79 protein-coding genes and 1 tRNA gene (2 of these 80 cut by a window edge) are annotated in these 115,343 nt (G+C 34.1%); 48 read left to right on the top strand and 32 right to left on the bottom strand.

The features are described from left to right. From bglX to ACFX5E_RS03465, 12 genes are all read right to left on the bottom strand, one after another. Nucleotides 1–52: the 5' portion of a beta-glucosidase BglX gene (gene bglX, locus ACFX5E_RS03520; RefSeq protein ID WP_379853787.1), read on the bottom strand. It extends 2,246 nt beyond the left edge of the window; only the first 52 of its 2,298 coding nucleotides appear in the window; the start codon lies at nucleotides 50–52; its stop codon lies off the left edge, out of view. Further along, a complete protein-coding gene (locus ACFX5E_RS03515; RefSeq protein WP_379853786.1) occupies nucleotides 49–756 on the bottom strand; it encodes a carboxylesterase family protein in 708 nt (235 codons plus the stop codon). Before ACFX5E_RS03515 ends, bglX begins: the two co-directional genes overlap by 4 nt. A gap of 61 nt (nucleotides 757–817) precedes the next feature. Continuing rightward, the gene (locus ACFX5E_RS03510; RefSeq protein ID WP_379853785.1) at nucleotides 818–1,804 is read right to left on the bottom strand and encodes a hypothetical protein; all 987 of its coding nucleotides are present in this window, start codon (nucleotides 1,802–1,804) and stop codon (nucleotides 818–820) included. Nucleotides 1,805–1,845: 41 nt separating this feature from the next. Then, a complete protein-coding gene (locus ACFX5E_RS03505) occupies nucleotides 1,846–3,228 on the bottom strand; it encodes a glucoamylase family protein (protein ID WP_379853784.1) in 1,383 nt (460 codons plus the stop codon). A gap of 83 nt (nucleotides 3,229–3,311) precedes the next feature. Then, entirely contained in the window at nucleotides 3,312–4,784 is a 1,473-nt protein-coding gene (locus tag ACFX5E_RS03500; RefSeq protein ID WP_379853783.1) for a RagB/SusD family nutrient uptake outer membrane protein, read from the bottom strand. A 4-nt stretch (nucleotides 4,785–4,788) separates the two neighbouring features. Then, nucleotides 4,789–7,770, bottom strand: coding sequence for a SusC/RagA family TonB-linked outer membrane protein (locus tag ACFX5E_RS03495; RefSeq protein WP_379853782.1), 2,982 nt, complete (start codon nucleotides 7,768–7,770; stop codon nucleotides 4,789–4,791). A gap of 241 nt (nucleotides 7,771–8,011) precedes the next feature. Further along, a complete protein-coding gene (locus ACFX5E_RS03490) occupies nucleotides 8,012–10,756 on the bottom strand; it encodes a LuxR C-terminal-related transcriptional regulator (protein ID WP_379853781.1) in 2,745 nt (914 codons plus the stop codon). Between the two features lie 97 nt (nucleotides 10,757–10,853). Next, nucleotides 10,854–12,035 carry an acetate/propionate family kinase gene (locus tag ACFX5E_RS03485; protein ID WP_379853780.1) on the bottom strand — a complete coding sequence of 394 codons (1,182 nt, stop codon included), beginning with the start codon at nucleotides 12,033–12,035 and terminating at the stop codon, nucleotides 10,854–10,856. Between the two features lie 122 nt (nucleotides 12,036–12,157). Then, nucleotides 12,158–14,251, bottom strand: a complete 2,094-nt coding sequence (pta, locus tag ACFX5E_RS03480; RefSeq protein WP_379853779.1) for a phosphate acetyltransferase — start codon at nucleotides 14,249–14,251, stop codon at nucleotides 12,158–12,160. A gap of 54 nt (nucleotides 14,252–14,305) precedes the next feature. After that, complete coding sequence (gene corA, locus ACFX5E_RS03475) at nucleotides 14,306–15,376, bottom strand: magnesium/cobalt transporter CorA (RefSeq protein ID WP_379853778.1); 1,071 nt, start codon at nucleotides 15,374–15,376, stop codon at nucleotides 14,306–14,308. Nucleotides 15,377–15,825: 449 nt separating this feature from the next. Next, a complete protein-coding gene (locus ACFX5E_RS03470) occupies nucleotides 15,826–16,428 on the bottom strand; it encodes a hypothetical protein (RefSeq protein WP_379853777.1) in 603 nt (200 codons plus the stop codon). 138 nt (nucleotides 16,429–16,566) lie between these two features. Then, nucleotides 16,567–17,295, bottom strand: a complete 729-nt coding sequence (locus ACFX5E_RS03465; protein WP_379853776.1) for a bacteriorhodopsin-like — start codon at nucleotides 17,293–17,295, stop codon at nucleotides 16,567–16,569. A 110-nt stretch (nucleotides 17,296–17,405) separates the two neighbouring features. Here ACFX5E_RS03465 and ACFX5E_RS03460 point away from each other — a divergent pair, with 110 nt between their 5' ends. Beyond that, nucleotides 17,406–18,299 carry a Brp/Blh family beta-carotene 15,15'-dioxygenase gene (locus ACFX5E_RS03460; protein ID WP_379853775.1) on the top strand — a complete coding sequence of 298 codons (894 nt, stop codon included), beginning with the start codon at nucleotides 17,406–17,408 and terminating at the stop codon, nucleotides 18,297–18,299. Nucleotides 18,300–18,398: 99 nt separating this feature from the next. Here ACFX5E_RS03460 and dnaK read toward each other — a convergent pair whose 3' ends face one another. From dnaK to ACFX5E_RS03430, 6 genes are all read right to left on the bottom strand, one after another. After that, nucleotides 18,399–20,285, bottom strand: coding sequence for a molecular chaperone DnaK (dnaK, locus tag ACFX5E_RS03455; protein ID WP_379853774.1), 1,887 nt, complete (start codon nucleotides 20,283–20,285; stop codon nucleotides 18,399–18,401). A 440-nt stretch (nucleotides 20,286–20,725) separates the two neighbouring features. Next, nucleotides 20,726–20,935 carry a nucleotidyl transferase AbiEii/AbiGii toxin family protein gene (locus tag ACFX5E_RS03450; RefSeq protein WP_379853773.1) on the bottom strand — a complete coding sequence of 70 codons (210 nt, stop codon included), beginning with the start codon at nucleotides 20,933–20,935 and terminating at the stop codon, nucleotides 20,726–20,728. Nucleotides 20,936–20,956: 21 nt separating this feature from the next. Further along, nucleotides 20,957–21,184 carry a nucleotidyl transferase AbiEii/AbiGii toxin family protein gene (locus tag ACFX5E_RS03445; protein ID WP_379853772.1) on the bottom strand — a complete coding sequence of 76 codons (228 nt, stop codon included), beginning with the start codon at nucleotides 21,182–21,184 and terminating at the stop codon, nucleotides 20,957–20,959. Nucleotides 21,185–21,239: 55 nt separating this feature from the next. After that, the gene (locus ACFX5E_RS03440; RefSeq protein WP_379853771.1) at nucleotides 21,240–21,371 is read right to left on the bottom strand and encodes a DUF6922 domain-containing protein; all 132 of its coding nucleotides are present in this window, start codon (nucleotides 21,369–21,371) and stop codon (nucleotides 21,240–21,242) included. Nucleotides 21,372–21,377: 6 nt separating this feature from the next. Then, entirely contained in the window at nucleotides 21,378–21,707 is a 330-nt protein-coding gene (locus tag ACFX5E_RS03435) for a helix-turn-helix transcriptional regulator (RefSeq protein WP_379853770.1), read from the bottom strand. A 516-nt stretch (nucleotides 21,708–22,223) separates the two neighbouring features. Next, entirely contained in the window at nucleotides 22,224–22,640 is a 417-nt protein-coding gene (locus ACFX5E_RS03430; protein ID WP_379853769.1) for a fasciclin domain-containing protein, read from the bottom strand. A gap of 818 nt (nucleotides 22,641–23,458) precedes the next feature. Between ACFX5E_RS03430 and ACFX5E_RS03425 the strand changes: the two genes are divergently transcribed. From ACFX5E_RS03425 to ACFX5E_RS03395, 7 genes are all read left to right on the top strand, one after another. Further along, the gene (locus ACFX5E_RS03425) at nucleotides 23,459–24,391 is read left to right on the top strand and encodes a hypothetical protein (protein ID WP_379853768.1); all 933 of its coding nucleotides are present in this window, start codon (nucleotides 23,459–23,461) and stop codon (nucleotides 24,389–24,391) included. Nucleotides 24,392–24,482: 91 nt separating this feature from the next. Further along, on the top strand, nucleotides 24,483–25,169 hold the full coding sequence (locus ACFX5E_RS03420) for a hypothetical protein (protein ID WP_379853767.1): 687 nt from the start codon (nucleotides 24,483–24,485) through the stop codon (nucleotides 25,167–25,169). Between the two features lie 302 nt (nucleotides 25,170–25,471). Continuing rightward, nucleotides 25,472–25,912, top strand: coding sequence for a hypothetical protein (locus tag ACFX5E_RS03415; RefSeq protein ID WP_379853766.1), 441 nt, complete (start codon nucleotides 25,472–25,474; stop codon nucleotides 25,910–25,912). A 37-nt stretch (nucleotides 25,913–25,949) separates the two neighbouring features. Continuing rightward, nucleotides 25,950–26,357 carry a nucleoside triphosphate pyrophosphohydrolase family protein gene (locus tag ACFX5E_RS03410; RefSeq protein WP_379853765.1) on the top strand — a complete coding sequence of 136 codons (408 nt, stop codon included), beginning with the start codon at nucleotides 25,950–25,952 and terminating at the stop codon, nucleotides 26,355–26,357. Nucleotides 26,358–26,401: 44 nt separating this feature from the next. Next, nucleotides 26,402–27,874 carry a serine hydrolase gene (locus tag ACFX5E_RS03405; RefSeq protein ID WP_379853764.1) on the top strand — a complete coding sequence of 491 codons (1,473 nt, stop codon included), beginning with the start codon at nucleotides 26,402–26,404 and terminating at the stop codon, nucleotides 27,872–27,874. Between the two features lie 238 nt (nucleotides 27,875–28,112). Continuing rightward, nucleotides 28,113–28,550 (top strand): acyl-CoA thioesterase, encoded by a 438-nt coding sequence (locus ACFX5E_RS03400; protein WP_379853763.1) that lies wholly within the window; start codon nucleotides 28,113–28,115, stop codon nucleotides 28,548–28,550. A 46-nt stretch (nucleotides 28,551–28,596) separates the two neighbouring features. Further along, nucleotides 28,597–28,869 (top strand): hypothetical protein, encoded by a 273-nt coding sequence (locus ACFX5E_RS03395; RefSeq protein ID WP_379853762.1) that lies wholly within the window; start codon nucleotides 28,597–28,599, stop codon nucleotides 28,867–28,869. Nucleotides 28,870–28,962: 93 nt separating this feature from the next. On the opposite strand, the gene ACFX5E_RS03390 is transcribed toward ACFX5E_RS03395, so the two are convergent. Next, nucleotides 28,963–29,238 (bottom strand): GlsB/YeaQ/YmgE family stress response membrane protein, encoded by a 276-nt coding sequence (locus ACFX5E_RS03390; RefSeq protein WP_379853761.1) that lies wholly within the window; start codon nucleotides 29,236–29,238, stop codon nucleotides 28,963–28,965. Between the two features lie 369 nt (nucleotides 29,239–29,607). On the opposite strand from ACFX5E_RS03390, the gene ACFX5E_RS03385 reads away from it, so the two are divergent. The 3 genes from ACFX5E_RS03385 (at nucleotide 29,608) to tamL (ending at nucleotide 38,890) form a co-directional block, all read left to right on the top strand. Beyond that, complete coding sequence (locus ACFX5E_RS03385) at nucleotides 29,608–31,290, top strand: Na/Pi cotransporter family protein (RefSeq protein ID WP_379853760.1); 1,683 nt, start codon at nucleotides 29,608–29,610, stop codon at nucleotides 31,288–31,290. A gap of 228 nt (nucleotides 31,291–31,518) precedes the next feature. After that, nucleotides 31,519–36,492 (top strand): translocation/assembly module TamB domain-containing protein, encoded by a 4,974-nt coding sequence (locus ACFX5E_RS03380; RefSeq protein ID WP_379853759.1) that lies wholly within the window; start codon nucleotides 31,519–31,521, stop codon nucleotides 36,490–36,492. Nucleotides 36,493–36,598: 106 nt separating this feature from the next. Further along, a complete protein-coding gene (gene tamL / locus ACFX5E_RS03375; protein ID WP_379853758.1) occupies nucleotides 36,599–38,890 on the top strand; it encodes a translocation and assembly module lipoprotein TamL in 2,292 nt (763 codons plus the stop codon). A 173-nt stretch (nucleotides 38,891–39,063) separates the two neighbouring features. On the opposite strand, the gene ACFX5E_RS03370 is transcribed toward tamL, so the two are convergent. After that, nucleotides 39,064–40,611, bottom strand: coding sequence for a T9SS type A sorting domain-containing protein (locus ACFX5E_RS03370; RefSeq protein ID WP_379853757.1), 1,548 nt, complete (start codon nucleotides 40,609–40,611; stop codon nucleotides 39,064–39,066). Between the two features lie 426 nt (nucleotides 40,612–41,037). Between ACFX5E_RS03370 and ACFX5E_RS03365 the strand changes: the two genes are divergently transcribed. Beyond that, entirely contained in the window at nucleotides 41,038–42,465 is a 1,428-nt protein-coding gene (locus ACFX5E_RS03365) for an L-serine ammonia-lyase (protein WP_379853756.1), read from the top strand. 119 nt (nucleotides 42,466–42,584) lie between these two features. On the opposite strand, the gene ACFX5E_RS03360 is transcribed toward ACFX5E_RS03365, so the two are convergent. Further along, nucleotides 42,585–42,962 (bottom strand): hypothetical protein, encoded by a 378-nt coding sequence (locus ACFX5E_RS03360; protein WP_379853755.1) that lies wholly within the window; start codon nucleotides 42,960–42,962, stop codon nucleotides 42,585–42,587. A gap of 376 nt (nucleotides 42,963–43,338) precedes the next feature. Here ACFX5E_RS03360 and ACFX5E_RS03355 point away from each other — a divergent pair, with 376 nt between their 5' ends. The 12 genes from ACFX5E_RS03355 (at nucleotide 43,339) to ACFX5E_RS03300 (ending at nucleotide 60,118) form a co-directional block, all read left to right on the top strand. Further along, nucleotides 43,339–44,388 (top strand): glycosyltransferase family 9 protein, encoded by a 1,050-nt coding sequence (locus tag ACFX5E_RS03355; RefSeq protein WP_379853754.1) that lies wholly within the window; start codon nucleotides 43,339–43,341, stop codon nucleotides 44,386–44,388. A 163-nt stretch (nucleotides 44,389–44,551) separates the two neighbouring features. After that, nucleotides 44,552–45,370 (top strand): 3-methyl-2-oxobutanoate hydroxymethyltransferase, encoded by an 819-nt coding sequence (panB, locus tag ACFX5E_RS03350; protein WP_379853753.1) that lies wholly within the window; start codon nucleotides 44,552–44,554, stop codon nucleotides 45,368–45,370. A gap of 30 nt (nucleotides 45,371–45,400) precedes the next feature. Continuing rightward, entirely contained in the window at nucleotides 45,401–46,090 is a 690-nt protein-coding gene (locus ACFX5E_RS03345; protein WP_379853752.1) for an RluA family pseudouridine synthase, read from the top strand. A 76-nt stretch (nucleotides 46,091–46,166) separates the two neighbouring features. Further along, nucleotides 46,167–47,495, top strand: a complete 1,329-nt coding sequence (locus tag ACFX5E_RS03340; protein WP_379853751.1) for an aldehyde dehydrogenase — start codon at nucleotides 46,167–46,169, stop codon at nucleotides 47,493–47,495. Beyond that, complete coding sequence (locus tag ACFX5E_RS03335; RefSeq protein ID WP_379853750.1) at nucleotides 47,486–48,223, top strand: nitroreductase family protein; 738 nt, start codon at nucleotides 47,486–47,488, stop codon at nucleotides 48,221–48,223. The genes ACFX5E_RS03340 and ACFX5E_RS03335 overlap by 10 nt, the downstream gene beginning before the upstream one ends. A 35-nt stretch (nucleotides 48,224–48,258) precedes the next feature. After that, on the top strand, nucleotides 48,259–49,029 hold the full coding sequence (locus tag ACFX5E_RS03330) for a hypothetical protein (RefSeq protein ID WP_379853749.1): 771 nt from the start codon (nucleotides 48,259–48,261) through the stop codon (nucleotides 49,027–49,029). Nucleotides 49,030–49,975: 946 nt separating this feature from the next. After that, on the top strand, nucleotides 49,976–53,227 hold the full coding sequence (locus tag ACFX5E_RS03325) for a PAS domain S-box protein (protein ID WP_379853748.1): 3,252 nt from the start codon (nucleotides 49,976–49,978) through the stop codon (nucleotides 53,225–53,227). A gap of 105 nt (nucleotides 53,228–53,332) precedes the next feature. After that, complete coding sequence (gene ypfJ / locus ACFX5E_RS03320; protein WP_379853747.1) at nucleotides 53,333–54,193, top strand: KPN_02809 family neutral zinc metallopeptidase; 861 nt, start codon at nucleotides 53,333–53,335, stop codon at nucleotides 54,191–54,193. 268 nt (nucleotides 54,194–54,461) lie between these two features. Continuing rightward, complete coding sequence (locus ACFX5E_RS03315; protein ID WP_379853746.1) at nucleotides 54,462–55,751, top strand: DEAD/DEAH box helicase; 1,290 nt, start codon at nucleotides 54,462–54,464, stop codon at nucleotides 55,749–55,751. A gap of 319 nt (nucleotides 55,752–56,070) precedes the next feature. Beyond that, a complete protein-coding gene (locus ACFX5E_RS03310; protein ID WP_379853745.1) occupies nucleotides 56,071–57,036 on the top strand; it encodes a hypothetical protein in 966 nt (321 codons plus the stop codon). 130 nt (nucleotides 57,037–57,166) lie between these two features. Next, on the top strand, nucleotides 57,167–58,813 hold the full coding sequence (locus ACFX5E_RS03305; RefSeq protein ID WP_379853744.1) for a serine hydrolase domain-containing protein: 1,647 nt from the start codon (nucleotides 57,167–57,169) through the stop codon (nucleotides 58,811–58,813). A gap of 564 nt (nucleotides 58,814–59,377) precedes the next feature. Then, complete coding sequence (locus tag ACFX5E_RS03300) at nucleotides 59,378–60,118, top strand: DUF3891 family protein (protein ID WP_379853743.1); 741 nt, start codon at nucleotides 59,378–59,380, stop codon at nucleotides 60,116–60,118. A gap of 605 nt (nucleotides 60,119–60,723) precedes the next feature. On the opposite strand, the gene ACFX5E_RS03295 is transcribed toward ACFX5E_RS03300, so the two are convergent. Further along, nucleotides 60,724–61,422: a pseudouridine synthase gene (locus ACFX5E_RS03295; protein ID WP_379853742.1), complete on the bottom strand. Its 699-nt coding sequence runs from the start codon at nucleotides 61,420–61,422 to the stop codon at nucleotides 60,724–60,726. 214 nt (nucleotides 61,423–61,636) lie between these two features. Beyond that, nucleotides 61,637–63,172 carry a YifB family Mg chelatase-like AAA ATPase gene (locus tag ACFX5E_RS03290; protein ID WP_379853741.1) on the bottom strand — a complete coding sequence of 512 codons (1,536 nt, stop codon included), beginning with the start codon at nucleotides 63,170–63,172 and terminating at the stop codon, nucleotides 61,637–61,639. Between the two features lie 233 nt (nucleotides 63,173–63,405). On the opposite strand from ACFX5E_RS03290, the gene ACFX5E_RS03285 reads away from it, so the two are divergent. From ACFX5E_RS03285 to ACFX5E_RS03270, 4 genes are all read left to right on the top strand, one after another. Continuing rightward, nucleotides 63,406–66,396, top strand: a complete 2,991-nt coding sequence (locus ACFX5E_RS03285; RefSeq protein ID WP_379853740.1) for an amidohydrolase family protein — start codon at nucleotides 63,406–63,408, stop codon at nucleotides 66,394–66,396. 34 nt (nucleotides 66,397–66,430) lie between these two features. After that, nucleotides 66,431–67,774, top strand: a complete 1,344-nt coding sequence (locus ACFX5E_RS03280; RefSeq protein WP_379853739.1) for an amidohydrolase family protein — start codon at nucleotides 66,431–66,433, stop codon at nucleotides 67,772–67,774. Nucleotides 67,775–67,783: 9 nt separating this feature from the next. Continuing rightward, nucleotides 67,784–68,161 carry a PH domain-containing protein gene (locus ACFX5E_RS03275; protein WP_379853738.1) on the top strand — a complete coding sequence of 126 codons (378 nt, stop codon included), beginning with the start codon at nucleotides 67,784–67,786 and terminating at the stop codon, nucleotides 68,159–68,161. A 592-nt stretch (nucleotides 68,162–68,753) separates the two neighbouring features. Beyond that, nucleotides 68,754–70,079: an ammonium transporter gene (locus ACFX5E_RS03270; RefSeq protein ID WP_379853737.1), complete on the top strand. Its 1,326-nt coding sequence runs from the start codon at nucleotides 68,754–68,756 to the stop codon at nucleotides 70,077–70,079. A gap of 162 nt (nucleotides 70,080–70,241) precedes the next feature. On the opposite strand, the gene ACFX5E_RS03265 is transcribed toward ACFX5E_RS03270, so the two are convergent. The 5 genes from ACFX5E_RS03265 to ACFX5E_RS03245 form a co-directional block, all read right to left on the bottom strand. Next, a complete protein-coding gene (locus ACFX5E_RS03265) occupies nucleotides 70,242–72,089 on the bottom strand; it encodes a CocE/NonD family hydrolase (protein ID WP_379853736.1) in 1,848 nt (615 codons plus the stop codon). Nucleotides 72,090–72,315: 226 nt separating this feature from the next. Next, nucleotides 72,316–80,433 carry an MBG domain-containing protein gene (locus tag ACFX5E_RS03260; RefSeq protein WP_379853735.1) on the bottom strand — a complete coding sequence of 2,706 codons (8,118 nt, stop codon included), beginning with the start codon at nucleotides 80,431–80,433 and terminating at the stop codon, nucleotides 72,316–72,318. An 811-nt stretch (nucleotides 80,434–81,244) separates the two neighbouring features. Then, nucleotides 81,245–83,263: a protein-disulfide reductase DsbD family protein gene (locus ACFX5E_RS03255; protein WP_379853734.1), complete on the bottom strand. Its 2,019-nt coding sequence runs from the start codon at nucleotides 83,261–83,263 to the stop codon at nucleotides 81,245–81,247. Next, nucleotides 83,263–84,573 (bottom strand): tRNA lysidine(34) synthetase TilS, encoded by a 1,311-nt coding sequence (gene tilS / locus ACFX5E_RS03250; protein ID WP_379853733.1) that lies wholly within the window; start codon nucleotides 84,571–84,573, stop codon nucleotides 83,263–83,265. Before tilS ends, ACFX5E_RS03255 begins: the two co-directional genes overlap by 1 nt. A gap of 27 nt (nucleotides 84,574–84,600) precedes the next feature. Next, nucleotides 84,601–85,887, bottom strand: coding sequence for an anthranilate synthase component I family protein (locus tag ACFX5E_RS03245; protein WP_379853732.1), 1,287 nt, complete (start codon nucleotides 85,885–85,887; stop codon nucleotides 84,601–84,603). A gap of 366 nt (nucleotides 85,888–86,253) precedes the next feature. On the opposite strand from ACFX5E_RS03245, the gene ACFX5E_RS03240 reads away from it, so the two are divergent. Further along, complete coding sequence (locus ACFX5E_RS03240) at nucleotides 86,254–86,634, top strand: DoxX family membrane protein (protein WP_379853731.1); 381 nt, start codon at nucleotides 86,254–86,256, stop codon at nucleotides 86,632–86,634. 93 nt (nucleotides 86,635–86,727) lie between these two features. Here the strand turns inward: ACFX5E_RS03240 and lpdA are convergent, their stop codons facing one another. Further along, the gene (gene lpdA, locus ACFX5E_RS03235; RefSeq protein WP_379853730.1) at nucleotides 86,728–88,131 is read right to left on the bottom strand and encodes a dihydrolipoyl dehydrogenase; all 1,404 of its coding nucleotides are present in this window, start codon (nucleotides 88,129–88,131) and stop codon (nucleotides 86,728–86,730) included. 150 nt (nucleotides 88,132–88,281) lie between these two features. Continuing rightward, entirely contained in the window at nucleotides 88,282–88,740 is a 459-nt protein-coding gene (locus ACFX5E_RS03230; RefSeq protein WP_379853729.1) for an Lrp/AsnC family transcriptional regulator, read from the bottom strand. Nucleotides 88,741–89,048: 308 nt separating this feature from the next. Between ACFX5E_RS03230 and ACFX5E_RS03225 the strand changes: the two genes are divergently transcribed. Then, nucleotides 89,049–90,275 (top strand): aminotransferase class I/II-fold pyridoxal phosphate-dependent enzyme, encoded by a 1,227-nt coding sequence (locus tag ACFX5E_RS03225; protein ID WP_379853728.1) that lies wholly within the window; start codon nucleotides 89,049–89,051, stop codon nucleotides 90,273–90,275. 123 nt (nucleotides 90,276–90,398) lie between these two features. On the opposite strand, the gene ACFX5E_RS03220 is transcribed toward ACFX5E_RS03225, so the two are convergent. Next, nucleotides 90,399–92,363 (bottom strand): amino acid permease, encoded by a 1,965-nt coding sequence (locus tag ACFX5E_RS03220; protein ID WP_379853727.1) that lies wholly within the window; start codon nucleotides 92,361–92,363, stop codon nucleotides 90,399–90,401. 283 nt (nucleotides 92,364–92,646) lie between these two features. Further along, entirely contained in the window at nucleotides 92,647–95,562 is a 2,916-nt protein-coding gene (locus tag ACFX5E_RS03215; protein WP_379853726.1) for an FAD-binding and (Fe-S)-binding domain-containing protein, read from the bottom strand. A 246-nt stretch (nucleotides 95,563–95,808) separates the two neighbouring features. On the opposite strand from ACFX5E_RS03215, the gene ACFX5E_RS03210 reads away from it, so the two are divergent. From ACFX5E_RS03210 to ACFX5E_RS03125, 18 genes are all read left to right on the top strand, one after another. Beyond that, a complete protein-coding gene (locus ACFX5E_RS03210; RefSeq protein WP_379853725.1) occupies nucleotides 95,809–97,341 on the top strand; it encodes a glycoside hydrolase family 10-like protein in 1,533 nt (510 codons plus the stop codon). Nucleotides 97,342–97,370: 29 nt separating this feature from the next. Next, nucleotides 97,371–98,639, top strand: coding sequence for an MFS transporter (locus tag ACFX5E_RS03205; RefSeq protein WP_379853724.1), 1,269 nt, complete (start codon nucleotides 97,371–97,373; stop codon nucleotides 98,637–98,639). A gap of 161 nt (nucleotides 98,640–98,800) precedes the next feature. Then, the gene (locus tag ACFX5E_RS03200) at nucleotides 98,801–100,411 is read left to right on the top strand and encodes a glycoside hydrolase family 3 protein (RefSeq protein ID WP_379853723.1); all 1,611 of its coding nucleotides are present in this window, start codon (nucleotides 98,801–98,803) and stop codon (nucleotides 100,409–100,411) included. Between the two features lie 138 nt (nucleotides 100,412–100,549). Beyond that, nucleotides 100,550–101,188 (top strand): peroxiredoxin, encoded by a 639-nt coding sequence (locus ACFX5E_RS03195; RefSeq protein ID WP_131916155.1) that lies wholly within the window; start codon nucleotides 100,550–100,552, stop codon nucleotides 101,186–101,188. An 84-nt stretch (nucleotides 101,189–101,272) separates the two neighbouring features. Further along, nucleotides 101,273–101,581, top strand: a complete 309-nt coding sequence (locus ACFX5E_RS03190; RefSeq protein WP_379853722.1) for a thioredoxin family protein — start codon at nucleotides 101,273–101,275, stop codon at nucleotides 101,579–101,581. 89 nt (nucleotides 101,582–101,670) lie between these two features. After that, a complete protein-coding gene (locus ACFX5E_RS03185) occupies nucleotides 101,671–101,928 on the top strand; it encodes a DUF6952 family protein (protein ID WP_379853721.1) in 258 nt (85 codons plus the stop codon). A gap of 226 nt (nucleotides 101,929–102,154) precedes the next feature. Continuing rightward, nucleotides 102,155–102,652, top strand: coding sequence for a thiol peroxidase (tpx, locus tag ACFX5E_RS03180; protein ID WP_379853720.1), 498 nt, complete (start codon nucleotides 102,155–102,157; stop codon nucleotides 102,650–102,652). A 9-nt stretch (nucleotides 102,653–102,661) separates the two neighbouring features. Beyond that, entirely contained in the window at nucleotides 102,662–103,036 is a 375-nt protein-coding gene (locus ACFX5E_RS03175; RefSeq protein WP_379853719.1) for a diacylglycerol kinase family protein, read from the top strand. A gap of 18 nt (nucleotides 103,037–103,054) precedes the next feature. After that, nucleotides 103,055–105,502 carry a DNA translocase FtsK gene (locus ACFX5E_RS03170; RefSeq protein WP_379853718.1) on the top strand — a complete coding sequence of 816 codons (2,448 nt, stop codon included), beginning with the start codon at nucleotides 103,055–103,057 and terminating at the stop codon, nucleotides 105,500–105,502. 49 nt (nucleotides 105,503–105,551) lie between these two features. Then, entirely contained in the window at nucleotides 105,552–106,196 is a 645-nt protein-coding gene (gene lolA1, locus ACFX5E_RS03165) for an outer membrane lipoprotein periplasmic chaperone LolA1 (protein WP_465254606.1), read from the top strand. A gap of 7 nt (nucleotides 106,197–106,203) precedes the next feature. Continuing rightward, entirely contained in the window at nucleotides 106,204–107,637 is a 1,434-nt protein-coding gene (locus ACFX5E_RS03160) for an LptF/LptG family permease (RefSeq protein WP_379853716.1), read from the top strand. A gap of 9 nt (nucleotides 107,638–107,646) precedes the next feature. Further along, the gene (ribB, locus tag ACFX5E_RS03155) at nucleotides 107,647–108,780 is read left to right on the top strand and encodes a 3,4-dihydroxy-2-butanone-4-phosphate synthase (protein ID WP_379853715.1); all 1,134 of its coding nucleotides are present in this window, start codon (nucleotides 107,647–107,649) and stop codon (nucleotides 108,778–108,780) included. Between the two features lie 169 nt (nucleotides 108,781–108,949). Next, nucleotides 108,950–109,034 (top strand) — tRNA-Ser (locus ACFX5E_RS03150). A gap of 261 nt (nucleotides 109,035–109,295) precedes the next feature. Then, the gene (locus ACFX5E_RS03145; protein ID WP_379853714.1) at nucleotides 109,296–110,543 is read left to right on the top strand and encodes a site-specific integrase; all 1,248 of its coding nucleotides are present in this window, start codon (nucleotides 109,296–109,298) and stop codon (nucleotides 110,541–110,543) included. 815 nt (nucleotides 110,544–111,358) lie between these two features. Continuing rightward, the gene (locus ACFX5E_RS03140; RefSeq protein WP_379853713.1) at nucleotides 111,359–112,594 is read left to right on the top strand and encodes a DUF4856 domain-containing protein; all 1,236 of its coding nucleotides are present in this window, start codon (nucleotides 111,359–111,361) and stop codon (nucleotides 112,592–112,594) included. A gap of 71 nt (nucleotides 112,595–112,665) precedes the next feature. After that, nucleotides 112,666–113,781: an imelysin family protein gene (locus ACFX5E_RS03135; protein WP_379853712.1), complete on the top strand. Its 1,116-nt coding sequence runs from the start codon at nucleotides 112,666–112,668 to the stop codon at nucleotides 113,779–113,781. Nucleotides 113,782–113,783: 2 nt separating this feature from the next. Further along, nucleotides 113,784–115,151, top strand: a complete 1,368-nt coding sequence (locus ACFX5E_RS03130; RefSeq protein WP_379853711.1) for an HTTM domain-containing protein — start codon at nucleotides 113,784–113,786, stop codon at nucleotides 115,149–115,151. Beyond that, on the top strand, nucleotides 115,132–115,343 hold the 5' portion of the coding sequence (locus tag ACFX5E_RS03125) for a TonB-dependent receptor domain-containing protein (RefSeq protein WP_379853895.1). Its footprint extends 2,224 nt past the window's final position; 212 of the gene's 2,436 nt are visible here — the first part of the coding sequence; its start codon is at nucleotides 115,132–115,134; its stop codon lies off the right edge, out of view. The genes ACFX5E_RS03130 and ACFX5E_RS03125 overlap by 20 nt, the downstream gene beginning before the upstream one ends.

Raw genomic sequence — 115,343 nt, 5'->3', positions numbered from 1 at the left:
TGTAGCCAAAAAGTGAAAAGGCCAAGAGCAGCATAATTAGTTTCGTTTTCATTTGTTATCTGTTTTTATTTGTTTAAACATCCAATCATAAATTTCTTGGCTGTCATATACTTTAGACCAACTATCATGTCCCGCATCATCGAAGATGGTTAGTTCAACATTGGCATTACAGGTTTTTAATTTTTTATAAATGGTAATTGCATAATCAACATTCACAACATCATCTAGCAAACCATGAAAAATTCGGGTAGGAATGTTCTTGATTTTACAGTCTTCGATCATCGGAACTCTATCTACAAATCCTGCAATTGGAACCAAAGCCGCAAAAGTTTCGGGATGTGCAAAAGCAAGATTCCAAGCTCCCCATCCTCCCATACTCAAACCCGTTAAGTAAATTCTGTTGGCATCAATATTATTTTCTTTTTGAATTTTTAAAATCAATCGATACAATAATTCTTCATTCCAATATTCATTCTCCGGACATTGTGGCGCTAGAATATACGCATCGAGTTCGTGAGTTTTGATGTATTTGAAGGGACCGTGAACTTTTACTTTTTCGATATCCGTTCCTTTTTCTCCCGAACCATGAAGAAAAATAATCAGTGGTTTTTTCTCTTTGGTATTTGCCGGAATGTGTAACACATAAACTAATTCGTGTTTCTCAACGATTTCGGTTTTTATTTTACCATTAACATATGATTGGGAAAAGGAAATTTGACTTAAAATTAAAAATAGAAAAAGAAGCTTTTTTTTCATTTAAAAAATATTAAAAAAACAGATATCAGGTAATTTTACTATCTGTTTTTATAATTAAATACTATCTGTTTGTACTTTCTAATTTATACAAAGCATTAACTTCAGATGAAGTCAAAGCAGATTTATAGATTCTAAATTCATCCAATAAACCGGCATAATCTGTTGCCCAACCTTCATCTCCATGTGTAGTTGTTAATGAAGGTGAAGTGCTGAATTGATTCGATCCAATAACCAACTGAGATAAATTTGGTGTAGCAAAAACTAAGGCACCATATAAAGGAGCGCTGTTCGGATTTCCGTTACTTCCATCAGGTCCCCCTGGATTATCACCATAAAGAATACATGAACCATTTAAATTGGTAAAAGGACCATATGGCGTTCCATAAATACTGTTGGTTCCTTTCTCTCCATTTTTATAAACGGTATATCTCGCTGTGGCGGCATCATAGGTTAAAACAACCTGAATCCAAGTATCAATTGCTCCTTCGATATTGAAAATTGGGCCTTGTCCACCCCAGGCTACTCTTTTGTTTTCAATTCCCATTTTTAAACGAAGCGTATTGGGTCTGGCATTATCGGGATTTTCAAGAAACAAGTTTAATCCTCCCCAAAAACCTGCTGGATTTACCAAGGAAAATATTCCTTGAATCCCTTTTCCTTGTCCCGGGGCACCACCATCAGGAACGGTTTGACCAGATTTCATCCAAAAACTAAAACTGAAACTACTTAGTGCACCAACCGCTGTAGCATTATTATAAACTGCATACCGTTCCTGAGCTTTAGAACCTTGAAACGCCTGCCCTTTAGCACCTGCCGTGTAAGCTGCATTTTTGCCTGTTCCAGTTAAGCCTCCTTTAGAGTCAGCTATACTATTTTCAAAACTCCATTTAGCAATTAAATTTGTAGCATTTACTTCATCAGAAGTATTGTAAGCCCCAACTGGTGGGTAATCCAATGGCTCATTGCTGTCGACATTATCATTACAACTTGCTAAAAACTGCATCGAAAATACAGCACTCAGACAGAATATTTTTATATTATTTTTCATATTTAATATTTTTAATTTTTATAATTTTTTTTAAATTCTAATTAGAATCCATATTTACCAGAGTGAAAACCAAGAGTAATTAAACCTTGTTTCACCTCGGGAGCATTCATGAACAATTGCCATAATAATCCCGAACGATAATTTTCTAACATAACCATTTCCGGTCCTTGGTCAATCGCCAAATAACGTTGCGCTGTCCATTGATACTGCTGACTATGAGCATCATAAAATCCCGCCACGCCCCATGTATCTGTTTTATGATTTTCATATAAATTTCGCATCAATGCTTTCGATTCTACTGGTGTATAAACAATGGAACTTATTGCTGCTGTTGGAGAAATAATCCCTTTATCATTGCTTGGCATGTGCGCGTCATAAGCAATCGACCCATCTGTATTTCTGGAATACGATGCGGTTAAGCCCCAATAATTTGGACCATAGCCTTTATAACTCTTTGGATTCGCAACACAATATAAATAATTGATTTTAGTATGATTGGAATTCAAATCCCAATAATTGGCATATTTATCAGTCAACAGATTTGGATCTAAACCTAAATAAGAATAATGTGCCCAGAATAAAGGGCCACCAAATTCTTCGGCTCCATTGTGTTTTAAAATCAAAGGTAAATTGTATTTGGTTTTAGCCGAAACAATACCACCGCTTCTTGCCCAGCCTTCATGATAAGCTGCCGGAGCAATTGGATTTGTTGGCGAAGCTGCTGCCATAACATACGTAATCAAACATTCATTGTAGCCTTCCAGTGGAAAATTCATTTCCCAATTGTAATTAGGAGACCAATGCCAGAACAACATATTTTGATTGTTAGTGTACCATTGCCAGTCCACTCCTTTCCACAACTCATCGAATTTTTGGGCTACTGCTTTTTCTTCGGTTGTTCCGTTTTTAAAATATTCGCGAACGGTTATCATTCCAGCCACTAAAAAAGACGTTTCTACTAAATCGCCGCCGTTGTCTTTAGTTCCAAAAGGAATAACACGACCTGTAGTCCCATTTATCCAATGCGGCCATGCGCCATGAAAACGTTCAGCAGTAGTCAGAAAATTAGCAATTTTATTAAGACGTTCTGCGCCCTGTGCTTTGGTAATATAACCACGGGACATTGCCGAAACAATAGCCATCAAACCAAAACCAGAACCGCCTGTTGTGACAATATTCTGGTCAAAACTTGGATCTTGAGGAATATAGCGTTCTCTTGCCATTCCTGAATTAGTTTGAGCATAATTCCAAAAATAGGCGAAGGTTTGCTTTTGAACCAAATCTATTAATTCTTCATCAGATAATTTTACTACCGGGGGAACAACAACTGGAGGAGTAACTACCGCACCACCACTTGAAGTTGAACTAGAAGAGTCACATCCAAGAAAAGAAAAAAGCATAACTAAAATTGAAAATTTTATCATTTTAGATTTTGTTTTATTGTGTATAATAGAGTTCCTACAAACTTTAACGCTTTCAAAAAGAAAGAGCAAAGCTGTAGCTATTGTTAATTATATCCTGGATTCTGGATAGATTTACCAGCTGCCTGAGTAATAAATTTCTGAGGTAAAGGAAACAATTCATGTTTTCCTTCCACGAAAGTTTTTCCATCGGCAGCCATAACTGATTTTGCTTGACCTGTTCTTACGATATCAAACCATCTGTCATGCTCAAAAGCCAACTCATGTCTTCTTTCAGCTCTAATTGCAGCTCTCAATCCAACTTGTCCCGTTGCAGTTGTATTTGCTAAACCAGCTCTGTTTCTTACTTTATTCAATGGACCAGTTACATCACCGTTTCCACTTTCATTAGCAGCTTCTGCTTGCATCAACAAAACTTCTGCATAACGTAAAACACGTATGTTTTTTGTGGTTTCCCAGTCACCATTAAATGTTTCAGCAGTGTTACTAACATATGCTTTTTCATTGTATCGTGGGTTAGCAACTAGCGGAGAAACTATTCTTCCGTCCCACATGGTTTCACCAGCGAAAATAATTGTGGCGTCTTTTCTCACATCACCTGCTTCATAAGAATTAGTTAATCCTACAGTAGGCGTATTGAAACCCCAACCCCAGCCACTCGTTCCTCTGGCTCCTTGAGAAACCATATAACCTTCAATCCCTTGAGACGGATTTCCCCCGTAACCACGGATTTCAAAGATAGATTCAACACTGTCTTCCCCAACTTCTCTCCAAATTGTAGCATAATTAGATACTAAATTATAACCGGTAACAGCAGCGCACTGGTCTTTTACACCTTGCCAATTACCTTGGTATAAATATACTTTTGCCAATAAAGCGCGAGCAGCACCTTTAGTTGCTCTACCCAAATCAGAAATTGCATAACTAGATTTTTCAGGTAAAGCATCAATTGCAGCTAATAAATCTGTTTGAATAAAAGCATACACTTCTGCTTTTGTTTTTTTCGTCAATGTCATATCAGTATCTGCAGCAGATGATGGCACTGGAACATGATCCACAATTGGCACACCGCCATAACATCTTACCAAATTGAAATATATCAAAGCGCGAAGAAATTTAGCCTCACCTGTTAATCGTGCTATTACTGCTGCATCCGCTTTGTCTAATTTAGGAAGGTAATTTAGGGCAATATTAGCCTTGCTTACCCCCTGAAAATTCGTTTCAAAAACTTCTTGAACGGATAGCGAAGTAGCATCTAAAGTAAGTGCATCACACTTGTCTTTATCTGCTCCTGTATCTCCTGGATCTGATCCTTTATCAGCATCATCTGAGGTCATGCTGGTTAATCCGTTCCATGAAAAAGAGCTTGCGCTAAAGCTTAATGCGTTGCTATAAACAGCCGTGACAAAGCTTTTTGCTCCATCATTATTATTATAAATTGTTAATAAATCGGCTTCGGCTATGTTTTCTGTGGGAGCAACTTCTATAAAATCATTAGAACAATTAGTAGAAAGCAGCGCAACAGCCACTAAAGTTATGGGTATAAATATTTTTTTCATCTTGTTAAAATTTTACGTTAGCACCAATAATGAATGAACTCAAAGTAGGATAAGCATCTAACTCAATTCCTTGCAGTCCCATTGGATCACCGTCATTATTCAATTCTGGAGAATATCCAGTGAACTTTTGCGAAATAAATGGATTTATTGCACTTGCATAAATACGAACTGAAGAAACAGAATTTGTTATTTTAGGTAATGTGTATCCTAAAGTAATGTTGTTTACTCTAAGGAAAGCCCCTGATTCTAAATAGTAATCCGAAGATAACGGAACTGAATTAAACGGTGCCGGATTTCCAGCAGTAGTATTTGATGGTGTCCAAAAATCTGTAGCAATGCTCGCTTCAATATTTTCGTTACCAAAACGTTGCGCTTTTTTACCATTATACACTTTGTTTCCACCTACGCCGTAAGCATCTACTGAAAAATCAATGTTTTTGTATTCAAAACCTAAGTTCATACCATAATAATACGTTGGTAATGAAGATCCAAAGAATTTTCTGTCTGTTTCAACCGGATTCGAAGTAATTCCGCCATCTTTGTCAAAATAGGTGAAATTCCCGTTCGCATCGTAACCTGCTACTTCAAACAAATAGAAACTTCCCAAAGGTTGTCCTACTTCCAATCGTTTTGTAAACTGCCCGTTGTTGATGAAACCACCATTTTGTCTAATCGCCAAAGGGTTAAATACGTTTGAAACCTCATTTTTATTGTTCGAATAATTGGCACCAATCCAATATTTTAAATCCTCATTGATGTTATCATCCCAACGCAGAGAAACTTCAAATCCAGTATTAGAGATTTCACCTGCATGTGCTGGAGTTGCTCCTGTACCCACTGTAAGCGGTGGAGTAACGTTCAAAACCACATTAGAAGTATTTTTATCATACCAATCAAAAGATCCAGATAATTTATTTTCTAATACTTTAAAGTCTAAACCAATAGAAGTCTCATCAGTAATTTCCCAGCCCAAAGTAGGGTCAATAAATGCACCAATGGTAGTTCCTGAATAAAGTGAACCTCCAAAATCATATCCTAAACCTGCTCCTGAACTAAACGTTTGTTGATTGATAGGTACATTTTGATTTCCCAATCTTCCCCAACCACCACGAAGTTTTAAGAAATTGATTGCTTTGCTATCTTTCAAGAAACCTTCTTTTGAAAGTACCCATCCCAAACCAAATGATGGAAAATTACCCCATTTGTTATCCAAACCAAATTGTGAAGAGCCATCTCTACGAATCGTACCTGTAAAAAGGTATTTCTCCATAAGTGTATATTGGAATCGAGCAAAATATCCAATTAAATTTTTACGATTTCCAATTCTGTGATTAGTAACTACGTTGTTAGCAATAGCACTAGATTGATTTAAACTCCAGTAATTAGAATTCTCCGGAACATTTCTACCTTTTACTTCTAAATCTTCTTTACTTCCAAATTCTTGAGCAGACATACCGACGGTTAATTCAACATCATGAATATCAGCAAATTTCTTATTGTAAGTCAAGAAATTATCAAAATTCCAATTAAAATAATCACTTCTTGCGGTCACTAATTCATTTATCGGTTCTGCTGACGAATAATTAGCTGCATCTCTTGTCGGGTCAGCTGCTAACCACAATTCACGTGTAGGCGTGTATGAAAACCTTTTGAAAGTGTTGTATTCCAATCCTACTCTTGATGTAAATTTCAATTCATCAAAAATTTTGTATTCTAATCCAAGACTTCCCTGTAACAATAAGTTCTTTTGCTCTTCAGTAAAATACTCTAATTGAGCAACAGGATTCCCTACATTATTGAATAAAGCACCACTTGTAGATGCTTGTCCATCAGTACCTATTATCGGCATTCCCCATCTACCGTTTGGATATCTTACAGGAACTAATGGTGATTGTTTGTAAGCCGAAGTAAATGCAGATAATGGTTTCGGTGTAGACTTAGAAATCGAACCACTTAACGTTTGCGTAATTTTTAATTTATCAGAAAGCTTGTAATCGTTGTTATTTCTAAAAGTAAAACGATTAAAATCCAACCCGTCTAAAACTCCTTTCTCATCATAATAGTTCAAACTGAATAAATAATTGATTTTTTCAGAAGCTCCAGAAAGTGATAAGTTATTCGAAGAATACATTCCTAATCTGGTAATTTCATCAAACCAGTTGGTATTATAGCGTTGATCCGTTGAGAATCTAGTGTTTTGTTCGGCCACATCAGAGTAATAAGCAAAACGATTTGAACCAGCCATTTTAACTGTTTTTAACGGAGTACGAACTCCATAAAAACCATCATATTCAACAGTAGTCTTGTCGCCTTTTCCTTTTTTAGTAGTAATAATTACAACTCCATTCGCCGCTTGATTTCCATAAATTGCTAAGGATGAAGCATCTTTTAGGATATCAAATGATGCAATATCATTGGAATTCAAATTATTAATGTTTTTTGTCGGAATACCATCCACTACATATAAAGGAGTTCTATCAGCACCATACGTACCAATACCTCTAATGATTAACGAAGGAGCACTTCCCGGCACATCGGTCCCGATAACCTGAACACCAGCTGCTTTTCCTTGTATCGCTTGCGTGGCATTCAACACTTTAGTTTTGTTAATGTCTGTTGAAGACAGTTGTGATATTGATCCTGTATTGTCTGATTTTTTTCTAGAACCATAACCAATGATTACAACCTCTTTTAATTCTGTGTCTTTCGATTCGTTTAGCGTTACAGTCATTTCACCTGCTGTTGCAGTTACTGATACAGCATCAAAACCTACCATGCTAATCTTTAATATTTCGCCAACTTTGGCATTAATATTAAAATTACCGTCAAAATCAGTATCAGCAGAAGTTCTAGAATCAGCTGCAATTACACTTGCTCCTGGAATCCCAATCCCACTTTGATCCAATACTTTTCCCTTAATTACTTGACCAGACATATAGGCTGGAAGTAAAATGAGTGCTAAAAAGCTAAAAATAAAATTTCTCATATATTAATAATTTGTTAAAGTTAGTAGAGCCAAATTAAATAATTACAACGTTATAGTAAGGTAAATGCATTTACTACATAAATACATCAAAATATCAAATTGAAACAAGAAATCAATGTTTTGGTGCTATTGAGAAAGGTAAAGAGAATAATACTACATCGTATTGATGTAGTAATGATGTATTGTAATTCCGTAATGAATTGACTTAAAAAATAAATTATCTATAAATATAACAACTTTTTTATAAAATTATCAAAAATTTAGAGAGATTTTCATCTTGAACAAGGTTCAACTTCTTCCTTAATCGATAACGATGCAGTTCGACTCCTCTAAAAGAAATATTCATGATTGGTGCGATTTCTTTGGATGAAAGATTCATTTTTAAGTAAATGCAAAGCTTAATATCCTTTGAAGTAAGGTTTGGATATTTTTTAGTTAGACTAATTATAAATTCATTGTGAATTTGATTTAGATTTGTTTCAAAGGTTTCCCATTCATGCTTGTTAACCGCATTTATTTTTATGGCTTTTTTGATTTCGCTTTTTAATTTATTGAAATCGGTTTCTGTATCTAGAATTCCTTGAATATTTTCGATCATTTCACTTTGCTTCGCAATCGAAAGTGATTTACCGGCAACTTCAGATGATTTCGATTGTAATTCAAGTTCCAAGATATGCTTTTCATATTCCTGAACATTTAATTCATTTTCGGCTTTTAATTCCATCTCCAGAATTTTCTTTTGGTGTTTTAATTCTTCTTCCTGAAATTTCAGTTTCTGAATGTATTTTATCTTATTCCATTTATAATACAAATATAAAATCAATCCTACCACAATCAAGTATACCAAAATCATCCCAAAAGAAAAATACCAGGGTTTTGCAACCGTAAATTCAAAATTGGCAATTTTACTATAATTCAATCCATCATGGTTGTAAATGGTAACGAAATGGGCGCCATTACTAAGATTATTCAAAACGATCAATCCGCCTTTTATGGCTATGAAATCATTTCCATTATCAATTTTATAAAACAAGTTAGGTTTTGTTGCTCCAAAAATCCCTGAAATAACATTGATTTTTAACTCCGAATTATAATTGATTTTTGAGTTGTTTTTAACTAAATTCGTATCACTAAAAGCTTCAATTTTAATAGTCGTGCTTTGCTTATTATCATATTTTAATTGAAGAGAAATAAAACCGTCATCCAAGTTTAATAAATAGTTGTCCTTGTTTTTAAAAATTTTTAAATTATCATTGATGATTTTACCTTTGTAATATTTTTCTTGGATACTATTCCAAACAAATTTATTTGCATTTGCATAAATAGGATACAAAAGCCCATCTTTTAGAACAATAAAATGACTATCGTCAATAACTACAATATCTGATATATTTTTGAAATTCGAATTAAACAATTGATTCAGTTCTAATTGATTCGTAATCGAATTATAAGTATACCAAGAATTATGAATCAAAAAGAGGATTTCACCTCGGAACTCAAATATTTTCACTCCAAAATCATTTGCAATTTTATTACGTTGGCTAACATTTTCCACATCGATAGTTTCATAACTGTCATTCAACTGAATTCGATACAATCCTCTGTAATTATCCGCAGCCCATATTTCGTTTATTTTATTTTGTGCAGCATATTTTATAGGCTTCAAAAGACCTTTTACATCAATTTTTAGAGTTAAATCATTGGCATCATTATAAATAGTAACACCACTGTAGGTAGCCTGTAAATAAGAATTATTAATATTGCTTTTCGTTAGATTCCATCCTCCATTTCTATCATTTAATTTAGAGAAAACACCGTTTTCATAAATGAAAGTTCCTTCATTGTGACCAATAAGGTACTTATTGTTTATTTTACTGATATTCCAAGCCTGTCCTTGCATATTTGGAACCGATAAAAATTGGTTGTTTTCATATTTAAAAACACCATGATTGGAAGCCATCAAATAGCCTTTATCAGTAGTTGCAACAGAATATACTGATCCTAAAACCCCAGAATTATCATAAAAAATAGATATCGGTGAATTGACTTCAATGTGAGCAATTCCGTTGTCTAAACCCAACCATAAATCATTCTCTTTGTCCAAACCAATACTCAAAACAGAGTTGTTCATTAAGACATTATTTCGATTGATGTTTTTATAGGTATTAGCATTTAAATCAAATACATAAATACCTTTACTGGCAGTTCCTATAACAAGTTTATTATTCTTAATAAACTTGGCAACATTTATATTTGCAGCTTTTAAAGTTTCATTTAGCGGGTTTTTCCAAGAACTTAAAACCCCGTTCTCTTCAACATAAACTCCATTTTTTTTAGTAAAAATGTACGTTTTATTTTTGTGCTTTTCAATGGCATGAATAACATTATTCTTTAAAACATCCCAACCTTTTAACTTCTCAATCTTGGAATTATTCATTATAAAAACTCCTTTTTCAACTGAAGCTATCAACAATTGATTGTCAATTATAAAACAATAGGAAATAAGAAATGGCAATTTAGTTTTCTTAATTGTCTTTCCATCGTAAAGAAATATTTCATTAAAGGATTGAAAATAAATTTTATTGTTAAATTTGAAAATCTTCCAAATCTCCTCGTTTTCATTGTCATCAAAGACATTCTTTCTGCTAGAAATTGAAACATAATACATTTTCCCCTCTTTTCGAAACCAATACCCAAACTCTTTGTAAGAACCCGAATAAATCTTGTCGCCATCCACCATTATGGACCGTATAATGGTTTTATTAGGCAACGTATTTTTCTCCCATTTTACACCGTCGTATCGCAACAAATAATGGTTATTGGCAAAATACATAGCATCATCATTTCCTTGTGCTACATTCCAAATCTGGTTATCGCCCTGATAATTTGATTTATTGTAATTCTCGACAAATGGGAGCAACTCTTGAGAACACAAGTGCGAGGATATAAAACAGAGTAGGAGTATTTTAATAATTCTTAATTTCAAAATTTGGCGTTTTATCTCCAAATATAAACACATTTATTCAATGTAAAGCATAAAAAAAGCTTCTCTATTGAGAAGCTTTCAAGAACAAAGGTTTTTTTTAATAAAGCAATTCATAAACTTGATTTGCAATTTCAATTTCTTCATTGGTGGGTATTACTAATATTTTTGTTTTTGAATCCGCAGTATTGATTTCTCTTGCTTCTCTGGAACGAATTTCATTTTTGGACTCATCCAATTTAATACCGAAATAATCCATATCGGTACAAACCAATTTTCGAATGTAAGAAGAATTTTCTCCAATTCCGGCCGTAAAAACAATCGCATCCAACCCATTCAAAACAGCCGCATAGGAACCAATATATTTTTTGATTCGGTAAGCATTCATTGCTAAAGCCAGTTGGCAATCAACATTCCCAAGCTCTGCGTTTGCTTCTATATCTCTCAAATCGCTAAACCCGGTAAGTCCGAGCATTCCACTTTCTTTAAGTAATAAACTATTTACCGAATCTAAAGTGTAACCTAGAGTGTTGACCATATAAAATACAATAGACTGATCTATATCTCCACTTCTCGTTCCCATAATCAGACCGTTGGAAGGTGCAAAACCAAGGCTATGATCGATACTTTTACCATCTTTTATCGCAGTCATACTACAACCGTTTCCTAAATGTATTGTTATAATCTTAGAATTGTTTTCTAAATGCGCAAGCGCCTTTTCTGAAACATATTTATGGCTGGTTCCGTGAAAACCATACACCCGTATTTTTTTTTCTGTCAAAAGGTAATTTGGTAACGCATATTTATGGGCAACAACAGGAATCGTTTGGTGAAAAGCGGTATCAAAAACAGCAACTTGTTGAGCATTTTCGAAAATTTCTTCGGCTACATTTATCCCTTCTAAATTGGCAGGATTATGTAAAGGCGCTAAATCAAAAAGTTGTTTTATTTTTTCTTTTACTTCCTTATTGATGATAACAGTATTCGAAAAAGTACTTCCGCCATGAACTACACGATGACCAACAGCCTCAATCTCTGAAGTGCTTTTTATAACTCCAACAGCTTCATCCATCAACAATTTGGCGATTTTTTCTAAACCAATTTTATGTGTGGGAATGGGCAAAATCTCTTCCAGCTTGACATGATCTGTTACATACGTTAGATTAGAAGTTTCCAATCCTATTCTGTCAATCATACCGGAACAAATGCCTTCACCGCTTGGCATGTCAATTAATTGATATTTTATAGAAGAACTTCCTGAGTTTATAATTACGATTTTCATTTGTATTATTTTTTTTGCCGCAAAGGCACTAAGTCTCTAAGTTTTTTTTAGTTTGTTATTCTTTTAATTTTTAATTGCTTCGCCACTTCGAGCAAAGCTCTCGGGTCTAAATTTTTAATTTTTTATAATCCTTGTGCTTGAATCGCCGTGATAACTACAGTATTTATAATATCATCTACGGTGCAACCACGACTTAAATCATTTACGGGTTTGTTTAGGCCCTGTAACATCGGACCAATGGCTAATGCTCCTGTTTCTCTCTGTACGGCTTTATACGTGTTGTTTCCTGTGTTTAAATCCGGGAAAATAAGGACACTTGCTTGTCCAGCCACTTCTGAATTTGGCATTTTACTTTGGCCTATTTCCATATCCACTGCGGCGTCATATTGAATAGGCCCTTCAATTTTTAAGTCGGGACGTTTTTTTCTCACTATTTCGGTTGCAGTCCGTACTTTATCGACTTCATCTCCTTTTCCTGATGAACCTGATGAATAAGATAGCATGGCAATTTTTGGCTCAATTCCAAAAGCCAAACTGGAATCAGCGCTTGAAATTGCAATTTCTGCCAATTGTTCTGCAGTCGGATTTGGATTAATGGCACAGTCTCCAAAAACAGAAACACGGTCTTCTAAACACATAAAAAATATAGAAGAAACCACAGAGGAGTTGGGTTTCGTTTTGATGAATTGCAAAGCAGGCAAAATGGTATGTTGCGTGGTGTGTGCCGCTCCGGAAACCATTCCGTCCGCATCGCCTTTATAGACCATCATTGTTCCAAAATACGAAACATCTTCCATCAAATCTTTGGCCATACCTAAAGTTACGTTTTTAGTTTTTCGCAACTCGTAGTAGGTATTTACATAATCATCATAATTTTTAGATTCTATTGGATTTATAATATCAACTTTTGAGAAATCAAACTCTAACCCTAACTCTGCTACTTTATTTTCTATTTGTTTTTTATTTCCGATAATTGAAATATCAACGACATCCATCGCTAGTAATCTAGAAGCGGCAATAATGATTCTTTCGTCATTGCCTTCTGGCAAAACAATGTGTTTTCTATGCTTTCTAGCTCTTTTTACTAAGTTATATTGAAACATTTTTGGTGTCATACCCTCAGCTTCAAAAGTAATTAGCTTTTCAGCCAAATTATCTAAGTCAACGTATTTTTCGAATGTACTAATTGAAATTTCAATCTTTTGTTTGTTATTCGCGTAAATTTTTGACTTTATCGATCCAATTTTATTGGTAATATAATACGTCCCTTCCTCAACTGCTATTATTGGTACAACAGTAGAAAGCCCCTCAATTAATTTCAAAATACTGACTTCTGGCAAGATATTCCCTGTCAACACAATTCCAGAAATCGACGGATAATTTACTGATTCATTTGCTTGCAGTGCGCCAAGAATAATATCAGCGCGATCTCCTGGAGTGATTACCAGACTATTTTCTTTTAAATGCAATAAATAATTACACAATTGCATCGCTCCAACGCTAAAATTTCCGGTTTGATTGTTCAAGTGTGCGGCACCAAATAAAACTTTAGCATCCAATTCATTTACAATTTCCTGAAGTGTAGGATTGTTCAAATTATGAATTAAAGGAATAGCAGTCACAAGGACGTTCTCCGGCAGACTTTTTTTCAATCCATTAGTCACTAATTCTATATTCTCCCGTTGCACTTTATTGGCAATTACAGCCAAGACTTCTACTTCTTTTACTTTGAATGAGTCATAGACCAGGTAAAGACTATCGATTAATTCCTCTAATGTTTTCCCGACTCCGGAACCCACAATAATAGTTGGAATTCCAAGATTTTTGGCAATCAAAACATTCATATCTAATTCGATAACGGTTCCTTCTCCAGTAAAACTGGTACCTTCAACCAAAACAAAATCGAATCGCTCTTCTAACTTCTTATATTTTTCAATAATTAAATCAAGAACCTCACCTATTTTCCCTTTGTTCTTCTTTTTGATTAGTCTACTTTTTGTAATGGCATAGGCATCTTCAAATTGAATATCCAACCCAAAATGACCAATCACCGTTTCAATGTGATTGTCAAATCCACCTTCTTCAAAATCTTCTACAATGGGTCTAAAATAACCAACTTTGGCAGTCTTGCCTATAAGCATGCTCATCAACCCTAAAGTTATAATAGACTTACCGCTATTCTGTTCGCTTGTTGCTATATATATGGCCTTGTTCATTTTTTTGTTTTTATATTTAATTCTAAATAAATTGAATGTATTGCTTTATACTTACTAAAACCAACGGCGTTTTTTAAAATAAATAATCATTCCAATCACTATTAAAAACATAAAGCCCATAACGGTATGGTACCCATATTGGTATTTCAGTTCCGGCAAATTTTCAAAATTCATTCCGTAAACACCTACAATAAAGGTAAGCGGAATAAAGATTGCCGACACAATAGTCAGTGTTTTCATAATCTCATTCATCTTATGCGTTTGGGCCGAAAAAAAGAAGTTAGAAGCACTTTCCAGTGAACCCATATCCGATTCTATTTGTTCCAGAAGCTCTAAACTTTTTTGATGTAATCGAGTAAAAAAACTAAAATTATCTGCTTCAATAGAATTAAAAACGTTATCGTCTTTTATGCTTTTAATGTCATACAAAGAATCACGTAAAGGAATAATAGATCGCTTCAGAAAATTGAAATTATCGCGATGCTTTTCAATCCTTTCCAAAATTATTGGGTCAGCACTGTTTTTAGAAAGGTTAATCAGTTCTTCGACTTTATCTTCTTCATGCTCTATGGTGATATAGAAATTTTGCATAATAGAATCCAAAAGAATATACAAAAGATAATCCGTTTTTTTTGTTCTTACAATTCCGGAATGCGTTCTAATTCGTTCCCGAATGTGTATGAAAAAATCACTGCGTTTTTCCTGAAAAGAAATCAAAATACCATCCTTTATCAGAAAACTAATTTGCTCCACACTAATATTATCAGAATCTCCGGCTGGCAAAAGTGATTTTATATTAAAGAATAAACTGTCCTGAGACTCTTCCAGTTTAGTTCTCCTTGTAGTATTCAAAATATCGGCAAGCATAAAATTATCGATATTAAAATAAGTTCCAATAGACTTTATCAATTCAATATTATTTAAGCCATGCAAATTCAGCCAATTGGTTTTTTGAATATTGATGTATTTATCCAGATCCGAAACTTTAAAATCCTCATATTCTGTTAAATCAAAATTGTCAAAAACAAACAACTGCATTTCTGACTCGTGGCTTTTGTGAACCCCGGTATATTCCAGATTATATGGTTGCAGTTTTCTGCCTTTCTTGTATTTAATTTTTCTCATCCAAAATTATTTATATCGTAATATTACAAAAACTTTTGTCAATGAATGGCTCCTTTGGGAATTTGGCATTTATAAAAAAACAAAGATATGCAGAAATAATTAGTACTAATAGGAGATTAATCATGTATGACTTATTAAAAATAGCCGTTGGGTTTATTTCAAGTTTTTTTAAAACGCATAGAAACATAGTTTTAATATGCTTCTATCAAGGCGTTTCACTTTATTATAGTAAATCATAGCTTTGTGACCCGAGACCAGAGGTCGAATTGGCGAAGCAACCCAAGAATGGGGTTAGCCTAACCTTTTTTCTATGATCCTATGTGTTTTTTTCTAAACTCTTAGTTTTAAATAATTGCAACCAACGGGTTAATAACATTTATTTCTGTATAAAAATAAGCCCGACTCATTTTTGAAACGAATCGGGCTTATTTTTCATCAACTAATAGTATTTATTTCTTCTTAGAAGTTCCCGCAGAAGCGAATACAAACTTTTTATCCGCAGGAACGTAAACCATTTTATTTTCCTTTGCTTTATTTTTCAATACCACGTTTCCATCTTTATTTACGATACATTCAAAACCTTCATTTCTAATTCGGTCTATCGTTTCAGAAACCGTTTGTTTGTCATCTAAAAAATGTATTTCGGTTATTTTTGTGGTAGTTTGTTCATTAGACAGCACTTTTGTTTTTGAAGCTATATCACAAATTACAGAAACGGTAGTTACTGCAGCCTCTGTTTTTAATTTGCTTTGTGAGGTCTTTTTTTCCAACCACGTTATTTTATGCAAAGTAGTTCCTTTGGTCGTAAAGGGTTCGATTTTACATTCTAAGGGCAACTTATCTACCTCAAAACTTTTCAATAAAATCGTGTCTTTTTTGGCTCCTTTATTGGTGATAAACAAATAAAATTTATTCTTAATCATTTTCGTCGAAACATTATCTGATTTTGCAAAAACAGCAGAAGAAGAACTTTTTTTAGATGTTTTATTGCTTTGGCTAAAAATAGCCGTACAACAAAATAATAATGCAAGAAGTAGGATTGTTTTATTCATAATTAAAGTAGATTTCAAAGAGATTGAAAAGTACAATAATATTTGATACAAAAAGAGTGCATCTATTTTTTAAAAAATAAATTTCATAAAAAAACCGAGCTATCGCTAGTTCGGTTCTTAAAAACAAATAAAATAAAATTAAGTTGTTTGTGATTTTAATGCCAAGTTGTAAACCACAAGCCCAAAACCAATTTTATTGATGGCATCCGCAATATTGTATACAACGTCGATGTTAAGACCTAATCCATGTATTCCGTTGTACCAGCCGTCAGTTCCTAACATATATCCTAATGGATAAATTGACCATCCAACTAACACGAACCAACACAATATTTTATGGGCAGCTAAAACGTTGCCACCTGCTGCAGCTGCTAATTTAGAAGCATTACCAAGCCAGATTTCATAAACAATCACAAAATAAGCGATACCTGAGATTAATCCCCATAGCCATGCATTCGGACGATCTACTGCCTCTCCAAAATACCCTGTAAGAAGCATCACTAATGATAAAATAATCATTTTCCACATCAATGATTGCTTTGCACCAGCAACTTTCAAAATTAAGAAAAACTCAACACACATCAATGGAACGGTTAAAGTCCAATCGATATAACGAAAAAATGTTGGCGACTCCTGGAACGCAGCCCAATAATCTCTCATGTAAAAATAATGTACGGCAGCAATGAAAGTAATCAAACCTGAAACTAATACTGAAGTTCGCCATTTCTTATCAAATTGATTTAATGATAAAAAGAAGAAAGCCGAAGCAGCCATCATGGCCATACAGCCAACAAAAAAGGTAAATCCTACATAATCAGTAGGTGATAATCTTGCAACTAATCCTGGAATAAACATAAAGTTTGTCATAAGTAATTAAGGTTAAGTGATTTTGTTAAACCAAAGATATAAAAAAGTTTGATAATAAAAATACCTTTTGTTTAATTTTTTTATATTAATTTTAAACAAAATATAAATTAGTGTCAAAATATTTAAATATCTCAATTGTAGTTAGTTTCTTCGGATTATGGATTGATTCTTTTTTTTCACATCGGGTGCAAATTATCATTGGGTTTATTTTGATATTTTCCTTTGGTATATTACACGGTGCAAACGATCTTCTGTTAATCGAAAATATAAATAGTAAAAAGAAGGCTTTTCCTTTCTTAAAAATAGTAGGTTATTATGTACTTGTAGTTTTTGTGGGTGCCCTATTATTTTATGTAATTTCTTGGTTAGCATTACTACTATTTCTTGTTGTAAGCGCATATCATTTTGGGGAACAGCAATGGCAGAATTTAAAGCCGTTAGTGTCAAAATGGTTTTCAGTACTATTTCAATTTTTCTATGGCGCAATTATCTTGTTTCTCCTCTTTGCTTTTCACCTTTATGAAGTTCAAAAAATTGTATTTCAGATCATAAAAATTTCAATTGACACCCACTACATAATAACAGCTCTGAAAATAATTGTAGGCTTTCTGATTCTATTAGGGGCTTATTTATATTGGAAATTTGAAATAGCAAGAAAACAACTTTTAGCAGAGACTTTATATTTACTGCTATTTATTATTATTTTCAAATCCTCCAGTTTGATATGGGGATTTGCCTTGTACTTCGTCTTATGGCATAGCATCCCTTCTATAATTGATCAAATAAAATTCCTTCATGGAAAATACTCCTTCCCGCTTTTTGTTACCTATTGCAGGTCGGCAATGCTTTATTGGGGAATATCGATACTAGGAATCTCAGTTCTCTATTTTGTATTCAACCAAGAAGAATTATTCAATGGGTTATTTTTTTCTTTTCTGGCTGCCATAACATTTCCCCATGCCTTGGTTATTACTAAAATATTTAGTGGCAAAGAACAAGAATAATCAGAAAATCATTGTCCATAAAAAAACCGTTCACCAAAGGCGAACGGTTTTCTAAACCAATAGTAGAGATGCACCGAAGTGCATCTCTACAGAGAATTATTATTTTACTTCTTCGAATTCAACGTCTTCAACATTGTCTCCTTGAGCAGCATCCCCTTGAGGTTGTGCTTCAGCTTGACCTTGTTCCCCTTGAGCATACATCGCCTCAGTTGCTTTTTTCCAAGCAGCGTTGATGTTGTCAAGAGCCGTTTGAATTGCAGGAATGTCTTGAGATTGGTGTGCCATTCTCAATTCAGTTAATGCATATTCTACCGCAACTTTGTTTTCATCAGATAATTTAGAACCTAATTCTTTCAATTGAGTTTCAGTTTGGAAGATCATTCCATCCGCTTCATTCAATTTTTCAGCTCTTTCTCTTGCAATTTTGTCAGATTCAGCGTTAGCTTCTGCATCTTTTTTCATTCTTTCGATTTCTTCAGCTGTTAATCCAGAAGAAGCTTCGATACGAATATCGTGAGATTTACCAGTTCCTTTGTCAGTTGCCGAAACTTTGATGATACCATTAGCATCAATATCAAAAGTTACTTCAATTTGTGGAACACCTCTTGGTGCTGGTGGAATACCATCTAAATGGAAACGACCGATAGTTTTGTTATCAGCAGCCATTGCTCTAGCCCCTTGTAAAACGTGGATTTCAACTGTTGGTTGAGAATCTGCAGCTGTAGAGAAAACTTGAGATTTTTTAGTTGGAATAGTTGTGTTAGGCTCAATAAGAGTTGTCATAACACCACCCATAGTTTCGATACCTAAAGATAAAGGTGTAACGTCAAGTAACAATACATCTTTTACATCTCCAGAAAGAACTCCACCTTGAATAGCTGCTCCAATTGCAACAACCTCATCAGGGTTAACTCCTTTAGACGCTTTTTTACCAAAGAATTTCTCCACTTCGTCAGCAATTCTTGGCATACGAGTAGAACCTCCTACAAGGATCACTTCGTCAATATCAGAAACAGATAAACCTGCATCTTTAAGCGCTTTAGCAACTGGTGCCATAGAACGTTTTACTAAAGAATCCGTTAATTGCTCAAATTTAGCTCTAGTTAATTTTTTAACTAAGTGTTTTGGTCCTGAAGCTGTAGCAGTTACGTAAGGTAAGTTGATTTCAGTTTCAGCAGAAGAAGACAATTCAATTTTTGCTTTCTCAGCAGCTTCTTTCAAACGTTGCAAAGACATTGGATCTAAACGTAAATCAATACCTTCTTCAGTTAAAAATTCAGCAGCTAACCAGTCAATAATTTCGTGGTCAAAATCATCCCCACCTAAGTGAGTATCTCCATTTGTAGACAATACTTCAAAAACTCCATCTCCTAATTCAAGAACAGAAATATCAAATGTACCTCCACCTAAATCGTAAACAGCAATTTTTTGATCTTTACCTTTTTTATCAAGACCGTAAGCAAGCGCTGCTGCAGTTGGTTCGTTGATAATACGCATTACTTTAAGACCTGCAATTTCACCAGCTTCTTTTGTAGCTTGACGTTGTGCATCATTAAAGTAAGCAGGAACAGTAATAACCGCTTCAGTAACTGTTTGACCTAAATAGTCTTCAGCAGTTTTTTTCATTTTTTGAAGTGTCATAGCTGACAATTCTTGTGCAGAGTATAAACGTCCATCAATATCAACACGTGGTGTATTGTTGTCCCCTTTTACTACTTTGTAAGAAACTCTTTTTGCTTCAGCCGAAACTTCAGAAAAAGAATGACCCATAAAACGTTTGATAGAAGCAATAGTCTTAGTTGGATTAGTTACCGCTTGTCTCTTCGCAGGATCTCCTACTTTAATTTCTCCACCTTCAACAAAAGCGATGATAGATGGTGTTGTTCTTTTTCCTTCTGCGTTAGGAATAACAACTGCTTCATTACCTTCCATTACAGAAACACAAGAGTTTGTCGTACCTAAATCAATTCCGATTATTTTACCCATTTTTAATATATTTAATTTTATTGTATACTAGTTTTAATGACTCGAAGTCGATAAGTCAATCTTTGTGCCAATGCAAATACCTTCCTTAAATTGTCAGTTTACGTGAAAATTGGCGTGAAAAAATCTGACAAGATGACATTTCAGAGGGCTTGTCATTGTTCCGGGAGTTGTCATTCAAAGTTTCGTTTAGGGTTGGAGCTATTTCCTGCTATTTGTTACAATCTTTTTTCTCGTTCAAAAAAAACGAGAAAAAAGGATTTTCACTACTATCAGGGCTAGGGCATTTTGGATTTCAATGCCATCTCTTGGAATTAGGAATTTCTATTGATACTTTCAAAAAAATCCAATTTGATAAGCTCCCAAGATTTATCCAATAAACATAATGGGTCGAAATCAGCATCAGCCAATTCAAAATTTAAAAATTGACTTTTAATTGTAGATTAATCGCAATAAGGATAGCGCTGTCCATAAAACGAAATCATTTCATCAATCGGTACTTTATGAAGATAATAATGAAAATCCCAAAAATCTTTTTTTCTGCCGCCTCTCAAAACAACATCCAATTTCATTGCAATAATTTCATTTTCAGAAGCCATTCTTATACTGTCCTTAGAACCTGCATCAAAAATAAATTCATTTGTATAATACAAATCTATTTTAACAAAATCCTCTTATGAATTTCCTACTTCAAAATAAGTTCCAAACGCAACATTATCAAGATTTCTAGAGATACAATACGGATATTTATTCTCCAGAAAACTTCTTATCTCTTTAAAATCAATCGAACCATAATCAGCAGCTGTAAACAAATCAATATCAATAGACACTCTATGTCCAATTTGCAAACTCAAAGACGTTCCTCCAACCAATCTGAAAGGAGAAAATAATTCTTCTTGCATCAAAATCAATTAAAACTTGTTTAAGCAAAGGGGAAACTGTATTCCAATACATAAGCTATTTTGTTAGTAGTTCAGGGTGCAATAAATTAATTTTAGAAACTTCCTCTTTTCCATAAAAACGAGTAATTTCTTCTTGTTCCGTTTTATTCCCATAAGCAAAAACTCTTTTCACTATTGAAACCTTCATTAGTTTCTAGTCAATTTTATCAAAATCAGTATCCCAAAATATCCCTTTTCTTAATTTGGCAAAATCGGGTTTGTAAGCACTATCTTTCTTTGCTTCCTTTATGTCATGAAAAACCTGTAGCGTCATCAGGAAGCCTTCTTCTAATTCCAGTTTCTCCTCGATTTTAAGAGACAAATCAACATTCATCCTCCTGTTGCCCTTTATTATGGCACCCAAAGTCTGAGGATGCGCAACAAGTGAAAGCGCAAATTGCCTTTGATTGATGTTCCATTTCTTCAATTCCCGCTCTACAATTTTGCCGGGATGAATTCCTTTTATGATGTCAATGGTTTTCATAGTACAAGTGTAAACAAAATTGTTTATACATTATGGTTTTGCATTTGAAAAAACATAGCAAACCTATTAGTTTAAATCACAGCTTTAATTGTGCCGTCAGGCACTAAATATTGGTAGTAAATCAATTTGTAATGGATTTTTACGTGCCTTGGGTACGTTACATTTATCGATTTATTGCGTACCTAAAAGGCACCCCTGGTTATTATTGTAATTGTCGCTACCAATATTTAGTGCCTGACGGCACAAAATCAATAAATCTAGAGAAAAGGATTTCAATTACTATAAAGGCTAGGAAGACTAATTCCTAAGTTTTATTTGTTTCTATACATCCAGCCACAAATTATCAATATAAAAAAAGTGGTATAAATTTGGTTATTGTAATTATATAAATATGCGGTCTAACCTAAATAACAGATTAGAAATCTATGTCAGTAAATTTCTAATTCGTAGACTGGATTAATGCAAAAACCCTCAAGTATACTTCATACTTGAGGGTTTTAGAAAAATGCTGTAAACTTACATTTTTGGCATTAAAACTTTGTCAATCACATGAACCACTCCATTTGAAGCACCAACATCGGCCATGGTTACTTGTGCATCGCCAATCATTACCTTATCTCCTTTGATAGCCACTTTTAATTTGGCACCTTGTACTGTGGTGAGTTCTTGGCCGTCTTTTAAATCGGCCGCCATTGCGTTTCCAGAAACAACATGATAGGTTAAAATGTCGGTAAGTTTCGCTTTGTTTTCCGGTTTCAGAAGTGTATCTACATCTTTTTGAATAGCTGCAAAGGCAGCATCTGTAGGTGCAAAAACAGTAAATGGACCAGTACCTTGAAGTGTTTGTACCAAACCTGCTGCCGTTACTGCCGCAGCTAATGTTTTAGCACTTTCAGAAGCGATAGCAACGATGTCTTTTTTTGAATCATTCATAACAAAATAATTTATTTTTTTCTGCATCTGGCAGCACAGTTGTGATATTTTATCAACCATATAAAAGTACTATTTTTTATTTAAATATCACTTTATCAGACATTTAAAAAGTACTGTCTAAAGAAAAAATAGTTTTATACAACTATTGAACAAGTTTGTAAAATTCACCTATTTTATTATGCTACCTATTTTTTTATAAAAAGCTAATAAATGACGATTGGTTTTCCAATACGTTTTTCAGTTTCTTATTTAAAAATTAAATACCCCTTTTTATTATTATTTTTGATTTTCGCCTAATTCCATAACTTCTTCATTCCATTTTTTTTTGTTTTTAACAAAAAATAAGCGATGTCTCCCATAGCTTAGAAACAATGGAAGCTAGGAAATCGCAATCGCAAGCTCTACTTATTGCTATTCGATTACTTTACAGATCTTATTAATAATTTGTTATCATCACCATATGAAAGACATTAGTAAAGTAAATTGAATTCAATCGATAAATAATTATCTATTTAAACACTTTTTTTATTCAAACAGCAGCAGATGAAAAACTTATTTGTTAGTTTATTTTCATACATTAGCAAAACAAAAAAGGTGATAATTGTCGTACAAAATTAGCTGATTTGCGTTTGATAAATGGTATTTATTGAGATCAATAATAAAGCATAACTTATTTTATAGCTGAAATCAACATATTAGATGATATTAGTTTTTTTCCGAGCCAATACCTTAAAAGGTTTATATTCGAAAATAGGTTACGTATAAGGGCAAATAAACAGTTTTTCTTTTACTTAATAATAACAAAATAAATCTTCTAAATGACTTTTTTAAAATTATTTGAGACACTTTATGACAAATTTCTTTCGGACAAAACTAAAGAAAGAAGTGAAAGAGCTATTTTGTCAATAGCTATTTCAAGTTTCATTATTCACCTTACGATTATTTACTTGGTGGATTTTGGCATGATTTCTCTGAATGAACCTTCAGACTTACTAAGCCATCCTATTGCTGCTATTTATACCCCTTTTTCTTTTATACTCCTCTATGAGGTATATTTGCTGATTTATTATCTCCCAAAATCTTTCACCACTTATATTGGCAAGCAATATGAAATTATGACCCTGATTGTGATTCGAAGATTGTTTAAAGACCTTTCACATTTGGCTATTACACCTGATTGGTTTAGTGTTAACTATAATTTACAGTTTACCTACGATTTGGTTACGTCTATATTGATGTTTTTTCTTATTTACCTTTTCTATATTCAAAGTAAAAAGGTATATAGTTCAATTGTATTACATAAAATCCAAATTGTTAGTCTATCAAGATTTGTACAAATTAAAAAATTGATGGCAACATTTTTAGTACCTGTGTTTGTTTTACTTGCAATTTATTCCTTTGCGAACTGGCTGATACAAATTATTTATCCACAAGAAAATATTACTAATTCATTCTCAAATATAAACAATATCTTTTTTGAGCAATTTTTCACTTTTTTAATTTTCGCCGATGTTTTTTTATTATTATTTTCTTTTTTCATTACAAATGAATTCCACAAAGTTATGAGAAATTCTGGATTTATCATTTCCACTATCCTGATCAGACTATCGTTTTCTGTAAGTGGGTTCTTAAATAATTTATTGATTGTGTGTGCTATCATTTTTGGACTTTTAATTATCATAGTTCATAATAAATTTGAAAAAATAATTGCAGTAGAAAAAAATAATGCTAACAATCTCCATGAATCTTAGTTCCCCAAGTTGGCTAGAGCGTCCCGCTCGCGACTAAAACTGAAAATTTGAAAAATATCCATTTAAAAAAACTAATAGTTCAATTAAAATAATGACTCTAGAAGACAATATAAATATTCAAAACATAGAACTTTGGAATGAACTGAATTCTAAATTTGATTTCAAACTTATTTACTCAAAGGATGAAATATCTTGGCGAGTAAATACAGAAAGAGATCCGATTGAAATTTATACTTCCAGTAAAACTCCAAATATTCCTTCATTTACGCATGAGCTTCTTCATGTTTACATTGAATCTAATGGAATGTCTTCAGACAGAGATATTTTAAATAGTATGTATGGTGCAGATTCTTTTCAAATATTAACTAATAATGATTTATTTGCAAGAATTCATAATTACTGTTCTCATACAAAAATGTTTCCTTATTTTATAAAAATGGGGTTTAAAGAATGTGATTTTATAGCAGATAGAATTAAATTGAGTTTCATAAGTTATTACATTCTCAAAATAATGTTGAAATCAAAAAAATCAAAGGAAACTGTTATTACAGATTTTATCGGACATACGATGGCCTTATTTAATGACAATGAAACTGCCAACAAGAAAGCAACAACTAGAAGTTTAAATAAACTTAAAAAGTTAAACCCTCCATTATTTAAAATTATAGAAGATTTTAATATTGAATGGAGGAATTCGGAAAACCTTAATTTATCATACTACTTCAAAATATTTGATAATAATTTAAATGATTGGCTAGTCGAAAATAAAATACTGTAGGTAACAGCTACAACAATGGATTTGAGCAATTGGCTTAATGCAAAGTTGGTTTGTATTTGGGATGATTTGGCAAATCCGAAAATAGGTCTCAATTTAGTCCCAAACCCGCATTAATACCAGAGCGTTATATGCCATTTAAAACAACACAAATGAAAAAATTTCTTTTAATAACACTTTTAATTACAAACTTTTGTTTCGGATAAAAAAATGATTCGAAGATTTTCGAAGATAAATACAACCTCTTAATAGAAAATCTATCTAACGAAGATTGGGTAAAATCTGAAAAATTATCAAAAGAATTATTGAATGTTATAGAACCAAATGATTCTATGCAAACTGAAAAAAAAGTTTTACGATACATTTATATTTATTCCACTGCAGGACTTTTAAATGAAAAAAAATTAACCAAAAATCAAGCTTTAGTAAAAGTGAAGTTTTTGAAGTCAAAAGAAATGATTATGCCTACTCATCCATTTAATAGTAAAAGTTATATCAACAGTACCCACTTAAAAGAAGATGAAGCGAATACATTTTTTACAGGAGTAAATAATGCAGAAGGAACTCAAATTTTTTCATTTGAATATGTAAAAATTGAAAATGGAATTAAAGAATCTCAGAGCGAATTAGAAGGCAAGAACATTACATTGAGAGGGGAATTAAATGAAATTACTGTTGAAGGAAATATGCTTCCAAGATTTAAGCTTAAATTTATCAAAGGTGAATATATTATAGAAAACAAATAAAAACGGCCCCAGCTCGCGCGAGCGTCCGGCTCGTGCCATGAAAAATTTAGAACTTTACTTTTTTTTAATTAAAAATACTCATCCAGAAGCTAACATAAGCTTGACTAACCCAAATAAAGAACAAATAAAGAATTTAGATTTAAAAGAAATCAAAGAAAGGGCGTTAAAAATCAGAGAACAATACCATCAAGTAGAAAAAACCCACCACGGCAGTGAATGGACGGTGGAAGAAGATGCTTTGGCTTTTCTTACGGATGCGGGATTAGTAGGACGTCACACCATGTCACAACAAGGTCGCTGGCCAAAAGGAGATACAAACCCGGAACTGCAGCATAAATTAGGCGAATGTATTTGGTGGCTGACAGTACTTGCTAATCAAATGGAAATAGACATTAATGAATCAATAGAATCTTTTTTAACAAAAACTGAAAAATTATTAGAGTAATAAAAATTATTAAAAAAAATCAATCACTAAAACCAACAATCATTATGAAACAACATTCTAAGTATTTTGCAGTAAAGACAATCTTAATTGCTTTATTCATTCAACTCACCACATTGACAGTTTCCATTGGGCAAACCAAAACGGAGCAAATCGATAAATTGATGAATATATATTCGGACTACGGACAATTTAACGGCTCAATCCTTGTCGCTGATGCAGGGAACGTTATTTATAAAAAAGGTTTTGGAATGGCAAACATGGAATGGAATATTCCGAACCAACCCGATACCAAACACCGGTTGGGTTCCGTTACCAAACAATTTACTTCCATGTTGATACTTCAATTAGTCGAGCAGGGAAAATTAAAGTTGGATGATCCTATTACAACCTATCTTCCTGATTATCCTAAAGCATCAGGTGATAAAATCACTGTTCATCAATTACTTACACACACCTCTGGAATTCCAAATTATACTTCGTTTCCTAATTTTGTAAAAGAATTAAGCATCAATCCGTACAGTCCGGAAGCATTTGTAAAAAAATTCGCTGACTTACCGCTCGAATTTACCCCTGGTGAAAAATTTTCGTATAGCAATTCCGGTTATTTCTTATTAGGTTACATCATAGAAAAAGTTTCCGGCAAAACCTATGAACAAGTTTTACAAGACAATATTCTTACGCCTCTTAAAATGAATAATACTGGATTCGACCATCATGAAACCATTCTGAAAAACAGAGCTTCCGGTTATGAAAAAAACGGTAAAAACTATCTTAATGCCGATTATCTCGATTTGTCTATCCCTTATGCCGCCGGTTCTTTGTATTCAACCGTAGATGATTTATATCTATGGGACCAAGCACTTTACACAGAACAATTACTTTCGAAAAAAAATAAAGATCTATTATTTAATTCCTACATACCTGCAGGACCGGGACATTATGGATACGGATGGTTTATCAATAAGGCTTCTAATGGCGAAAAGAATGACAGCTTAACGGTTATTGAACATGGAGGAGGAATAAATGGCTTCAACACGTTGGTTTCCCGAATTCCGTCTGATAAAAATTTAGTTGTTTTGTTAAATAACACCGGAGGTGCAAAATTAAACGAGATGAACATTGCTATTAGAAATATCCTTTACAATAAACCGTACAGTATGCCTAAGAAATCATTGGCCATTGCTTTCGTAGACGTTATTCTGGAAAAAGGAATCGCATCCGGACTTACTTATTTTAAAGAAAATAAAAATTCAAGTATCTACGCTATCAACGAAAATGAAATGAACAGCGCCGGATATCAATTATTACAAACCGGAAAAATAAAAGAAGTAATAGAAGTTTTCAAACTAAATGTGGAAGCGTTTCCTAAATCAGGAAATACTTACGACAGTTTGGGAGAAGCTTATTTGAAAAACGGAGATAAAAAACTTGCCATTATAAATTATAAAAAATCTGTGGAACTTGATCCTAACAATGCAAATGGAAAAAAAGTATTGGAAGAAATTTCAAAACCATAAACCATTAAACCTTTTTTAAAAATCAAAAAAACTGTAATTTTCATTGCAGTTTTTTTTTATAATCAAACTTCGATCGTATTGCTTGAAATTACAAATAGGTATTATCGTGTTTTGTTAAAATTACCCGAAATTATAAAGGCTTATTAGCTTCTTCCTTCCTTTTTTTTTGTATTTTCGATTTTCTAAAAAATTATAGTGCTTTCCTAATCTAGGAATCAGCTTTAAAATAAAAACAATAATGACATCATTTAGTAAAGAATTATCCTTTCGTTGGTCCGATCTTGACCCTAATTTTCATGTACGTCACAGTGCTTATTATGATTTTGGTGCTCAACATCGTATTGAGCTTTTAGAAAGCTTGGGTTTAACAATGAAGGTTTTGCGATCACAGAATTTTGGTCCCATATTATTCAGGGAAGAATGCGTTTTCAGAAAAGAAATACTGCTTTCGGATAAAATAGTAATGCATACTAAAATTTCCAAAATGAGACCCGATGCTTCGCGTTGGTCCATTGTACATGAATTTATGAATGACGAAGATAAACTTTGTGCCATAATAACCGTGGATGGAGCCTGGATGGATACAAAACTGCGCAAAATAGCCAATCCAACACCCGAAATAGCTATGGACGCTATTCGTAATTTCCCAAAAACTAATGATTTTCTAGAACTTTAAATTTAGCAAACAATTTCTTAAAATTGCCAGCTGCTTACTAGTCGTAATGGCACTGGCTGTAAGTTGCAGTCCGCTGATAAACGCAAACAACACTGATTTCACCACCGGAAAAGTGCAGGAAATCGTTATGGGTAAAGACGGCTATACCGCCAAAGTAGCAGCAACCGACAATTCAATTTATTTAGTAACTATAAGTCGTGCCAATTTATTAGAGCCAATGCAATATAGAGAAGTTTCAACTGGAGAAACGATACTAGTGAAAGGGGATGTTTTTAAAATTTCAGGCGTTAATCATATCACAGTGAGAGTGCTGAAGTAACGAAAAACAAAAAAGTTGTAAATCAAGAATAAAAAAAGTCAGTAGAACATGAATGTTCTACTGACTTTTTTACGTTCATTAAATAACTTTTTGCTACAAATTAGATCTGCTTCGATTAAACAGCCCAACAATAAACAAAAGAACAATAGCACCTAAAACTGCCGTTACTATGCTTGCCAAATTAAAACCGCCAGTTTGAGTCCCTCCTATACCGAGTCTGGTTCCTAACCAGCCTCCTAAAAAACTTCCTAAAATTCCAACAATTATGTTCCCGATAATGCCAAAGCCATTACCTTTCATAATTTGACCCGCTAACCATCCTGCGACTACTCCTAAAAGTAACCAAACTAAAAAATTTTCTGTTGACATAATTAATAAATTTAAATTGTTAAACGAATATTTTAGTAAAAATCAAACATAAAGGTAGCACTTTTCTGCTTAAAAATAAAAAATTTATAAATTATTTTCTGATTAAAAAATTTTGAAACAATAAAAAAATATTCACTTAAAAACATGTATTACAATCATTTATATATTTATTATAAAATTTAATTGTTTAAAAAAAGAACCACTTTTAAACCGGAAAAAATTCATTTCCTTTCTCCCTTTTTTAAAATCTGAAAACCGGTAAAGAGTGAAAATTTATTCTGATTTTTTAATTTACCACATTCAATTATCTAAAATTGTTCCTCTACGATTATATAATTAAATTAGTTATCTTTAATTCTATTTAATGCTATGGAAAACCTAAACTCAATATTTAAACTTGCTGCCGGAATAGGTTTATTCCTATTTGCAATGTATTTGATTGAGGAAGCACTGAAAAATCTTTCAGGCAGGACTTTTAAACTTTTTTTACAACGGGTTACCAAAAATAATATTGGAGCTGTAGCCGGCGGAACAATTGTTACGGCTATCCTACAGAGCAGTTCAATGGTTTCATTCATGGTCTTGGCATTTGTCGGTGCGGGGGTATTTACCATGAAAAATGCCATGGCAATTATTCTGGGAGCAAATCTCGGGACTACACTAGCAAGTTGGCTGGTGGCCACGCTTGGTTTTAAAACAAATATCGAAATCATTGCCTATCCCGTTGTTTGCATTGGCGGTTTTCTTCTGATTCTTTTCGGAAATCGTAAAAAAATAAAATACCTTTCTTATTTTCTTTTAGGATTTGGGCTATTATTCATTGGCCTTTCCTTTATGAAAACGGCTATGGAAGCACAAGTAGAACATTTTGACATATCGGAATATGCGGCCATGCCAAAAATTATTTTTCTATTTCTGGGATTTAGCATCACGATGGTTGTTCAATCCAGCTCGGTTACTATGGCACTCACACTTAGCGCTCTTCATGCCGGTGTTGTGGATTTCCCAACAGCTGCAGCAATTGTATTGGGTTCTGAAACGGGGACGACTATCAAAATAGTATTGGGCGCAATAGGAGGCAATGCTTCAAAAAAAAGGGTGGCGCTGGGCAATATTCTTTTCAACATAATTCTAACGATAATTGCGTTCATACTTCTAAAACCTATTCTATTATTGATTACCGATATTTTCAACATTAAAGATTCGCTTATAGGTTTGGTTACTTTTTCGAGTCTTATTAATTTACTCGCCATTCTAATTTTTCTTCCTACACTCAACTTTTACGCAAAATTCTTAGAACGGTTTTTTAAAGATTCAGATGGTTCTACGGCAGCTTTTATAGGACATGCCTCCATCAAAGAACCAGAAACAGCGTTGGATTTATTCCGAAGAGAAACGAAATATTTCATTCATAACTCAATGCTGTTTAATTTGGAATTATTTACGATTAACACAACTTCGCTTGAAGAAAACACCGATTATAAAGATATTAACCAACAACGGAATTTCTTTTCGAAAACCGAAGAAGAAAAATATGAATTTCTAAAACAACTACAGGGCGAGTTACAGGCTTTTTATTTAGCGCTGAGAACAAAATTAGAAGGAGAAAAGCAGGCTGAACTCAACCAACTGATTTCTGCCGTACGCAGTTCTATGCACTCTGTAAAAAGCGTGAAAGACATTGGAACTAATATTACGAATCTCAGACATTCGTCAAAAGAGATCAAGTACAATTTTTTCATTCATCATAAAAAAGAAACCGAAAATCTATACCTTCGTTTGAATGTTTTGCTCTCTGATGATAGAAAAGCGAGCTTTGAAGAATTACAGCATCTATTTGATTCCATACAAAATAATTATACTACCGCTCTCAATACTTTTTATACCGAAGCTGTAAATGCGCCTATTGAAAAAATAGATATAACCACTGTCATTAACTTTAACAGAGAATTATTTACCTCAAATAAAGCAATGCTTATGGCTCTAAAGGAAATTTTATTGGACGAAAAACAAGCTGAATTTTTTAATGAGATTCCAAAATACAAAACCTAAATAAATATTTATATTTTTTTTTAAATCTAAAACGTTATTAAACAAATACTTAAATAAAATAAAATCGTATTTTGCATAATTTAAATCCAAAAATTTTACAATATTTAACATTAAATTCATAAGGTTTTTCTATTTGATAGATGGATATTTGTAGATTATTCGATTTTTGATTAAAATTGGCTATCTGGTTAAAATTCGTTAATTTTAAAACTTTAAAAAACACTTCATTTGAAAAACTATTTAAAGAAAATTTTGAAAATTTTCCTTTGGACATTAGGAGCAATCATAATATTGTTTCTATTGATAATAGCTATAATTCAAATTCCTTCCGTTCAAAATTATGCCAAAGAAAAAGCGGTAACCTATCTGGAAGGAAAAATCAAAACCAAAGTTTCGATTGACACCCTAAAAATTGGATTTCCAGAAAAGATAATACTCAAAGGCGTTTATTTTCAGGATCAAAAAAAAGACACCCTTCTGGTAGGAGAAAAATTAGCAGCAGATATTAGTCTGTTGCAGTTGATGAACAACAAAATCGAAATCAACTCCCTAGAATTGGAAGGAATTACGGCTAATTTAAATAGAGATTCAAAAGCAGTTTTTAATTTCGAATATATCTTCAAGGCTTTTGCTTCTCCAGAGAAACAAAAGAGCGATTCTCCTCCGATGCAATTTTCAGTAGCCGAAATTAAGCTGGACCGAATAAAATTTAATTATAATGATGCCGTTACAAAAAACGATTTAAATGCTAATCTAAATCATTTTGAAACAACAGTAAAAACGTTTGATTTAGATCAGATGATCTTTGAAATTCCAAAAGCTAAAATTAATGGCTTACGGTTTAAATTAAAACAAGGTTTGGTTCAAATATCCAATAAGACCAAAGTTGCAGCTATAAAAAATGCGCCGGAATCCATCTTAAAATTAAAACTGGGAGAAATTGATTTTGCCAAAATTGATTTTGATTACCAGAGTGACGAAACCAAATTATCAACTAATTTTTATTTAAAAAAGTTATTAGCTAAAATTAATAAAATTGATCTTAATAATCAATTATTATTATTTGACAGTATTGATTTGACAGGTGCTGAAGGTGAATTGGCTTTTGGTAAACTTGATCCAACAAAAGCAAAAAAACTAGCTCACCGGGAACCAAGCAACTGGGAAGTAAAAGTAACTAAAACCGAGTTTAAAAGAGTGAACTTTCGATATGACAATAATAATATTGACCGAATAAAGGCCGGTATTGATTACAACCATTTAGATTTTACTAAATTAAACTTACAAGTTGATTCCTTTTATTACAATCCTGAAAATATTTCGGGAGATGCAAATTCGTTAACATTTAAAGACAAAAGCGGCCTAAACGTTCAATCGTTTCATGCTGAATTTTTCTATGGTAAAAAGAATGCTTTCTTCAAAAAATTATATTTAAAAACTCCCCAAACCGAATTGAGAGATGAAATTCTAGTAGGTTATCCTTCAATTCAATCATTAGTCAAAAATCCAGGGGAATTAGGGATTACAGCTAATTTGAAGAAAAGTAAATTGGGGATTAAAGATATTTTGCTTTTTGCTCCCATTTTAATAAAAACGAATCCTTTCATGAGTTATCAGAATTCGATTCTGCTTGTCAATGGTAAAGTGTCGGGAAAATTGAAGAATTTTGCGTTTCCAGGTGTTGAAATCAGCGGTATTGGAACTACGAAAGTGGTTGCAAGCGGAAGAATTATAGGTTTGCCGGATGTCAATAAAGCGTACTTTGATTTGGATATTAAAGATTTACAATCCGGTTCTAAAGATATCAATGGAATTTTACCTCCGGGAACGATTCCTAATTCTGTTCAGATGCCTTCGAAATTTAGTGCGGTGGGAACTTTCAAGGGAACTATAGCTAATTTTACTACCAATATGAATTTGGAGAGTAGTTTTGGAAATGCAAAAATCAATGGTATATACGACCGCCGAATAAAAAATCAGGATCGATATGATGCCAAAATGGAACTTACTAATTTTGATTTAGGGAAATTTATCAAAAATGATTCTATTGGAAAAGTTACTTTAAAAGCAAACATAAAAGGAAGTGGTTCCAATCTAAAAACGGCTACGGCTTCACTCAACGGAACTATTTTAAAAGCGTATTACAATAAATATACGTATCAAAATCTGAGCATAAAAGGGAATATTCGCAGCGGAAATTTCAATGCAACTGCTTTCGCAAAAGATCCTAATCTGACTTTTGATTTAGTCAGCAGCGGAAGTTTTAGAGACAAATATCCAACTGGAAAATTAAAACTGAATATCGATATTGCTGATTTGGATAAATTAAATCTGCATGCCGGACCTTTGAAAATAAGAGGTGTTTTAGATGCTGATATTCAATCTGCTAATCTGGCTTTTCTTAATGGTACCATAAATGCATATAATATTTCAATCGCAAATGCAAAAGAACAATTTGAAATTGATTCTATCAGCGTAGTTGCAACATCCACTTTTGAAAAGAATACATTACTGTTGAAATCTCCGTTTATGGATGGGGAAGTGAACGGAAAATATAAGTTATCAAAAATAGCAGCGGCTGTATCTAATTCTATTGCAAAGTATTATGACAGCAAGCCAAATTCAAGAAAAATAGTTGTCGAAAAACAACATTTTGCTTTTAAAATTGGCGTAAAAGACAGTCCGATTTTATTGAAACTTATTCCTGATTTGAAAAGTCTGGAGCCTATCAATATCAATGGAAGATACAACTCTGTTAACGATTCTATTGTTCTGAACGGTACAATTCCTAAATTAACTTACGGAGAAAATACGATAACAAATGCCGTTATTAAAGTTGACACTCAAGATAAAGCGCTTGTCTACAGTTTAATTATTGACGACATTCAAAACAAACAAATTCAGTTGCCTTACACTAATATTTCGGGAAAAGTGCAAAACAATATTCTGAATTATACGTTGCAACTAAAAGATGTAAAAGAAGAAGAAAGATACTTGATTGCCGGAACTCTCCAAGCAACAAACGGAAATAACGAAGTAAGTCTTGATCCAAATAATCTGTTGCTCAACTATGAATCCTGGAAAATATCCCAAGATAATTTAATCCGTTTTGGCAAAAAAGGAATTTATGCTGATAATTTCGAATTGAGTAAAGAGGGACGCAGCGTCAGAATTCAATCACAATCCAATAATGCAAATGCGCCAATCGCAATTGATTTCAAGGATTTTGATATCAAAACCATTACCAGTATGGTTGAAAAAAAGGATTTGCAGATGAGCGGTAAAATCAATGGAAACGCATTGGTTAAAAATATAAATACATCACTCCTTTTTACTTCGGATTTAAATATTGAAGATTTCACTTTCAAAAAAGATACTGTCGGTAACGTGAGCATAAAAGTTAATAACGCCTTTACCAATAGATATGATGCCGTAATTGCAATTACAGGTCAAGGAAACCAAGTAAATTTAGACGGAAATTACAAAACTACGGACAGCAGTTTTGATATGAATCTGGCTATTGGAAAACTGAATTTGAAAAGTATTCAGGGTTTTACTTTGGATAATATAAAAGAAAGTACCGGATTTTTTACTGGGAATTTCAAAATTACGGGGAATACAACTCAACCGAAAGTTATTGGAGAATTACAATTCAATGAAATTGGTTTCAAAGCGACAAAACTCAATTCAACCTTCAAATCTGCAAATGATAAAATCGTTTTTACCAGCGATGCTATTCTTTTCGATAATTTCATTATAAAAGATGAAAAAGACAATCCTTTAACTATAAACGGAAAAATTAACAGTGTCAATTTCAGGAATTTTGGTTTTGATTTAGCTTTGGATGCGGATAATTTTAAAGCTATTAATTCTAAAGCCAAAGACAATGCAATGTACTATGGCGAATTGTACTTAGACAATCATTTAAAAATATCAGGCAATTTTGATAATCCTGTTGTGGAAGGAAATATCAAAATTAACAAAGACACCAAATTTACTGTTGTCATCCCGCAATCTGAACCATCCATTGCTGATAGAGAAGGCATTGTGGAATTCATTGATCAGGATAATCCGCAATTAATGGGGGATATTGCTTTGGCAGAATTTACCAGTGAATCAGCTATAAAAGGATTCAATGCTTCGGTAAATATTGAAATAGATAAAGAGGCGGAATTATCTCTGGTTATTGACAAAGCCAACGGGGATTTCCTGAAATTAAAAGGAGAAGCACAATTGAACGGTGGAATTGATCCTTCCGGAAAAACGACGCTGACTGGAAGATATGAATTATCCGAAGGAAGTTATGAAATGAATTTTAATTCCATTAAAAGAAAATTCGAAATTAAACCGGGAAGTTATATTCTTTGGACGGGAGAACCAACCACTGCCGATATTAGTATTACAGCAATATATAAAACAGATGCAGCTCCGATTGATTTAGTGGATGATCAATTAGGAACTGTGACGGCTGAAGTGAGAAACACCTACAAACAAAGAATTCCTTTTGAAACCAGATTAAAAATGACTGGTGAATTAATGAAACCTACCATTTCGTTTGACATCGTTTTACCTGAAGGAAATAATAGTGTTTCGACAGAAATTATTAATACTACGCAAGCCAAACTGGCTCAATTGCGCCAGGCACCGGATGAACTTAATAAACAGGTTTTTGCCTTACTCCTTCTAAATCGTTTTATTGGAGAAAATCCGTTTGCAAGTGAAGCTGGAAGACCAAATGTTTCTTCACTGACCAGAGAAAGTGTCAGTAAAATTTTATCACAACAACTGAATAATTTGGCAGGGGATTTAATCAATGGAGTAGAACTTAATTTTGATTTAAATACATCTGACGATTATACAACGGGTCAACGAGCAAACAGAACCGATTTGAATGTTGGTATTTCTAAAAAACTGCTAAACGACCGACTGAAAGTTACCGTAGGAAGTAGTTTTGGAATTGAAGGACCACAACAAGTCAATCAAAATGCAAACAACATAGCCGGTGATGTTTCTTTGGATTACCAACTTTCAAAAGACGGAAAGTATAAAATCAGAGCGTACCGTATCAATAAATATCAAGTGGCGCTTCAAGGTGAAGTTGTAGAGACTGGAATTGCTTTTATCATCACGTTGGATTACAATAAATTCAAGGAATTATTTAATAAAAGTAAAGCGAGAAAAGCAGCTAGAAAAAATAAATAAAAATTTTTGAAACATTAAGAAATTAAGAAAATTGATGAGCTGATTTTTTAATGAAACTTAATTCCTTAATGTTTAATTTTTTTTTAATCATATCAAAAAAAATCAAATGAATAAAAGTCATTTATTATATTTCCTTTTTTTAGTATTGTTTGCTGCTTCCTGCAGCAATACAAAATTTTTACCCGAAGGAGAACTGCTTTACACTGGTGCAACAGTAAAAGTAGAAGCAAAAGAAATATCCAATAAAGAGAAAAAAGCATTAAAAACAGCATTAAAAACTACCTTTAGACCCAAACCAAATTCTTCAATTCTGGGGTTACGTCCTAAATTATACATCTACAATTTAGCGGGAACACCCACAAAAGAAAAAGGATGGCGTTATTGGTTGAAAACTAAAGTAGGTGAACCTCCCGTTTTATTCAGTCAAGTAGATTTAGAATATAGCAAAAGTGTTTTACAGAACTTCTCTGAAAATAGTGGTTATTTCAACACTAAAACTGCAGCAGATTCCACCCGCCATGGCAAAAAAGCAACTGCAGAGTATATTGTAAAACCAGGCAGGCAATATAAAATTCGTGAAGTAAAATTCCCAACGGATTCCTCCGTAATCTCCAGTGCAGTCCGTACAACAAGCCGCAGAACTTTATTAAAAAAAGACAATGGTTACAGCCTTGCTATTATCAAAGAAGAAAGAGTCCGTATTGACGCCAGACTAAAGGAAAAAGGTTATTTTTACTTTAACCCCGATTATATTAAAGTACAAGTAGACAGTACCGTTGCAGATCATCAGGTGGATCTTATTGTAAAAGTAAAAGACGAAACACCAAAACTGGCAGAGACACCATTCAAGATCAATAAAATCATTGTGTATCCGAACTATTCCATTGGTTCAGATAGCGTACGACCTGATTACAATTCCATCAAAAAATACAACGATTTTACCATTATAGATCCGGAGAATTTATTCAAACCACGAATTTTTGACCGCGCTTTGTATTTTAAAAAAGAGGATTTATACAATCGTACCAATCATAATTTATCGTTGAACCGATTAGTGAATTTGGGTACTTTCAAATTCGTTAAAAATCAGTTTAAACCTTCTGACACCATAGGAAATTATCTGGATGCGTATTATTATCTCACTCCATTACCAAAAAAATCACTTCGTTTGGAAGTTTTGGCCAAAACCAATTCTGCAAACTATACCGGAACAGAACTAAATATAAACTGGAGCAATAGAAATACTTTCAGAGGTGCTGAATTACTTACTATTTCCGCTTTTGGAGGTGTTGAAGTACAAGTTTCCGGACAGAATAATGGATTTAATGTGTACAGGGTTGGAACCGAAGCTAATTTAGTTTGGCCGAGATTTGTTTCCCCATTTAAGCTACGATCTTCTAGTGGTTTTGTGCCCAAAACAAAAGCAACATTAGGATACGAATTTCAAAACAGGATAAAATTGTATTCTTTACAGACATTCAAAGGATCGTTTGGTTATCTATGGAAAGCAAGCGAGAAAAAAGAACATTTATTAAATGTTACTGAAATTACTTATGCAAGTCCACAAAATGTAACTCCTTTATATCGGGAGCAAACTGTAGCAAATCCATCATTGGGTAAAGTAATTGAAAAGCAATTAATTTTTGGACCAACATATTCATATACTTACACTAATACATTAGAGAAAAGAAGGAAAAACACATTTTACTACAAAGGATCTTTAGATTTGGCCGGAAACATAACTGGACTGGCTACAGGAGCAAACATAAAAAAAGGAGATACAATTAAACTATTTGATGTTCCTTTTAGCCAATTTATAAAAGTAGAAAATGATTTTAGGCATTATTTGAAATTAGGTCCAGATTCGCAGCTTGCAAGCCGAATTATTGTTGGTGCAGGATTTGCTTACGGAAATTCGAATGAGTTGCCCTTTATAAAACAGTTTTTCATTGGTGGAACAAATAGTTTAAGAGCATTTCGTGCTCGCTCTATAGGTCCGGGAACTTATGATGGTTCAGATACCGCGAGTAGCTTTTTAGCGGATCAATCTGGGGATTTAAAACTGGAGTTCAATACGGAATATCGGGCTAAAATTTATGGTTTGGTAAAAGGTGCTTTATTCCTAGACGCGGGTAACATTTGGTTGTTAAACAATAATCCCGAAAAACCAGGTGCTCAATTTTCTAAAGATTTCATGAACGAATTAGCCGTTGGAACTGGTGCCGGACTCCGTTTTGACTTCTCATTTCTTATTCTTAGAACCGACCTCGCCTTCCCTATTCGGAAACCTTATTTACCGGACGGACAACGTTGGGTTTTAGATCAAGTCAATTTTGGAAACAGTTCGTGGCGAAAAGAAAACTTAGTATTTAATTTGGCTATCGGATATCCTTTTTAATTTCGAAAAAACGGTAAAAAAGACAATATCAAGTCAAAGTATCAATTAAAATTATTATTTCTTTGATAGGGATTTTTATTGTTAGCTGATACCAATAATTATTTAATCGAAAGTAGAAACGAAGGAACAAATTGCAACTGATAACTAATAAGTCCAACAACCATATAATCTTTTTACTCTATTATAAAGGCACTCTGCCATTTCTTCTCCCCTGAAATTGCTTGTATTAAATACATTCCTGAAGCAAGTCCCCCTGTATTTACTTGTGTAGTATTTTTCGTTTGTTCAATAATTATTTTTCCATTAGGGTCTATAATGATAATTTTATCAATTACAACATCATCGGGAAACTGGATATTAAGTGTTGATTTAGCTGGATTAGGATAAATGACGATCGGCTCTTGTTGGAAACTTGAAGTGGATAATGACCCTGAGTCCAATTTGACAATCCAATAATCATAACTTCGTTGATTTTCATCAACACTGGTGTCAGTTGAATAAGTCCATCCTGCAACAACATAGCCGCCGTCTTTGGTCTGTCGGATACTGGTTGCTACATCATCATTAAAACCTCCAAGCGCTTTTTGCCATTGTATCGTTCCTGATTCAGTTAATTTTACAATCCAATAATCATTACCCACATAATCATAGTTCCCATTATTTCTTATAACATCTCCGTCTGTTGAATAAGTCCATCCTGCTACAATATAACCTCCATCCAATGTTTGCTGGATACTAGTTGCTTTATCGTCTCTAATTCCTCCAAGTGCTTTTTGCCATTGTATAGCTCCTGTTGCATTTAATTTCACAATCCAGTAATCAAAACTTCCATGATAATCATTAACATCTCCATCCGCAGAATTAGTATTTCCAGATACTATATAGCCCCCATCAGCGGTTTGCTGGATGCTTTGCGCTTCATCAATATTAGATCCGCCAAATGTCTTTTGCCATTGTATTATACCTGTTGCATTCATTTTTACGACCCAGAAATCATAACTTCCATTATTGTGGCTAACATCTTCATCTGAAGAAGCTGTCTCACCCGCTAAAATATACCCTCCATCTGTAGTTTGTTGAATGCTGAATGCATAATCCCCAGCGGTGCCCCCCAATGTTTTTTGCCATTGAATCTTGCCTATTTCATTCAATTTTACAATCCAATAATCGTAATCTCCATGATTTCCTGAAACATCACCATCTGTAGAATCTGAATAACCAGCTATTACATAACCTCCGTCTCTTGTTTGTTGGATACTGAGTGCAACATCCTCAAATGAACCTCCCAATGTTTTCTGCCATTGAATTGTTCCAGTTGGATTCAATTTTACAATCCAACAATCATAACTTCCGTGATTTCCGGTAACATCGCCATCTATAGAATTAGTCATTCCAGCAATGATGTAACCTCCATCAGCAGTTTGTTGGATACTGAAAGCATAATCTTCTGCAGAGCCTCCCATTGTTTTTTGCCATTGAATCGTTCCTTTTACGTTCAATTTTACAATCCAATAATCATAATCACCTTGATTTCCAGCAACATCTCCGTCTGTAGAATTTGTCATTCCAGCTATGATATATCCTTTATCTGCGGTTTCTTGTATACTGAATCCAAAATCATCGAAAGAACCACCAAGTGTTTTCTGCCATTGAATGGCTGGTTGGGAAAAACAATTCAATTGAAAGAGAATTACCCCTAAAATAAATAAAGTTTTTTTCATGATATTAGTTTTAAGTATTTTTAAAATTATTCATGTCTAAGCAAAAAAACGTAATTATTGAGGGGCTAAAATACTTTCCGATGGTTTATTTCAACCCTTCGTAAACTTTGATATCGAGATGAAAAAATCATCCCAAATTGGTAACACACAAAAAAATGAAATTTAACTTTCAGAAAATAGGTCTGGAAAATAAAAAAGGCACCTGTTTTAATTTCAACTAACTGTATATCAAAGTTCTAAAGAATAAATCATAGTAGTCAACAATTAATTGTTAATTTAATTATTTAAAACTTAAAAAAATTATCCAAGTATCCAAATAAAAATTATTATTATTAAACAACCATAAAAATTATTAAAAATCCATTATTTATCCTCTTTAGGACTCAATCATTATTATATTTGCATTAAACAAAATCTACTATAAATATGGAAGAATGTATCTCTGTTTTTGATATGCTAAAAATTGGTGTTGGACCATCGAGTTCACATACACTTGGACCTTGGCGTGCTGCAGAACGTTTTCTGGAAGAATTACGAACTGAAAACTTAATAGATACTGTCAACAGAGTAAAAGTAGATTTATACGGCTCTCTCTCCCTTACGGGTAAAGGCCACGCCACTGATTTAGCATTAATGCTGGGTTTAAGCGGGCAAGATCCTGAAACTATTCCTGTTGAAAATATTGCCGGGATTATAAAATCAATTGAAGATAAAAATGAAATCAATTTAGCAAACGAAATACTGATTCCATTCTATTTTTTACAAGACATTGTATTCAATAAAAACTTCTTACCCTTTCATGCCAATGGGTTGACTTTTACAGCTCACACAACTGACGACCAAGAATATTCGGCAACCTATTACTCCATCGGAGGCGGATTTGTGGTAAAAGAAGAACGCATCAATGCCAAGAAGAAAATTGCCATAAAATGTGCTTTTCCGTTTCCAATTGACAAAGCCGAAGAATTACTGAATTATACTGTTACCGAAAATAAAAAAATATCTGAAATCGTATACGAAAACGAGAAATCAATGCGTTCCGAGGAAGTTATTGATCACGAATTGATGCGTATTTGGCATACGATGTTAGAATGTATGTACATTGGCTGTCATTCTGAAGGGATTCTTCCCGGGGGATTAAATGTACGCCGACGAGCATTTGATATGCATCAAAACCTAATTGGATTAGCCAACTATAATACCCCTGAAACCTGGCTGGAAGAAATTAGAAAGACCGAAGTGAAATTCCGACAAATCCTTCAATGGGTAAGCTGTTTTGCACTTGCAGTAAATGAAGTCAATGCCGCTTTAGGACGCGTAGTTACCGCACCCACTAATGGAAGTGCAGGTGTTATTCCTGCGGTTTTAATGTATTATTTGGTGATTGAAAACCACGAAGCTAGCGAAAAAGAAATCAAACAATTCTTAATGGTTGCCGGAGAAATAGGAAGTATTTTCAAAAAAGGATCCACCATTTCAGCCGCTATGGGCGGTTGTCAAGCCGAGATAGGTGTCTCGTCTTCTATGGCTGCTGCTGCTTTATGCGAATTGATGGGCGGAACACCCGAACAGGTTTTAATGGCTGCCGAAATCGCCATGGAGCATCATTTAGGTTTAACCTGCGATCCCGTTGGTGGATTAGTTCAGATTCCATGTATTGAACGTAATACTATGGGTGCCATAAAAGCCATTAATGCTGCCGAATTAGCCTTATCAACTGACCCAAAAAATGCCAAAGTTCCCTTGGACAAAGTAATTGATACCATGTGGCAAACCGCTAAGGATATGAATAATAAATATAAAGAAACTTCCGAAGGAGGTCTGGCCATTGCCGTGAATTTAGCCGATTGTTAAGGGGATTAATTTTCCCTACTAACATGTTTAGTTCTTGAGATAAACTGAGTTTAAAAAAATAGAATCCTTTTTTCTAAGCTCAGTTTAGCAATAGTGCTTCTATAATTCTCGCCTTGTAATTATAATTTTGTAGATTTTCCCACTGTTAAATAAATATGGTTATTGGGATACAGAAATTCCATTTTAGTGTTCTTTGTATTTACTTTCATCTCTACTTGACCTTTTTTATTTTCTAAAGTATAAAGCGTGTAATCCGGATCCGGAGAAAAAACCACAGAATTAACTATTTTATAGACCAATTTCATATCAGTAAAAAAGAATACTACGTCGTTTTTTTGGGTATCCAAGAACACAAACGAATATTCATTACCTGAAATATCACATTCTCCGTTCTTAAAAGGTAGTTCATCTACGCAATAACGCTGAACATTAAATACATGTTCTTGAGAATAGATACTACCTGCAGTTAGCAGTGCCATTAAGATCATTTTTTTCATACTTCTTGACTCTTTTTCATTGTTCGAAATTGAAACAACAGTTTCCTTTAAAACAAAAGACATGCCAAAAAAGATAGTTTTTGCAAGTCCTGAAAATAACTTTCTTTATATGCTATTTAGGGTAATAAAAAATGTTGATTGCAAATATAAAACTGTTTAAAAGTACTTTTTTTGATCAAATTGCAATCGAAAATTTTCTAATAATACCATTAAAAATTGCACAAAATTTCAATATCTGACAATACAGATTGTATAAAAAAATCGTTTCTTTGAACAATATTACAAATGCAAGAATGTTAAAATAAAATTGAATACTTCATTTGTGTAAATAATTAATTTCTGTTAAAGTTCCAAGATCAAAAATATTTTAAAAAGTATGAATATAAAAAGAGACATCAATGCATTAAGAAGAACATTAATGCGCCGTTTGACTAAAAACATTGGAACTTCCCACTTTGATCCAAATACAGATTTCAATAAAGTAGGTATTAAAAAAATTTTAATTTGCAGGCCAAATCCCAGATTAGGAAATCAATTGTTAATCACTCCACTTATTCAGGAGGTCATTGCAACTTTCCCGGAATGTGAAATTGATTTGTTTGTAAATGGCGGTTTAGCGCCATTTGTATTTAAAAATTATAAAAACGTCAAACGAATAATTCAACTGCCCCGAAAACCATTTAAGGAGTTAATCAAATACCTTCAAGGATGGATGGCGTTGAAAAAACACAGTTATGACATTGTGATTAATGTAGTTGAAAGCTCTTCATCAGGAAGATTGTCTACACAGTTTTCCAATTCAAAATACAAATTTTTCGGGGATGATATTGATGAACTTCAGCTTAAATATGAAGATTACAAACACATCGCTAAACAGCCAGTCTACAATTTTAGGCATTATTTGACCAAGCTTGGAATTAAGGAAAATGACAAACCAATTCCTTCGCTAAATCTAATGTTAAGTTCTTCTGAAATTGCTGAAGGACAAAAATTACTGCAGGAAATTGTAAAAAATGACAAAAAAACGATCGCCATTTTTACTTTTGCAACAGGTGCCAAATGCTATCCGGAGTCTTGGTGGAAACCATTTTATGAAAGGTTAAAATCAGAATATCCAGATTACAATATAATTGAAGTTTTACCGGTCGAAAATGTTTCACAAATAGGATTTAAAGCACCTACATTTTATAGTAAAGATGTTCGTGAAATAGGATCGCTGATTGCCAATACGGAAGTTTTTATTGGCGCCGATAGCGGGATTATGCATTTAGCCAGCTCCGCACAAACGCCTACGGCTGGCTTATTTTCAGTTACGAATATAAAGATGTATGCGCCTTACAACAATAATAGTCTGGCAATAGACACTAATTCTGGTTCTATTGATGATTGGATTAAAATAGTAGACAGAATTGTTAAAAATAACTAGTTTAAAAGCTGGCTTTTGCTACTGATGTTAAATTTACAGATTTGAAACACTAATTCTTTAGTAAGTTACTCTTTTTATAAATGGATTCGATGAAAGTCGTGTCCATTTTTTTTGTTTCATAAGAATTAGTTTTACTACTTTTACCACTCATAAAAACACAACTATGTCTGTCGCAAAAAAAGATTACAAGAGAATTACTACCAAGTCATTAATTGAAATGAAAGCCAATGGTGAAAAAATTTCCATGCTGACCGCCTATGATTATACCATGGCTAAAATTGTTGATACTGCTGGAATCGATGTGATTCTAGTTGGTGATTCTGCTTCGAATGTAATGGCTGGTCATGAAACTACTTTGCCAATTACTTTAGACCAGATGATTTATCATGCTTCCTCTGTAGTTAGAGCAATAGAAAGAGCATTAGTTGTGGTTGATTTACCTTTTGGAAGTTACCAATCAGATCCTAAAGAAGCGTTACGTTCGGCCATCAGAATTATGAAAGAAAGTGGTGGACATGCCGTGAAACTCGAAGGTGGAAAAGAAATTAAAGAATCAATAAAAAAAATTCTAAACGCAGGAATTCCTGTAATGGGCCATTTGGGTTTAACGCCTCAATCCATATATAAATTTGGAACGTATACCGTTCGTGCCAAAGAAGAAGAAGAAGCGCATAAATTAATTGAAGATGCCATTTTGCTTGAAAGACTTGGTTGTTTTGCGTTGGTTTTGGAAAAAATTCCGGCACATTTAGCAGAACAAGTAGCTCAAAGTATTTCGATTCCCGTTATAGGAATTGGTGCCGGTGGCGGTGTAGACGGTCAGGTTCTTGTAATCCATGACATGTTAGGAATGAATAATGAATTTAGCCCTCGTTTTTTGAGAAGATACATGAATTTATATGAAGGAATGACTGCTGCTATTGGTCAATATGTTGCTGATGTGAAATCAAGTGATTTTCCAAATGTGAATGAACAGTATTAAGCCCTCTAACCCCCAAAGGGGCAACTGATAATGAAAATAATATCCAATAAAAATAACCTCCAAATCCTTCACGAAGACAACCACCTAATTGTGATTAATAAACGTGTGGGCGATATTGTTCAAGGTGACAAAACAGGTGATAAACCTTTGAGCGATGTGGTAAAAGAATATATAAAAGACAAGTACAACAAACCGGGAGAAGTTTTTCTGGGTGTTGTACATCGTTTAGACCGACCTACAACAGGAATTGTTGTTTTTGCCAAAACAAGCAAAGCATTAACTCGAATGAATGAGTTATTCAGCAACCGAGAAACGCAAAAAACATATTGGGCAATTGTGAAAAACAAACCCGAAAAAAGTGAAGACAAATTAGTTCATTTCATAAAAAGAAACGAAAAAAATAACACTTCAAAAGCGCATATTAAAGAAGTCCCTGAAAGTAAATTAGCAAGTTTGGATTATAAAATATTCAAAGAATTAAACAACTATTTTGCACTGGAAATCAATCTTCACACCGGAAGACATCATCAAATCAGGGCGCAACTTTTTGCCATTGGTTCACCGATAAAAGGAGACTTAAAATACGGTTTTGACAGAAGCAATCCTGATGGTGGAATTCACTTACATGCCAGAAAATTAGTATTTACGCATCCCGTTACCAAAGAATCTATTATTCTAATCGCCCCTACCCCTTCTGATTCAATATGGGATGCTTTATGATTTTTTTTTGTAAGAATGATTCATTATGTAAATTATAAAAATTAACTTTCATAGCACTAAATAAATTGTGTGTCCAATGAATTACAAAACCAACATAGCATATAGAAAAGAAACTTTAATAAAGTTACTGAATGTCATTATCACTCATGAAAATGAAATTATTGAAGCTTTATATTCTGATTTCAGGAAACCTGCTTTTGAAGCGGTTCTCACAGAAACGAATTATGTGATTTCCGAATTAAAAGATGCGATAAAAAATTTGCACAAATGGGCAAAACCAAAAAGGGTTTTTCCATCAATACTTAATTTTCCTTCTACTGATTATATCTATAAAGAACCTTACGGTAAAGTATTGATTATCGCTCCCTGGAATTATCCTTTTCAATTGGCACTTTGTCCTTTAATTTCAGCTGTTGCTGCAGGAAATCAGGTGGTTCTAAAACCCTCTGAACTTACTCCAAAAACATCTGAAATAATCACAAAAATAATCGAAAAAGTCTTTCCGGTTAATCATGTGGAAGTTATCGAAGGTGGTCTTGAAGTTTCTCAAAAACTGCTATCGCAACGCTGGGATTACATTTTTTTTACGGGTAGTGTTCCTGTAGGAAAAATTGTTGCAAAAGCCGCAGCCGAAAATCTTACCCCTGTAACACTTGAACTTGGAGGTAAAAACCCCTGTATAATTGACAATACCGCCAATTTAAAGTTGGCTGCGAAAAGAATTGTCTGGGGAAAATTTATTAATGCCGGTCAGACGTGTATTGCACCAGACTATATCTTAATTCAAAAAGATATGAAAAGTCATTTCATCGAATTCGTGAAATTAGAAATCACCAAAGCCTATGGAGAAAATCCAAAATTATCTCCAGATTACGCCCGAATTATAAATGAAAAAAATTGGCTTCGTTTAGCGAATATGATTGATGAAAACAAAGTGGTTTTTGGAGGTCAGACTGATATTGAAGATTGTTACATCTCCCCTACACTAATTGACGAATCTAGTGTGGATAGTTTGATTATGAAAGACGAAATTTTTGGTCCTTTACTGCCTATTCTTTCCTATGAAAATGAAACCGAAATTAACACTATAATTTCTAAATACGAAAAGCCATTATCATTATATGTATTTACCGAAGACAAGAAATTTGCACAAAAAATAATTAAACGCTATTCTTTTGGAGGCGGTTGCATAAATGATACCGTGGTGCATTTTTCTAATAAAAGACTTCCTTTTGGTGGTGTTGGTCACAGTGGAATAGGTGCTTATCACGGTCGTTTAAGTTTTGATACTTTCTCTCATAAAAAAGCAATTGTAAAAAAAGCAAACTGGTTAGATTTACCCATGCGTTATGCACCTTATAAAGACAAGTTGAAATCAATTAAAAAAGTATTAAAATGGCTATAACCAATGAAAAATCAGTAAGTGAAGCCATAAAATATAGGCGATCCGTTCGGGTTTTTAAAAAGGAACCTATTGATGAGCAAAAAGTAAAAAATTGCATCCATTTAGCCACACTTGCGGCAACAAGCAGTAATATGCAACTATGGGAATTTTATCATATCGTATCTCCTGATATTATAAAAGAAATAGCCGGAGCCAGTTTTGACCAAAACGGAGCTAAAACTGCTCAGCAGTTACTGGTTGTTGTTGCGAGAAAAGATTTGTGGAGAAAAAGGATGCAGGCCAATATCTCTTTTTTGAAATCGCAGTTTGGTAATAAACCGGAAGCTGAATATTCAAAGAGGGAAAAATTTGCTATGAACTATTATAAGAAAATCATACCTACAATATATACGGATTTTTTAGGGATATTAGGCGGGATAAAATTCCTTGCTTTTTATATCATCGGATTGTTCAAACCTATTTATAGGCAGGCAAGACTAAGCGATATGCGCATTGTAGCTCATAAAAGTGCCGGACTCGCCGCACAAAATTTCATGATCAGTATGGCAGCCATAAATTATGATACTTGCCCAATGGAAGGTTTTGATTCGCTCAGAATAAAAAAAATACTTCATTTACCATCTTCCGCTGAAATCAATATGATAATTGGATGCGGACTAAGAGACGAGCAAGGAATATATGGAGAACGTTTCCGAATTTCTTTTGAAGAAGTCTATCATAAAATATAAAAACCTTAAATTAAATAACTCAAACCTTAAATTAAATGATGAAAACTACAAAAGAAAAAATTGAAGAAATACAAACCAACGGCTACCAAATAGATTTTGGAAATGTTTTTAATCATGCATTCGAGAATTATAAAAAAATTGCCTTATATGCCGGTCTGATGATTTTTGTGTTCTTTGTAATAGTTGGATTGTTCATTGGTGGAACAGTAATTTTTACTTTTGGAGTTTCTGCACTAAATCAAAAAATGTTAGAAAATTTAAGAGTCGAAAATTTCTCAGGAATGTATTTGGTAATATATTCCATTTCAGCAATTTTAGTAACTTGTCTTATCAGTCCTTTCTTTGCTGGATTAATTAAAATGGCTGATAGTGCTGAAAAAGATGAGGAATTTCATGTTTCTACAGTTTTCGAATATTATAAAAATCCGTATTTTCAAGAGTTAGTTATTTCTTCACTACTAATTACAATTTCCACCACAGCTTTGTCCGAAATTTTTAAGCTTCTTGGTATCGAAATAGTTGGTGCATTGTTTAGTGCAATAATAGGTTTTTTTACATTTCTGAATGTTCCTCTAATTATTTTTGGCGACTTAAAAGCTATCGATGCCCTAAAATCCAGTATGATAATAGTTTCAAAGCAGCCATTAGTCCTTTTGGGATTATTAATTGTAAGCTATATAGCTTCACTGGTAGGATTTATAGGATGTTGTATTGGAATATTTTTTACACTCCCTTTTATATACTCTATGTATTATGCAATTTACACTTCAATTATAGGAATAGATTCGGAAAATGAGCTCGAATAAATAGCTCAAAATTTAAAATATACTTTTTATAAAAAACACAATCTGATCTTTTTTAGGTTGTGTTTTTTATTAAAAAATTATATATTACCTCAAAATTAAGATAAGATCCTAAATCTATTCTTTCTAACCTAATCTAAATATCCCTATGGTATTATGCTATAGTTCATTACTATTAACAAAATTTAATCTGTTTTTTTTTAGTTGGTTTTATAATTTTATAACAACGAATAATTTTTCATTAATTAAAATACTGATTAACAGTACTGTAAATTTTTGGATCATAATTCCCATTCTAATTGTACTATTTTTTTTATTGATTTATAGCTTTTCAAAAATTAGAAAAACATTATACAGTGAGTCCATAGAGAAAAATTACAAAGAAAATTTAAGAAATAAGGAGTATCAAATCTATCTTTTGTTTTTAGGAATAATACTACCTATATTAGAAATTAATTTAGAAATTTTTACAGGGAGACCCACAAACTTACTGTTAGTACACGGAGGGATTGGTTTAGGATTATTACTACTCTATTTTGCAAGTTTAAAATCTGTTGTTATATTTAAAAATATTAAAAATATTTTCATAACGATATATCTTCTCTATTTCTGTTTAATTTGTAGAAATTTAATTTACGTACCCACTGATATTATTCCAATAATAGCTTTTACAGTTACTTTTTTCTTATCCTACAGTATTCTAAAACCCACAAAACTGTATTGGTATTACGTTGGTTTTGTATCAATTTACCTTTTTAGCCTATTGATTTTCGCTCTTGTACCCATAAAAACTATAGCTATACTATTTAATTATACTTTACTAACTTTCATATTAAACTATATCCGTTATGTATCCTCTTTAAATATTAAAGATAAATTTCGCTTTAATGATCAGATTATAAACAAAGGAAATTCACTAATTCTTGCAACCAATAAAAAAGGTGAAATTGTGTTTTGTAGTGAAACTATCACCCCAATTTTAGGTTACTCGGTCCCTGAGGTAATGGGATTAGGTTACTGGCAAAAAACAGAAGACATTGGGTTTATTGGCGAAAATTATCACTTAAATTTCAACGATGATCAATCCTTTACAAGAAAATTAAAATGTAAAAATGGTGAATACAAATACATTCAATGGAAAGACAAGAAGTTTTCTAATGATTTAATTATTGGAATTGGTCAAGATGTTACTAACGAAATTCATATTCAGAATCAATATAAAAATTTGATACAGTCTGCTACGGATCTTATATATGAAGTAGATAGCCATGGTAATTTTACATTCATCAATGATTTTACCCTTAAAATTTTAGGGTATGACGAAAATGAAATTCTAAACCGTAATTATTCTGAATTTTTACGAGAAGACTACATCGTACAAATGACACAATTTCATGAAAATCTAGAAGAGAATGAAAATAATTTTCCTACAACTGAAATTCCTTTAGTAAAGAAGACTGGAGAAATAGTATGGATTTCTCAAAAAGTTATTATTCGTAGAAATGACTTCAACCAAATTGTAGGCTACTCCGGTATTGCAAGAGATATTACTAAGTTTAAAAATATTGAAACCGAAAATAGAATCCGAGAGAAAAAAAACGATGAATACAACAAGACGATTAAAGAGTTGTCTACCACTAATTTTAATGATTTTCAAAGCTTAGAAGATAGTTTGAAGCTGATAATCGAAGCTGCCGCAAAAGCCACTAAATGCAATTGGGTCAGCTATTGGAAATACAACGAAGATAAAATCATTTGTGAAGTTTTATATCATTTAGATACCAACAAATACTGTGACGGAAATGTTTTAGACAAAGAAAATTTTCCGATTTATTTTGAATCAATAAAAAGCAAAAGACAAATTAGTGCTCCCGATGTTTTTAACAAACTAGAAGTATCTGAATTTACACAAACTTCCTTTTTAGAAAATGATATTAAATCTTTATTAGATATTCCAATCTTTACCAATGGAGAATTAGTGGGCACACTAAGTTTTGAAACTACTCATAATCAAAGAAACTGGGATATAGAAGACATTAATTTCGCCAGAACAATATCGGATATTATTTCACTTTCAATTGTTTCAAACATGAGAAATGAGGCCGAGAAAAAATTAGAATACAAAAGTGAACTGTTATCTGCAATGACTTTATGCACGGAAAAACTGCTAAATAGTAATGATATCAATGATATTTTCTCTGATGTTCTTGTTATAATGGGAAACGCCACTAAATCTCACCGGGCCTATTATTATGAAAATGATTCTGAAACGAAAAGTATCAGTCAAAAATACAGATGGATTATTCATAATATTAAATTAACCGAGAATAATATAAAACTGCAAAATTTGCCTTACACCTTTTTTGAAGAATTATTAACCCCTCTTTTGAATAATAAAATTTATGAAGCAACAGTTCCAAAAATTGAAAATGAATCCTTAAAAAACAAATTACTGGCAGTAGACGTAACCTCTGTGATTCTATTTCCCATTTTTGTAAAAAACAAATTTCATGGCTTTTTAGGTTTTGATGACACTTCTAATGAAAGAAAATGGAATGAAGATGAAGTCAATATTTTACAAACTTTATCCAGAAATATTGCCTCTTCAATAGAACGAATTACAAATAAAATAGCGATCTATGAAAGTGAAGAAAAATTCAGATTGCTTGCTAACAATATTCCCGGAACCGTTTATTTATCCAAATATGACAAGAATGCCACTAAAATTTATATCAATGATGAAATTGAAAAACTAACCGGTTATCCAAAATCAGATTTCCTTACTAATAAATTATCTTTTATAGATTTAATTTACCCGGAAGATAAAGAACGAACCGTCCTTGAACAGCAAAACGCTATAGAAAATGGCAAACAGATACATCTAACCTATAGAATTGTACACAAAAACAATGCTATTATTTGGGTAGAAGAATTTGGAGATGTGATTTACAAAGATGGAAAAATTGCCTTTATTGAAGGTATTTTTATTGATATTACCGAAACAAAACAAACCGAATCTTTCATTAAAGCTAAGGAATTAGCGGAAGCTTCCAATAAAGCAAAATCAGAATTCTTGGCAAATATGAGTCACGAAATCAGAACTCCTTTAAATGGAATAATTGGTTTTACTGATTTATTGATGAAGACAAATCTTGGTAAAACCCAAGAAAAATACATGACTACAATAAATCAATCTGCCAATTCATTATTAGATATTATAAATGACATTCTTGATTTTTCTAAAATAGAAGCTGGAAAATTAGAATTATATATCGAAAAACAGGATGTCAAGGAAATATTGGGGCAAATTACTGATTTGATATTATATGAATCCAATCAAAAGAATTTAACTTTAGAACTGAATATTGCATCAGATGTGCCTAAATATTTTTGGATAGACAGCGTACGTGTAAAACAAATCTTAATTAATCTTCTGTCTAATGCTGTCAAATTCACTGAAAAAGGGTCTATAAAATTAAATGTTTCACTAACTGAAAAAATAAATGATTCTAAAGCTAAAATACTTTTTTCTGTTGTTGATACCGGTATTGGAATACTGGAAGAAAACAAAAAGAAAATATTTAAAGCCTTTTCTCAAGAGGACAACTCAACAACAAGAAAATTTGGAGGAACGGGATTAGGTCTCACCATCTCCAACCAATTATTAGGTTTGATGAACAGTCAATTACAATTAGAAAGCACAGTTCATTTTGGTAGTGCATTTTATTTTTATTTAGATTTAGAAATCAGCAATGTGCTATCTGAGGAGGTTAACCATATTACTATTTCCGATACCTCTAGTGAGATCACCATTAAAAATTATCAAAAAATAAAAATAATGCTCGTTGAAGATAATAAAGTCAACATGTTATTACTTAAAACTATCATTAAAAACTTATTTTCAAATGTTACCATTTTTGAAATTCCAAATGGAAAAGAGGCTGTAGATCAATTTGAAACTATACATCCAGATCTTATTTTTATGGATATTCAAATGCCAATATTGAATGGATATGAAGCTGCAAAAAAAATACGAAATCTAGAATCCGGTAAAAATGTTCCGATAATAGCAATAACTGCCGGTACTGAAAAAGAAGAAAAAGACAAGTGTATATCCGTTGGAATGAATGATTATATTGCAAAACCTATAATAAAAGGAATTATTGAAGAGTCTATTTTAAAATGGATTAAACTAGATTAAATGATTTATAAAGATTAATTTATTGTGAAAATTGAATCTAATTTAAAAAAAACAATCTAAATTAGTGCTTATTTATAAAATACAAATGACTTAATACATCATATTATGAAATGGAGTGGCAGACGTTCAAGTGAAAATTTTGAAGACCGAAGAGGGATGTCCTCTGGTGGAAAAACAATTGTTGGAGGTGGAATTATTGGTGTTATTATATTATTATTGAATCTTTTTGGTGGAGAAAACGCCCAGATGCTTACGCCAATTTTAGAACAAATGAATCAAGGAAATGGTGCTCCAACGGAACAAAGAGACCTAACAGCAGCCGAAATTGAAGAAGGTAAGTTTATTGAAGCCATTTTAGTAGATACAGAGGATGTTTGGGGAAAAATATTTCAGGAAAATAATATGCAATACAAAAGACCCAATTTAGTATTATTTACAGATGGTATAGAAACTGCATGTGGTAATGCTACATCTGCTTCCGGGCCATTTTATTGCCCAAGCGATCAAAAAGTGTATATGGACTTGGCTTTTTTTGAGGAACTAAAAACAAAATTTGGTGCCCAAGGAGGAGATTTTGCTACCGCTTATGTAATTGCCCACGAGATTGGTCATCACGTACAGACACTATTGGGAACTTCTGCTAAAATGAGACAGATGCAAGAAGGTAAAAGTGAAGCCAAAGCCAATAAATTATCCGTAGCATTAGAATTACAAGCTGATTTTTATGCTGGCGTTTGGACGCATTACAATCAAAAAATGAAAAACTTCTTAGACGAAGGCGATATAGAAGAAGCATTAAGTGCAGCCCATGCTGTTGGTGATGACGCAATTCAAGCGAAAATTCAAGGTCATATTGTTCCGGAATCCTTTACACACGGAACTTCGGCGCAACGTAAAGCTTGGTTTATGAAAGGCTATAAATCCGGTGATATCAATCAAGGCGATATATTTGCAGAAATTAATTAGTTTTCAGTCTCAGTCACAAGTCTCAACTGAAAACTGTGAATTGTTACTGCGACTGAAAACTGAGACTGAAAACTAAAAAACTAACCAAGCCATCCATCTCGGTCCAAACTTCGCTTTAGTACTATTTAAGGGTTCAAAAAAACGTATTACTCTACATTTATTTAAACAAAGTCAGGCAATCAAAAGCACATCGAAAAATTAGCAGTACCTTTGCGCCCACTTAAAAGAAGTAAACTAAATAATTGTGTTTGCTTCATAAACACCATTTATGTCATTCAATTCATTAGGCTTATCTGATGCTTTATTAAAAGCCATCAGCAAAAAAGGATATACAACTCCTTCTCCAATACAAAAAAAAGCAATTCCACCCATTTTAGAAGGTAAAGATGTTTTAGCATCCGCACAAACAGGAACAGGAAAAACGGCTGGTTTTACACTACCCATATTACAAATATTATCACAAGGTCAACAGTTACGACAAAGACCTATTCGTGCCTTAATATTGACCCCAACAAGAGAATTAGCCGCACAAATATTGGCCAATATAAAAGAATACAGTGAATTTTTAGACCTAAAAAGTACCGTTATTTTTGGAGGTGTAAACCAGAATCCGCAAGTGATACAACTGCGTCAGGGTGTCGATATTTTAGTCGCCACTCCAGGTCGATTAATCGATTTGCAAAATCAAGGTTTAATATCACTTGCCAAAGTTGAAATCCTAGTTTTAGATGAAGCAGACCGTATGCTGGATATGGGTTTTGTACGAGACATAGAGCGCATTATAAAAGTATTACCTACAAAAAGACAAAATTTGATGTTTTCGGCAACTTTTTCAAAAGACATCAAGAAATTGGCCATGGGTATTTTGCACCACCCAGTTCATGTGGAAGCTACCCCGGAAAACACAACCGTGGATGCTATTATCCAAAAAGTATATCCTGTTGCAAAAGAGAAAAAAACAGAACTGATCATTAAATTGATCACGGAAGGAAACTGGAAACAAATTTTGGTTTTCACCCGTACCAAACAAGGCGCTAATAAACTGACGGAGAGCATGATTAGTGCCGGAATCAAGGCAGCTGCCATTCACGGAAATAAAGGTCAAGGCGCACGTACCAAAGCCTTAGCGGGTTTCAAAGACGGAAGCCTAACCGCTTTAGTGGCAACTGATATTGCCGCGCGAGGTCTGGACATTCCATTATTACCTCATGTTATCAATTTTGAATTGCCTAATATTCCCGAAGATTACGTTCACCGCATTGGTAGAACAGGAAGAGCCGGAGCAAGCGGAGAAGCCATTTCGTTATTCAGTCCGGACGAAACGGTCTTTTTACGCGATATAGAAAAATTAGTGGGTTTGAATTTGCCTAAAGAAAACATCAAAGGTTTCGAACCAGATCCTAACGCTTCAAAGGAACCAATCAAACAAGGGCAAGGAAGACAACAACGTGATTCAACTCCGCGAAAACCAAAAACAGACACTACAAGCCGAAGCAGCAATAACAGTTTTGGTCCACGACGTCCAAGTCAAAATAATGACAGACGTTCTAATAGATAATTAACTTTTATTTTTTTTTAGGAGCAGAACGAGTTCGTTTTTTAAGAACATATTTCCCGCTATACACTACAATCCTTGTTAGGGCTGAACACCAGCCCTAACAAGGATTTTCATTACTATCGGGGCTATTGAGAGCGTTTTTATTTTAAAGATACTATTTTACAAATTCATCTCATGTTTATACAATAGCCAGATGACTTGTAAGAAAAAATTGTTATATTTGAAATAGTTAAGTATGACGCTTGTAATACATATCTACCCCTTCTTGGCGGTTTTGTATGATTCTGTTATAAATATACAAGTTAGCTGTTATTACAAAATGGAAACAGAATTTAATTTTTATACAAATTTCAAACAAGAGACATTTGATGATGATAGTTGTTTCTTGTGCGGAAAAGAATGTGAGACCAAAACAGCAGAACACATTTTCCCAAAATGGTTGCAACATAAATATGATTTGTGGAATCAAAAACTGACTATTACCAATGATACCGCAATCCCTTATCGAAATCTAACAGTCCCTTGCTGTGAAAAATGTAATAATGAAGACCTCTCTAGAATGGAAGGGAAATTTCAAGAACTTCTGGAAAAGTCTTTCGAAAATTTAAGTATTGAAGATGAGCAAGTTATTTTTCAATGGACAGCAAAAATTCTTTATTCAACGCGATACAAAGAATTATCATTATTAATAGATAGAAAAAAACCTGAATTGGGTAAAATTCTTAACCCTTACGAATTAGAAAGATATTCTGCTCTTCACCTATTTCTCCAATCAATTAGATTTAAAACAACTTTTCATTCACCAAAACCTTGGAGTTTGTTTGTTTTCAAGTGCACAGATGAAGAATTTTTCTATCACAATAATATTGCAGGACTTTGTGTATCAATGAAGTTCGGTAAGGTTGCTATCACTATAGTTTTTGAAGACAATAATATAATTGAAGACTTTATGGATGGCTTTAAAAAACTTAAAGAATACCCAATTAATTTCCCTCAATATCTAGAAGTAAACTGCAACCTATTTTATAGCGCTGTGATAAAAGAAAATGTTCCAAAATACATTACAGAATATAACGATTTGACAAAGGAAATTAATGTGAATACTATTGGAACTTTAAGATCTAGGAAGTGGGATGATCAAGAATATGCTTTTTTCTTCGACTATCTTTTGAAAAGCTGTGGGATAGATATTGGACATAGTACTTTGCAAACAGATGGTTCAATCACTTCATTTTTAGTGGATGAAAACGGGGAACATCTAACCAAGAAACTATTTGAAAAATAAAAAAAAACCCGATAGTAGACTGCCCCGCTCGTGAACATTAACAAAAGTAAATCACTATAAATTTGAAATAGGCCCGCTAAAAGCATAATCATCAAAATTAAAAATCATCAATCAAAATCATCAAAAATCAATGAAATCAAAAATCACAACTTTAGCATTAAGTTTACTGACATACTTGAATATGTCTGGACAAAAAAACGAATTTATAAAAAGCGACAGCATAATTTATCCAATTCACAAATCAAACATTGGTAAAATTGCTTTTATGGGACAAGCAATTGTAATTGAAAACTTTAAAGAAACCGATTTTCTAAAATCATTTGAATTAAAAGAGAAAACCGATTTAAATATCAGAGTTTTTTTAGACAAATCTTTGACAAATTATCTTCATTTGCTATCACCTCAATCAACTGCTGACGAACTGACTAAAAACGGGAATTATCAATTTACATTTATTGTTGACGGCAAAAAAATTTATGTTGAAAATCTAAATATTGGAGCAGGAAGTGCAGAAAGCAAAAATCAGAAAACAATTTTAAGAGTTCCATTAATAAGTTCCTCCAACGAAGATTCTTGGGGTAAATTTCTTTGGAATAGATTTTTCGGCAATGGAGGACAAGAAGTACTTTCAGAGGGAGAACATCTACTTAAAATTGAAATCAGACCCTATTTAAAACTAACCGAAGTTTTGACAGGAAACATAATTGCCAAAGGACAAATAAAAATTATCGTTCCAGAAATTAAAATTGATGAAAAACTGGTTAAAGTTCAATCGATAAAGCCAATTAAAGATTGGCAGATTTCAACAGAAAAAATTGATGTTGCTAAAATTGAAGAATTAAACCGAAAAATTACAAAGAAAACCTACAAAAATATTACTAGTATTGTTGCAATAAAAGATGGGAAAATTTTAATTGAAGAATATTTCAATGGAGCAAATAGAAATACCCTTCACGACACACGTTCTGTGGGAAAATCATTTGCATCAACTCTTTTAGGCATTGCAATCAAAGATAAATTCATAAAAAGTGAAACTCAAACCTTAAATGAATTTTACAACCTAAAATCTTTTCAAAACTATTCTGCATCAAAAGACAGTATTACTTTAAAAAGTTTACTGACAATGAGTTCAACTTTTGAAGGTTCCGATATGAATTCTGAATCGCCTGGAAACGAAGAAAATATGTATCCTACTAAAAATTGGGTTGACTTTACATTAAATCTTCCTGTTGACAAAACAAAACAGGCAAATAAACAGTGGGATTACTTTACGGCAGGTTGTATAGTTTTGGGCGACATAATTCATAAATCTGTACCAAATGGTTTAGAAAATTATGCAGACAAAAATTTATTTCGTCCTTTGAACATAACAAAATACAAATGGCAATTCACACCTCAAAAAGTAGCAAATACGGCGGGAAGTTTGCAATTAAGTTCATTGGACTATTCTAAATTCGGGCAATTATACAAAAATAAAGGAACGTGGAATGGCAAACAAATTTTATCACAAGAATGGATTGCAAAAAGTTTATCACATCAAATGACAATATCAGAGGGCGAATTTTATGGTTATCTATTTTGGAATAAAACGTACAAAATAAATGGCTTGGATTATGAAGTTTACTATTCTAGCGGAAATGGCGGAAATAGAATTTACATTTTTAAAGATCAGCCAATTGTAATTGTAATTACTTCGACAGCATACAATACGCCATACGGAGAAAAACAAATTGAAAAGATTATGCAGGAATATTTGATACCAGCAATATCGAAATAACAAAAAAAAACGCCAGTTAATCGAGTAGACGGCTCCGCCAGAAACTGACGCAGTGCGCCTCTCACACCACCGTACGTAAGGGTCTCGTATACGGCGGTTCGTCCCGAGGCTTCGGGATGATGGGTTGAGTTCCATGTAAATCTCCAACATTGATTGATAGCCTTTCTTGTTAAGTCACAGTAGGGTAATTGTAGTGATTATAATCGGACTTTACTCAATATTTATTTAAATTTTGGTTTTCATGATGTGCTTCGCAGTTGAGCGATACCCCCGCTAACGCGAGCGTCCCGCTCGTGAACATTAACAAAAGTAAATCACTATAAATTTGTAATAGCCACGAGCGGGATGCTCACGCTAGCAATAACATAACTCCAAGTGTTTTTAATTTATCTGTTGGACTTATAACTTGAACTTACATTATTTTATTATTCATCTTTTTTTAATTACTACCTAGGTTAGAATTATTGTCTTCTTTGGATATATTTTGCTAAATTTGACTTAAAAGAGAATTTTCTAAAATGAGATCTTTTTTGTTTAAAATATAAATTTCAAAACCTCCATATTATGATTGTTGCTTCACATACTAAAGGTTGGAAAATTATTAACCAGCGCTCTCACGGCCTTCTAGCGGCGATGATAGGGTATCAATATGATATTGATTTGCCAAATGATATAATTGTGCCAACACTCATTGCTATCGCTGAGCATGATGACGGGGTTGCAGAAACGTTAGAAAATAAAAATTTAACCAAGGCAGGCGCGCCACGCCATTTCTTAGTCAACGATGAATCTAAAAAAACGGATTTAAAGCGATATATAAATGTAATGGAAAATGCAACTTCAAAAAGTCAGTTAAATGCGTTATTGACCTCCTTACATTTAGATTTTATTTGTGGTGATGCAACTGATGGTCAAGACCAGAATTTGAAAACCTTTTTAAAAGAACAAGAAAAAAATCGCAAAGATATTTTCAAACATTTAAACATAAACGAAAAATATATGAACCGTTTGTACCGCCTTGTGGAATGGTGCGATGCTTTTTCACTTCTTATTTGCATGGACAAAATACAGCCCGAAGGACGTAAAATGGAAGTGTCCGAAAGCCCTGATGGTGATATGAGTCAAACGTTTTACAAGGCAGAAAAAGAAATCACAGTAGAGCCTTGGGTTTTTAAAAATGATACTTTCACGGTTTTTTACGAATATAAAATTGTTGAGCAACTGCAGTTTAAATCAGTAGAAGAATTTAACGAAGTTTGTAAAAAAGCCGAAGTTCAAAGGGAAGAATTTGTGTTTTCTAAGTAGCGTTTTTATTGTTTTATATTTCTGTTTGCTATTTTGAATCTAATTTGGGTTTTACAAGTTGTGTGAAACAGCAGGTGAACTAAATTTACGGTAGCATCATTGTTGATTTTCATCATCTTGTTAAGGTATTTAAAAAGAGAAATTTATGACTAAAAAAGAAAGCGTTCTGCTGCATTAAGAGAAAACAAAATCCTGAACCGCGCCAAGCGCGAAGTATTTATATTTGAAGAATTATTAGCACGCTTTGAACGCAAGATTTCAAGATATGATTAACCAGCTCAGCAAAGTATTCTTATAAAAAATAAATTTCTCGTGAATGCTGCGCAAATGTCTCTTACTTTGAGCAATTTTATAAATTTGTTATTAAAACTAAAACTCCATAAAGTCTCTGACTTTCATCCACTTATGCTTTCCCCAGCTCCGGCAAAGTCTCAAGACTTTGATCTTTTAATTTAAATCCTTAAAAATCGCAAACGATATAAAAGTCTCCCGTCTTTTTTCGTAAATGTCTCAAGAATTAATCAAAAATCTGTTCCTCTTTATGCTAAAAGTTGTTGTTTCAAAATACAAAAATAAATTAAAGCATTACTTTACAAACTAGTATGCTATTCATACGTATTCAAATCTAGATTAAGAATAGTGCCTACTCTGCTAAACTCTTCGTTAATCTTTGCATTCAAGATAAGTTGTTCATTTGTTATTGGGTGATTAAAAATTAACTGATGCGCATGAAGCATCATTCCTTTCAGTTCAAAATTCTCCAACCATAATTTATTTTGTTTATTACAACCATGTGGACGACTTCCTAAAATGGGATGAAAAATATGTTTGAAATGTTTTCGTAATTGATGCATGCGTCCCGTTTCAGGAATCGCTTCTATCAAACAATATCGTGACGATGATTTATTATTAAATTCTAACTCAATTTCGGTCGTTTGCAATCGCTGAAAGTAGGTTATTGCATTTTGTATAATGCCATCATCATTGGTTAAATCATAATCAATCGTTAGTTCTTCGGGTGACCAACCACGTAAAATTGCTAAGTATTTTTTTTCGACTTCGCGTGTGGCAAAACGATCATTCATAATTTTTAAAACGGCTGCATCCAAAGCAAATAACAAGACACCAGATGTTTTGCGATCTAACCGATGAATAGGATAAACATGTCGCCCTCCTATTTGATTTCTCAATTCTTGAATAGCAAACACTTTTGCATCGCGCGCGTAAAATGATTTGTGGACCAACAGTCCACTTGGTTTATTAATTGCAATAATATATTCGTCTTGGTAAAGAATTTCTAACATTTGGCAAAAATAAAAGAGATTTCTATCGAAATCTCTTTTTTGACATATTTATTTCTATAGTTTTCTTTTTTGGTGCTCGTGAACATTAACAAAAGTAAATCACTATAAATTTGTAATAGGCACGAGCGGGACGCTCGCGCTAGCAATCGTATCAATTTTGCAGAGGTGAAACATCTAAAATCAAAAATCGTTGATCAAAAATCTTAAATCTAAACTATCCCAACCAACCATCTCGATCCAAACTTCTATACTGGATGGCTTCCGCAATGTGGGACGAAATTACTATTGGAGCCGCATCAAGGTCAGCAATCGTGCGTGCCACTTTCAAAATACGATCGTAGGCCCGTGCCGAAAGATTCAATCGTTCCATTGCGGTTTTCAATAACTGTTTCGAAACATCGTCCAAGGCACAATATTCCCGAATGTGTTTGGTATTCATTTGGGCATTGTAATGGATATTTTCCATTTGCTCAAAGCGTTCGGTTTGAATTTCTCTTGCTGCAGTCACTCTTTTTCGAATATCAACACTGCTTTCTGCTTTTTGGTCATCGGATAATTTCTCGAAAGGAACTGGAGTTACTTCAATATGAATATCTATTCGGTCTAATAAAGGCCCCGAAATCTTACTCAAATACCGTTGCATTTCATGTGGCGAAGACGTTTGAGGTGAATCCGGATCGTTGAAAAAACCACTCGGACTCGGATTCATACTCGCCACCAGCATAAAAGAGGAAGGATAAGTAACCGTAAACTTGGCTCTGGAAATCGTAACTTCTCTATCTTCCAGAGGTTGACGCATCACTTCCAACACATCACGTTTGAATTCCGGCAATTCATCCAGAAACAAAACGCCATTGTGCGCCATAGAAATTTCGCCAGGTTGCGGATAACTCCCTCCCCCAACAAGTGCAACATTTGAAATAGTATGGTGCGGACTGCGAAACGGTCTTTGATTCATTAAACCAACTTCTTTCAATTTACCTGCAACACTATGAATTTTGGTAGTTTCTAATGCTTCTCGTAAGGTCATTGGCGGTAAAATACTTGGCAAACGCTTGGCAAGCATTGTTTTCCCTGCTCCTGGAGGACCAATCAATATAATATTATGTCCTCCGGCAGCAGCAATTTCCATACATCTTTTTATAGACTCCTGCCCTTTCACATCACTAAAATCGAATTCTGGAAAATCTAACGTTTTATAAAATTCAGCTCGCGTATCAATAGTTGTCGGTTCCAAAGTTCCTTTTCCTTCGAGGAAATCAATAACTTCTTGCAGATTTTCTACTCCATACACATCTAAACCGGCAACGATTGCTGCTTCTTTTACATTTTGCTTTGGAAGAAAAAAGCCTTTAAATCCTTCCTCTTTCGCTTTTATAGCTATTGGTAAAGCACCACGGATAGGTTGCAAGCCACCATCAAGTGAAAGTTCACCCATGATGATATATTTATCAATTTCATCTGCTTTAATTTGGGCGGAAGCCACCAGAATACCAATTGCCAAAGTCAAGTCGTAAGCGGACCCTTCCTTACGCAAATCAGCGGGTGCCATATTAATCGTGATTTTTTTTCCAGGCATCGCGTACCCATTATTTTTGAGAGCAGCGGCAATCCTGTAACTGCTTTCTTTAATCGCATTATCTGGCAAGCCAACTAAATGATAACCAATTCCTTTATCAATATTTACTTCAACTGTAATGGTTGTAGCTTCAACTCCAAAAACGGCACTTCCGAAAACTTTAACTAGCATCTGTCCTTATTTGATTCTAAAATTAGAGAAAACTTTTCTTATTATTATTATAAATCTTACATAAATTCCAATAAAATAGTGAATAACCAAAATTTCATAAAAAAAACTTAAAATACTGCGCATTATAGTCCAATATGATAGATTTTTCGGAAAAACAAAATGTTAAAATTAAAAAAATTAAAGGTATACTATTAACATTTTTCTACTTTTAGAGAATAATTATAAACCCTACTATGAAAAAAATCGTACTTCTGTTCTTTTTCAGTTTTTTACTGCCAAAAACTTATGCACAGGAATACTTTCCTAATAATGAAAGTGTTCAAAACAAAACCAGCAATTTTACCGCATTTACCAATGCAAAAATCTATGTAACACCAACACAAGTAATTGAAAAAGGTACTTTACTGATTCAAAACGGAAAAGTAATTGGTGTTGGAACAAACATTTCAATTCCTAAAAATTGCACAACCATCAACTTAGACGGAAGATCCATTTATCCTTCCTTTATTGATATATACACCAGTTTTGGAATCGAAAAACCAAAAGGAACTACCGAAAGAAATCCGTTGTATGATACGAAAAGACCCGGTTTTTATTGGAATGAAAGCATTCGTTCAGAAATGAATGCCTACGAAGCTTTTAAATACGACCAAACTAAAGCCGAAGAATTATTGAAAGCTGGATTTGGTGTTGTAGGAACGCATATTCCGGACGGAATCGCCCGCGGATCAGGAACCTTAATCGCTTTGAATAACTTTGAAAAAAAGAATCAATTGCTATCCGATAAAGTGACCAATCACTTTGCATTTACTAAAAGTGTAACTACAAATCAATCGTATCCTAGTTCTTTAATGGGAATGATGGCACTTTTACGCCAAATGTATTATGATTTAGACTGGTATAAAAAAGGAAATTCAACAACCAAAGATTTATCCTTGGAAGCCTTAGCAAATAATGAAAAACTAATCCAAATATTTGCTTCTGAAGACAAATTAAACAGTCTACGGGCTTCCAAAATAGCGAAAGAATTTGGCTTAAATTATGTTTTGAAAGGAAATGGAAATGAATTTGAACGCATTGAAGAAATCAAAAAAACGAATTCAAAATTCATTATTCCTGTCAATTTCCCTGAAGCATACGATGTTTCTGATCCGAACCAAGCGAACCAAATGGAATTGAAAGATTTGCGTTTTTGGAACCAAGCGCCTACCAATCTTAAAGTTTTATCCGATAATGGAATTGTCTTCGCTTTGACGACAGACAAATTAAAGAAGATGGAAGATTTCAGACCCAATCTTTTAAGAGCTATCAAATATGGTTTTGATAAAACAAAAGCATTAGAAGCTTTGACAACAATTCCTGCTGCTCTTTTAGGAAAAAGCAATGAAATGGGAACTTTGAAAACAGGAAGTTTAGCCAATTTTGTGATTACTTCCGGAGAAATTTTCGAAGAAAAAACAGTGCTGTATGAAAACTGGGTTCAAGGAAACAAATTTGTTGTCAACGATATTGCAACGAAGGACATTCGTGGAAATTATGATTTGACTATTAACGCTGAAAAATACAAATGGAAAATTGATGGAGAGATTACTGCACCAAAATCAGAAATCACAACAGTAGATTCCAAAAAGATAAAGTCGAAACTTACGATGACCAATAATTGGATTTCCACAGTTATTAAACCAAATGATTCTACTAAAACTAGTTTCACAAGATTAATTGGATACATCGAAGACACTCAAAATCTCTCCGGAAAAGCGGTTTTATTCAATGGAAATGAAGTTAAATGGTCAGCGGTAAAAACGGCTCCATTTGTGAAAGCGGTTGATTCCTCTAAAATTGAAAAGAACAATATGATTATCCCTACAACATTTCCAAATGTTGCTTATGGTAACATGAAGAAACCTACCGCAGAAACAATACTTTTTAAAAATGCGACGGTTTGGACCAATGAAAAAGACGGTATTTTAGAAGAAACAGATGTTTTGGTCAAAAACGGAAAAATAGCCTCTATTGGGAAAAACATTACTGATGCATTTGCTACAGTTGTTGATGCCAAAGGAAAACATTTAACCAGCGGAATTATTGATGAACATTCACATATAGCCATTTCAAACGGTGTTAACGAAGGCGGACACAACTCGAGCGCTGAAGTTACGATTCAGGATGTAGTGAATTCTGAAGACATTAATATTTACAGAGAATTAGCAGGTGGCGTAACCACTTCACAATTGTTGCATGGCTCATCCAATCCTATTGGTGGACGTTCAGCTATTGTAAAATGGAAATGGGGAGCAGCTGCAGAAGAAATGCTGTACAAAGATCAACCAGGATTCATAAAATTTGCTTTGGGAGAAAATGTAAAACAATCCAATTGGGGTAACGTAAACCCTACACGTTTCCCACAAACCAGAATGGGTGTCGAACAAGTTTTTACTGATTATTTTCAACGCGCCAAAGAATATGACTTAGCTTGGAAAGCTTATAATTCTGGTGGTAAAAAAACAAAAGGGAAAGCGCCAAGAGTAGATTTAGAACTACAAACATTAGCCGAAATATTAAACAAAGAACGTTTCATTTCTTGTCATTCTTATGTGCAATCTGAAATTTTGATGTTGATGAATGTAGCTGAAAAATTTGATTTCAGAGTTAATACCTACACTCACATTCTTGAAGGCTATAAAGTTGCCGATAAAATGAAAGAACACGGTGTTGGAGCCTCTACTTTCTCGGATTGGTGGGCTTATAAATTTGAAGTAAATGACGCCATTCCTTTCAACGGACCTATTATGCACAATGCCGGAATTGTAGTCGCCTACAACTCTGATGATGCTGAAATGTCAAGAAGATTAAACCAGGAAGCAGCAAAAGCAGTGAAATACGGCAATATTTCCGAAGAAGATGCATGGAAATTTGTGACTTTGAATCCTGCTAAATTATTGCATATTGATGATAAAGTAGGAAGTATCAAAGTGGGGAAAGATGCTGATATCGTATTATGGAATTTCAATCCGTTATCAATTTACGCCAAAGCTGAAAAAACCTTAATTGAAGGTATTGTGTATTACGATGCCCAAAAAGATGAGGCACAAAGAATAGCAATTGCTAAAGAAAGAAGTGAGCTAATAGGCCAATTATTGCAAGAAAAAAATAAGGGCATGACCACGCAAGAACCTAAAAAAACGGAGAAAAAAGAATATGATTGTGATACTTTAGAAGAATAATCCAATGCATCTAAATTTCAAAAACCGTACTTTTATGATAAAGCATAGCAATTCTAAAAAACCTATAAACATGATTAGTAAAAAAATATATCTTTTAATATTGGTCTTTAGTGTATCAATACTTACACAGGCACAACAAACGCCTGCTGTTAAACAATCAAAATCTGTTTTAATTCTCAATGGCACAGCACACATAGGTAATGGTGAAGTGATTGAGAACAGCGCCATCGCATTTGTAGACGGGAAAATCACGTTGGTTGCAGATGCCAGAGTCATCCGATTAGCCACAGGTGCATACGATGTCACAATTGATGCCAGTGGAAAACACGTTTATCCCGGATTTATAGCTCCCAATTCTACATTAGGTTTAGTTGAGATTGATGCCATAAAATCTTCTGATGATGAAGATGAAATTGGTGCCATGAAACCTCACGTAAGAAGTATTGTTGCTTACACAGCCGATTCTAAAGTAATAGAGACTGTAAGACCAAACGGAATTTTAATGGCTCAAATCACGCCGAGAGGCGGAGTTATTTCTGGTTCTTCCTCCATTGTTCAACTGGATGCCTGGCACTGGAAAGATGCACTTATAAAAGAAAACGATGGAATTCATATCAATTTCCCATCAACCTTTAAAAGAAGTGGATGGTGGGCAGAACCAGGAAGTATAGAAGCCAATAAAGATTATACTAAACAAGTTTTAGAATTATCTGGATTTTTATCTAATGCAAAAGCCTATTTTGGCGATAGTTCAAAAGAAAGAAATATAGTTTTAGAATCCACAAAAGGTCTACATGACGGAAGTCAAACGCTGTTTGTTCATGCCAATGAAGAAAAACAAATTATAGATGCGGTGCAATTTGCCAAAGAAAATGATATTAAAAAAATGGTCATTGTTGGCGGATATGAAGCATACAAAACTGCCGAATTATTACAAAAAAATAATATTGGCGTCTTACTAAGAAGAGTTCATGATATGCCAGAAAATGATGATCATGATATTGATTTACCATACAAAGCAGCTAAATTATTAACCGAGAAAGGTGTTCTTGTAGGTCTAGAAAACAGCGGCGCCCATGAAAGAATGAATACTAGAAATTTACCATTTTTAGCAGGTACATGCGCTGCTTACGGACTGGATAAAGAACAGGCTTTGCAATTAATAACGTCAAATACTGCTAAAATACTTGGAATTGATTCGCAATGTGGTACCTTAGAACAAGGAAAAGACGCTACACTATTTGTTTCTGAAGGTGATGCTTTAGATATGAGAACAAATAAATTGACCAATGCTTTTATCCAAGGCAGGATGATCAGTCTGGAGACGCATCAAACAAAGCTGAACGACCGATATAAAACAAAATACAATCAAAAATAAAGTAATACAATGGGTCTATTTAATGCCATTTTAGGCAATGCATCTGAAGTGAATATTGAAAATGTTTCGAATGAATTTGAGCCAATCTTAATTGATGGAGAAAAAATTGAAAAAGCGTATAAACTTATTCGGGATATGTTTATTTTTACTAATAAACGTTTAATTTTAGTGGAGAAACAATTGGTTGGAACTAAAGTCGATTATATGTCAATCCCTTATTCGAGCATCAAAAAATTCTCCAAAGAAAGTGCCGGAATACTGGATATGGATGCTGAATTAAAAATTTGGCTAAACAGTGAGAGCACTCCAATTTCGAAACAATTTGGAAAAGGAAGTAATAATATAAATGAAGTCTATAAAATTTTAAGCCAACATATTTTAAAATAAATAATTTGTTTGTTTTTGTGAAAAATGTGCCAATACTATCTAAGTATTTGGTGCATTTTTTTTTATATCATTATTATGTTGCATACTAGCCCTTAAATACAATTAATATCATTTTTAGTTAGAATTTACTTTAACAAATTTATGGATATAAGCTATAATTAGAATTAATATGAATTGTCGTTAGTTTTAACCAATGAAATTTAAGATTTCAAGTGCTGTTATTGGTTTTAGCCAAAATTATAGAACCCATTTTGGCTGAAGCCAATCAACTTTATATATTCCAATCCGCTGGTTAAAACCTGAGGCAATTGATAAAAAAACAACACAGTGATTTCAAAGATAAAATGGTATGAGTTTGTAACTACCTTTATAAAATTAGGCATACTCTAAAACTCCCGAAAAATATTTCCAAAATACCCATTATTTATAAAACCAAGATTAACAAATCATTAAATTATGCATTTGATTCTAACATACCTATAAAATAATAGGGGGTAAATTGAAAAATCAATAAAAATAAAAAAATACACCTATTTTTTTATAGGGGTTTCTAATCATTTTATATTTTTATCGAAAATTAAAACTAAAAACTATGCGAAAGATTATTTTAAGTGTGATATTGATCACAATTCTAGTATTATCCATTTTTTCAATTCAGCTGTTTGTTCAATCTACAGCACTAGGTGACCACGTTGTTGCATTAAAATTAGATACAGGAGATACCGCTTGGATGATAGTTGCCACAGCGCTTGTATTATTAATGACTCCGGGACTTGGATTCTTTTATGGCGGAATGGTAGGTAAAAAGAATGTAATTAGTACCGTATTACAGAGTTTTATGGCCATGGTTATAGTAACAGTGCTTTGGGTTGTTGTTGGTTTTGGATTGTGTTTTGGCCCAACAATAGGCGGATTTATTGGAAATCCAATGCCAAACTTATTTTTTCAAGGAGTAAGTGCTAACACTGCTTGGGAACTGGCCCCGACCATTCCAATGATCTTGTTTGCTTTATTTCAAGCAAAATTTGCAATTATTACACCAGCTTTAATCACAGGCGCTTTTGCAGAACGTGTTCGTTTCTGGGCTTACTTGTTATTTATGGTTTTATTTATATTATTCGTTTACGCACCTTTATGCCACATGACTTGGCATCCAGATGGATTATTCTTCGGATGGGGTGTGTTGGATTTTGCCGGAGGAACCGTAGTACACATGAGTGCAGGATGGGCTGCTCTTGCCGGTGCTATTTTCTTAGGAAAAAGAAAAGTGCAAAAGGCAAATCCTGCTCGTATTACCTATGTATTATTAGGAACAGGTTTACTATGGTTCGGTTGGTTCGGTTTCAATGCAGGATCTGCTGTGGGAGCCGGAAGTCTCGCTGCACAAGCTTTAGGAACTACAACAGTCGCTGCTGCTGCTGCTGCAATGGGATGGGTATTCCTTGATAAAATTCTTGGACACAAACTCTCTGCGATGGGAGCTTGTATCGGTGCTGTTGTGGGTTTAGTAGCTATCACACCTGCTGCCGGATTCGTAAGCATTCCTCATGCAATTGCAATTGGTATTATTGCCAGTATTGTAAGCAATCTTGTGGTGAGTAAATTCCCTAAAGGTAAAATTGATGATGCCTTGGATGTATTTGCCTGTCACGGTGTTGGTGGTATGGTAGGTATGCTTTTGACCGGTGTATTTGCTTCAAAATCTGTAAATGCGATTGTTGGAGATAACCAAGGTTTAATTTTTGGTGATGCTACCTTATTTTTAATTCAATTAAAAGCATTGGTACTTGTTTCGGTATTTGCATTCGCAGCTTCCTATGCTTTATTCTTTATTGTAAATAAAATCACTCCTTTAAGAGTTTCCGAAGAAAAAGAAGAATTAGGTTTAGATATTTCCCAACATGGAGAATGTTTGTAAATAGTTTTTATAATAAATTAAAAAACACTCTGGAAACTAATTTTCAGAGTGTTTTTTTTTATACAATTAATTTCAATAACACCGTATTTTTTATTGTTTTTAATCGACTACAGATAGCTGAAGAATATTAAAATGCACCAGACTAATCTTTGTAACGATTACTTATTTTAAAATAGAAAATTCAATTTTAGAATCATTGTAAATTCGATGCGTCTGTTTTTTAAAATCTTCAGGTTTAGCATAGAATATATTATCAACAAAGGTTTGCGGATTCAAATCAATTAATGGAAACCAAGTACTCTGAACCTGAATCTGGATTTTATGTCCCTTTTTAAAAGTATGAAAAACATCCTGCAATTTAATGTTTACCGCTGTTTTTTGATTTGGGATAAAAGGCTCCGGACTTGAAAAACTATTTCTAAAACTTCCTCGCATCACTTCGCTGCGCACCATCATATGATAATTGCTCATTTTCAGGTACGGCGCAATTTCCTTTGTTTCCGGCTCATCCTTTGGAAAAACATCTACTACTTTAACAATCCAATCAGCATCAGTACCAGTAGTTGAAACTTTAAGTTTAGCCAGTATTTCTCCTGCTAATGTGATGTCATCATTTAAAATTTCAGTTTCAAAAACCACAACATCAGGACGTCTTGCCGAAAAGCGCTGATCGTCTGTCATGTATTTCCTTGGCGTTATCCCTTTTTGATTGATATCTTCAGATGACGGAACCGGTTTTTTGGGATCACTAATAAATTCTTCAAAAGCTTCATTATCATTCGCCGCTTTCGACAATCGATTGCCTTGCATAAAGAAATCTTGTTTTTCCGACTTTTGAGGAGGCCATATGGAGAACGTTTGCCATGCTTTTTTCCCGGTGTCAAAAACATAGGCTTCTGGCAATTTATTTTCCCCTTTCCCATTATTTTTTAAAAAATGACGAAAGAAATTAGCTTCAATATTTTTTTGATAAAAGCCAGAAATACTATCACCAAAATTAATATTACCAATTACCTGCTGGGCCTGATTTCTTGCCCAATCCCCATGACTCCATGGTCCCATAACGATGGTATTGTAATTTTTACTGTTTTTTTCAATGGCATTGTAGGTGTTTAATGGTCCGTATAAATCTTCGGCATCAAACCACCCTCCTACTGTCATCACAGCAGGTTTAATATTTTTTAAATGTTGCAGTATTCCTCTTTTTTGCCAAAAACTATCGTAACTGGAATGCTCTTTTAGTTGTTGCCAAAATTCATTTTCTTTTCCATAATAGCTATCCAAATTAGATAATGGACCTGCATCTAAATAAAATTGGTAATCATCAGCCGTTCCGGTATTTGGAAATTTATACCAAGGCTCTGTAGTTCGTTTTTCTTTTTGAGGTCCAAATAGTGGTGTCGCTTTCCAATAGCTCAATAAGTAAGCGCCGTTATGATGAAAATCATCAAAAAAGAAATCGGAAATACAAGCCTGTGGCGAAACCGCTTTCAATGCCGGATGATTGCTCAGCAAAGAATAAGTGGCATAAAATCCAGGATAGGAAATTCCCCAAGTACCTACATTGCCATTATTGTGAGAGACATTTTTTATCAGCCAGTCTATAGTATCATAGGTATCTGAGGCCTCATCAACATCTTTTTTGTTTTTCTTATTGGGAATAAAAGCGCGCATATTATCATATAAACCATCACTCATGAAACGGCCACGGACATCCTGATAGACTACTATATACCCCTCCTTCATCATCGTTTCGCTTGGGGAAATACTTTTCTTGAACTGGTTTTCTCCATAAGGGGCGCAATTATAGGGAGTCCTCTGCATGATGATCGGATACTTTTTGGAAACATCTTTAGGGGTGTAAATAGATGTAAATAACTCTGCGCCATCACGCATTTTTATATGTACTTCTTTTTTGGTGTAATTTTCAGCGACATAATTTACCTTTTCATTTTGCGAGTATAGCACCACGCTCAATAGAAAAAGAGAAATACCAAATATTTTTTTCATGATTATTTATTTAAATAAGCTTTAAAGATAAAAATTCTTACCAAATACAGCAGATGTTAATTTATTTTTAAGTTTTTCTTATAAAATGTTTACAGTTCTAATTGTATTATTGTGGCTATAAAGCAACTCATTTTAAAAAGCCATCTGGGTTAATCATCACATAAAAAACCCCATCCCAATAAAAATTGAAATGGAGTTGGTTTAAAATTTGTTTGTAAAATAACTATTACTGTTTTATAAGTCTGAGCGTTTTTTGGTTACTACCTTGGCTGACTATTGCAATATAAGATCCTGATGGTAATTCTTCTCCAAACTTGATTTCTTGACCATCATTAGTAGCAATGTGTTTCACCATTCTTCCAAGCATATCAAATACAAACACTTCCGTTTTTTCAGTGGAACCCCCTCTGCCTTCAATACTAAAATAGTGAGCTGATGGGTTTGGATATGCAGTGATACTGAATGGTTCAAGCTCAGATAGTTCTTTCTCTACTGTTACAACAGGACTTTTTACAGCAGTTGTCTCAACTGACGCTACCATTTCGCCACCTCTAGCAGAGGTTGTTGGTGTTGTACTTGTTCCTCCACCTGAAACATAGACACTGCTACCTGTATTCACAGCTTGTAGTGCAGTCTTTGCTGTTATCGCATTCCAATTGCTAGAGAACCAGATTCCACCTGCTTTTCTGTAATAGGTAATGGCAATTTGTTGGTTACAAGCATTTTGAAATGCTACCATTTCGAAGGTAGCCCCGCTTTCTACAGAGACCATGGTGCCATCAATAAGTTGTTCTTCCATATTTGCCTTAGCACTGAAGGTACCTGTTGCTAAAGGATTACTAACGGCCAACAAAGCAATGGCATTTGTCCGGATAAAATAGGTATGCAATTTAGAATCAAGGATTCCCGTCCTATCATAATAACTGCGAACCATGATATTCACTTTTCCTTTTGGATTGGTCCCTGAACTATTGTACTGAATATCAAATTGGTAATCCGTATTTATACCACTAGCGCCCTTAATATATCCTGATGAGTTTTGATTCTTAAGGCTGCTACCACCTGTAATAAACCCTCCGGTCACTGGTTTTGAAACCGTAACAATTGACTGAGAAAGCGCATCGTATGGATTATTGGTATAGGCTCCTGTAACTTTTACAGCTATCTGGAAGCTTTGGGAATTTAATGAACCAATATTTAACTGGGCAATTGCACTTGCTGCACCAACACTACCATCTGTAACATCAATTAACCCTACAGGCAGGTTTTGTGCACTTGAAATAGGTGTTAGCGTGCCCCCGCTTAGAAGAAAGAAAGAAACTTTAGAACCACGGACATCACCAGATGGACTATTAAGGTCTTTAATAACTGCAGATAGCGTAACAGTTGCAGTGCTGGTACTAGGCCCTGTTGTCCAGGCAAAACCAGTGCCTGTATAGAATCCGGATGCATTATAAGGACTTGCGTTTCTTGCGTCTACCCGAATTGTTTTGGTTTGATTAGCACCTGATGCATAATTTGAATTGGTACTTGTAAAAGTAGCCTTTACATCATATGCTGTTGTACTTGGCATTACTGCTGCCGGCAATTGCATGATCACCATCGCCTGTACTGAACCATCAATTGAACCAGGGATCGGCACTACAGTAGCATTTGTTAACGCTGGATAGTTAATGCCTCCAATAGTAAATGTAACTGTACCGGTAAGCGGAGTTGCCGTATTCAGTGGTTTAATTATCGCTGTAAAGGTAACATTATCCATATAGCGTACTTGTGAACCACTCAGGGTTAGGGTGAGTGTATTAGATGCCTGAGTAATGGTAAAGTTTGCACCAATAACTGTTGGGTTATAATTACTATAGGCTGATGACAGAGTTGTGCTGTTGCGAATAGTGAAACTACCCTGGCTAATTGCATAGGGACTTCCCAGAACTGTCTCTCCAGTAACCCTTGTCAAAGCTCCAGTAAACTCATCACTGGCTGCTAATCCACTTCCTCCAACAACATACGTAAATGGCAATGGATCAAGGGTACCATAGGTTTTGGTCTGACCACTATTTACTGTAATTGTAATTGGTCTTTGTGTAATTAAGAAGTTGGAACCAATATAGGAAATACTGTAGTTTGTATTATCTAGTGCTCCTTGTGTGATTGCATAGCTACCAACATTCTCACCGGATACTCTTGACAACGCTCCTGTAAAGCTGATCGATTCGCCATTAGCCAATGCTGATCCTACTGCAGGGGCTGAAGTGTATGTGTAAGCCGCAGGATTTACCGAACCATATACTTTGCTCTGACCTGAATTTGCTGTTACCGTTACTGCAAGTGGCGTAATGGCGAAGTTCGCAGTGTTGTAAGTAATAGTATAGTTATTTAATACTACAGCAGGAGTAAGTACCGCACTGATAGCATATGGTGATCCAACTACAGTCTCACCCGCTAATCTGCTATATGTTGCCACTACATTATCAGTGGACACAAAGCCACTGGTGGAACCTGTCAGTTTAGGATCTACTGATCCGTATACTTTAGTCTGACCTGCTGACGGTGTTACAGAAGCAGTTTTCTTTCCAATCGTAAAGTTCCTGCTGTCAGTTGATGTTAAGTAGTTATCATCTCCTGCATATGTATAAGAAGCTGTCGCTACTCCTGCATTGGTGTTGTTTACATAATTCGCAGTCGGTGTAAGGCTTAATGAACCAGGACCTGTTACTGTTACTGTTACAGGTATTTGTGCAACACCTGTGTAAGCAAATGGACCCGCAGGTACTGTTACCGTGGTAATAGTCGCTGCTTTACCAATCGTAAAGTTCTTGCTGTCAGTTGATGTTAAGTAGTTATCATCTCCTGCATATGTATGAGAAGCTGTCGCTACTCCCGCATTGGTGTTGTTTACATAATTCGAAGTCGGTGTAAGGCTTAATGAACCAGGACCTGTTACTGTTACTGTTGCAGGTATTTGTGCAACACCTGTGTAAGCAAATGGACCCGCAGGTACTGTTACCGTGGTAATAGTCGCTGCTTTACCAATCGTAAAGTTCTTGCTGTCAGTTGATGTTAAGTAGTTATCATCTCCTGCATATGTGTAAGAAGCTGTCGCTACTCCCGCATTGGTGTTGTTTACATAATTCGCAGTCGGTGTAAGGCTTAATGAACCAGGACCTGTTACTGTTACTGTTGCAGGTATTTGTGCAACACCTGTGTAAGCAAATGGACCCGCAGGTACAGTTACCGTGGTAATAGTCGCTGCTTTACCAATCGTAAAGTTCTTACTGTCAGTTGATGTTAAGTAGTTATCATCTCCTGCATATGTATAAGAAGCTGTCGCTGCTCCTGCATTGGTGTTGTTTACATAATTCGCAGTCGGTGTAAGGCTTAATGAACCAGGACCTGTTACTGTTACTGTTGCAGGTATTTGTGCAACACCTGTGTAAGCGTAAGGACCCGCAGGTACTGTTACCGTGGTAATAGTCGCTGCTTTACCAATCGTAAAGTTCTTGCTGTCAGTTGATGTTAAGTAGTTATCATCTCCTGCATATGTGTAAGAAGCTGTCGCTACTCCCGCATTGGTGTTGTTTAAATAATTCGCAGTCGGTGTAAGGCTTAATGAACCAGGACCTGTTACTGTTACTGTTGCAGGTGTTTGTGCAACACCTGTGTAAGCAAATGGACCCGCAGGTACTGTTACCGTGGTAATAGTCGCTGCTTTACCAATCGTAAAGTTCTTGCTGTCAGTTGATGTTAAGTAGTTATCATCTCCTGCATATGTATAAGAAGCTGTCGCTACTCCTGCATTAGTGTTGTTTACATAATTCGCAGTCGGTGTAAGGCTTAATGAACCAGGTCCTGTTACTGTTACTGTTGCAGGTGTTTGTGCAACACCTGTGTAAGCGTAAGGACCTGCAGGTACTGTTACCGTGGTAATAGTCGCTGCTTTACCAATCGTAAAGTTCTTACTGTCAGTTGATGTTAAGTAGTTATCATCTCCTGCATATGTATAAGAAGCTGTCGCTGCTCCTGCATTGGTGTTGTTTACATAATTCGCAGTCGGTGTAAGGCTTAATGAACCAGGACCTGTTACTGTTACTGTTGCAGGTATTTGTGCAACACCTGTGTAAGCAAATGGACCCGCAGGTACTGTTACCGTGGTAATAGTCGCTGCTTTACCAATCGTAAAGTTCTTACTGTCAGTTGATGTTAAGTAGTTATCATCTCCTGCATATGTATAAGAAGCTGTCGCTACTCCTGCATTAGTGTTGTTTACATAATTCGCAGTCGGTGTAAGGCTTAATGAACCAGGTCCTGTTACTGTTACTGTTGCAGGTGTTTGTGCAACACCTGTGTAAGCGTAAGGACCTGCAGGTACTGTTACCGTGGTAATAGTCGCTGCTTTACCAATCGTAAAGTTCTTGCTGTCAGTTGATGTTAAGTAGTTATCATCTCCTGCATATTTATAAGAAGCTGTCGCTACTCCTGCATTGGTGTTGTTTACATAATTCGCAGTCGGTGTAAGGCTTAATGAACCAGGACCTGTTACTGTTACTGTTGCAGGTATTAGTGCAACACCTGTGTAAGCAAATGGACCCGCAGCGATAGTAACGGCAGTTACTGTTGTGGCTTTTCCGATTGCATTATTTACCGTTCCGCTGGTTGCAGCGTAGTTGGTGTTTCCTGCAAAACTCCAAGCATCGCCATTATAGGTCGCTGCATTGGTATGCATGGTTCCGGTAACTGTGATCAATCCGGTAAGGTCTACTGGAATAGTTTCTACTCCAACCGCTGTAAATGTAGAAGTATGAGCTAAACTATCATAAGTAACACTGTAAGGATTAACAGTTATAACTGCTGCGGCTTTATTTACAGTCACCGCTGTTGAAATATCTTGAATTAAACCAAAGTTATTGTCACCATTATATTCGTACTTAATGATATACGGAATAGCACTGGCATTGATTAAAGAGGTGTTAAAAATTAAATTGAATGTTCCCACAACGTTTGACCCGCCTGTTTGCTTAATTGCTACAGAAGATGATACCCCATTAATTGAAATAATTATTGAACCAGTCGGTATTGAAGAACCAGCACTTATTTTTCCGCTTAGAGTTATAGCACTTGTAGCATAAGTGATGCTTTGGCTTGCAGTAATAGCAGAGAAACTCGGTGTAGCTTTATTAATTATCAAAGTCCCTGTAGCAGTGGAAGCCGTATAATTAGTATTGGTTAAAGTGCCTGTCACATCATAATTACCTGCATTGGTAGGAGATATTACTGCTGAACCACTTTGGCTATAAGAAATATTTACTGTATTCAATCCGGTAGGACTAGTAGTCGCCGTAGCAGCTTTAGCAGTACCATCATACGTTTGCGACAGACTTCCTAAAGTGATAGTAGCACTGGCTTTATTTACAGTAAGAGAAGTTGAGTTATCTAATTTTGCACTGAAATTAACAGTAGCTGTATAATTATAATTAATACTATAAGGAGTGGCAGAAGCAGTAATTGAAGAAGTATTTACAATTAAGCTAAATGTGCCATCTGAAGAGTTTATCGTTCCTGTTTGACCTGTACCATCTACCGTTACACTTACCGATCCGGTAGGAATCAAAGTTCCTGCAGTAATCTTACCTGATAAAGTAATTAATGAAGTACCATAACTAATACTTTGGCTGGCTGTAAGATTAGAAAAAGCTGGTGTTGCTTTTGAAACTAACAATGTACCTGTGGTATTTGTTGCCTGATAGTTAGCATTGGTTAAAGAGGCAACTATTGGATAACTACCTGCATTAGTTGGAGGAGCTGGCAATCCGTTGTATGTTAACGATATAGCACCAAGCCCAGAAGGGTTTGTAGTAGCAGTTACCACCTTAGCAGATCCGTCATATGTTTGATTAAGCGTGGCAGTATCCAATGTTAAGGTAGCTGTCGCTTTTGCAATTACTAATGTCCCTGTTGCATTTGTTGCCTGGTAATTGGCATTATTTAACGAAGCTATTACTGCATAAGAACCTGCATTAGTTGGAGGTGTTGCTGAACCATCGTAAGTAATGGAAACTACTGTGAGTAAGCTTGGAGAGGTTGTTGCTGTTGCCGATTTAGGAGTACCATTATAGATTTGACTTAAATTGCTTAGAGAAATAGTAGCTGTAGCTTTATTTACAGTTACTGTTTTTGTAACATCCGTAATGGCTTCAAAGTTAGTATCACCCGGATAAGAATAACTAATTGTATATGGAGAAGATGCAACACCTAGTGAAGCAGTAGGATAATTAAAGCTGAAATTAGCAGTATTTGAACCCGTGCCTCTTGTTGTATTCTGTGCTGCTCCATTAATAGTTGCCGTGATTGTACCTGTTGGTTCCGTGCTTCCATTTATAGTTCCGGCTAAAGAAACAGATGAAGTTCCAAAGGTAATACTTTGGCTGCCCGAAAGATTGGTGAATGTTGGTGTCGCCTTGTTGATGACCAATGTTCCTGTGGCATTTACTGCTTGATAATTTCCATTAGTCAATGTTGCCACTACAGCATAAGAGCCTGCGTTAATAGGAAGTGTTGCAGAGCCATTGTAAGTAATGGATACCACATTCAATCCTCCTATTGGAGAAGTGGTGGCAGTGACTGGTTTAGCAGTACCATCATAGCTTTGGGTTAAATTACCTAGTGTGATGCTTTGATTTGCTTTATTTACATTGATTTGTGCAGTTGTAGGACCAGCTGCATTATAGTCTGGAGTCAACGTTGCACTTACACTTAAAGTTTGATTTAATCCTGCATTTAATATAGTACCTGATAGTGGAGAATAGGTTAATGCACCAGGTGCTGATCCGCCTGCTACTCCAGCTACTGTTGCGTTCAATTGTGTTGAACTCAATGCCGTGCCATACGTTATGTCTAGCGGGTTTGACCAGCTAATGATTTGGTTCGCTTTATTCACTATAAGTGTTACTTGTTTCGTCGCAGCATTATAGTTTGAAGTTAGTGCTGCATCTACCTGTAAGGTCTGGCTTCCTGCATTTAATAAAGTTACTGAAGCTGGTGTATACGTTAATGCGCCGGGAGCTGAAGCTCCTGCTGTAGCAGAACCTGCAACCGTTGCATTCAATTGTGTTGCACTCAATAAAGTACCATAACTAATAGCGGTTGGATTTGCCCAAGTAATGGTCTGGTTGGCTTTATTCACATTAATTAAAACCGTTGTTGGGCCGGCTGCTTCATGATTTGCAGTTGCTGATGCACTTACGCTTAAAACCTGGTTTGATCCTGCATTCAATAAAGTACCTGATGCCGGTGTATATGTTAATGTACCTTGAGCAGTTGCATTCAATTGTGTTGCACTCAATAGTGTGCCGTAAGTAATGGCTGCAGGAGTTGCCCAACTGATGGTTTGGTTGGCTTTAATTATATTAACTGTAGCATTTCCATCAGTAGTTACATTTCCACATCCATTCGTAATAATACAACGATACTTTCTACCACTTATACTGACACTTGGCGTCGCTAATGTTAATGTAGAGGTTGTCGCATTTGAATAAATTCCAACATTGGTAATTGGATTCCAAGAAGAAATGAATTCCTGCCATTGGTAAGTAAATGGCGAACTACCCGTTGTTACTACTGAAAATGTTGCATTTGTACCATAAGTTACAGACGAGCTGGTTGGCTGTGAACTAATTATCGGTACGGTGCAATATGCAGATGTTATAGTATTACCCCCATTTCCATTGGCACCCACTTGAGTACCGCCAGGGGCGTTATAGACGAGCCCAGAAATGGTTACGCTGCTGTAGCTGTACTCAATAGTTTGACTACTACTTGCCGCTATTGAAGTAGAGGGACCAGGATAATTAAATGTATTAGTAAGAAAAATTCCAGTTGGACCAGTCGAAGTTGTATAGACCCTATATGCGACTATGATAGGAGGAGTGCCGGTTAGACCTGTTGCATTAAATGTGTAATTCGCATCCGTAAACGTTGCCTCTGCATGCAATAATGAAGTCATCCCATCAGCAGTTAAAAGAAAAGTTGCTCCTAGAGCATCACCTTCTTCAACGGTTGGAACATACCATGAAGTTGCAATATTTCCAATACTATTAGCAACAACTATCCAGGGTTGGTGATACTGTGGATCAGTTCCCATAGGTTCTTCCCCAACATGTTCTACAAGTAAAATAACTGTTTCACCTGCCTGAAATCCAGAACCCGTAATAATAGCCGTTGACCCCGGCGGATAATCCAGTAAATCAGTTGATACAGTTGCCTGCCCAAAAGCCACACTTGCAAAAAACAAATTCGTAATTAAAAAAACAAGAGTCAGTAATCCAGATTTGGGTAGAAATGTTTTCATATTGATTGCTTAAAAAATTATAAAATAATGACCGCGGTATGCTTACATCGTGAAAAAATAAATCAATAGAATGGGGCTATCTATCTTATTTATTTGGAATTTTGTAACAGTTTTTGTTTCAAAAATTGCTTTTTTTGTAGGTTAAAAAGCATTTAATCCATCTAATTTTTATCAAACGGATTACTAAGCTATTGTATTTTTTAGATACAATTAACATTTTTTTAATGTTTTCGATGAAAGTATTTAAAAAAACTACCAACTACCTGTTTTGTGTTTTTTGGAACAATAAAAAGAAAAAGCAAACCGGAATATATCAACTTCTGCTCCTTTATTTCGATACAATTATTTGAAAAATTGCTACAAGACTATTTTTTCAACTCAAAGATGAACTGCTTATTTTTGAAATTAACACTTTAAAGCAGAGTCATTTATAAAGTGTCGGCACGGAATAAGGCCGTAAAAACGAACAAAATAACACCATTGCATTTTGAATTTATTGGAAAATAATTTAGAATATATCTAACAAATTCGACAACGCGCAACTATAGAATGTCTTTGTAACTCCGGGTCTTTGATCTGTTTTTTTATCTAAAAAAATAACTGTGTTTTCAAAGTCTAAATCAAGCAGCCATGAGAAAAAGAACAATCATCTTAACTGCGATTTAATGAAAATTTTTGTGGTTTTTATTAAATCGTTGTTGCCACAATAAATACGGAGATGTGGTACCTTTTTGAAATTTAAATAAAGAACAAAAAAAAACCTGCCCAAAGAATTGAACAGGTTTTGAATATTAAAAAATACTTTGAGATTCTATTTTTTGAATTTGGAAATTCCGGTTTTTAACCAACTTGCATACTCCTCCACTCCTACATAACTGATTGTGGGTTTGTCTTCATTTAAACTTTTACCTTGCAAATCTGTTAACACATACAAAGGCTGAGTATTTGTTTTATATTTCGAAATCATGAAATCAGTCCACTTATCCCCTGTTGTTGTGATTTCGGCTCCTGTTGTTTTAGAAACAGATTGTTCTTCTTTCGGCAATTCCCGTTTATCATCTACGTACAACGAAATTAAAACTACTTCATTTTTCAATTGGGATAATACACGAGCATCAGACCAAACATTGTTTTCCATTTTTCTACAATTCACACAGGCATAACCCGTAAAATCTAGCATTATGGGTTTATTTACCGTTTTGGCATAAGCCAGACCTTTTTCATAATCATCAAAAACGACCAGACCGTGTGGTCCACTTTTGGCTCCATCTGGCAAAACAGCCGCCGATTCCGTTACTTCCGAAGCTCCAAAACCCATTGGACTTTCGCTATATTCCATTGGTGGCGGAAAAGCATTGATTAATTTTAGCGGTGCTCCCCATAGTCCAGGAATTAAATAAATGGTAAACATTAAAACAACTAGTCCAAAAGATAATCTACCAACAGAAATATGAGGTAAAGGACTATCGTGCGGCAAAGTAATTTTTCCGAATAAATAAAAGGCTAAAACTCCAAAAATAGCAATCCAAATGGCTAGGAAAACTTCTCTTTCTAATAAATGCAATTGCAAAACTAAATCAGCATTCGACAAAAATTTGAAAGCCAAAGCCAATTCAAGAAAACCCAACACAACTTTAACCGTGTTAAGCCATCCGCCTGATTTTGGCAACGAATGTAACCAACCCGGGAACATGGCAAACAGCATGAATGGCAATGCTAATGCCAATGAAAAACCAAACATTCCTATAATTGGAGCTATACCACCTTTGGAAGCGGCTTCAACCAATAATGTCCCTACAATAGGTCCAGTACAAGAGAACGATACAATTGCAAGTGCCAATGCCATAAATAAAATTCCAACTATTCCTCCCCTATCTGCCTGGCTGTCTACTTTATTAGCCCAAGATTGCGGCAGCATAATTTCGAATGCTCCAAGAAATGAGAAGGCAAAAACAATCAATAAAAGGAAGAAAATGACATTGAACCAAACATTGGTAGACAACGCATTTAATGCACCGGCACCAAAAATCCAGGTCACTAAAAACCCTAGTACTACATAAATTAGTATAATTGAAACGCCATAAATAAGGGCATTTTTAATCCCTTTGGCCCTAGATTTACTTTGTTTGGTAAAAAAACTTACCGTCATGGGAATCATCGGAAAGACACAAGGCGTAAGTAAAGCTGCAAATCCTGAGAAAAAAGCGATGAAAAATATAGACCACAGCCCTCTTTTACTTACCGGATTAGCATCCGGAATACTTACTTTTGCAGGAATAACGGTCGCTTTTTCGACTTCGGTTTTTACAACTGTTGAATCTGATTTTACAGTATCTATAACAGCTGCAGCATTTTTAGAAGCATCAACCGCTGTTTTTGAAGGCGAGGGAATCACAAAAGTGAATTTTTTTTCTAAATTAATGCACGCCTCTTTACAGACCTGATAATTCAAATCGACTTCGATTGTAGTAAGCTTTGGATTTGTGATGGTAACTTGTTGTTGAATTTGGGCCTTATCGTGGAAATAAGTTTCATTCACCCCAAAAACATCATTAAAAGCGGTGGTAGTTTTGCTTTCTTTAGCTTTGCCAACTAAATTAAAATTCCCTCTTTGATTTTTGAAAATAACTTCTAATGCCAGCGGTCCTCCATCTGGTGTAAATTGAGAATACATATGCCAGTCTTTTTCAATAACGGCATTAAAGGTTAACACATAAGTATTCTCCGATTTTTTCTCAATTTTGGTCGTCCATTTAGCAGGATCGAGAATTTGTGCATTTCCTTTGGCGAAAGCCAAAAAAATAAGTAGTAAAAAGATAATCTTCCTCATTAGTCTAATTGTATTTTAAGTATATTTTTTGTTGTATTTTTTATTCTAAAACGTTCATCCTGACGAATTCCAATTACCCAAACTATTTGGTTATTGGAATATAAAAGCCACGTATTTTCTTTATCGATCAATGACAATTTTTCGTCTTTAAAGAGTTTACTCACTTTCTTAGTTTTGCCTTCCATCCCAAAAGGCTGAAAAACAGCTCCTTCATTCCAATGTCTTAGAACCAAGGGAAATTGCAATTTATCCACATCAACAAATATAGTTGTATTTGAAACTAAACTTATGTCGGCTACTTTACAAAATGAAAGATTTAAGGGAATCTTAACTTCCTGCTGATTTTCATCAATTGAATATTCTTCCTCTTTATCTACGAAATTTATCGGACTTAGGATTAGGGAATCCCTGTCTTTTAATAATCGAAACTCGGAAGAAAAAACCTGTTTACCCGATTGGCTTTCGACCAAATCATAAATATCTTCCCAGGCCGCAAATCCAAATTCATTGAGCCATTGATACAAATACGATTTGTAATTGGGTAATTTCTTCAGTTTCTTCAAATCAAAATGAATGTCGTCCCCTTCTTGCTTTGCGACTTGCTGATAAACCATTATTGATGCGTCTTCAACCATGTCTTTTGCTTCCTGCAAATAAACTTGCGTCTTTTGAAAGGAGGTGATAAAATTTGGATTTAACTCCTTTAACATCGGAACTAAATGATGCCGGATTTTATTTCTCAAATATTTATCGGAAGCATTGCTGCTGTCTTCTCTCCATTGTATATTATTTTCTTTTGCATAATTTTCAATTTCTTGTCTTGAAAACTGTAAAAGTGGCCGAATTATATTTTCATTTTGCTCCGGAATTCCAGTCAACCCTTCTAATCCAGTACCTCGACTAAGATTAATGAGAAAGGTTTCTAAGTTATCATCAGCGTGATGTGCAGTCAGAATATAGTCGTAATTTTCTTTTTCCAAAAGCTCATAAAACCAGTTGTATCGCAATTCGCGAGCGGCAACTTGCGTAGATAATTTATAGTCTTCGGCAAAAGCTTTGGTATCAAATTGTGTGAGAAAAAGAGGAATAGTATTCGCATTCGCATATTCCTGAACAAAGTTCTGATCTTCAAAACTTTCCATTTCTCGAAGCTGAAAATTACAATGCGAAATGGCAATTTGATAATTTAACGTATGGAACAAATGCACCATAACCATACTGTCCAAGCCTCCGCTTGTGGCAAGAAGCAACTTTTTTCCGTTTAAAAACTGGAAATTATAGTTAAGATGATTTTCTAATTTTTTAATCATTTTCAAAAGTAATTAATTCATTCCAATTTAACTTAAAACTTCAAGCATTGCTTTGGCTTTGAGCAAACATTCCTCATACTCCTTTTCAGGAATTGATTGTGATGTTATAGCACTTCCTACTGAAAACGAAACGTATTTCTTTTCTTCATTGTATAAAATACTTCGGATCACAACGTTGAAATCAAAGTCGCAATTTGGTGTAAAATAACCTACGGCGCCACTATACAAACCGCGTTTTGTTTCTTCCAATTCTTCAATGATTTTCAATGCCGAAATTTTTGGCGCTCCAGTCATACTTCCCATAGGAAAAGTAGTTTTTATAGCGTCTATAGCGGAGTATTGGCTGTCTAATTTTGAAGTAACGGTGGAAATCATTTGGTGCACTTGCATAAAAGAATAAATGGCACATAATTCAGCTACTTCAACAGAACCTTTTTGAGCCGTTCTGGACAAATCATTACGAACTAAATCAGTAATCATAATATTTTCGGCACGTTCTTTTGGGTCCAAAGCCAATTGATTTCTTGATTTTTCATCTTCTATTGCATCCAAAAATCGCTTCGTCGTACCTTTAATAGGTTGCGAAATTAGCAATTCTCCTTCTTTCCTTAAATAACGTTCCGGTGAGGCTGAAAGTAAAAAATGTTTGTTGTTTTTAAAATAAATAGCAAACGGAGGCTGTGAAATTTCGTTGATTTTTCCGAATTTTTCTAGTGGATTGATAACGGCATTTTCGGCAAAAAATTCCATACAAAAATTAACCTCATAAATATCACCCTGATGGATATGTTCCAATATTTTGGCTGCTTTATCAAGATAATTTTCTCTAGAAATTCGTTGCTGAATTTTTAATTGCGAGTCCTGAACATTGAAGACTAAAGACTGAACATTTATTTCTTCTAAATCCTCCTCTATTTCATCATCACACATATTGAGATACTGAATTTCGAGTTCATTTCCTTTCAACAAAAATATTTTTTTGGGTTGAAAGAAAAACAAATCAGGAAAATCTAAACCATCAAAATTATTGGATTTTAAATGCTCCACATTGTTTTTTAAATCGAAAGATAAATAGCCAAAAAGCCAATCCTTAGTAATTTGCTGGTATTGATTTAAATCTTCAAAAGCGTTGTGATAGTCGGTTTTTATGGAAGTAAAAGCATCAACGGCGAGAATACAATCATAGCTGGAATACTGTTGCGGATACTCATTGCTATCCATAAAAATGATTTCACGGAATTGTTGTCCCCAAAATAAAAGCTGTTGTTTAAACAACTTTGGCTCCGAAATATACTTGTGAATTGATGTTCTCAAAAATTATTTATCTTTAAAATTCAAAATTACAATAAAAAAAACCCTTCGATAAGAGATTACTGTAAAAATTAGCTTGTTTTTTTGTAAATTTGTTAGAGTAGATTGATATTTAATACAATACTAATATCCGTAAAAAAGGGAAGTCGTGCTTGCCATAGGTGCTTAAAGCAAAGAAAAGGTAGATGAAATGATTAAAAACGCAATTGACTAGTAGTGGTACAATTTATAGGAAACGGTAATATATAGGATTGATCAAAGGCATACTATTACTGATCTAGGCGCATTCAAATGGTGCGTTTTTCATAGGAATGAAAGTGTTTAGTGACAATAGTATATTTTAATGTGTAACCAATAAAACCATATATCATGAAAATTGCAATCATCATTGTTAGATCATTACTTGGGCTGCTTTTCCTTTATACCTCAATTAGTTTTTTTTTACATCTATCCCCTGAGGCTGAAACGACTGGGAATTTCAAAGCATTTAATGTCGGTTTAATGGCCTCTACCTATTTGATGCCTTTAGCAAAATCTTTGGAATTCCTGTGTGGAGTTTCATTTATTACTGGACGCTATGTAACCTTAGCTAATCTTATCATTTTACCGGTTACTTTAAATATTTTATTAATTAATTTTTTCTTAACACCAGAGAACTTACCAATTGCATTATTTGTGTTTTTTGGAAACATCTTTTTAATCTTTAGTCATTGGGATAATTATAAAGGTTTATTTGTGGCCAAAGGTTAGAGAAACTCACCTCATAACAAATAAAAACCCGTTCAATTGAACGGGTTTCATTATTTTAACGAGATTTTAATTACCTAATTTCAGATTCTCTGACTACACATGCAACGCTCTATTATCCGTAGCGGCTAATGCGGCTTCTTTTATCGCTTCCGCAAATGTAGGATGAGCGTGAGACATTCTTGAAATATCTTCAGCAGAAGCTTTAAATTCCATAGCAGTCACTGCTTCAGCGATTAAATCAGCACATCGAGCACCAATCATGTGAACTCCAAGAACTTCATCAGTTTTTGCATCAGCAAGAATTTTTACAAATCCGTCTAAATCTCCACCTGCTCTTGCACGACCTAAAGCTTTGAAAGGGAAGCTTCCAGATTTATAATCTACTCCGGCAGCTTTCAATTGTTCCTCAGTTTGCCCCACAGCAGCCACTTCTGGCCAAGTGTAAACCACACCAGGGATCAAGTTGTAATCAATATGTGGCTTTTGACCGGCTAATATTTCAGCAACCATTGTTCCTTCTTCTTCTGCTTTGTGCGCTAACATTGCTCCACGTACAACATCTCCAATAGCATAGATATTAGGAATGTTCGTTTGCAAATGATCATTCACTTCAACCATACCTCTGTCTGAGATTTTTACACCTGCTTTATCGGCATGCAATCCATCAGTATATGGACGACGACCTACAGAAACCAATGCATAATTCCCTTCAAGTGTTATTGTTTCACCCTTTGCATTTTCAGCTTGAACAGCAACGATATCGCCGTTTCTTTCTACTGACTTCACTTTGTGTGAAACGTAAAATTTCATGCCTTGTTTTTTCAATACTTTAGTCAATTCCTTAGACAATGAAGCATCCATTCCTGGAATGATTCTGTCCATGAATTCTACTACAGAAACTTGCGCTCCCAAACGTAAATATACTTGTCCAAGTTCAATTCCAATTACTCCACCACCAATAATTACCAAATGTTTTGGTATTTCAGGTAGTTTCAATGCTTCTGTAGAAGTAATAATTCTTTCTTTATCGATTTTGATAAATGGTAAAGAAGAAGGTTTAGAACCTGTAGCGATAATGATATTTTTTGCTTCGATTGTTTCAGAAGTTCCGTCTGCTTTTGTAACAGCAACATGCGTCGCATCAACAAATGAACCCAAACCTTCGAGAACCGTAATTTTATTTTTGTCCATCAAAAATTGGACACCACCTGTAGTTTGATCTACAACCGCTTGTTTGCGCGCAATCATTTTTTCAAGATTCACTTTTACTTCACCTGAAACTTCAATTCCATGATCTGCAAAATGAGCAATTTCACTGTAATGATGAGAAGAAGCAAGCAATGCTTTTGAAGGGATACAACCTACATTCAGGCAAGTTCCTCCCAAAACGGAATACTTTTCGATAATTGCTGTTTTGAAACCCAATTGTGCGCAACGAATTGCTGATACATATCCGCCTGGTCCAGAACCTATAATGACTACGTCAAATGAACTCATAGTATATTTTTTTATGGTGTTTTTATAAAATGTTGCACAAAATTAAGGAATTAAGTTTTGTTTAAAGTTTAATTCAGAAGGTTTTTTGTTATGAATTTCTAGTAATTACTATTACATATTAATGAATGCCTTTCTAGATCTTCATTATTTCTATATATCAACAACAGTCGTGTTTTTTACTTCACTTATCATAAAGGTGCTGTGTGTACTTCCAATGTGCTGCAATGTGGTCAGTTTTGTAACCAAAAATTCCCGATAGGCTTCCATATCTTTTACCACTATTTTTAGGATATAATCGTAATCACCACTCACATGATGGCATTCTAAAACTTCCTTTAGTTTCACTACTTCACTTTCGAACTTCGTAAGAAACTCTTTGGTATGCTGTATCAATTTAAGATGACAAAAAACCACAAAACCTTTTTCGATTTTAGAACGATTCACTAACACGACATATTTATCGATAATCCCTTCTCTTTCCAGTTTTTTGATCCGTTCATAAACGGCAGTAACTGAAAGATTGAGTTTTAAGGAAAGTTCCTTGGTCGTTTTTTTACTATCCGATTGTAATAAAAAAAGCAGTTTTTTATCGATGGCGTCTAATGTCATTTTTATAAGAATTTGAATTGAAATAAAATCTATATAAATCCTATTTAAGAAGCTAATTTAGAAAATTAAATTACATTAATCCTATTTTATAGTTTTAAAATCCAATATTAAACAATAGCATTGATTATTAATCTAGAACGCTGTTATTTTGAAGTAGATTTTATTCAGAACCGAAATCCCCTAGCCCTGATAGAAGCGGCATCCTTTCTATTCCTGAACTTGTTTCAGGATCCTGAAACAAGTTCAGGAATAGAAAGATATAGCGAATAGCAGGAAATAGCTCCTAAATAAACGAATAAACATAAACTATGAAAAATTTCAATCCGGCAGACAACATTCAGGATTTACAGTACTTTGGCGAATTTGGTGGCGTAAATCCATCGATTTCTGATTCCTCAACTTACACTTTTTTATCGGCAAAAACCATGTTCGATACTTTTGAAGGGAACATGGAAGGCTGCTACTTGTATTCTCGTCATTCTTCACCAAGTAATTTGTATTTAGACAAGGCATTGGCAGCAATGGAAGGAACAGAATCAGCTAACGTTTCAGCTTCAGGAATGGGAGCAATCACGCCTACGCTATTGCAATTATGCGGAACGGGTGACCATATTGTTTCGAGCAGAACTATTTATGGTGGAACATATGCTTTCTTGAAGAATTTTACGCCAAGATTAGGTATCAAAACTACTTTTGTTGATATCACAAAACTTGATGTAGTGGAAGCCGCAATTACTCCGGAAACTAAAGTTTTGTACTGTGAAACGGTGAGTAATCCTCTACTGGAAGTTGCTGATATTGAAGGTTTGTCAAAAATTGCAAAAAAACATAATTTAACTTTGGTGGTTGACAATACTTTTTCACCATTATCCGTTTCTCCTGCGCGATTAGGTGCTGATATCGTTATTCACAGTTTGACAAAATACATCAATGGAAGCAGTGATACGGTGGGCGGTGTAACTTGTGCTTCACAAGAATTTATTGACAGCTTAAAAAATGTAAATAGTGGTGCCAGCATGTTACTTGGGCCAACAATGGATAGTTTGCGTTCTGCCAGTGTGATGAAAAACTTACGTACATTACATATTCGAATGAAACAACACAGTAATAATGCGATGTATCTTGCGGAGCGTTTTGAAAAAGACGGATTAAAAACGGTGTATCCTGGATTAGAAAGTCATCCAAGCCACGAAATCTATAAAACCATGATCAATCCTGAATATGGTTTTGGAGGAATGATGACATTAGACGTAGGAACTTTGGCGAAAGCCAATGAATTAATGGAATTGATGCAGGCGAAAAACCTGGGTTATCTTGCTGTGAGTTTAGGATTTTACAAAACATTGTTTAGTGCACCAGGAACTTCAACATCGAGTGAAATTCCTATGGAGGAACAAATAGAAATGGGATTGACTGATGGTTTAATCCGTTTTTCTATAGGTTTAGACAACGACATCAAAAGAACCTATCAAATGATGAAAGCCTGCATGATAGAATTGAATATACTAACATCAGAATCCGTTTTGATGGTATAATATTTTTTTAGTTTTTTTGTTAAAAGCCGTTTGAAAGCCATTTCGAACGGCTTTTTTTATTTTTGAATCTAAAAAAAACGCCCCGATATTCGGGGCATTTTCTATACTATGTTAGTTTTCAACTTACGCTTCTTTAATATTCAACTTACTGTTGTTTCTGCTATAACCAAAATAAATAGTTAAACCTACAAGCAACCAAATTGTAAAATAAATCCAGTTCCAAACACTTAGTTCAGCCATCATATACAAACAACAGATTAGGCCTAAAAGAGGAATTAAAGATAGATTTTCTTTCCAAGACCAAACTGTTAATCCCATCAAAACGATTAGAAAAATCCACATTGGAATTTTATGCTTGAATAAACCAAAACCACTTTCGAATTTAATGGAATCTGCAATTGGTAAACCAGCAATTACTGAAGCGTATTTGGCATCATCTTGTTGGTATTGGCTTAACAATTGTTCCAAATCTGGTGTTTCTGTAGTGCTGTTTTTAGCATCTATGCTTACTAAATATTCATATACTTTTTGAGTTTCTTCTTTATTTAATGAAGTTATAATATCAGCCGAATTATTAATTTGAGTTTCATTAGTCATGAAATCCGTTGTCGCTTTTTTGTTGTAACCAAAGGCAAAAACCACTCCTATAATAATCAAAACAGGCATGATGAATTTTGAATTTAGATAAGGAGTTTTGAATTTCCCTCTTGGAATATCCGTTCTATTTTGCAAAACCAAAACACCGGCACAAACCAATACGAATGCGAATAAGGTTCCAATACTACACAAATCGGTAACCATAGTCAGATTCAAAAACAAGGCAGGTATAGCCACAACAAATCCAGTCACAATAGTAGCAAATGAAGGCGTTTTGTATTTTGGATGTACTGTAGAAAACTTTTTAGGTAATAATCCATCACGACTCATACTCATCCAAATACGGGGTTGCCCCATTTGGAAAACCAGCAAAACACTCGCCATAGCAATCACAGCACTCACCCCAATAATGGCGGACATTATTTTTAAATCCAATTTTTCAAAAACAAATAACAAAGGATCGCCCACATTTAACGTCGAAAACGAAACCATTCCGGTTAGCACCAAAGCAATGGCAATATATAAAGTGGTACATATAATAATAGCCCACATCATTCCCTTTGGCAAATCACGTTGAGGATCTTTACACTCTTCGGCAGTAGTCGAAATGGCATCAAATCCAATATAAGCAAAAAACACGGCAGAAACTCCTTTTAAAACCCCGCCTACTCCATTTGGAGCAAAAGGACTCCAATTATCAACATCGACATAAAAAACACCCACTGCAATTACCAATAAAATAATACATAATTTAATCAAAACCATCACGTTACTGGCATTTCTTGACTCTTTCATTCCTCGATAAACCAATGAGGTAATCAAGATAATAATAAACAAAGCAGGCAAATCAGCTACGAGGTGAATACCAAAAAATACAGGAGAAGAAGTCCAAGCAGTGTAAGCCGCTTGCATACCAACGCTCAAATTTTCAAAAGACTTACCACTTTGCATTAAAGCCGTGGCATCTTTAAAACCATTTGAGGCAGATAAATAATCCATTTGAACCCAATCTGCAAAGACTTGAAGGTTCCAATGGTTTTTATGATTAAGATTATTAATGATATTATCCATCAAACTCGTAAAGTAATCACTCCACGAAATAGCGACGGTTATATTACCCACTGCATACTCCATAATCAACGCCCAACCGATAATCCAGGCTATCAATTCTCCAAAAGCAACATAGGAATAGGTATAAGCGCTTCCCGCAACAGGTACCATTGAGGCAAATTCTGCATACGCAAAAGCAGCAAAACTACAAGCGATCGCAGTAAACAAGAACAAGAAAATAACTGCAGGACCGCCGTCAAAACTTGCTTTACCAATGGTACTAAAAATACCCGCACCCACAATTGCAGCAATTCCAAAAGCGGTTAAATCGCGAGCGGTTAAATGTTTTCCCAGTGCATTATGACCATCCGCATTATTTTTTTCAACTTGTTTTAAAATATCTTGTACCGTTTTCTTTCTGAATAAACCCTTTAATGCCATGTTGTAAATTTTATCATTAAATATTAGTATACCGTAATTTTTGAGCTTTAATTTTGCAAATAATGTAAATTTTATTCGAAAATCAAAAGTATTAAACCGTTTTAATTAAGGAATAAAAGAGTGCTGTTTTTTAATTTGATTTTAAATACAGAAATCAATTATTAATTTGACATCATCAGAAGGTCAAATCATTGTAAACAAATCGTTTGAAAAATCACATTTTCAAATGTACTCTTATTTTATTTTTTTCAAGAATAAAATTATTCAATAATTCCCTATAAAATTACTTCAAACAACTTTTCAGAATTGTAATCGGATGCAAGGCTTTCCTGTTGGTTCCATCAAAAATCTGATGGCGGCAACTTGTACCGGCTGCAGCTATTGAAACAGTAGCATCAGTAGCTCTAATTTTTGGAAACAAAGTGTCTTCTCCCATTTGCATACTAATGTCATAATGTTCTTTTTCATATCCAAAAGAACCTGCCATACCGCAACAACCCGAATTGTATATGGTAACCAAACTATTTTTTGGTAGATTCAGCATCGCAAAAGTCGCTTCAATTGTGCTCAATGATTTTTGATGACAATGGCCGTGAATTTTTATTGTTTTCTCTACATCAGAAAATTGTCCGGAATGAATCTTTCCTACTGTAATCTCATTTTTGAAAAACTCTTCAATGGTAAATACGTTTTTAGCTAATTTTTCTGCTGCGTCCTTTTCATCGGCCAAACGCAAATACTCATCTCTAAAAGTCAATATTGCCGATGGTTCTATTCCTATCAAAGGGAAATCTGCAGTAATATAATTCGAAAAAACGCCAACATTTATATTCGCAATTGCTTTTGCTTCTTCCAGAAAACCTTTAGAAATAAAGGCTCTTCCGCTCTCTTCGTGATCCACCAAAATCACTTCATATCCTAATGCTGTCAATAACTCATACGCATCGATTCCAACCGAAACATCATAGAAATTAGTGAATTCATCACAAAACAAACATACTTTTCCGTTTACAAAAGAATCACTTGGCGCTTGATTCCAATTTTTTTCGTACCATTTTCTAAAAGTCTGTGGAGCCAGAAGTGGCACTTCCCTTTTTGGAGCAATTCCCATGCTCTTTTTCACCAAAGGCAAATTCACCATAAAATTGGTAAACGATGGAAAAATACTTCCTAGTCCATTCAATTTAGCATTAAAAGCAAATATTTTATTTCGAAGAGAAAAACCATTTGCTTTTTGGTATTGGTACAAAAACTCCGCTTTCAATGCTGCTACATCCACATTACTGGGGCATTCACTGGCGCAGGCTTTGCAACTTACACACAATTCAAATACTTTGTATAATTCTTCGTGATCGAACTTGTTGTCTTTTTCTGAATGCGTCAAATATTCTCGCAGTGCATTGGCGCGAGCCCTTGTCGTATCTTTCTCGTTTCGTGTTGCTCTATAACTGGGACATAAAGTACCACCGGCTGAAGGTAATTTCCTGCAATCACCTGAACCGTTGCATTTTTCAGCCAATCTCAAAATCCCCATGCTATCGGAGAAATCCTGAATCGTCTGAATATTTGGCTCTTCTCTTCCGGCTTCCACCCTAAGGTTTTCATCCATTTTGAAAGCATTTACTATCTTACCTTCATTCAAAATAGTATTAGGATCGAAAGCGGCTTTTATTCGTTTTAATAATTCATAATTCTTTTCCCCAATCATAAATGGTAAAAACTCGCCACGCACTATTCCGTCACCGTGTTCTCCACTTAGTGAACCTCTATATTTCTTTACCAAATGTGCCACTTCGGTAGCAATGGCCCTAAATTGATATAATCCTTCTTTTGTTTTTAAGTTAAATATGGGACGCAAGTGAATTTCGCCAGCACCGGCATGAGCATAATATATTGCCTCTTGACCATGACTTTTCATCATAGCCGAAAAATCAGCAATATAATTAGGCAAATCATTCAACTCAACTGCCGTATCCTCGATCGAATCGGCTGCCTTTTCATCTCCTACAATGCTTCCTAAAAGGCCAAGACCTGCTTTTCGTAACTCGTTTATTTTATCAATGTCTGATCCGTAAATTTTTGGCAAAGCATATCCAAAATTATTATTTTCAAGATCAGCAATCAAAGCGTTGGCCTGTAATTCGGCATCTTCCATACTAATAGAAGAAGCCACTTCAAGCATGATTACTGCCTTTGGTTCACCTTGTATGAAAAACCTATTTTTGGCTTGTTCCCTATTGGTTTTGGTACAATTCAAAATGGTGTCATCCATCATTTCGCAGGTATACAAATGATGTTTCATCGCTGTAACCACCGCCTCTAAACTTTCGTGAATAGTATGAAAATGTGCCACCACCATAATATTATTCGTCGGAGGCAAATCATCTACTTTCAGGGTAACCTCGGTTGTAAAGGCTAAAGTTCCTTCGCTTCCGCAAAGGAGTTTCCCTAAGTTTATGGTGTTCTCTGTTCCTCCAAAAAGTTCTGATTTCAATAATAAATCGACTGCATAACCGGTATTTCTTCGGTGAATTTCTGGTTTTGGGAACTCTTTTATAATCTCCTCTTGGTTTTCTGTATTCGAAAGTTCCTCATAAATTGTTTTATAAATTTTACTTTCAAGCGATTCATCTTTTGTTTTTTCTATAAATTCTGAAGATGAAAGTTCCTTAAATACCACTTTGGATCCGTCACTCAAAACCGCTTTTATCTCCACAATTTTATCGCGGGTAACTCCATAGCGAATGGATGTGGTACCGGAGGAATTATTGCCTACCATTCCTCCTATCATGCATCGATTTGAAGTAGAAGTATTGGGTCCAAAAAATAAACCGTGAGGTTTTAAATACAAATTCAGCTCATCCCGAATCACTCCCGGCTGAACGGTTATTGTCCTTTTATCTGCATCAAAAGAGATAATTTTAGTAAAATATTTAGATACATCTACAATAATTCCTTTGCCTACCGTTTGCCCCGCTAGTGAAGTCCCGGCAGTTCTTGGCGTAAGCGAAATTTTATTTTCATTAGCAAACTGTATCAGTTTGATGATATCATTTTCGTTTTTAGGAAGCGCTACAGCAAGCGGCATAATCCTGTAAGCGGACGCATCCGTTCCATAAATCGTTTTGTGAAGTTCGTCGTATAAAAGTGTTCCTTCTAATGATTGGGATAAATGCTGTAATTGAAGAGCGGTCAACATGGCTGGTATATTATTTAAAAAAACTGTTATTACAGCATTCTGTGACAAATATAAATATATAACGGATTATAATTTAAAAATTCAAATAAGAAAAATCCACATTTATAAATAGTACGTTGATTTAAATCAAAATGTAAAAAACGGCAAAGAAATTGCAACACTAAAATAAGTCAAATTTTATCTCGATTTTAACGGGCTAATTTCACTAAAAAAACTATTTTTGAATACTTTATAAACACTACAATAATGAAGAATTACAAGCATATAGGATTGTTAATTTTGTTTCTCTTACTTTCGGTTTTGAATGTAAAAGCACAAATACAGGTTACAAATCCTAAAAATGAATTTAGAGCCGTATGGATAGCTACCGTTGTCAATATTGACTGGCCTAAAAGCAGTATCGATAATGTCGCAAAGCAAAAAGCTGATTTTATTGAAATTTTAGACACCTATAAAAAATTAAATTATAATGCTGTAATTGTTCAGATTCGAAGTGTTGGTGATGCTTTTTATCCTTCGCAATATGCACCATGGTCTCGATTTTTAACGGGTAAAGAAGGAAATGCGCCGAAACCTTATTTTGACCCGTTAGCCTGGATGATTGCTGAATCTCATGCCAGAGGTTTTGAATTTCATGCCTGGTTAAATCCGTATCGTGCCACAATGGATTTAAACACCGCTATTTTAAGTCCACAACATGATTTTTACAAGCATCCCGAATGGATGATTAAATACGGAGAAAAATATTACTATAATCCGGCGCTTCCTGAAGTTAGCGATCATTTAATAGATATAGTAGACGAAGTGGTTAAAAATTATGATATTGATGCCATACATTTTGATGATTATTTTTATCCGTATAGAATAAAAGGGGAAGTTTTTAATGATATTGCTTCGTACCAAAAATATGGAACTGGGCTAAGTATAGAAAACTTTAGACGATCCAATGTAAACAACTTGGTGAAAAACATTTCAATTTCGATAAAAAAAATAAAACCTTGGGTACAATTTGGCATCAGTCCATTTGGCGTTTGGAGAAACAAATCAGTAGATCCAAAAGGTTCTGAGACAGAGGCTGGTCAAACTAATTATGATGATTTGTTTGCTGATCCGATAGCGTGGATGGACAATAATTGGATTGATTATCTTGTTCCACAACTCTATTGGAGTGTCAATCACCCTAAAGCTTCGTACTCAAAACTGTTGCGTTGGTGGTCAGAAAACTCAAAAAATACCGCTATCTACATCGGAAATGGTTCCTATAAAATAAATGCGGATTCGGATAAAAAGTGGAGCAATCCAAATGAAATTCCAGATCAGATCAACATTACCAGAACCTATAAAAACGTGCAGGGAAATGCTTTTTTTAGTGCCAAATCATTTTTGAATAAAAATCAAAATGTCACTAAATTATTAATGGAGAATCAATACAAATATCCTGCGCTTCCTAATGTGGTTCCAAATTCTGTAAAAAAGATGGTTATCGTTCCATCAGCAAATAATATTCTTACAAACCCAATTTCTTCAAGCTTTAATGTCAAATATCCTTTGTACAGTAAAGTGCGTTATGTAATGGTTTATGGTGCCAAATTCAATTCGAAAATTGACATAAAAGATCCAAGCCAAATCATTGATAAAATAGCATTTAAAGAGAATATTGATACCGTAGCAGTTGTAATTCCTAATTACAAATTAGATAAAAACACAAGCTGCGCGATTACATTCATTGATTTTTATGGTAATGAAAGCGAACCAACTTTAGTGAACTTTACACTATAAAATTTGAATTGAATATTATTCCACCTTAAATGAGAAAAGACAACAACCCTTGGTTTTGGATTCCGTTATTAAATTTTGCATCGGGATTTCCGTACGCAATCATTATCAGCGTTTCGGTGATTATGTACAAAAGTTTAGGTATCAGCAATGAAGACATCGGAGTTTACACTAGTTTATTATACTTGCCTTGGGTTATTAAGCCTTTATGGAGTCCGTTTATAGATTTATATTCAACCAAAAGAAAGTGGTTTCTAGCCATGCAATTAGTGATTGCCATTGCCTTTTTGATTGTAGGATTAACCATTCCGATGAGTAACTTTTTTGTTCTGAGTCTGGCAATATTTTGGGTAGCGGCATTTGCTTCAGCTTCAAATGATGTGGCAAGCGATGGTTTTTATATGTTGGCTTTAGCCAAAGAACAACAATCCTTCTTCTTAGGAATTAGAAGTACTTTTTACAGACTTTCTATGCTTACCGCCAATGGATTAATCGTAATTCTGGGTGGTTTTCTGGAACAAAAATACGACGACAAAAGCAAAGCTTGGTCGTATACCATGATAACTGTGGCTTTGGTCATGGCTGTTCTAACCATCTATAACTTTTTTACCACTCCAAAAGTAGAACAAACTAAAATTGTAACGGAAACGGAAAACAAACAGAGTTTTGGAGTTGTTTTTAAAACCTTTTTTCAAAAGAAACAAATCGGACTTATATTAGCCTTTATATTACTTTTCAGATTAGGGGAATCCCAATTACTAAAAATGTTAACTCCTTTTTTAATAGATGAAAAAATCAAAGGCGGCATGGGATTAACGACGGAAGATGTGGGTATAATTTATGGCACATTTGGAGTTGCATCATTGGTAGTCGGAGGAATTCTTGGGGGAATAGCAATTTCAAAAGGAGGTCTTCGCAAATGGATGTTGCCCATGTTTTTAGCTATGCATTTACCTATTATCGGATTTATTTTGCTTTCCCATTTTCATCCTGAATCCGTTTACTATGTTTATGCAACTGTAATTACGGAACAATTTGGATATGGTTTTGGATTTGCGGCCTTTATGATGTATTTAATATATGTTGCCGATGGTGAATCTAAAACGTCCCACTACTCTATCGCCACTGGATTTATGGCTTTGGGAATGATGCTTCCGGGAATGCTGAGCGGATTTATTCAGGAATATTTGGGTTATGGAAATTTCTTTATTTGGGTATTTTTAGCAACCATACCAGGATTAGTCCTTTCCAGATTTTTAATCTTTCCGGCTGATTTTGGTAAAAAAGCAGAGGGAAAATAAACTAGTTTTTTTTTTAACATATAAGTCATATAAGTTAAAATATATAGAATAAATAATTAGATAGAAGTGGTTGTAAAAAAACCAATTATTTATTTCTGATTTTAACATAGGCTTATTTATAGGCTTACATGTTTAAAAATTAATATGATAATCATCTCAAAATGATATTAGAACAAAAAATAGGGCAATTTTTCTTCCCGGCTGTTTTCATCAATGACACTGAAGAGAACATTCAGGAAACCGAACGATTAATCCGGGATTACAACATAGGTGGATTGACTTTTTTCCACAGCCGAGCCAGTGCCGCCACTAATTATGAAACCAAGAAGAAGGTAATTCTAAACGACGATAGCTGTCAAAGATTAAAAGAGCTTATTGTACGTTATCAAAAGTGTGCTTCTACTCCACTATTAATGAGTATTGATGCCGAATGGGGATTAGCCATGCGGGTCGAAAAAACACCTCAATATCCGTATGCCATTACACTTGGTGCATTACCAAACAGTAAAAAACATTTAGTTTACAAGGTAGGAAAACAAATTGGTTTAGATTTGAGATCGGTTGGTATTCATTATAATTTGGCACCTTTGGCTGATATTAACAACAACCCCAATAATCCGGTAATTGGCTATCGGTCTTTTGGTCAAAATAAAAAAAAGGTGGCTCAATTTGCCCTCGAATACTTAAGAGGACTGTCGGACGCAGGTGTATTAGGTTGTCTGAAACATTTTCCTGGACATGGCAATACCAATGTAGATTCGCATTTAGGTTTACCGGTTTTAGAAGAAAACTTAGAACAATTGCTTGAAAATGAATTGTATCCTTTCATAAAAGGAATCGAGAATAACGTAGATTCGATTATGATTGGACATTTGGCTGTTCCTGCGTTGAATGATGGCAAAAACACCTCGGCAACATTGTCAAAACCAATTATAGAAACGCTTTTGCGAGAGCAATTGGGTTATGATGGTTTAGTAATTTCTGATGCGTTGAATATGCACAGCGTTTCTAGTTTGTATGACAAAAAGGGACAATTGGAATGGGAAGCTTTTAATGCTGGAAATGACGTATTATGTTTTGCTGAAAATGTTCCTGAGGGAATTCAGGAAATCCTTAAAAATGCTACGCCAGAGCGCATCGAAGAAAGCTTTAACCGTTTATTGAAATGCAAACAAAAAGCTGGGATTCTAGATTCGAAACTCCCTGTGATAACCGTTTCTGGAAGCGATTTTGATTTTGAAACCGCTTCTTCTTTAAACGGTAAAATTGCAGAAAATTGCATTACAAAAATAAAAGACAATCATAACTCTGTTACCGTTTTTGACGCGAAAAACAGAGAAGACCTTGCTAAATTAAGTCTATATAAAAGTAATGACAATGCTTTTTTCAAAGCGTTGGATACCATATTGCCATCTTCAGAATTTGCTTATGAAAATGGTACTGATTTGGCAATAAATGAATTAGGCAAAAGCTTAGCCAGATATGACACTGTCATAGTTTCCTTGTTTGTTCCAAAAGCGAAACCCTTAAATAACTTTGACATTGAAGACAGTGTCCTCCAATTTTTAGGCAACTTATTTGTTTCCAAAAAGTGTGTTTTATATGTATTTGGAAATCCTTATGCCTTGCAAGTCATACCAAATTTAGAATACACAGTAGGAATCGTTCAAATGTATCAGGATTTCGAAGAATTTCAAGAAGCAGCAGCGTCACAACTACTAGAAAATTCAGAATGCAAAGGAACTTTACCAGTAATTTTAAGCAACATATAACTCAAAATCAATATAATAACTACTTTTGATAAGAAAAATTTATTATTAAATAAATTTTTATAATCAAAACTGATAACAAAAACCCTGTTGTTTAAGCTACTTTTGCACCATTAAAAAAAATAACTTAAAATAAAGAATATGTCATTAGTAGGAAAAAAATTCCCAAGTATTGCAGTTGACGCCATCTCTGAAATGGGCGATAATTTAAAAATCAACATTTTTGAAGAAGCTACAAAAAACAATAAAAAAGTTCTTTTGTTTTGGTACCCTAAAGATTTTACATTCGTTTGTCCAACTGAATTGCACGCTTTTCAAGCAGCTTTACCAGAATTCGAAAAAAGAAATACAATAGTTATAGGTGCATCTTGCGATACTAATGAAGTTCACTTTGCTTGGTTAAATACTCCAAAAAATAATGGTGGAATTGAAGGAGTTACTTACCCAATTCTTGCTGATACTAACAGAAACCTATCTAACATTTTAGGGATTCTTGATATTGAAGAAACTGGTTACAGCGAAGAAACAGATTCTATCATTATTGAAGGGTCTAACGTTACTTACAGAGCGACTTACCTAATCGACGAAACCGGAAAAATTTTCCACGAAAGTGTAAACGATATGCCATTAGGCCGTAATGTAAATGAATATTTGCGTATGGTTGATGCTTACACGCACATTCAGGAAAAAGGGGAAGTTTGTCCTGCTAACTGGGAAGCTGGCAAAGAAGCAATGAGTGCTGACAGAAAAAGTACAGCTGAATACTTAAGCTTAAACTAATAAATCAAAGAGACTAAGCTACTAAGGTTCTAAGGTTTAAAACTTAGAAGCTTAGTAGCTTAGAAGCTCAAAAAAATAAAAACTATGTTAATCGAATTAAACGAAGATACGTTACAGGATTTAATCTCAAAAGATGAAAAAGTAGTCGTTCAATTTTCGGCCTCATGGTGTGGAAATTGCCGTATTATGAAACCAAAATTCAAAAAATTGGCTTCAGAAAACGAAACAATTACATTTGCTTTTGTTGATGCAGAAAATTCTCCAGAGTCTAGAAAATTAGCTAATGTGAGTAACTTACCAACTTTTGCGACTTTCGTAAATGGAAAATTGGTGAACGAAACACAAACTAATAAACAAGAAGTGTTAATTGAATTAGTGAACGAAATTGTTTAAAAGTTGGATTGACTAATCGGTTAATCGATAAAAAAACGTTTGACCTAACGAATAAACAAATCAACGAATAACCGAATAAACAACTAAATATGAAATTACCAGTAATCAAGCATTTAACTCAGTTCATAGAAGATAATGATCAAGATTACATCATAGAAGCAATTGAAGTTCTGGAAGCAATGACTGAAATTTCTTCCTTGAAAGACGAAGAATTAGATGTGATAGGTGAATTAATTTCTAACATGTACGGTGCTTTAGAAGTAAACAAATTGGTGAAAAATGGAACCGATAAAAAAGAAGCTTTAAATACTTTTATGAAACGCGTTCTAGGTTCTATCGACAAGTAATTTTCCCGAACAAACTATTAAAAATGGATTTGCCAAATTTAATAAATAAAAATAGTAGAAAACGTACTCCGCAATGGGTGCGTTTTTTTATTGGACTTAAATAAAAAAGACATTTGGTTATTACCGTTTAATTTATTGTTCCAAAATGGTAAACTTTATCCCGAAGTTTCAGGACTAAATCTTAAATAATTTTCATACTTTTGAACTTCATTAAAAAACATCTATTATGGCTTCAATAACTTTAGGCGGAAATCCAATACATACATCAGGAGAGTTACCAAAAGTGGGTACAAAACTATCCGATTTTAAATTAGTTAAAACTGATCTTTCGGTTGCAACATTAGGTGACTTTGCCGGAAAAAAATTAGTCCTTAATATTTTTCCAAGTGTTGATACAGGAACTTGTGCTGCTTCTGTTAGAAAATTTAACGAAAGTGCCAGTACTTTAAAAAATACTAATGTTTTATGCATTTCCAGAGATTTACCTTTTGCCCAAAAACGTTTTTGTGGTGCTGAAGGACTTGAAAATGTAATTAATTTATCTGATTTCCCAGAAGGAAGTTTTGGTAAAGCAAATGGATTAGAAATCACTGATGGCCCTTTATCAGGATTGCATTCAAGAGCTATAATTGTAGTTGATGAAAATGGAATTATTACCCACACGGAGCAAGTGCCTGAAATTGCAGATGAGCCAAATTACGAAGCTGCTTTAGCGGTACTTTAATCGATACGAATGGAGTTTCAAAAAGATAATACTTTCTTTACCGGAAGATTAAAGAGTGTTACTTATGCTTTTAAAGGAGCTGTAAAATTAATCACAACAGAACACAGCGTAATGGTTCAATTTTCAATAGGAATATTGATGGCCATTGCTGGATTTTATTTTGGTATTTCTAAAACAGAATGGCTTTTTCAAACCTTTGCAATTGGATTAGTAATGAGTATTGAAGGATTAAATACTGCCGTAGAAAAAATGGCGGATTTTATTCATCCAAATTATCACGAAAGAATTGGTTTCATTAAAGATATTGCTGCAGGTGCAGTGTTTTTTGCTGCATTAACAGCTATCGCAATCGGTTTAATCATATATATACCACTATTCTTTTAGGTATCATAAAAATCAAGAATGGCAAAAACAACAAAAAAAGAACCTTTAGATAAAAAAAATAATTCTAAAACGGAGGCAAATAAACCATTGCAACTAACCAAACAGCACAAAATAGTTTTGGGTTGCCTTTTGGTATTATTTTCAATTGCTTTATTACTCGCATTTGTTTCCTTTTATATCTATGGACAGCAAGATCAAAGTGCCGTTGCGGAATTGACTAACAGAGCCGAAACGGTTCAGAATTGGTTGGGGAAATTTGGTGCTTTTTTAGCTGATTTGATTGTATATAAAGGCTTTGGACTTGCCTCATTTATATTTGTCCGCTTATTTTTCCTGACGGGGATGTATATGGTTCTGGGATTGCCTTTAAAAAAATTAAAGAACATTTGGTTCTGGGATTTATTTGTTATTATTATTCTGTCTGTTTTATTTGGTTTTTTCGCCACTTCAGTTCCTGAATTAGGCGGGACTATCGGATATGAATTGAATTCATTTTCACAAGATTACATCGGAAAGACTGGAACACTGCTGATTTTATTTTTTGGATTAATTATTTACGTAATTTTCAAACTGAAAATATCTCCTGAAAATATCCAATCCTTTTTTGACACTACTAAAAAAGAAATCAGAGCTGAATTAGCTACTAATTCTATAACGAATGGTAAAAACGCTTACAATTTAGAAGAATTTGCAGTGGATGAAGAGGAAGTGGATGACTTGCATTTAAAGACAAATGGTTCACAATTCGAAATTAATAAAGAAGCATTAAAACCAACCATCAATAATTCTTCGGAAATCAATTTAGATCCTATTGCAAAACCATTGACAATGATGGTTACGCCTCCTCCTTTTACAGAAGCTATTTCAACTTACAAAGAGGAATTTGTAATTGAAACTGCTCCCGAGGAAGATATTATAGAAGAAAATTTAGCTTCAAGACTGGTTGCTGATTTTGGATTATTTGATCCTACTTTGGATTTATCCAATTATAAATTCCCTACAATTGATTTATTGAAAGAATATTCAACAGGAGGAATCACTATAAATCAAGAAGAATTAGAAGAAAATAAAAACCGAATTGTAGATACACTTCGCAATTATAAAATAGAAATCGCTCAGATAAAAGCGACCGTTGGTCCATCGGTTACTTTATATGAAATTGTACCTGAAGCGGGAATTCGTATTTCAAAAATCAAGAGTTTAGAGGATGATATTGCGCTGTCACTTTCTGCATTAGGAATTCGTATCATCGCTCCTATTCCAGGAAAAGGAACGATAGGTATTGAGGTCCCTAATAAGAATCCAACAATGGTTTCGATGAAAAGTGTTATCGGTTCAGCCAAATTTCAGGAAGCCGAGATGGAATTACCTATCGCTCTTGGAAAAACAATTTCGAATGAAACTTTTGTTGTCGATTTAGCCAAAATGCCTCACTTATTAATGGCGGGAGCAACTGGTCAAGGAAAATCAGTTGGTTTGAATGCCGTTCTGACTTCACTTTTGTACAAAAAACATCCAGCCGAAGTTAAATTTGTTTTGGTAGACCCTAAAAAAGTAGAGCTTACACTTTTTAATAAAATTGAAAGACATTATTTAGCGAAACTTCCCGATATGGATGACGCTATTATTACGGATAACGCAAAAGTGGTGAATACTTTGAATTCTCTTTGTGTAGAAATGGACAATCGTTATTCTTTATTGAAAGATGCGATGGTGCGTAACATTAAAGAATACAACGATAAATTTAAGGCTCGAAAATTGAATCCTGAAAACGGACACCGATTTTTACCTTATATAGTTCTTGTGGTAGATGAGTTTGCCGATTTGATCATGACTGCAGGAAAAGAAGTAGAAGTACCTATTGCCCGTTTGGCGCAATTGGCTCGAGCCATTGGAATCCACTTAATTATTGCCACACAAAGACCTTCGGTAAATGTAATTACAGGTTTGATAAAAGCTAATTTCCCAGCCAGGATAGCCTTTAGAGTTACCTCCAAAATTGATTCAAGAACTATTCTTGATACGCAAGGCGCGGATCAATTAATAGGACGTGGTGATATGCTTTACACTAACGGAAATGATGTAGTACGCGTACAATGTGCTTTTATAGACACACCCGAAGTAGAAAAAATCACTGAATTCATTGGTTCCCAAAAAGCATATGCAACCGCTTATTTACTCCCGGAATTTGTTGGGGAGGAAAGTGGCATTAATCTTGATATGGATATCTCCGACAGAGATACTTTGTTTAGAGAAGCCGCTGAAATTATTGTAAATGCACAACAGGGATCGGCTTCATTGTTACAAAGAAAACTAAAATTAGGCTACAACAGAGCAGGACGATTGATCGATCAACTCGAAGCTGCAGGAATCGTAGGCCCTTTTGAAGGAAGTAAAGCACGTAGTGTAAACATCCTGGATATGAGTTCTCTTGATCAATTTTTTAACAATGAACAAAATAATTAATACCATGGAATTAACGAATTCAGAATTCAAAAAAAATAATATAAAAAACATGACCAAAAAGTACCTTTTCATTACAGCCTTACTGTTTTTTAGTTTTTTGACCCAAGCACAGGATAAGAAAGCAAAAGATCTTTTAGACCAAGTTACCGCAAAAGTAAAAAGCTATAATACAATCATTATTGATTTTAAATATTCTTTAAACAATGCCAAAGAAAACATCAATCAGGACAGCAAAGGAAATGTAACGATGAAAGGCAATCAATATGTATTGAATTTCATGGGAGTGACTAAAATTTTTGACGGAACTAAAACCTACACAATTGTTCCAGAAGATGAAGAAATTACCATTTCTAAAGTAAACGAAAAAGAGGACAATGCTATTACACCTTCAAAAATGCTTACTTTTTTTAATACTGGTTATAAATATTCTATGGATATTTTGCAGGATGTAAAAGGTAGAAAAATTCAATATATAAAACTCGTTCCTACGAGTGGCAAAGATCAAAGAAAAGAAGTATTGTTGGGAATAGATGTACAAACAAAACACATCTATAATTTGATTGAAACGGGTAAAAAAGGTACAAAAACTACTTTAACGGTTAATTCTTTTAAAACGAACCAACCATTGTCAAAAAATCAATTTACCTTTACCCAAAGTAAATATCCAAATTACTACATCAATAAATTAGATTAATTCTTAGGTGAAAATTCTTGACAAATACTTATTAAAAACATTTTTGACTACATTTACTACTGTATTTGTAATCCTATTTTTCATATTCATACTTCAAACCATTTGGTTGTTTATAGCTGAATTGGCAGGTAAAGACTTGGATTTTCCGATGATTATCAGATTTTTAGCTTTTTCAATGCCCCGAATTATCCCGTTAGTATTACCCTTATCGGTTTTATTGGCGTCTATAATGACTTTTGGTGATTTATCTGAAAATTATGAATTAGCTGCAATGAAATCTGCGGGTGTTTCGCTAAAAAGAGCAATGAAAAGCATAACCATTTTCATTCTGTTATTGAGTATTATTGCATTTTTATTTTCAAATAATGTAATTCCTTTTGCGGAATATAAGTTCATCAATTTCAGGAAAAATTTAGCACAAGCAAAGCCCGCTCTTGCAATTACTGAAGGACAATTTAGCGATATCGCGTTTTATAATATTAAAGTCAATAAAAAATCCGGTGAAAATGGAAACACGCTAACTGGGATAACTATTCATAAAAAATCTGATTTTGGAGATGGCAGCAAAACAGTAATCAAAGCTAAAGATGGCCTATTGATTAGTAATGAAAAATCCAGTATTCTACAATTGGTATTAAATAATGGATATTACTATGAAGATATTACTCCAAAAAAATATGAAGATCGCATCAAAATGCCATTTGCAAAAAGCACCTTCAAAAAGTATATCATTAATATCGACTTATCAAAATTGAATAAAACGGATACTAATGATCAAAGTATTGCTAACACAAACACTATGTTGAATGTTAGCGAATTGAACTACACGCTGGATTCGCTTCACAAAACTTTTAAAACCGATATCATTTCGTTTTCAGAAAACATGAATCAGCGAATTGGAATCCCGATAGACAACAAGATACAACCTATCAAAAAAAGCAAAAAACTTCCTAATAACATATTGTCATTATATACAAATGATCAAAAAGTAAAGATTCTGGATATAGCCATTAGTAATTTGGCGAGCACTAAATATTCAATCGATGCCAGTAATACTGAATTTAGACTCAAGCAAAAAAACATCAATAATCATATATTGGCATTCTACGACAAATTTGTAATTGCATTTGCTTGTTTTTTAATGTTTTTTATTGGCGCACCTTTAGGAGCCATTATCAGAAAAGGAGGATTAGGGCTTCCTATCATTTTTGCTGTTTTGATATTCATCACATTTCATTTTATAAATACTTTTGGTAAAAGAATTTCACAGGAAAATAGTATGTCTCCATTTATGGGCGCATGGATGTCTTCATTTATTCTGACACCACTAGCAATTCTTTTATCCTATAGAGCTACAAATGATATTGGATTAATCAATATGGATGTTGTTTTAGCTCCATTTCAAAAAATATTAAAAAAAATATTTCCATCTCAAAAATAAATACCAATCATGGTTACAAATAAAATACACCTCAACACTATAGAAGAAGCCATTGAAGATATTCGTCAAGGTAAAATTATTATTGTTGTAGATGATGAAGATAGAGAAAACGAAGGTGATTTTTTGGCTGCAGCCGAAAAAGTAACACCTGAAATGATTAATTTCATGGCAACACACGGACGTGGATTAATTTGCGCTCCATTGACAGAAAGCCGTTGTAAAGAATTAGGTCTTCATGTTATGGTTAGTAACAATACAGACCCCATGGAAACTGCTTTTACCGTTTCGGTAGATTTAAGAGGAAATGGAGTTACTACAGGAATATCAGCAGCCGATAGAGCAAAAACTATTTTATCGCTGGTAGATTCGAAAACCAAACCACATGATTTAGCACGACCAGGACATATATTTCCTCTCATTGCGAAACAAGGAGGTGTATTAAGAAGAACAGGCCATACAGAAGCTGCGATTGATTTTGCTAGATTAGCCGGTTTTAAATCGGCGGGAGTGATTGTAGAAATCATGAACGAAGATGGCTCAATGGCTCGTTTACCTCAATTAGTGAAAGTAGCCAAGAAATTTGATTTAAAGTTAGTTTCCATTGAAGCTTTAGTGGCGTACAGAATGCAACATGATAGTTTAATTGTAAAAAAAGAGGATTTTGATCTGGAAACCCGTTTTGGTGCCTTCAGATTAAGAGCGTATCAACAAACGACCAATAAACAAATTCATATTGCGCTAACAAGAGGAACTTGGAATTTAGGCGAACCTATTTTGACCCGAATAAATTCTTCCCAGGTGAATAATGATTTATTGGGTACCTTGACAAACAATGCCGACCAGCAACTGGATGACATGTTTAAAGTAATTAATGAGCAAGGAAAAGGGGCCGTAATCTTTATAAATCAAGATATGCAATCTGTAAATCTACTAAGCCGTATTTCTGAATTAAAGATTTTGCAGGCCGAAGGCACAATGAAAGCGCCAAAAATTATTATCGACAGCAAAGATTTCGGAATTGGAGCTCAAATATTACATGATATTGATATCTCAAAAATCAGATTAGTATCGAATGCTGAGCAAACCAAACGTGTTGGAATGATAGGATATGGGCTGGAGATAACCGAATATGTAAAGTATTAAACTCGTTTTGCATTCTTTTTTTTAAAAATAATTTTACTCTAAAGCAAAGTAAATGAAACATTTAAAAAATAGTCTTAAAAATAGATGCTTTTTTTATAAAAATAGATTTGCATAACCAAAAAAGGTTCTTATATTTGCACTCGCAATCAGGTAATGAAAGCGATAGACTGGAGAAATGGCAGAGCGGTCGAATGCGGCAGTCTTGAAAACTGTTGACTGTTACAGGTCCGGGGGTTCGAATCCCTCTTTCTCCGCGAGAGAATTCTCAAAATGAACTAAAACCCTTTGAATCGTATGATTTAGAGGGTTTTTTCTTTTAGCCAAACCCCTAATTATTCATTAAATCGTGTACCGAATGAGGCAAATTCGGTGACCCATACCCTATTTTTTTTTAGGTCACCGAATTTTGTCGAATTCCTAGTAACCACAAGGCTTTAGAACCTGTTCAACTGTTGAACATCTTGTGCGCTATTTTATTAAAAATTAAATTTAATAATCACTAAAAGGTTACCACGATGAAAACAAAAGTATCCATTCTCTTTTACGTAAGGAGAGCCAAAGTCACTGCAAAGGGTTTATTACCTATCTATTCTAGAATTACTATCAACGGCCAAAGGTTTGAAATGAGTACCAGCCGATCTGTTGAAGAAGCCAAATGGTCCTCTGAAGGAGGTAAAATGAAAGGCAATTCAGAGGAGGCCCGTTCAATAAACAGACATCTCGATTTGCTTAAAATTAAAATCATAGATGCACAAATGGAGTTGCTCCATAAAAATCTACCCATTACCATAGATTCATTAAAAAACAAAATATTCGGCATTGAGCTAAACAAACGAATGCTGATTCCCATTTTTCAGGACCACAACAACAAAATAAAAGAATTAGTGGGCAAGGAATATGCCCCGGGAACATTAGAACGTTACACGACCTCCTTAAAGCATACAGTGGAGTTTCTGGAATGGAAATACAAAGTATCAGATATTGACATCAAAAGCATCGATCACGCCTTTATAATGGAGTACGAATTCTTCTTGCGAAGCGTCCGCAATTGTGCCAACAATACTGCCGTAAAATACATCAAGAACTTCAGCAAAATAATCAAGATCTGTTTGGCCAATCATTGGATAGACAGAAACCCCCTTAGTAACTACAAAGCCAAAGTCAAAGAAGTGGAAAGGGTCTATTTATCAGAAGAAGAAATCCAAGCAATCATCAACAAAGATTTCAAAACGGAACGATTGTCTCTGGTTCGCGATATCTTCCTTTTTAGCTGTTTTACGGGATTAGCATACATAGATGTCAAAAACCTGACGAAATCCCATGTAAGCATTGGTATTGATGGAGGAAAATGGATTTTCACCCACAGACAGAAAACAGAAACCGCTTCGAAAATTCCTATCCTTCCCGTAACACAGCTGATTATTGACAAATATGAGGAACATCCGGAATGCAATAATCAGAACAAACTGCTTCCAATTTTGAGCAATCAAAAAATGAATGCCTATTTAAAGGAAATAGCTAGTATTTGTGAGATTGATAAAGAACTCACCTTTCATATTGCCAGACACACTTTCGCGACGACTGTAACGCTTACAAATGGAGTTCCAATTGAAAGTGTGAGTAAAATGCTTGGTCATAAAAATATAAGGACCACTCAACACTATGCGAAGGTGTTGGACAAAAAAGTAAGTGAAGACATGATGGTTTTAAGAAACAAAATGGCAATCTACAACAATGATAAAATTATCAATAACACTAATTAGAATTTTTGATAGTCTAATATATCGCATAATATGTATAGAAAATATAGTTCAATTTAGGCAATTGACAAATATTTTTAAAATTACTATCTGAGAAAGGTAAACATCATAAATAGCTCAGATATAAATATACGTTGCAAGAAAACAGCCTTTCTTTTGCGATTTTAAGTACATTTATCTTAGTCTCACAATTTTCAAACAACAACATTTTAAACTCTTACTATATGTTATCAAAAACAATTTCAACACTAAAATATGTAATATTGGAATATCGTTTTTATTTTTTAAGTATTACATCATTATTGGCTCTCTTGACTTATAATCACAATAAAACTCTGGCTTAGAAAAAAAACTTGTTCAAATAACAAAGAACTCAATCAGCAACAAGTCACTTTCGAAAAAAGACAAAAACCATATAATGAAAAAATGAAACAGCAGCACGCAGAAATTGAACGTATGCAAAAGAAATAGTAGATATACTTTGAAATGAATGGCACAACAGTCACCCTCAGCGGGAGGTTTCATATTTCCTTTATTGTATGATAAATTCCTATTATGTAGTTTTTAAGATATTGTAGTAATGTTTCTAATTCTTCAGCCGCATTTTCGTAAATTTTACAAATATCACAAATCATTGAACAAGAGATATAAATACCTAGTTTAGTTATCAGGTGCGTATATGCATCAGTAATCTGCGATACCTGTTGCTTGTTAAAGCATTAATTTTATTTAGAATAAATTTAAATAAAAATTTGTTTGTTATCGTTTAGGTTTTATATTTGCATAAAATTATTTTAATTCAATCTAAATTAACTAAAATGGACTTTAAAAAATTATCTCTTTCCGCATTACCAATTTTGCTATTAGCACTTGCTTCTTGTTCAAATGATGATAATGGACCAGTTGAAGAAACTTATAATTATACTGTTCCGGCAACTTACACATTCGAAAGAAACGCCGTAACTTCTGTAGATTATTCAGGGCAATCAAGTCGTTTATTAATGCTCGATGAAATGGGGAAATATTTTAGTACAGCCGCAACAAACGGAACTGTAGCTGATGATGCAGTACTATCTGATATGTATGCTAATGTCAATAACCGTTTTACTGGAACAGGTTTAAACGCTTCAGGGAAACAATTAAAAGATAAAACGGCTGCTTCAAAAGATTATTTTTCATTATATCTTGGTGGTGGTTCAATAGCTGAACAAGTAAGTGTTCGTGATTTATTTGAAACCCAATTCGACAATGGTGATGCCGCTAGTCAAGGAGCAACTGCTTCTGCGGGTGTTGCAGGTGTTTATTTAGATGGAACAAGCAAACGATTACTTGCGGCAAACGGATTAGAGCCACAACAAGTATTATTAAAAGGAATGATGGGGGCTTGCTTTATGGATCAAATAGCTAATAATTATTTAAGTCTAAACAAGCTTGATGGCGGTACTAATAAAGTTGACAACACGAACAAAGTATTATTAACTGGAAAGAGTTATACTGAAATGGAGCATAATTGGGATGAAGCTTATGGCTATATTTATGGTGCAGATAATTTAAGTGTTACACCAAATGTTTTCAAATTCTGGAGTAGTTACATCAATCAAGTTAATGCCGATACCGATTTTAATACCCTTAAAGCAGATATTGAGTTGGCTTTCCGTAAAGGTAGAGCAGCAATCGTAGCTAATGATTATAAAGTTCGTGACGCTCAAATCGATATTATCAAAGCAAAATTAGCAATGGTTCCTGCAGTTAGAAGTGTTTTTTATCTTCAAGAAGGAAAAGCAAAATTAGCTCAAGGCGATGGAGGAGCAAAAGCTTTCCACGCTTTATCAGAAGCTTATGGATTTATCATGTCTCTACGTTACACAAATAAACCGGGAGCAAACAGTCCTTACTTTACAAAAGTAGAAGTAGATGCTATGTTGGCTTCTATGGTAAGCGGAACAAATGGTTTGTGGGCTATAGATACTTTGGGAGCAAAATTAGATACTATATCTGCACAAATTGCAACGAAATTTGGTTTTACGGTAACTCAAGCTGCAACGGTAAATTAATTCAATAAAAAACAATGCAAGAGAATTTATCTTCTCTTGCTTTTTGTATTTTTGTCAAAATTTTTTAATAAATGAAAAAGATCCTATTAATTTTAAGTCTCATTACTTTAGTTGTAGCCTGCTCTTCAAATGAAGGAGAAAACAATACTGACGGGAATAATTACAATAGAACCGCACTTTTAAGCAACTGGGCTGATAATATCATTGTTCCAAGTTATGTAAATTATCAAGCGAAAGTACAAATATTGGTAACTAACGTAAATACTTTTGTTGATAATTCAACTGAAGCAAATCTCCAAACTGTTAGAACTTCTTGGCTGGAAGCTTACAAAGCATATCAATATATATCGATGTATAATTTGGGTAAAGCAGAAGAAATTAATCTTAATATGGCTTCCAATACCTATCCAACTAACGCAATTGGTATTGAATCAAATATTTCATCCGGAACTTACAATCTGGCATTGTTGTCTCAATTTGATAAACAAGGTTTTCCAGCATTGGATTATTTGTTAAATGGATTGGGTGCAAATGATGCTTCAATTGTTGGTTTTTATGCTACAAATGCAAATGCTGCAAATTACAAGAAGTATTTAACAGCTGTTGTAAGCAAACTAAAAATTAATGTTGATGCAGTTGTAACCGATTGGAATTCAAGTTTCAGAAATAGTTACGTAGCGAACAACGGGACTTCGGTAAGCAGTTCAGTAAACAAAACAACAAATCTATTTGTAAAAAATCTTGAAAAAGATATTCGTACAGGTAAAATAGGAATTCCGGCAGGTGTTTTTTCAAGTGGCGTTAAATATCCAGAAAAAGTAGAAGGTTACTATAAAAATGATATTTCTAAAGAGTTGTTAAATGTTTCCCTAAAAGCGCAACAATATTTTTTTAATGGAAAACATTTCAATAGTACAGCTACAGGTGAAGGTCTAAAAAGTTATTTGGATTTTTTAAATGCCATCAGAAATGGTCAAAAATTGAGTGATATTATAAACAATCAATTTGCAACTATTTATAATGTAAATGCTAACTTGAACAACAGTTTTTCACAACAAGTAAATACTGACAATTCAAAAATGATTGCCGCTTATGATGCTTTACAGCAAAATGTAATCTACACAAAACTAGATATGATGCAAGCATTAAACATCACTATTGATTATGTAGATGGCGATGGAGATTAATTATGGGTTTTAGTATAACAAAATATCTAAATAAATATTCAGAGGCATCAACGCTAGCTTTTTTTAGGCTAGCGTTTGGCTTTATGATGGTTTTAAGTCTAATACGATTTGTAAGTTATGGTTGGATTGATAAATTTTATATCCAACCCCAATTTCACTTTACGTATTATGGCTTTGAGTGGGTTAAACCGCTAGGGAATTATACCTATTTATTATTTTTTATTTCAGGATTAGCTGCTTTATTTGTCGCCATTGGATACAAATATAAATTATCGATCATTACCTTTTTCCTGAGCTTTACCTACATTGAATTTATGGATAAAACCACGTACCTGAACCATTATTATTTTATTACGGTTGTGAGTTTTATACTGATATTTTTACCGGCAAATGCCTATTTTTCAATTGATGCCTCTAGGAACCCTAAAATTGCCCATCAGAAAATCCCGAGTTGGACTATTGATATTTTAAAATTGTTGTTAGGTATTGTATATTTTTATGCAGGTTTGGCAAAACTCAATTCCGACTGGCTTTTTGAAGCGATGCCGCTCAAAATCTGGTTGCCCAATAATTCAAATTTACCCCTAATTGGTTCTTTATTAAATGAGAATTGGGTGCACTATGTATTTAGCTGGACGGGGATGATTTACGATTTAAGTATTCCTTTTTTATTACTGTATAAGAGAACCCGATTATTTGCTTTTGTTTTAGTGGTAGTCTTTCACATTCTGACTAAAATTCTTTTCCCCATTGGTGTTTTTCCGTATATAATGATTGTAAGTTCATTACTCTTTTTTGATGCGGATTTTCATAAAAAGTGTTTACAATTTATTTCAAAATTATTCAATTTCAGTATAATTGTTTTTGAGAACGGAAAAGAAAAAATTCAGAATTTCAATGGGATTTATAATACTAAAATAGCCTTTTTAACCTGTTTTTTAGCTTTTCAGTTACTGATTCCTTTCCGATATTTATTGTATCCGGACGAATTATTTTGGACAGAAGAAGGTTTTCGGTTTTCTTGGCGCGTGATGCTTATGGAAAAAGCTGGTTACACCCAATTTATTGTTACCAATACAAAAACTAAAGAAACTATAATGATAAACAACCGACATTTTTTAACCACTTTTCAGGAAAAACAAATGTCGTTTCAACCAGATTTTATTTTAGAATATGCACATTTTTTACACGATTATTATCAAAAACAAGGCATTCACGACCCCGAAGTTAGAGTAGAAAGCTATGTCGCTCTCAATGGAAGATTAAGTCAAAAATATATCAATCCAACAATAAATTTAGCCAAAGAAAATGAAACTTTCAAACACAAAACTTGGATATTACCTTTTAACGATGAAATTAAAGGATTTTAGTTGCATTCTACTTTTATTATTTACCATAAATAGTTTTTCCCAATATAAAATTTCAGGAATAACTAAAGCTGACAATGGTAGAATACTATCTTTCGTTGAAGTATATAATAAAACTTCCGGAACTAAATATTTATCTAATTCTAAAGGAGAGTTTTCAATCGAATTAGAAAAATCGGGTGATTATGAACTTGT

The organism is Flavobacterium xylosi (assembly GCF_042787345.1).
GTDB classification, from domain to species: domain Bacteria; phylum Bacteroidota; class Bacteroidia; order Flavobacteriales; family Flavobacteriaceae; genus Flavobacterium; species Flavobacterium xylosi.
This window is presented reverse-complemented; position numbering and strand designations above follow the sequence as displayed.

Excerpts from the sequence above, each read along its gene's own strand:
- ACFX5E_RS03515 (WP_379853786.1), bottom strand. The coding sequence starts at position 756 with ATGAAAAAAAAGCTTCTTTTTCTATTTTTAATTTTAAGTCAAATTTCC.
- ACFX5E_RS03510 (WP_379853785.1), bottom strand. The coding sequence starts at position 1,804 with ATGAAAAATAATATAAAAATATTCTGTCTGAGTGCTGTATTTTCGATG.
- ACFX5E_RS03505 (WP_379853784.1), bottom strand. The coding sequence starts at position 3,228 with ATGATAAAATTTTCAATTTTAGTTATGCTTTTTTCTTTTCTTGGATGT.
- ACFX5E_RS03500 (WP_379853783.1), bottom strand. The coding sequence starts at position 4,784 with ATGAAAAAAATATTTATACCCATAACTTTAGTGGCTGTTGCGCTGCTT.
- ACFX5E_RS03495 (WP_379853782.1), bottom strand. The coding sequence starts at position 7,770 with ATGAGAAATTTTATTTTTAGCTTTTTAGCACTCATTTTACTTCCAGCC.
- ACFX5E_RS03485 (WP_379853780.1), bottom strand. The coding sequence starts at position 12,035 with ATGAAAATCGTAATTATAAACTCAGGAAGTTCTTCTATAAAATATCAA.
- pta (WP_379853779.1), bottom strand. The coding sequence starts at position 14,251 with ATGAACAAGGCCATATATATAGCAACAAGCGAACAGAATAGCGGTAAG.
- corA (WP_379853778.1), bottom strand. The coding sequence starts at position 15,376 with ATGAGAAAAATTAAATACAAGAAAGGCAGAAAACTGCAACCATATAAT.
- ACFX5E_RS03470 (WP_379853777.1), bottom strand. The coding sequence starts at position 16,428 with ATGAATAAAACAATCCTACTTCTTGCATTATTATTTTGTTGTACGGCT.
- ACFX5E_RS03465 (WP_379853776.1), bottom strand. The coding sequence starts at position 17,295 with ATGACAAACTTTATGTTTATTCCAGGATTAGTTGCAAGATTATCACCT.
- dnaK (WP_379853774.1), bottom strand. The coding sequence starts at position 20,285 with ATGGGTAAAATAATCGGAATTGATTTAGGTACGACAAACTCTTGTGTT.
- ACFX5E_RS03445 (WP_379853772.1), bottom strand. The coding sequence starts at position 21,184 with ATGCAAGAAGAATTATTTTCTCCTTTCAGATTGGTTGGAGGAACGTCT.
- ACFX5E_RS03440 (WP_379853771.1), bottom strand. The coding sequence starts at position 21,371 with ATGAAGGTTTCAATAGTGAAAAGAGTTTTTGCTTATGGGAATAAAACG.
- ACFX5E_RS03435 (WP_379853770.1), bottom strand. The coding sequence starts at position 21,707 with ATGAAAACCATTGACATCATAAAAGGAATTCATCCCGGCAAAATTGTA.
- ACFX5E_RS03430 (WP_379853769.1), bottom strand. The coding sequence starts at position 22,640 with ATGAATGATTCAAAAAAAGACATCGTTGCTATCGCTTCTGAAAGTGCT.
- ACFX5E_RS03425 (WP_379853768.1), top strand. The coding sequence starts at position 23,459 with ATGACTTTTTTAAAATTATTTGAGACACTTTATGACAAATTTCTTTCG.
- ACFX5E_RS03420 (WP_379853767.1), top strand. The coding sequence starts at position 24,483 with ATGACTCTAGAAGACAATATAAATATTCAAAACATAGAACTTTGGAAT.
- ACFX5E_RS03410 (WP_379853765.1), top strand. The coding sequence starts at position 25,950 with ATGAAAAATTTAGAACTTTACTTTTTTTTAATTAAAAATACTCATCCA.
- ACFX5E_RS03405 (WP_379853764.1), top strand. The coding sequence starts at position 26,402 with ATGAAACAACATTCTAAGTATTTTGCAGTAAAGACAATCTTAATTGCT.
- ACFX5E_RS03400 (WP_379853763.1), top strand. The coding sequence starts at position 28,113 with ATGACATCATTTAGTAAAGAATTATCCTTTCGTTGGTCCGATCTTGAC.
- ACFX5E_RS03395 (WP_379853762.1), top strand. The coding sequence starts at position 28,597 with ATGGCACTGGCTGTAAGTTGCAGTCCGCTGATAAACGCAAACAACACT.
- ACFX5E_RS03390 (WP_379853761.1), bottom strand. The coding sequence starts at position 29,238 with ATGTCAACAGAAAATTTTTTAGTTTGGTTACTTTTAGGAGTAGTCGCA.
- ACFX5E_RS03385 (WP_379853760.1), top strand. The coding sequence starts at position 29,608 with ATGGAAAACCTAAACTCAATATTTAAACTTGCTGCCGGAATAGGTTTA.
- tamL (WP_379853758.1), top strand. The coding sequence starts at position 36,599 with ATGAATAAAAGTCATTTATTATATTTCCTTTTTTTAGTATTGTTTGCT.
- ACFX5E_RS03370 (WP_379853757.1), bottom strand. The coding sequence starts at position 40,611 with ATGAAAAAAACTTTATTTATTTTAGGGGTAATTCTCTTTCAATTGAAT.
- ACFX5E_RS03365 (WP_379853756.1), top strand. The coding sequence starts at position 41,038 with ATGGAAGAATGTATCTCTGTTTTTGATATGCTAAAAATTGGTGTTGGA.
- ACFX5E_RS03360 (WP_379853755.1), bottom strand. The coding sequence starts at position 42,962 with ATGAAAAAAATGATCTTAATGGCACTGCTAACTGCAGGTAGTATCTAT.
- ACFX5E_RS03355 (WP_379853754.1), top strand. The coding sequence starts at position 43,339 with ATGAATATAAAAAGAGACATCAATGCATTAAGAAGAACATTAATGCGC.
- panB (WP_379853753.1), top strand. The coding sequence starts at position 44,552 with ATGTCTGTCGCAAAAAAAGATTACAAGAGAATTACTACCAAGTCATTA.
- ACFX5E_RS03345 (WP_379853752.1), top strand. The coding sequence starts at position 45,401 with ATGAAAATAATATCCAATAAAAATAACCTCCAAATCCTTCACGAAGAC.
- ACFX5E_RS03340 (WP_379853751.1), top strand. The coding sequence starts at position 46,167 with ATGAATTACAAAACCAACATAGCATATAGAAAAGAAACTTTAATAAAG.
- ACFX5E_RS03335 (WP_379853750.1), top strand. The coding sequence starts at position 47,486 with ATGGCTATAACCAATGAAAAATCAGTAAGTGAAGCCATAAAATATAGG.
- ACFX5E_RS03330 (WP_379853749.1), top strand. The coding sequence starts at position 48,259 with ATGATGAAAACTACAAAAGAAAAAATTGAAGAAATACAAACCAACGGC.
- ypfJ (WP_379853747.1), top strand. The coding sequence starts at position 53,333 with ATGAAATGGAGTGGCAGACGTTCAAGTGAAAATTTTGAAGACCGAAGA.
- ACFX5E_RS03315 (WP_379853746.1), top strand. The coding sequence starts at position 54,462 with ATGTCATTCAATTCATTAGGCTTATCTGATGCTTTATTAAAAGCCATC.
- ACFX5E_RS03310 (WP_379853745.1), top strand. The coding sequence starts at position 56,071 with ATGGAAACAGAATTTAATTTTTATACAAATTTCAAACAAGAGACATTT.
- ACFX5E_RS03305 (WP_379853744.1), top strand. The coding sequence starts at position 57,167 with ATGAAATCAAAAATCACAACTTTAGCATTAAGTTTACTGACATACTTG.
- ACFX5E_RS03300 (WP_379853743.1), top strand. The coding sequence starts at position 59,378 with ATGATTGTTGCTTCACATACTAAAGGTTGGAAAATTATTAACCAGCGC.
- ACFX5E_RS03295 (WP_379853742.1), bottom strand. The coding sequence starts at position 61,422 with ATGTTAGAAATTCTTTACCAAGACGAATATATTATTGCAATTAATAAA.
- ACFX5E_RS03290 (WP_379853741.1), bottom strand. The coding sequence starts at position 63,172 with ATGCTAGTTAAAGTTTTCGGAAGTGCCGTTTTTGGAGTTGAAGCTACA.
- ACFX5E_RS03285 (WP_379853740.1), top strand. The coding sequence starts at position 63,406 with ATGAAAAAAATCGTACTTCTGTTCTTTTTCAGTTTTTTACTGCCAAAA.
- ACFX5E_RS03280 (WP_379853739.1), top strand. The coding sequence starts at position 66,431 with ATGATAAAGCATAGCAATTCTAAAAAACCTATAAACATGATTAGTAAA.
- ACFX5E_RS03275 (WP_379853738.1), top strand. The coding sequence starts at position 67,784 with ATGGGTCTATTTAATGCCATTTTAGGCAATGCATCTGAAGTGAATATT.
- ACFX5E_RS03270 (WP_379853737.1), top strand. The coding sequence starts at position 68,754 with ATGCGAAAGATTATTTTAAGTGTGATATTGATCACAATTCTAGTATTA.
- ACFX5E_RS03265 (WP_379853736.1), bottom strand. The coding sequence starts at position 72,089 with ATGAAAAAAATATTTGGTATTTCTCTTTTTCTATTGAGCGTGGTGCTA.
- ACFX5E_RS03260 (WP_379853735.1), bottom strand. The coding sequence starts at position 80,433 with ATGAAAACATTTCTACCCAAATCTGGATTACTGACTCTTGTTTTTTTA.
- ACFX5E_RS03255 (WP_379853734.1), bottom strand. The coding sequence starts at position 83,263 with ATGAGGAAGATTATCTTTTTACTACTTATTTTTTTGGCTTTCGCCAAA.
- tilS (WP_379853733.1), bottom strand. The coding sequence starts at position 84,573 with ATGATTAAAAAATTAGAAAATCATCTTAACTATAATTTCCAGTTTTTA.
- ACFX5E_RS03240 (WP_379853731.1), top strand. The coding sequence starts at position 86,254 with ATGAAAATTGCAATCATCATTGTTAGATCATTACTTGGGCTGCTTTTC.
- lpdA (WP_379853730.1), bottom strand. The coding sequence starts at position 88,131 with ATGAGTTCATTTGACGTAGTCATTATAGGTTCTGGACCAGGCGGATAT.
- ACFX5E_RS03230 (WP_379853729.1), bottom strand. The coding sequence starts at position 88,740 with ATGACATTAGACGCCATCGATAAAAAACTGCTTTTTTTATTACAATCG.
- ACFX5E_RS03225 (WP_379853728.1), top strand. The coding sequence starts at position 89,049 with ATGAAAAATTTCAATCCGGCAGACAACATTCAGGATTTACAGTACTTT.
- ACFX5E_RS03220 (WP_379853727.1), bottom strand. The coding sequence starts at position 92,363 with ATGGCATTAAAGGGTTTATTCAGAAAGAAAACGGTACAAGATATTTTA.
- ACFX5E_RS03215 (WP_379853726.1), bottom strand. The coding sequence starts at position 95,562 with ATGTTGACCGCTCTTCAATTACAGCATTTATCCCAATCATTAGAAGGA.
- ACFX5E_RS03210 (WP_379853725.1), top strand. The coding sequence starts at position 95,809 with ATGAAGAATTACAAGCATATAGGATTGTTAATTTTGTTTCTCTTACTT.
- ACFX5E_RS03205 (WP_379853724.1), top strand. The coding sequence starts at position 97,371 with ATGAGAAAAGACAACAACCCTTGGTTTTGGATTCCGTTATTAAATTTT.
- ACFX5E_RS03200 (WP_379853723.1), top strand. The coding sequence starts at position 98,801 with ATGATATTAGAACAAAAAATAGGGCAATTTTTCTTCCCGGCTGTTTTC.
- ACFX5E_RS03195 (WP_131916155.1), top strand. The coding sequence starts at position 100,550 with ATGTCATTAGTAGGAAAAAAATTCCCAAGTATTGCAGTTGACGCCATC.
- ACFX5E_RS03190 (WP_379853722.1), top strand. The coding sequence starts at position 101,273 with ATGTTAATCGAATTAAACGAAGATACGTTACAGGATTTAATCTCAAAA.
- ACFX5E_RS03185 (WP_379853721.1), top strand. The coding sequence starts at position 101,671 with ATGAAATTACCAGTAATCAAGCATTTAACTCAGTTCATAGAAGATAAT.
- tpx (WP_379853720.1), top strand. The coding sequence starts at position 102,155 with ATGGCTTCAATAACTTTAGGCGGAAATCCAATACATACATCAGGAGAG.
- ACFX5E_RS03175 (WP_379853719.1), top strand. The coding sequence starts at position 102,662 with ATGGAGTTTCAAAAAGATAATACTTTCTTTACCGGAAGATTAAAGAGT.
- ACFX5E_RS03170 (WP_379853718.1), top strand. The coding sequence starts at position 103,055 with ATGGCAAAAACAACAAAAAAAGAACCTTTAGATAAAAAAAATAATTCT.
- lolA1 (WP_465254606.1), top strand. The coding sequence starts at position 105,552 with ATGACCAAAAAGTACCTTTTCATTACAGCCTTACTGTTTTTTAGTTTT.
- ribB (WP_379853715.1), top strand. The coding sequence starts at position 107,647 with ATGGTTACAAATAAAATACACCTCAACACTATAGAAGAAGCCATTGAA.
- ACFX5E_RS03145 (WP_379853714.1), top strand. The coding sequence starts at position 109,296 with ATGAAAACAAAAGTATCCATTCTCTTTTACGTAAGGAGAGCCAAAGTC.
- ACFX5E_RS03140 (WP_379853713.1), top strand. The coding sequence starts at position 111,359 with ATGGACTTTAAAAAATTATCTCTTTCCGCATTACCAATTTTGCTATTA.
- ACFX5E_RS03135 (WP_379853712.1), top strand. The coding sequence starts at position 112,666 with ATGAAAAAGATCCTATTAATTTTAAGTCTCATTACTTTAGTTGTAGCC.
- ACFX5E_RS03130 (WP_379853711.1), top strand. The coding sequence starts at position 113,784 with ATGGGTTTTAGTATAACAAAATATCTAAATAAATATTCAGAGGCATCA.